109 protein-coding genes, 1 pseudogene and 2 riboswitches (2 of these 112 cut by a window edge) are annotated in these 115,343 nt (G+C 48.9%); of the genes and pseudogenes, 92 read left to right on the forward strand and 18 right to left on the reverse strand.

Translation table 11 applies throughout. The annotated features are described in order from the left end of the window. From E0698_RS00295 to mmsB, 6 genes are all read left to right on the forward strand, one after another. Window positions 1–111 carry the end of a hypothetical protein gene (locus E0698_RS00295; RefSeq protein ID WP_192510225.1) on the forward strand. 396 nt of this gene lie to the left of the window's left edge, so only the last 111 of its 507 coding nucleotides appear in the window; its start codon lies beyond the left edge, outside the window; its stop codon occupies window positions 109–111. Window positions 112–510: 399 nt separating this feature from the next. After that, window positions 511–1,239, forward strand: coding sequence for a DUF4145 domain-containing protein (locus E0698_RS00300; protein WP_192510226.1), 729 nt, complete (start codon window positions 511–513; stop codon window positions 1,237–1,239). Between the two features lie 10 nt (window positions 1,240–1,249). Beyond that, on the forward strand, window positions 1,250–2,155 hold the full coding sequence (locus E0698_RS00305; RefSeq protein WP_192510227.1) for a hypothetical protein: 906 nt from the start codon (window positions 1,250–1,252) through the stop codon (window positions 2,153–2,155). A gap of 399 nt (window positions 2,156–2,554) precedes the next feature. Continuing rightward, window positions 2,555–3,640 carry a multiple monosaccharide ABC transporter substrate-binding protein gene (gene chvE / locus E0698_RS00310; RefSeq protein WP_192510228.1) on the forward strand — a complete coding sequence of 362 codons (1,086 nt, stop codon included), beginning with the start codon at window positions 2,555–2,557 and terminating at the stop codon, window positions 3,638–3,640. Window positions 3,641–3,674: 34 nt separating this feature from the next. Further along, entirely contained in the window at window positions 3,675–5,225 is a 1,551-nt protein-coding gene (gene mmsA / locus E0698_RS00315; protein WP_192510229.1) for a multiple monosaccharide ABC transporter ATP-binding protein, read from the forward strand. After that, entirely contained in the window at window positions 5,209–6,372 is a 1,164-nt protein-coding gene (gene mmsB / locus E0698_RS00320) for a multiple monosaccharide ABC transporter permease (RefSeq protein WP_149094420.1), read from the forward strand. The genes mmsA and mmsB overlap by 17 nt, the downstream gene beginning before the upstream one ends. 98 nt (window positions 6,373–6,470) lie before the next feature. On the opposite strand, the gene E0698_RS00325 is transcribed toward mmsB, so the two are convergent. Beyond that, window positions 6,471–7,226 (reverse strand): MBL fold metallo-hydrolase, encoded by a 756-nt coding sequence (locus E0698_RS00325; RefSeq protein WP_192510230.1) that lies wholly within the window; start codon window positions 7,224–7,226, stop codon window positions 6,471–6,473. A gap of 162 nt (window positions 7,227–7,388) precedes the next feature. Here E0698_RS00325 and E0698_RS00330 point away from each other — a divergent pair, with 162 nt between their 5' ends. After that, window positions 7,389–7,817 carry an Lrp/AsnC family transcriptional regulator gene (locus tag E0698_RS00330; protein ID WP_134910870.1) on the forward strand — a complete coding sequence of 143 codons (429 nt, stop codon included), beginning with the start codon at window positions 7,389–7,391 and terminating at the stop codon, window positions 7,815–7,817. Window positions 7,818–8,206: 389 nt separating this feature from the next. Next, window positions 8,207–9,121 carry an EcsC family protein gene (locus tag E0698_RS00335; protein ID WP_192510231.1) on the forward strand — a complete coding sequence of 305 codons (915 nt, stop codon included), beginning with the start codon at window positions 8,207–8,209 and terminating at the stop codon, window positions 9,119–9,121. Between the two features lie 113 nt (window positions 9,122–9,234). Here the strand turns inward: E0698_RS00335 and E0698_RS00340 are convergent, their stop codons facing one another. Further along, complete coding sequence (locus tag E0698_RS00340; RefSeq protein WP_192510232.1) at window positions 9,235–10,503, reverse strand: MFS transporter; 1,269 nt, start codon at window positions 10,501–10,503, stop codon at window positions 9,235–9,237. 375 nt (window positions 10,504–10,878) lie between these two features. Between E0698_RS00340 and E0698_RS00345 the strand changes: the two genes are divergently transcribed. After that, complete coding sequence (locus tag E0698_RS00345; protein WP_192510233.1) at window positions 10,879–12,648, forward strand: acid phosphatase; 1,770 nt, start codon at window positions 10,879–10,881, stop codon at window positions 12,646–12,648. A gap of 169 nt (window positions 12,649–12,817) precedes the next feature. Here E0698_RS00345 and queF read toward each other — a convergent pair whose 3' ends face one another. The 6 genes from queF to E0698_RS00375 all read right to left on the reverse strand — a co-directional run bounded on the left by queF (window position 12,818) and on the right by E0698_RS00375 (window position 17,195). Next, window positions 12,818–13,315, reverse strand: coding sequence for a preQ(1) synthase (gene queF, locus E0698_RS00350; protein ID WP_192510234.1), 498 nt, complete (start codon window positions 13,313–13,315; stop codon window positions 12,818–12,820). Window positions 13,316–13,738: 423 nt separating this feature from the next. Further along, window positions 13,739–14,617 (reverse strand): 7-carboxy-7-deazaguanine synthase QueE, encoded by an 879-nt coding sequence (gene queE, locus E0698_RS00355; protein ID WP_192510235.1) that lies wholly within the window; start codon window positions 14,615–14,617, stop codon window positions 13,739–13,741. Continuing rightward, window positions 14,610–15,101: a 6-carboxytetrahydropterin synthase QueD gene (queD, locus tag E0698_RS00360; protein WP_134910856.1), complete on the reverse strand. Its 492-nt coding sequence runs from the start codon at window positions 15,099–15,101 to the stop codon at window positions 14,610–14,612. The genes queE and queD overlap by 8 nt, the downstream gene beginning before the upstream one ends. Then, the gene (queC, locus tag E0698_RS00365) at window positions 15,094–15,777 is read right to left on the reverse strand and encodes a 7-cyano-7-deazaguanine synthase QueC (RefSeq protein ID WP_192510236.1); all 684 of its coding nucleotides are present in this window, start codon (window positions 15,775–15,777) and stop codon (window positions 15,094–15,096) included. The genes queD and queC overlap by 8 nt, the downstream gene beginning before the upstream one ends. A gap of 133 nt (window positions 15,778–15,910) precedes the next feature. Next, a riboswitch (PreQ1 riboswitch) is annotated at window positions 15,911–15,954 on the reverse strand. Between the two features lie 70 nt (window positions 15,955–16,024). Beyond that, window positions 16,025–16,729 (reverse strand): AIM24 family protein, encoded by a 705-nt coding sequence (locus E0698_RS00370; RefSeq protein WP_192510237.1) that lies wholly within the window; start codon window positions 16,727–16,729, stop codon window positions 16,025–16,027. Between the two features lie 25 nt (window positions 16,730–16,754). Beyond that, a complete protein-coding gene (locus E0698_RS00375) occupies window positions 16,755–17,195 on the reverse strand; it encodes a hypothetical protein (RefSeq protein WP_238353807.1) in 441 nt (146 codons plus the stop codon). 303 nt (window positions 17,196–17,498) lie between these two features. Here E0698_RS00375 and E0698_RS00380 point away from each other — a divergent pair, with 303 nt between their 5' ends. From E0698_RS00380 to E0698_RS00390, 3 genes are all read left to right on the forward strand, one after another. Beyond that, the gene (locus E0698_RS00380) at window positions 17,499–17,654 is read left to right on the forward strand and encodes a hypothetical protein (RefSeq protein ID WP_187644853.1); all 156 of its coding nucleotides are present in this window, start codon (window positions 17,499–17,501) and stop codon (window positions 17,652–17,654) included. A gap of 224 nt (window positions 17,655–17,878) precedes the next feature. Next, window positions 17,879–18,646: a hypothetical protein gene (locus E0698_RS00385; RefSeq protein WP_134910852.1), complete on the forward strand. Its 768-nt coding sequence runs from the start codon at window positions 17,879–17,881 to the stop codon at window positions 18,644–18,646. 71 nt (window positions 18,647–18,717) lie between these two features. After that, window positions 18,718–19,701, forward strand: coding sequence for a helix-turn-helix transcriptional regulator (locus E0698_RS00390; RefSeq protein ID WP_149094431.1), 984 nt, complete (start codon window positions 18,718–18,720; stop codon window positions 19,699–19,701). A gap of 44 nt (window positions 19,702–19,745) precedes the next feature. Here E0698_RS00390 and E0698_RS00395 read toward each other — a convergent pair whose 3' ends face one another. From E0698_RS00395 to E0698_RS00410, 4 genes are all read right to left on the reverse strand, one after another. After that, window positions 19,746–20,417, reverse strand: a complete 672-nt coding sequence (locus E0698_RS00395; RefSeq protein WP_192510238.1) for a 3'-5' exonuclease — start codon at window positions 20,415–20,417, stop codon at window positions 19,746–19,748. Between the two features lie 245 nt (window positions 20,418–20,662). Then, window positions 20,663–22,549 carry a 5'-nucleotidase C-terminal domain-containing protein gene (locus tag E0698_RS00400; RefSeq protein ID WP_192510239.1) on the reverse strand — a complete coding sequence of 629 codons (1,887 nt, stop codon included), beginning with the start codon at window positions 22,547–22,549 and terminating at the stop codon, window positions 20,663–20,665. A 193-nt stretch (window positions 22,550–22,742) separates the two neighbouring features. Further along, window positions 22,743–23,168 carry an ImmA/IrrE family metallo-endopeptidase gene (locus E0698_RS00405; protein WP_149094434.1) on the reverse strand — a complete coding sequence of 142 codons (426 nt, stop codon included), beginning with the start codon at window positions 23,166–23,168 and terminating at the stop codon, window positions 22,743–22,745. Window positions 23,169–23,179: 11 nt separating this feature from the next. Then, complete coding sequence (locus tag E0698_RS00410) at window positions 23,180–23,650, reverse strand: helix-turn-helix domain-containing protein (RefSeq protein ID WP_192510240.1); 471 nt, start codon at window positions 23,648–23,650, stop codon at window positions 23,180–23,182. A 278-nt stretch (window positions 23,651–23,928) separates the two neighbouring features. Between E0698_RS00410 and E0698_RS00415 the strand changes: the two genes are divergently transcribed. The 29 genes from E0698_RS00415 to E0698_RS00545 all read left to right on the forward strand — a co-directional run bounded on the left by E0698_RS00415 (window position 23,929) and on the right by E0698_RS00545 (window position 50,678). Beyond that, window positions 23,929–24,405: an ArpU family phage packaging/lysis transcriptional regulator gene (locus E0698_RS00415; protein WP_192510241.1), complete on the forward strand. Its 477-nt coding sequence runs from the start codon at window positions 23,929–23,931 to the stop codon at window positions 24,403–24,405. Window positions 24,406–24,744: 339 nt separating this feature from the next. Then, the gene (locus E0698_RS27270) at window positions 24,745–24,879 is read left to right on the forward strand and encodes a hypothetical protein (RefSeq protein ID WP_273041182.1); all 135 of its coding nucleotides are present in this window, start codon (window positions 24,745–24,747) and stop codon (window positions 24,877–24,879) included. Next, window positions 24,876–25,739, forward strand: coding sequence for a hypothetical protein (locus tag E0698_RS00420; RefSeq protein WP_134910846.1), 864 nt, complete (start codon window positions 24,876–24,878; stop codon window positions 25,737–25,739). Before E0698_RS27270 ends, E0698_RS00420 begins: the two co-directional genes overlap by 4 nt. A gap of 10 nt (window positions 25,740–25,749) precedes the next feature. Continuing rightward, entirely contained in the window at window positions 25,750–25,968 is a 219-nt protein-coding gene (locus E0698_RS00425) for a hypothetical protein (protein WP_134910845.1), read from the forward strand. Between the two features lie 2 nt (window positions 25,969–25,970). Next, window positions 25,971–27,437, forward strand: a complete 1,467-nt coding sequence (locus E0698_RS00430) for a phage tail sheath family protein (protein WP_025685151.1) — start codon at window positions 25,971–25,973, stop codon at window positions 27,435–27,437. A 63-nt stretch (window positions 27,438–27,500) separates the two neighbouring features. Next, window positions 27,501–27,908 carry a phage tail tube protein gene (locus E0698_RS00435; protein ID WP_134910844.1) on the forward strand — a complete coding sequence of 136 codons (408 nt, stop codon included), beginning with the start codon at window positions 27,501–27,503 and terminating at the stop codon, window positions 27,906–27,908. Window positions 27,909–27,984: 76 nt separating this feature from the next. Next, window positions 27,985–28,419 (forward strand): phage tail assembly chaperone, encoded by a 435-nt coding sequence (locus tag E0698_RS00440; RefSeq protein ID WP_044645253.1) that lies wholly within the window; start codon window positions 27,985–27,987, stop codon window positions 28,417–28,419. Between the two features lie 176 nt (window positions 28,420–28,595). Further along, window positions 28,596–30,368, forward strand: a complete 1,773-nt coding sequence (locus tag E0698_RS00445; RefSeq protein WP_192510242.1) for a hypothetical protein — start codon at window positions 28,596–28,598, stop codon at window positions 30,366–30,368. Between the two features lie 37 nt (window positions 30,369–30,405). Next, complete coding sequence (locus tag E0698_RS00450) at window positions 30,406–31,047, forward strand: LysM peptidoglycan-binding domain-containing protein (RefSeq protein WP_134910842.1); 642 nt, start codon at window positions 30,406–30,408, stop codon at window positions 31,045–31,047. Beyond that, a complete protein-coding gene (locus tag E0698_RS00455) occupies window positions 31,044–32,021 on the forward strand; it encodes an XkdQ/YqbQ family protein (RefSeq protein ID WP_192510243.1) in 978 nt (325 codons plus the stop codon). Before E0698_RS00450 ends, E0698_RS00455 begins: the two co-directional genes overlap by 4 nt. After that, a complete protein-coding gene (locus E0698_RS00460) occupies window positions 32,014–32,421 on the forward strand; it encodes a hypothetical protein (protein WP_134910840.1) in 408 nt (135 codons plus the stop codon). Before E0698_RS00455 ends, E0698_RS00460 begins: the two co-directional genes overlap by 8 nt. Continuing rightward, window positions 32,414–32,872: a DUF2634 domain-containing protein gene (locus E0698_RS00465; RefSeq protein WP_044645249.1), complete on the forward strand. Its 459-nt coding sequence runs from the start codon at window positions 32,414–32,416 to the stop codon at window positions 32,870–32,872. Before E0698_RS00460 ends, E0698_RS00465 begins: the two co-directional genes overlap by 8 nt. Continuing rightward, entirely contained in the window at window positions 32,872–34,023 is a 1,152-nt protein-coding gene (locus E0698_RS00470) for a baseplate J/gp47 family protein (protein ID WP_192510244.1), read from the forward strand. Before E0698_RS00465 ends, E0698_RS00470 begins: the two co-directional genes overlap by 1 nt. 13 nt (window positions 34,024–34,036) lie before the next feature. Then, window positions 34,037–34,633 (forward strand): YmfQ family protein, encoded by a 597-nt coding sequence (locus E0698_RS00475; RefSeq protein WP_192510245.1) that lies wholly within the window; start codon window positions 34,037–34,039, stop codon window positions 34,631–34,633. A gap of 1 nt (window position 34,634) precedes the next feature. Then, the gene (locus tag E0698_RS00480; RefSeq protein ID WP_192510246.1) at window positions 34,635–37,193 is read left to right on the forward strand and encodes a hypothetical protein; all 2,559 of its coding nucleotides are present in this window, start codon (window positions 34,635–34,637) and stop codon (window positions 37,191–37,193) included. A gap of 13 nt (window positions 37,194–37,206) precedes the next feature. Then, complete coding sequence (locus E0698_RS00485; RefSeq protein WP_192510247.1) at window positions 37,207–37,818, forward strand: hypothetical protein; 612 nt, start codon at window positions 37,207–37,209, stop codon at window positions 37,816–37,818. 20 nt (window positions 37,819–37,838) lie between these two features. Continuing rightward, window positions 37,839–38,105, forward strand: a complete 267-nt coding sequence (locus E0698_RS00490; protein ID WP_192510248.1) for a hypothetical protein — start codon at window positions 37,839–37,841, stop codon at window positions 38,103–38,105. A gap of 43 nt (window positions 38,106–38,148) precedes the next feature. After that, window positions 38,149–38,280, forward strand: a complete 132-nt coding sequence (locus tag E0698_RS27275) for a hypothetical protein (RefSeq protein WP_273041191.1) — start codon at window positions 38,149–38,151, stop codon at window positions 38,278–38,280. A gap of 58 nt (window positions 38,281–38,338) precedes the next feature. After that, window positions 38,339–39,106 carry a putative phage tail protein gene (locus E0698_RS00495; RefSeq protein WP_192510422.1) on the forward strand — a complete coding sequence of 256 codons (768 nt, stop codon included), beginning with the start codon at window positions 38,339–38,341 and terminating at the stop codon, window positions 39,104–39,106. A gap of 121 nt (window positions 39,107–39,227) precedes the next feature. Beyond that, window positions 39,228–39,617 (forward strand): phage tail-collar fiber domain-containing protein, encoded by a 390-nt coding sequence (locus E0698_RS00500; RefSeq protein ID WP_192510249.1) that lies wholly within the window; start codon window positions 39,228–39,230, stop codon window positions 39,615–39,617. A gap of 14 nt (window positions 39,618–39,631) precedes the next feature. After that, window positions 39,632–40,525: a tail fiber protein gene (locus E0698_RS26520; RefSeq protein WP_238353808.1), complete on the forward strand. Its 894-nt coding sequence runs from the start codon at window positions 39,632–39,634 to the stop codon at window positions 40,523–40,525. Window positions 40,526–40,863: 338 nt separating this feature from the next. Next, window positions 40,864–41,310 carry a phage holin family protein gene (locus E0698_RS00510; protein WP_134910834.1) on the forward strand — a complete coding sequence of 149 codons (447 nt, stop codon included), beginning with the start codon at window positions 40,864–40,866 and terminating at the stop codon, window positions 41,308–41,310. A 134-nt stretch (window positions 41,311–41,444) separates the two neighbouring features. Continuing rightward, complete coding sequence (locus E0698_RS00515) at window positions 41,445–42,410, forward strand: glycoside hydrolase family 25 protein (protein WP_192510250.1); 966 nt, start codon at window positions 41,445–41,447, stop codon at window positions 42,408–42,410. A gap of 890 nt (window positions 42,411–43,300) precedes the next feature. After that, entirely contained in the window at window positions 43,301–44,956 is a 1,656-nt protein-coding gene (locus E0698_RS00520; RefSeq protein ID WP_192510251.1) for an ABC transporter substrate-binding protein, read from the forward strand. Window positions 44,957–44,994: 38 nt separating this feature from the next. Next, window positions 44,995–45,999: an ABC transporter permease gene (locus E0698_RS00525; protein WP_025685134.1), complete on the forward strand. Its 1,005-nt coding sequence runs from the start codon at window positions 44,995–44,997 to the stop codon at window positions 45,997–45,999. A gap of 35 nt (window positions 46,000–46,034) precedes the next feature. Next, window positions 46,035–46,946 (forward strand): nickel transporter permease, encoded by a 912-nt coding sequence (gene nikC, locus E0698_RS00530; protein ID WP_192510252.1) that lies wholly within the window; start codon window positions 46,035–46,037, stop codon window positions 46,944–46,946. A gap of 269 nt (window positions 46,947–47,215) precedes the next feature. Further along, window positions 47,216–48,631: a deoxyguanosinetriphosphate triphosphohydrolase family protein gene (locus tag E0698_RS00535; RefSeq protein WP_192510253.1), complete on the forward strand. Its 1,416-nt coding sequence runs from the start codon at window positions 47,216–47,218 to the stop codon at window positions 48,629–48,631. A 99-nt stretch (window positions 48,632–48,730) separates the two neighbouring features. Further along, on the forward strand, window positions 48,731–49,675 hold the full coding sequence (locus tag E0698_RS00540) for an MsnO8 family LLM class oxidoreductase (RefSeq protein ID WP_192510254.1): 945 nt from the start codon (window positions 48,731–48,733) through the stop codon (window positions 49,673–49,675). A gap of 13 nt (window positions 49,676–49,688) precedes the next feature. After that, window positions 49,689–50,678, forward strand: coding sequence for a methyltransferase domain-containing protein (locus tag E0698_RS00545; RefSeq protein ID WP_192510255.1), 990 nt, complete (start codon window positions 49,689–49,691; stop codon window positions 50,676–50,678). Window positions 50,679–50,682: 4 nt separating this feature from the next. On the opposite strand, the gene E0698_RS00550 is transcribed toward E0698_RS00545, so the two are convergent. After that, window positions 50,683–51,639 carry a D-2-hydroxyacid dehydrogenase gene (locus E0698_RS00550; protein ID WP_192510256.1) on the reverse strand — a complete coding sequence of 319 codons (957 nt, stop codon included), beginning with the start codon at window positions 51,637–51,639 and terminating at the stop codon, window positions 50,683–50,685. A gap of 185 nt (window positions 51,640–51,824) precedes the next feature. Between E0698_RS00550 and thpR the strand changes: the two genes are divergently transcribed. The 25 genes from thpR (at window position 51,825) to E0698_RS00675 (ending at window position 83,603) form a co-directional block, all read left to right on the forward strand. Next, window positions 51,825–52,418: an RNA 2',3'-cyclic phosphodiesterase gene (gene thpR, locus E0698_RS00555; protein ID WP_149094452.1), complete on the forward strand. Its 594-nt coding sequence runs from the start codon at window positions 51,825–51,827 to the stop codon at window positions 52,416–52,418. A gap of 111 nt (window positions 52,419–52,529) precedes the next feature. Next, window positions 52,530–53,342, forward strand: a complete 813-nt coding sequence (locus E0698_RS00560) for a cell wall hydrolase (protein ID WP_134910828.1) — start codon at window positions 52,530–52,532, stop codon at window positions 53,340–53,342. 159 nt (window positions 53,343–53,501) lie between these two features. Next, window positions 53,502–54,185 (forward strand): metal-dependent hydrolase, encoded by a 684-nt coding sequence (locus E0698_RS00565; RefSeq protein ID WP_192510257.1) that lies wholly within the window; start codon window positions 53,502–53,504, stop codon window positions 54,183–54,185. 468 nt (window positions 54,186–54,653) lie between these two features. Next, a complete protein-coding gene (gene gltB / locus E0698_RS00570; RefSeq protein WP_192510258.1) occupies window positions 54,654–59,252 on the forward strand; it encodes a glutamate synthase large subunit in 4,599 nt (1,532 codons plus the stop codon). 316 nt (window positions 59,253–59,568) lie between these two features. Beyond that, window positions 59,569–61,206, forward strand: coding sequence for a sensor histidine kinase (locus tag E0698_RS00575; RefSeq protein ID WP_192510259.1), 1,638 nt, complete (start codon window positions 59,569–59,571; stop codon window positions 61,204–61,206). Window positions 61,207–61,299: 93 nt separating this feature from the next. Further along, window positions 61,300–61,941: a response regulator gene (locus tag E0698_RS00580; protein WP_134910826.1), complete on the forward strand. Its 642-nt coding sequence runs from the start codon at window positions 61,300–61,302 to the stop codon at window positions 61,939–61,941. Window positions 61,942–62,267: 326 nt separating this feature from the next. Continuing rightward, window positions 62,268–63,011: a YveK family protein gene (locus tag E0698_RS00585; RefSeq protein ID WP_187644855.1), complete on the forward strand. Its 744-nt coding sequence runs from the start codon at window positions 62,268–62,270 to the stop codon at window positions 63,009–63,011. Further along, entirely contained in the window at window positions 62,995–63,633 is a 639-nt protein-coding gene (locus tag E0698_RS00590; RefSeq protein WP_192510260.1) for a CpsD/CapB family tyrosine-protein kinase, read from the forward strand. The genes E0698_RS00585 and E0698_RS00590 overlap by 17 nt, the downstream gene beginning before the upstream one ends. A gap of 39 nt (window positions 63,634–63,672) precedes the next feature. Then, entirely contained in the window at window positions 63,673–64,566 is an 894-nt protein-coding gene (gene galU, locus E0698_RS00595) for a UTP--glucose-1-phosphate uridylyltransferase GalU (protein WP_149094456.1), read from the forward strand. A 16-nt stretch (window positions 64,567–64,582) separates the two neighbouring features. After that, window positions 64,583–65,281 carry a sugar transferase gene (locus tag E0698_RS00600; RefSeq protein ID WP_149094457.1) on the forward strand — a complete coding sequence of 233 codons (699 nt, stop codon included), beginning with the start codon at window positions 64,583–64,585 and terminating at the stop codon, window positions 65,279–65,281. After that, window positions 65,281–66,216, forward strand: a complete 936-nt coding sequence (locus E0698_RS00605) for a glycosyltransferase (RefSeq protein ID WP_134910822.1) — start codon at window positions 65,281–65,283, stop codon at window positions 66,214–66,216. Before E0698_RS00600 ends, E0698_RS00605 begins: the two co-directional genes overlap by 1 nt. A 10-nt stretch (window positions 66,217–66,226) precedes the next feature. Continuing rightward, window positions 66,227–67,564 (forward strand): O-antigen ligase family protein, encoded by a 1,338-nt coding sequence (locus tag E0698_RS00610; protein WP_192510261.1) that lies wholly within the window; start codon window positions 66,227–66,229, stop codon window positions 67,562–67,564. A 4-nt stretch (window positions 67,565–67,568) separates the two neighbouring features. Next, window positions 67,569–68,339, forward strand: coding sequence for a WecB/TagA/CpsF family glycosyltransferase (locus E0698_RS00615; RefSeq protein ID WP_134910820.1), 771 nt, complete (start codon window positions 67,569–67,571; stop codon window positions 68,337–68,339). Between the two features lie 5 nt (window positions 68,340–68,344). Continuing rightward, complete coding sequence (locus E0698_RS00620) at window positions 68,345–69,787, forward strand: O-antigen ligase family protein (RefSeq protein ID WP_134910819.1); 1,443 nt, start codon at window positions 68,345–68,347, stop codon at window positions 69,785–69,787. A gap of 5 nt (window positions 69,788–69,792) precedes the next feature. Continuing rightward, window positions 69,793–71,172: a lipopolysaccharide biosynthesis protein gene (locus E0698_RS00625; RefSeq protein ID WP_134910818.1), complete on the forward strand. Its 1,380-nt coding sequence runs from the start codon at window positions 69,793–69,795 to the stop codon at window positions 71,170–71,172. Window positions 71,173–71,194: 22 nt separating this feature from the next. Continuing rightward, entirely contained in the window at window positions 71,195–72,034 is an 840-nt protein-coding gene (locus E0698_RS00630; RefSeq protein WP_192510262.1) for a glycosyltransferase family 2 protein, read from the forward strand. Continuing rightward, window positions 72,021–73,208: a glycosyltransferase family 4 protein gene (locus E0698_RS00635; protein WP_149094459.1), complete on the forward strand. Its 1,188-nt coding sequence runs from the start codon at window positions 72,021–72,023 to the stop codon at window positions 73,206–73,208. The genes E0698_RS00630 and E0698_RS00635 overlap by 14 nt, the downstream gene beginning before the upstream one ends. Further along, the gene (locus tag E0698_RS00640) at window positions 73,202–74,350 is read left to right on the forward strand and encodes a glycosyltransferase family 4 protein (protein WP_134910815.1); all 1,149 of its coding nucleotides are present in this window, start codon (window positions 73,202–73,204) and stop codon (window positions 74,348–74,350) included. Before E0698_RS00635 ends, E0698_RS00640 begins: the two co-directional genes overlap by 7 nt. Window positions 74,351–74,378: 28 nt before the next feature. Beyond that, window positions 74,379–75,479, forward strand: a complete 1,101-nt coding sequence (locus E0698_RS00645; RefSeq protein WP_134910814.1) for a glycosyltransferase — start codon at window positions 74,379–74,381, stop codon at window positions 75,477–75,479. Between the two features lie 5 nt (window positions 75,480–75,484). Continuing rightward, window positions 75,485–76,813, forward strand: a complete 1,329-nt coding sequence (locus E0698_RS00650) for a UDP-glucose dehydrogenase family protein (RefSeq protein WP_134910813.1) — start codon at window positions 75,485–75,487, stop codon at window positions 76,811–76,813. 201 nt (window positions 76,814–77,014) lie between these two features. Next, complete coding sequence (locus E0698_RS00655) at window positions 77,015–77,239, forward strand: hypothetical protein (protein WP_192510263.1); 225 nt, start codon at window positions 77,015–77,017, stop codon at window positions 77,237–77,239. Window positions 77,240–77,554: 315 nt separating this feature from the next. Then, window positions 77,555–78,931, forward strand: a complete 1,377-nt coding sequence (locus tag E0698_RS00660; RefSeq protein ID WP_149094461.1) for a sugar phosphate nucleotidyltransferase — start codon at window positions 77,555–77,557, stop codon at window positions 78,929–78,931. A 154-nt stretch (window positions 78,932–79,085) separates the two neighbouring features. Further along, window positions 79,086–79,166, forward strand: a riboswitch (cyclic di-GMP riboswitch). Next, entirely contained in the window at window positions 79,147–80,772 is a 1,626-nt protein-coding gene (locus E0698_RS00665) for a glycosyl hydrolase (RefSeq protein ID WP_443146897.1), read from the forward strand. Its footprint overlaps the riboswitch before it by 20 nt. Before the next feature lie 49 nt (window positions 80,773–80,821). Further along, window positions 80,822–83,110 carry a hypothetical protein gene (locus tag E0698_RS00670; RefSeq protein ID WP_192510264.1) on the forward strand — a complete coding sequence of 763 codons (2,289 nt, stop codon included), beginning with the start codon at window positions 80,822–80,824 and terminating at the stop codon, window positions 83,108–83,110. A gap of 310 nt (window positions 83,111–83,420) precedes the next feature. After that, on the forward strand, window positions 83,421–83,603 hold the full coding sequence (locus E0698_RS00675; protein WP_192510265.1) for a hypothetical protein: 183 nt from the start codon (window positions 83,421–83,423) through the stop codon (window positions 83,601–83,603). A gap of 54 nt (window positions 83,604–83,657) precedes the next feature. Here E0698_RS00675 and E0698_RS00680 read toward each other — a convergent pair whose 3' ends face one another. Then, the gene (locus E0698_RS00680; protein WP_044645213.1) at window positions 83,658–84,026 is read right to left on the reverse strand and encodes a helix-turn-helix domain-containing protein; all 369 of its coding nucleotides are present in this window, start codon (window positions 84,024–84,026) and stop codon (window positions 83,658–83,660) included. A gap of 312 nt (window positions 84,027–84,338) precedes the next feature. On the opposite strand from E0698_RS00680, the gene E0698_RS00685 reads away from it, so the two are divergent. The 16 genes from E0698_RS00685 (at window position 84,339) to E0698_RS00760 (ending at window position 101,299) form a co-directional block, all read left to right on the forward strand. Beyond that, entirely contained in the window at window positions 84,339–85,088 is a 750-nt protein-coding gene (locus tag E0698_RS00685; RefSeq protein WP_134910808.1) for a YveK family protein, read from the forward strand. Then, complete coding sequence (locus E0698_RS00690; protein ID WP_134910807.1) at window positions 85,069–85,755, forward strand: CpsD/CapB family tyrosine-protein kinase; 687 nt, start codon at window positions 85,069–85,071, stop codon at window positions 85,753–85,755. The genes E0698_RS00685 and E0698_RS00690 overlap by 20 nt, the downstream gene beginning before the upstream one ends. An 86-nt stretch (window positions 85,756–85,841) precedes the next feature. Then, on the forward strand, window positions 85,842–86,540 hold the full coding sequence (locus tag E0698_RS00695) for a sugar transferase (RefSeq protein WP_192510266.1): 699 nt from the start codon (window positions 85,842–85,844) through the stop codon (window positions 86,538–86,540). Between the two features lie 31 nt (window positions 86,541–86,571). After that, on the forward strand, window positions 86,572–87,510 hold the full coding sequence (gene fcl, locus E0698_RS00700) for a GDP-L-fucose synthase (RefSeq protein ID WP_134910805.1): 939 nt from the start codon (window positions 86,572–86,574) through the stop codon (window positions 87,508–87,510). A gap of 21 nt (window positions 87,511–87,531) precedes the next feature. Further along, window positions 87,532–88,521 (forward strand): GDP-mannose 4,6-dehydratase, encoded by a 990-nt coding sequence (gene gmd / locus E0698_RS00705; protein ID WP_192510267.1) that lies wholly within the window; start codon window positions 87,532–87,534, stop codon window positions 88,519–88,521. A 122-nt stretch (window positions 88,522–88,643) separates the two neighbouring features. Next, window positions 88,644–89,987, forward strand: a complete 1,344-nt coding sequence (locus E0698_RS00710) for a flippase (protein ID WP_192510268.1) — start codon at window positions 88,644–88,646, stop codon at window positions 89,985–89,987. Then, on the forward strand, window positions 89,974–91,236 hold the full coding sequence (locus tag E0698_RS00715; protein WP_192510269.1) for a hypothetical protein: 1,263 nt from the start codon (window positions 89,974–89,976) through the stop codon (window positions 91,234–91,236). Before E0698_RS00710 ends, E0698_RS00715 begins: the two co-directional genes overlap by 14 nt. 517 nt (window positions 91,237–91,753) lie before the next feature. Continuing rightward, window positions 91,754–92,983: a glycosyltransferase family 4 protein gene (locus E0698_RS00720; RefSeq protein WP_192510270.1), complete on the forward strand. Its 1,230-nt coding sequence runs from the start codon at window positions 91,754–91,756 to the stop codon at window positions 92,981–92,983. A gap of 158 nt (window positions 92,984–93,141) precedes the next feature. Further along, on the forward strand, window positions 93,142–94,347 hold the full coding sequence (locus E0698_RS00725) for a glycosyltransferase (RefSeq protein WP_149094632.1): 1,206 nt from the start codon (window positions 93,142–93,144) through the stop codon (window positions 94,345–94,347). Continuing rightward, window positions 94,325–95,134, forward strand: coding sequence for a WecB/TagA/CpsF family glycosyltransferase (locus E0698_RS00730; RefSeq protein ID WP_192510271.1), 810 nt, complete (start codon window positions 94,325–94,327; stop codon window positions 95,132–95,134). The genes E0698_RS00725 and E0698_RS00730 overlap by 23 nt, the downstream gene beginning before the upstream one ends. 51 nt (window positions 95,135–95,185) lie before the next feature. Next, a complete protein-coding gene (locus E0698_RS00735; protein WP_192510272.1) occupies window positions 95,186–96,526 on the forward strand; it encodes a UDP-glucose dehydrogenase family protein in 1,341 nt (446 codons plus the stop codon). A gap of 15 nt (window positions 96,527–96,541) precedes the next feature. Continuing rightward, window positions 96,542–97,519: an LCP family glycopolymer transferase gene (locus tag E0698_RS00740; RefSeq protein ID WP_192510273.1), complete on the forward strand. Its 978-nt coding sequence runs from the start codon at window positions 96,542–96,544 to the stop codon at window positions 97,517–97,519. A gap of 138 nt (window positions 97,520–97,657) precedes the next feature. Further along, window positions 97,658–98,149 (forward strand): hypothetical protein, encoded by a 492-nt coding sequence (locus tag E0698_RS00745; RefSeq protein WP_149094471.1) that lies wholly within the window; start codon window positions 97,658–97,660, stop codon window positions 98,147–98,149. Between the two features lie 109 nt (window positions 98,150–98,258). Continuing rightward, window positions 98,259–99,179: an ABC transporter ATP-binding protein gene (locus E0698_RS00750; protein WP_192510274.1), complete on the forward strand. Its 921-nt coding sequence runs from the start codon at window positions 98,259–98,261 to the stop codon at window positions 99,177–99,179. Then, on the forward strand, window positions 99,172–99,954 hold the full coding sequence (locus E0698_RS00755; protein ID WP_134910796.1) for an ABC transporter permease: 783 nt from the start codon (window positions 99,172–99,174) through the stop codon (window positions 99,952–99,954). The genes E0698_RS00750 and E0698_RS00755 overlap by 8 nt, the downstream gene beginning before the upstream one ends. Before the next feature lie 259 nt (window positions 99,955–100,213). Then, window positions 100,214–101,299, forward strand: coding sequence for an AI-2E family transporter (locus E0698_RS00760; RefSeq protein WP_192510275.1), 1,086 nt, complete (start codon window positions 100,214–100,216; stop codon window positions 101,297–101,299). 27 nt (window positions 101,300–101,326) lie between these two features. Here the strand turns inward: E0698_RS00760 and E0698_RS00765 are convergent, their stop codons facing one another. Together E0698_RS00765 and E0698_RS00770 are read right to left on the reverse strand one after the other, a co-directional pair. Continuing rightward, window positions 101,327–101,788 (reverse strand): bactofilin family protein, encoded by a 462-nt coding sequence (locus tag E0698_RS00765; RefSeq protein ID WP_192510276.1) that lies wholly within the window; start codon window positions 101,786–101,788, stop codon window positions 101,327–101,329. A 19-nt stretch (window positions 101,789–101,807) separates the two neighbouring features. Next, window positions 101,808–102,839 carry a M23 family metallopeptidase gene (locus E0698_RS00770; protein ID WP_192510277.1) on the reverse strand — a complete coding sequence of 344 codons (1,032 nt, stop codon included), beginning with the start codon at window positions 102,837–102,839 and terminating at the stop codon, window positions 101,808–101,810. 122 nt (window positions 102,840–102,961) lie between these two features. Here E0698_RS00770 and cls point away from each other — a divergent pair, with 122 nt between their 5' ends. Both cls and E0698_RS00780 read left to right on the forward strand, forming a co-directional pair. Beyond that, window positions 102,962–104,392 (forward strand): cardiolipin synthase, encoded by a 1,431-nt coding sequence (cls, locus tag E0698_RS00775; protein ID WP_192510278.1) that lies wholly within the window; start codon window positions 102,962–102,964, stop codon window positions 104,390–104,392. 195 nt (window positions 104,393–104,587) lie between these two features. Then, window positions 104,588–105,532: a YitT family protein gene (locus E0698_RS00780; protein ID WP_192510279.1), complete on the forward strand. Its 945-nt coding sequence runs from the start codon at window positions 104,588–104,590 to the stop codon at window positions 105,530–105,532. A gap of 54 nt (window positions 105,533–105,586) precedes the next feature. On the opposite strand, the gene ligD is transcribed toward E0698_RS00780, so the two are convergent. Then, window positions 105,587–106,477 carry a non-homologous end-joining DNA ligase gene (ligD, locus tag E0698_RS00785; RefSeq protein WP_192510280.1) on the reverse strand — a complete coding sequence of 297 codons (891 nt, stop codon included), beginning with the start codon at window positions 106,475–106,477 and terminating at the stop codon, window positions 105,587–105,589. Window positions 106,478–106,693: 216 nt separating this feature from the next. Here ligD and E0698_RS00790 point away from each other — a divergent pair, with 216 nt between their 5' ends. From E0698_RS00790 to E0698_RS00825, 8 genes and pseudogenes are all read left to right on the forward strand, one after another. Further along, entirely contained in the window at window positions 106,694–107,962 is a 1,269-nt protein-coding gene (locus E0698_RS00790; RefSeq protein ID WP_192510281.1) for a sulfotransferase family protein, read from the forward strand. Continuing rightward, entirely contained in the window at window positions 107,959–109,884 is a 1,926-nt protein-coding gene (locus tag E0698_RS00795; protein ID WP_192510282.1) for an asparagine synthase-related protein, read from the forward strand. Before E0698_RS00790 ends, E0698_RS00795 begins: the two co-directional genes overlap by 4 nt. Window positions 109,885–109,937: 53 nt before the next feature. After that, window positions 109,938–110,066, forward strand: a complete 129-nt coding sequence (locus E0698_RS00800; RefSeq protein ID WP_149094479.1) for a paeninodin family lasso peptide — start codon at window positions 109,938–109,940, stop codon at window positions 110,064–110,066. 189 nt (window positions 110,067–110,255) lie between these two features. Beyond that, a complete protein-coding gene (locus E0698_RS00805; RefSeq protein WP_192510283.1) occupies window positions 110,256–111,299 on the forward strand; it encodes a dephospho-CoA kinase in 1,044 nt (347 codons plus the stop codon). Beyond that, window positions 111,289–111,591 (forward strand): lasso peptide biosynthesis PqqD family chaperone, encoded by a 303-nt coding sequence (locus E0698_RS00810; RefSeq protein ID WP_134910787.1) that lies wholly within the window; start codon window positions 111,289–111,291, stop codon window positions 111,589–111,591. The genes E0698_RS00805 and E0698_RS00810 overlap by 11 nt, the downstream gene beginning before the upstream one ends. A gap of 1 nt (window position 111,592) precedes the next feature. Next, window positions 111,593–112,054 (forward strand): annotated as a pseudogene (locus tag E0698_RS00815) (lasso peptide biosynthesis B2 protein); the annotation flags it as partial. 6 nt (window positions 112,055–112,060) lie between these two features. Continuing rightward, window positions 112,061–113,260 carry a nucleotidyltransferase domain-containing protein gene (locus E0698_RS00820; protein WP_192510424.1) on the forward strand — a complete coding sequence of 400 codons (1,200 nt, stop codon included), beginning with the start codon at window positions 112,061–112,063 and terminating at the stop codon, window positions 113,258–113,260. Window positions 113,261–113,280: 20 nt separating this feature from the next. Next, window positions 113,281–115,155: an ABC transporter ATP-binding protein gene (locus E0698_RS00825; protein ID WP_192510284.1), complete on the forward strand. Its 1,875-nt coding sequence runs from the start codon at window positions 113,281–113,283 to the stop codon at window positions 115,153–115,155. Window positions 115,156–115,215: 60 nt separating this feature from the next. On the opposite strand, the gene ku is transcribed toward E0698_RS00825, so the two are convergent. Continuing rightward, window positions 115,216–115,343: the 3' portion of a non-homologous end joining protein Ku gene (gene ku / locus E0698_RS00830; protein ID WP_149094482.1), read on the reverse strand. It continues 790 nt past the right edge of the window; 128 of the gene's 918 nt are visible here — the last part of the coding sequence; its start codon lies off the right edge, out of view; its stop codon occupies window positions 115,216–115,218.

Below are 115,343 nucleotides of genomic sequence, written 5' to 3' on the forward strand. Positions count from 1 at the left end.
AGGCTACTTTTTAGAACAGATCATATTTTAAACCGTTTATCTCGGCGAATTATAGCTGATCCGGTTGAGCGGTATCAATCTATTTTTATAAAGAAGCAGTCCATGAAGTAGTTAAATATATTTAGAGAGTGAGGAAAAAATAAGGGGATAATATAGTTTGTTTTATGAAAAAAAGGGATTTTTTAATCTAGATTCTAAAGAGAACATTGATCTTATTATATGGACTTCCATATTGTGATATAGGGCATTAGGGCATGTTATATTTTTACTAATATAAAGACAGCACTAGAATGTTCACAGTGGTGTTATCCCCTTCACGTAGACTCGAATACATTGGGGGAGATCGTAGTGCGTATAAATCAGTATTAAGATACTAAGAAGATAGTTGAGGTGCAGAAGCCAGGAAAAAATTGTAGAAAAAAAGGGGATTTATGCTATAGTTTAGATTAAGACTAGCACGCACCATAAAATATATAGACTTTTCAGTAATGCAAAGATAGGAGTTGCAATATGGAATTTTTATATTTTACAGAAAAAGTGGATTTTATTAATAAGAGCGAGATTGAGAAAGTTAAGTATACCGCTTACTTTAAAAACAAAATTGATAATAAAAATTCATTTTTATTACAAGAAGTTACCAGTCTATTAAGTGCAATTGGACACCCAATATCTAATGTTTCCCGTTTGAAAACTAATTTATCTAAATCGAAAGATTTTAAGAAGGTAGGTAACAACGGAGAATATATACTCTCTCCTGGTATAAAACAAGCATTAAAGCTTGAATGTGAACCTTATATCGAAAATACTGAGGAGATTTTCTCTAATAGTGAAGTCCTAGATGAAACATTGTTTTTAGGCTACAGAACTTATTTAGATAGATTGATCACCCAAGTTAATGCGTGTTATAGAAACCATTTGTACGATGGATGTGCCGTGATGATGCGACGTGTTTTTGAAATATTACTAATACACTCTTTTGAGCATCATGGAATTAAGCAAGAAATTCAAGATGGACATGGTAATTATGTGATGCTTGAAAGAATAGTTTCTAAAGCAATTGAAAGTAAAACACTTCACATATCTAGATCAAAAAATGATTATAATTCAATAAGAGAAATTGGGAATTATGCTGCGCACAAAATTTACTATAATACAAAAAAGAAAGATATTGATGATATTAAGCAAACTTACCGAGCTTGCTTAGAGGAACTGCTTTATAAATCAGGTTTGAAAATTTAGGAGGTAGTTTATGACCAACAGAATCAAAATTAAATTTGGACAAATCGAATTTGAAGCTGAAGGTGATAGCGAGTTAATTGAACGTGAACGCGAACAATTTTTTAGTTTGTTACCACAAGCTATGCTTTCAGTATCTCCTTCAATTACTGTTATAGAGCAACCAAAACCATCAGTGGATATTTTATTAGATACAGATACTCCGCAACAGTCACTTCCTACAGGCCAGACATACGAGAGTCTTATAACTTTTCTGAAAGCTAAAAATTTTCAAAGCGATGTTGAAAGAGTATTGGGTGTGGCATATTATATTGATCAAATTGAAAAATCGGGTCCTGTAACAGCAAGAGAGATTGAAACCAAATTATTGGAAGCTAGACAGGGGAAACCAAGTAATACCAGTCATGTTATTAACCAAAATATAAAAAAGGGCTATCTTTATGAACATTCAGAAAAAAAAGAAGGTGTTAAATCTTTTTTTGTTTTGCAAGCTGGGATTGATTACTGTGAATCTTATGTTCCAACTGATAATACTTCAAAGAAAAAAGATGTTAAGCTTAGAAAACTACGTGTAACTAAAGAGTCATCTCTACTCCAATTTTCTCTGGATGAATTAAATTTGGAGAAATACATTGATGTATCTTCTATAGAGAACTTTGTAGAGCAGGCTTTAGTTATAATGTTAATATACACTAATGAAAAGAACATTGAATATTTTTCATATTTGGATATAGAATCAGTAATGAAGCAAAAATTTAAAATATCAGCTACTAATAGAAAAGTTAGATATGTATTTGATAAAGGCGGCACGAAGTTTGACAAAAAAATAGAAAAGGGTATCACATACCACAGAATGCTGTCTGGTGCAATTAGAGAAGCTGAAAGTATTGTAACTCGAGAACAAAATAAATTAATCTAAACAAACAATAAAAGTTAATTTTCATATATAGCCAAAACTATGAAATTAGATTGTTTATATATTGTTAAATGGAGAAAACATATATTTTTCAAAACTGAAATAAAGGTAACTCTATTATTAAAGGGTTATCTTTTTTTTGTTGTATTAACTTATAAATTCAATCGAAGCAGTACAAACTTAATCCCCCCAGCTCTCTCCCCCCACACAAAGGTTAAAATTTTATAAAAAAAGTTCAAAACCAGCAAAGACCTTTCCTGGCTTGGAATGATACCATGTGGTTGCACATAAAAAAAGGAGAGGCGTTCATCGCCACTCTATTGTAAGCGCTATCTATTTTCTTCTCTAATCAGCACTTACCTTTAAAATGACCCGCATCACATGAGGAAAGGGGAACTTCATATGAAAAAAGGAGCTATTGTCGTCTGGCTTCTGGTTTTGGCCTTGATGCTTTCGGCCTGTAATTTGGCGGAGAGTGGAACGGGCAGCAAGGAAAAAGGTTATGTGGGCATTTCCATGCCGACCAAATCGTCCGAGCGTTGGGTAGGGGACGGAGAGAATATGGTCCGGCTTTTTCAAGAACAAGGCTATAAAACAGATTTACAGTACGCCGAGGACGTGGTGGAAAACCAGATTGCCCAAATTGAAAATATGATTACCAAGGGCGTGAATGTCATGGTGGTTGCTTCCGTGGATGGGAACACACTGACGGATGTAATCCAGAAGGCGCACGACCGGGGGATTCAGGTCATTTCCTATGACCGTCTGATTCGAAACACGCCGTATTTGACGTATTATGCGACCTTTGACAATTTTCAGGTGGGCGTGCTACAGGCGTCATATATTGAGAAAAAGCTGGGACTCAAAGAAGGCAAAGGCCCCTTCAATGTAGAGCTGTTCGGCGGTTCACCGGATGACAACAACGCGTATTTCTTCTTTAACGGCGCGATGTCTGTCCTCAAGCCATACATCGATTCCGGAAAACTGGTTGTGCGCAGCAAGCAAATGACGATGGCGCAGATCGCTACGCTGCGGTGGGATGGAGCTTTGGCCCAGTCGCGAATGGATAATCTGCTGAGCGCCTACTATTCGGGGGAGAATCTGGACGCGGTGTTATCTCCATATGACGGAATCAGCATCGGCATTATTTCATCCCTCAAAGGGGTTGGCTACGGAACAGCGAACAAGCCGCTGCCGATCATTACGGGGCAGGATGCGGAGCTGGCTTCGATCAAGTCGATTGTGGCCGGGGAGCAGACGCAAACCGTGTTCAAGGATACCCGCAAGCTGGCTGAGCAAACGGTAGTGATGGCCAACAGCATTTTACAGGGCAAGCAAGCGGAAGTGAATGATGCCGAATCGTATAACAACGGAATAAAGGTAGTTCCTGCTTATTTGCTTGATCCGATCTCGGTGGATCGGACGAATGTCGAAAAGGATATTGTCGGCAGTCATTATTACACCAAGGAGCAAATCGGACTGAAATAAGAGCAGGCTATTCAAACCGAAAGGAGCGTATCCCATGACTGGAATCATTTTGGAAATGAAGGGAATTACCAAGACCTTTCCCGGCGTGAAGGCGTTGGAAAATGTAAATCTCAAGGTCAAGGAAGGCGAGATCCATTCCCTGTGCGGTGAGAACGGTGCGGGCAAATCGACGCTGATGAAGGTACTGAGCGGTGTATATCCGCATGGAACCTACGAAGGGGATATTGTTTTTCAGGGTAAAACGTGCGAGTTCAAGGATATCAAGCAGAGCGAGGAATTGGGTATTGTCATTATCCATCAGGAGCTGGCGCTAATCCCGTATCTCTCGATTGCGGAAAATATTTATCTGGGCAACGAACGCGCCAGCGGCGGCGTGATTGATTGGAAAGAGACTTTTGTCGGCACACGCGAACTGCTGTCCAAGGTCGGCTTAAGCGAAAATCCCAATACATTGGTTACGAACATCGGGGTCGGGAAGCAACAACTGGTCGAAATTGCGAAGGCGCTCTCTAAAAAGGTGAAGCTGCTTATTCTCGATGAACCGACAGCGGCGTTGAATGAGGACGACAGCGAAAATCTGCTTCATCTGATGCTGGAATTTAAAAGACAGGGCATTTCCTGCATTCTCATCTCCCACAAGCTAAATGAGGTCGCCAAGGTATCGGATTCGATCACGATTTTGCGGGATGGGAAGACGATTGAGACGCTGGATATGAAAAAAGATCAGGTCACGGAGGACCGGATTATTAGCGGGATGGTTGGACGTGATCTGACCAGCCGTTACCCGGAGCGCCATGCGGAGATTGGCAAGGTCATTTTGGAAGTGAAGGATTGGACGGTGTATCACGAGCATCATGCGGAGCGCAAGGTGCTGGATCAGGTGAATTTGAATATCCGGCGCGGTGAGATTGTCGGTATTGCCGGGCTAATGGGGGCGGGACGGACCGAGCTGGCGATGAGTATCTTTGGCAAGTCGTATGGACGCAACATTTCCGGCCAACTGATCAAGGAAGGCAAGCCGATCCAGAACAACACGGTAACAGACGCGATCAACAACGGTTTTGCCTATGTCACGGAGGATCGCAAGGAGTATGGCCTTATTCTGATGGACGATATCAAGCGCAATATTTCGCTGACCGGCCTGAACAAGCTGACGAAGGGCATTGTCGTCAATGAGCAGGAGGAAGTGATCGTTGCCGAGGATATGAAAAAGAGCATGAACATCAAAGCGTCGAGCATTTTACAGAAAACGGGCAATCTGAGCGGCGGTAATCAGCAGAAGGTGGTACTGAGCAAATGGATTTTTGCCGGGCCGGATATTCTGATTCTGGATGAGCCGACGCGTGGCATTGATGTAGGTGCCAAATATGAAATTTATACGATTATTCATCGACTTGCAGCCGAAGGCAAGGGTGTACTGGTCATTTCGTCTGAGCTGCCAGAGGTACTGGGCTTGTGTGACCGGATTTACGTCATGAACGCCGGGCGGATTACCGGAGAGGTTAGCCGTGAGGAAGCGTCGCAGGAAACGTTGATGAGATATATGACCAAGTCGGGAGGCGTGAAGCATGGAAACCATAACTAAACTATTTAAAAATAACATCCGCCAATATGGCATGATGATTGCGCTGGTCGTCATAATGATCTTGTTCGAGGTACTGACGGGCGGCCTGCTGTTGAAGCCGATTAATATTACGAATCTGATTCTGCAAAACAGCTACATTCTCGTGCTCGCCATCGGGATGGTGCTGGTCATCATCACGGGACATATTGATTTGTCTGTCGGCTCGATAGCTGCTTTTGTAGGTGCAGTTGCAGCCATTATGATGGTCGATTGGCAGCTTCCGGCGTGGATCGCGGTGATTGCATCCTTGGTAGTCGGAGCGCTGATCGGCGCGTGGCAAGGCTTCTGGGTCGCTTATGTACGGATTCCGGCGTTTATCGTGACGTTGGCGGGGATGCTGCTCTTTCGCGGCTTGACGATGATCGTGCTGAAAGGTCAATCCATCTCTCCTTTTCCGGGTGGCTTTCAAAAAATCAGTTCAGGCTTCCTGCCGGATTTCGCTTCTTCCGGTTATAACCTGGTATCCGTCATTGTCGGCATCGCGCTCACGGTATGGTTTATCGTCAATGAGCTTCGCGAACGCCGTTCCCAGCTTAAATATGGATTCGAGGTTCCGTCACAGACTTTATTTGTACTCAAGCTGATTGTGGTCGCTGCTGTCATCAATCTGTTCACCTTCATGCTCGCGAGCTACGCGGGGATCCCGAACATTCTCGTGCTGCTGTTTATTCTGATCGTCGTATACTCCTTCGTCATGAACCGCACGGTTATGGGCCGACATGTGTATGCGCTGGGCGGAAATGAAAAGGCGGCGGGTCTATCCGGTGTCAAAACGAAAAAGGTAACGTTCTGGGTATTCGTCAACATGGGCGTGCTGGCCGCCATTTCCGGTCTGATCTTCGCTGCACGCCTGAACGCGGCTACGCCGAGAGCAGGTACGAACTTTGAGCTGGATGCCATCGCAGCTTGCTTTATCGGTGGGGCTTCGGCATCCGGCGGGATCGGAACGGTTTTCGGAGCGATTATCGGTGGTCTGGTTATGGGCGTACTGAATAACGGCATGTCCCTGATCGGTCTGGGCATTGACTGGCAGCAAGGCATCAAGGGCTTGGTGCTGCTGCTGGCGGTAGCCTTCGATATTTACAACAAAAACAAAAGGTCGGCTTAAACTTCATATTCCATTATCGTATAAAAGGAACCTCCAGTCCCACTTAAAATGTGGATGCTGGAGGTTCATTGTTGGTTCGTTTTTGAGGCTAGCGGAGCTTATTTATCAGATAAGCTTTCTCCATCTACTGGAATATGCACACGCTCACTCAGTCCTTCGTTGCATATATGTTCGGATAGCTCAGTTCGGGTGAGCAGACAATGATTGATCGCCTCCATATGGACAGCCACTACTTGTGTATAGGGGGCGTGTTGCGCAACCGTCGTCACATCCTGTGTAGTCATCGTAATTGGATCACCAACCGTGAACCGCGCTCCTCCGGCATTCACAATCGTCCACTCCGGATGGTACTTGTCGAGTGCTTCTGATACTTCACTGCACCAGATTGTGTCCCCGGCCAAATAGACAACAGGCTCGCCTGGAGCCTGAAATACAAAGCCTGAAACGGGGCCCATCTTTTCCCCGATTTCTCCAGTACCATGATGCCCGGTTGTGCGGATAATCTCAATTTCTCCCACAGAACCTACCACCCGAACCGGAGTCACCTGCGTAAAACCGTCAGCGGCGATCTGCTCTTCATTTCCGGGCTGGCAGAGGACAGGAAGCTGTTTGTCCAGCCATTGCGCTGCTGCCGGGTCCCAGTGATCCGGGTGCAAATGCGTAACGATAACAACGTCAGGCTGTCCAAGCGTTTCCCATTGCGGCGGCAATGGAACCAGCGGATTACGGCGGTCATTTTCCGTATTGGGAATAGGCGGATTTACGCCAAGCTCGCTCAACATCGGGTCGATCAGGAATTTTACTCCGGCGTACTCCAGCCATAGGGTTGCATTGCGGATTAGTGTGATTTTCATATTTGGAAGCTCCTTTTATATTGAATAATTCATTTTTTAAGCCGAATATATTCGACAGTTGTTTGTTTCTGTTACAATCATATCTGATGCAAGAAGATACAGGCTACGGCCTGCTGAAAGGAAAACAAGAATTCTCGTTTCATTATGAAAGGAAAAATGGCTATGGAACTATTCGTACCCGACGACACCGATCTGCGCATTCTTCATCATCTGATTGAGGACAGCTCCTTATCGCACAAGGAAATCGGTCAGCTCGTTCATTTGACAGGGCAAGCCGTAGGAGCGCGTGTTCGAAAAATGCAGGATGCGGGCGTCATCGAGGGCTACACGCTACGCTGGAACCCTGAAAAAATTGGGCAGACCATCCATGCCTTTATTACGGTGTTTTTGAATTCGGGAACCGTTCACAGTGCTTTTCAGGCTTTTGCACGAGAACATCCTTATATCGTTGAGATTCATCGGGTTAGTGGGGAGGGCTGTTACTGGATGCGCTTGCGCATGTCCTCGCAGTCAGAGTTAGCTGCTATGCTGGATGAATTAACTAAATTCGGAAATTACAAACTAAGCTTTTCGATAGGAGAAATTGAATGATAAAGGACTCCCGGCGCTTATGCCGGGAGTTTTTTTGCTTGGCCAGTACCAGCATTTTATCCGGCATTCCGGTAAACTGCTGCTGATCCTCAGGTAAATAAAAGGTATGTAAAATGGCGTTATGCTCACAATGGTAAGGGACGAGTTCCACGTCAGTAGTAGAGGAAGGCTGTGAGGTGAATGCAGGTTTGTTCATGGGTAGACTCCGATCTGTACGTATTTTTGTACATATTAGGAATTATTGTTACGTAAAACGAAGCTTCGGTCAAGCCTGCAATTGGCTAAAACGATGTTAACATCTAATTGGCTAAAAAAGAAACCTGAACTCATCTTACTTACGTATTACCCATTACATAAATAAGCATGGTTTAAAGGAGACGTGTACTTCTATGAAGCAGGTTACAGCATTTCGGGAAAGTCAGGAACGATTGCGTCATGAATTGAAGACCATTGAGGCGTGGGAGAAGGCGCAAAAGGATATTTTTTTCTGGGAAAAGCTCGGCAGATGGCCTTTTATGCTACTGGATCGACTGACGCCCAAAATGATTAAGGACAAGCTGGAACAGCTGCTTAACGAGCTGGGAAGCTTCATTCAAAACGGCGGTAAATATCTGGTGAAAGAAGAAACGGTTCTGAACAAGCTGAAAAAGACGGCCCGTGAACATGTGATTCGGCAAAATGGCGCGGATTCCACTTCTGATATGCAGGATCGGCTTCATGATAGGGAAAACGCGGATTCGGACGTTAGCCCTGAACCGACGTGGGGATTGAAGCAGGCGGCTGAGCTGCCGCTAACGATCATGGATCAGACCGCTGACGATATTACGTCAGGTCGCATCACCTTTGCCACCGCTCAGGGAGCAACAACGGGGATCGGCGGTGTGTTTACCATTGCGGCGGATATTCCTATTTTACTCGGATTGTCACTCAAAGTGCTTCAGGAAATGGCCTTATGCTACGGCTTCAATCCTGATGAGAAGCAGGAACGCATTTTTATAATTAAATGTATGCAATTTGCTTCATCTGATATTGTCGGTAAAAAGGCTGTGCTGGAGGAACTGGCCTTGTTTGATGATCCTTCACGCCAGGCGCAGGTCTTTTCCCAGATGCAGGGATGGAGAGAAGTCGTTAATACGTACCGCGATCAGTTTGGATGGAAAAAGCTGCTCCAGATGATCCCGATTGCAGGCATTTTGTTCGGCTCCATTGCCAACCGAAGTGCTATTCGTGATGTAGCTGAAGCGGGTAAAATGCTATACAGGAAGCGCCGTATTTTGATACGTTTGGCGGAAGAAGAGAGTTGACTGGATGATTCGGGATAGAAGAGGGTATGCTTTTTGGCTTGCTTGGTGGGGGAATCAGGTTAGGCGACTACGAAGGTGTGAAGCGGCCGGGATGGCCGCCACACGGTTACCTGTTACACTTCGGCTCCGTTTTCTTCCGCCCAGCGGTTTAAGGTTTTATCAGTAGGAAGCAGGAATGTCAAAATACCGAGCAGAGGCAAAAAGCCGCACAGGAACATGATATTGGTGATGCCTACCTTATCAATCCAGTTGCCGAGCACGAGCGCACCTACACCGCCGAGGCCAAAAGCGAGGCCCGTGATCAGACCGGAGACGGTTCCGATTTTGCCGGGAACGAGCATTTGCGCATATACGACCGTAATCGAAAAGCTCGACAGCATAATAAATCCGATGATCGGCAACAGGATAGCGGTCCAGAATTGGTTGGCGTAAGGCAGCAACAGTGCAAGAGGTGCGGCCAATACCATGGACAGGAAAATCATATTACGTTTACCAAAACGGTCCGCCAGCGGGCCGCCAAAGAAGGTGCCTAGCGCACCAGCTCCGAGAAACAGGAAAATGTACAGTTGTGCATCAGCCAGAGGCATTTTAAACACTTCCATCAGGTAAAACGAATAGTAGCTGCCGACCGAGGTCGAATACCACGAACGGACGAATACCAGCAGTATGAGAACAATCATGGCAAACATAATACGGTTGCGTACTTCGGGCTTCATCTGGCGTGCCACCGCTTTTTTACGTGCATAGCCTTCGGTGCGCAGGACGTTACCATACCAGCGAGCGATGAACGACTGCACCACAATTCCTGCGGCAGCAATACCTGTGAACCAGATGGCGCCAAATTGCCCTAACGGGATAAAAATCCAGCTCGTAAGCATGGGTGCCAGCGATTGGCCCGCATTGCCGCCGACCTGGAAAATGGACTGAGCCAGCCCCCGACGAGGTCCGGCCGCCATGTGGGATACCCGCGAGCCTTCCGGGTGAAAGGCAGCCGAGCCCAGACCCACGAAGATGACCGCGATGAGCACTGCTTTATAATCGGCAGCATAGGCGAGCAGCAGCATGCCTGTCAGCGTAAAGCCCATGCCGATCGGAAGGATCGCGGGCGTAGGTCGTTTGTCCGAAAATAAACCAATGACTGGCTGCATGATCGAAGCTGTAAAATTGATGGCGAATGAAATCCAGCCGATTTGCGTGTAGCTCAGGCTCATGGATTCTTTTAAGATCGGAAAGATCGCAGGAATGACCGATTGAATCGAGTCATTGAACAGATGAACGAAGCTGATGGCAATCAGTATCGCAAAAACGGTGCCCTTCGCTTGAGGTCCCGGCAAAGGGAGCGATTGGCCCGTTTCTTTTTTTGTAGCAGATTTAGTAGTCATGGCAACCTCCGGTTATGTATGTATATTTTAAGATATAGGAAGCGATCCGTTTGCAGCAAATGTCTGAAAGGGGCATAAAGGCCGCCTTTACTCGGTGGTTCTTTCTCATCCTGCTGCATACTCGCAATTGCTTGACTTAGTTGGATATTCTACACGTCACATGGAAATTAAAACTATCTTTTCTATAACAGACTAAACAAGGGTGTCTCAAGAGTCCGTATGTGCGGCTCTGGGGATGCCCTTTTTTCTTTTAACAAAACCATACCCTTCATTTAACAAACTTAAGATATGATTCTTTATATCATACAACTTGTTGTATAGGTGATAGCTTTGTAGAGAACGCATGAAGAGCACAAGAGAGGATATGATTTGAGAATGAAATTGTTAAGGAAACCGTTATCAGTTGCTTTATTATCTGTACCCTTACTTATAGGTTCCCTGGGTGGAAGTTATGCGAGTGCGGCAACCCTACCAACAACGGTAACTGCGCCAGAGCCGTCTTGGGGATATTTCGTAGATCATTACAAAAATAATAATTCTGATAATAAAACGGAAAGTTCAAATCCGACACTCGGGTTGCTTTCCGGATTTAATAAACTTTGGACTCCCGGCGCTACCTGGGATACAGGTTCCAAGCTGAATAGTAGCGTACTGGACGCCAATATTCAAAAAGTTATTGATATTGCTGCTCGCCGTACTTCCAGTGAGGCAGATGCGGCTTATTTGGATGATCGCAGAAATCAGAGCTACAGTGTGATCGACGGTCTGGGTTCGCTTACCGATGTATATCGAAAGAATGCAGGGGCAACTACAACAATCAATGACATTCCGGCAGATGCCTTGACTAAAAAATATGAAGATGCCGGAACCAATGCAGGCAGTACGAGTTCCGCTCTTGGCAATATCGTGAATTTGGTCAATACCTTGCGTGGTGATTACTCTTCGACGAGCTCGGCCAAGGCTTATTTTAGCTATCCTCGTCCGTTTCGTTGGAGCAATAATTCAGTCGTGGTTCCAACCCTGCTGCCCGCGCAAAATTCTGATCCGAGCAAGGATGGCGGTTTTCCTAGTGGGCATACCAATGCCGCGTATCTTAGCGCTATTGCTATGGCCTATGCCGTACCAGAACGTTATCAGGAATTGCTGACGCGAGCTTCGGAGCTGGGCAACAACCGTATTGTTGCCGGTATGCATTCGCCATTTGATGTTATGGGAGGGCGCGTCATGGCAACTGCGACGGCGGCTGCCATCCTGTCTGATCCGGCCAATAGCAGTTTAAAGAAAGCAGCTTATCAGGATGCTCACAGTAAATTGTTAACGCAAACGGGTACAGCCTCGGATCGGTTCAGTAATTACTCTGCCAATAAAAAAAGCTATACTGAACGATTGACATACGGATTTAGTCCAATTAACCCGACCACGACTGCAATGACGGTGCCTAAGGGAGCTGAGGTGCTGCTGGAAACACGTCTGCCTTACCTGGACAGCACACAACGCCGTTGGGTTTTGGCTACTACAGGTCTTCCTTCCGGCTATCCTGTACTGGATGATGCTGAGGGATGGGGACGGCTTAATCTCTTTGCCGCCGCAGATGGTTATGGTGCATTCGCCAATAACGTTACCGTGACCATGGACGCTTCCAAAGGCGGTTTCAATGCTTTGGATCGCTGGCGCAACAATATTTCCGGCGTTGGAAAGCTGGCCAAAAAGGGTACAGGTACGTTGAAGCTGATGGGCAACAATACGTATTCTGGCGGTACACAGCTCGACCAAGGCACACTTGAGGGGAATTCGGAAACGGCTTTCGGAAGTGGGGATGTTACGAACAACGGGGGTACCCTCACTGAAAATGTTGCTGGAAAGCTGATCATCGGCGGCAATTACAAACAATCTGCCAAGGGCACACTTGAGCTCAACCTTCAGAGTAAAAATGATTTGCTCAAAATTAAAGGCACTGCAATACCTAATGGGAAATTGCGTCTGAATTTTTCAAATAAATATGTACCAGCTAACGGTGCCACGATCATGAATTATGGCAAACGAAATGGAGCATTTACTTCCATTGAAACCACAGGCTTACCAAGCAAGTACAAAGTGAAGGTTGTCTATAAAGCTGACAGTATTCAGTTAAAAGTTACAAAGTAATAAACTCGGTATACAACAATTGAAGTGCACCTTTAGAATTCATCGGATAACGGAAGGGTTATTCCCATGTCTATTCTAAGGGTGCACTTCACTGTTTAATGAGGGGCATATTAGGTTTTAAGTATCTTTACAATAGCAAATCATTGATTAGTGAACTTGGTGTAAAATGTTAACGATTATCGACCTTTTCCGGGTACATATCATGATTCATCATACGGTGCTCCGCTATCTGCTCGTACTTCGTTCCCGGTTTGCCGTAGTTGGTGTACGGGTCGATAGAGATACCGCCGCGTGGCGTGAATTTGCCCCATACTTCAATGTAGCGAGGGTCCATCAGCTTAATCAAGTCATTCATGATGATATTGACGCAGTCCTCATGGAAATCGCCGTGGTTGCGGAAGCTGAACAGGTACAGCTTGAGGGACTTGCTTTCGACCATTTTAATATCGGGAATGTAGCTGATGTAGATGGTGGCAAAATCCGGCTGTCCTGTAATTGGACACAGGCTGGTGAACTCCGGGCAATTGAACTTTACAAAATAGTCGCGGTACGGATGCTTATTATCAAAGCTTTCAAGAATGGCGGAATCATAGGCAAAGGTGTATTGGGTGCCTTGATTGCCAAGTAGGGTAACATCGGTCATTTCTTCGGGTGTTCTTCCGGTCATAGTGGTGAGGCTCCTTAAGTTTAGTTTGGTAAACGAGATGGGAGTTATAGTGATGGGGAGGTTAGGTGACGCTCTGCGAAGGATTTGAGCTTCCGATCGCTGTTGAAATGGGATTCTTTTGGATTAGGTAAAAGATGTATAGGTTAGAATCCCATTTCAAAGGCGAACGCTAACGCTTCTCCAGCTTCAAATCCTCCGCTCCGCTGCCGACCGCCGTCAACACCATAAAGTCCCTACTCGTTTACATATGGGTGAGTAGTGTCAAAAACGCTTGCTCCTTGATTAAAGGAGCATTATTATTGTTGAGAAGCCCCGTCCTTTGGACGAGGGTTTCTCTTCTTTTATTTCACACTCTCAAAGAAGCAGCTCTATTGATTTTAGAGTGCATATACAGCACAGACGATATAAATATTGCATATAGTGTTATACGCCGCGTTTGTTGCCCCATACGAGGGTGTGGAGCTGCGGGAGTACCCGTACGTCGTTCAGACGTGAATCGTCCATGACACGGTCAATAAGCCATTCATAACGGTGTAAAAGGGACTCCGCGATCTGTCCGGTGTTCTCCGTGTTCACATCTGGATTGCCGGTCTGGAGGAACAGCGGTACATGTGGATAACGCTCGTGAACGGTGCGTGCATATGCGAGATCAATGTCATCGAATATGACGACCTTCAAGCTGCATGCTCCGTGGTAGAATCTCACTGATTCATTAGCAGCTTCCTTCGTGCACGTTGCGGTAGAGAAGTTGGACGCTGACGAGGGCTCTCCAGCTGTCTTCCAATCAGTAATCTTCCGATTTGACAGGCGGGCTACGATGTCATCCAGCACGTCCCAGTTGGTCGTCATACCAGAGCTGGGCGGTTTGGGCGACAGGGTCACCTCGTCGATATCATACAGCCATTCCTGCCAGCGGGAGCCTTGAGTTTCGACGGCGGTGGCAATGCTTTGGCTTCGCAGCAGGGTAATCAGCTCTCCAAGCTGCGGGAGCAGGGCCGGGTTGCCCCCGGAAAGGGTTACATGTGAAAACCGTGTGCCACCGATGGCTTGAAGCTCCTGCCAAATGTCTGCGGCGCTGAGACGACGGATCTGATCCTTGGCGCTGCCGTCCCAGGTAAAGGCGGAATCGCACCATGAGCAGTGGTAATCGCAGCCTGCGGTACGTACAAACATCGTTTTACGCCCAATAACCATGCCTTCGCCCTGAACGGTAGGACCAAACACCTCCAGTACAGGGATAGGGGCTGTTTTCATTCCCCGGGAAGGTACGGCTGCTTGGTGAGTCGCCGTGGTATTACTCATCCAGCATCCACTCCCGTCGGAATTCGGCGTAGCTGGTAGGTGTTTCGAACAACCGCACAAATTCAGTGCGTCCGCCTTCCACACGATTGCGGTATACTTCCGAGGTCAGGGCGGATTCCATTTGTTCGAAGATCCAGACGACCATATTTTCCGCTGTTGTATTCATCGGAGGCAGTGTCTCATTCAGGTAGCGGTGATCCAGATAAGGTTCGATCCGCTCTTTCCAGATTGTTTTGATATCACCAAAATCAAGGGTCAGGCCGGTTTCACCCGGTATACCGCTAATGCCGAAAACGACGATATAAGTATGTCCGTGCAGATTTTTGCATTTGCCTTCGTAGCAGTGCAGATGGTGTGCTGCATCGAACGTAAATTGCTTGCTGACCAGTACACGTTTACGGTGGTAACGTAGCTGGGAGCGTTCAATGTCCGTCCCGAACTGCTGGAGCTTTTCGACGATACGAAAGGTGCCCGGCTCACGCATGGCCTTCAACTCCTTGCGACGAAGCTTCGCGTACAGCCAGATACTGTTCCAGCCCGGCGCGGCGCAGTTTGCAGGCAGGGCATTCGCCACAGCCATCTCCAATTATGCCGTTATAGCATGTTAGTGTACGTGTTCTTACAAATTCAAAGGCCTCCAGCTCATCGGCCATTTGCCAGGTTTCGGCTTTATTCAACCACATGAGCGGGGTATGAATGACAAATGGATAGTCCATGGAAAGATTTAAAGTGACGTTCAGTGACTTAATAAACGAATCACGGCAATCGGGATAGCCGCTAAAATCCGTCTCGCATACGCCTGTAATGATATGGCGGGCTCCTTTTTGCTTGGCGAGCACCGCTGCGAAGCTGAGGAACAGTAGATTGCGGCCGTCTACAAAGGTGCTGGGCAGCTCGCCTTCCTGCTGAGTAATGTCAATGTCAGTGCGTGTAAGTGCATTGGGGGCTAATTGATTGAGCAGGCTCATATCCAGTACCGATTGTGGAACACCCAGCTCGTGGGCAATCCCGGCCGCTACTTCGATTTCCTGCTTGTGGCGTTGACCGTAATCGAACGTCACCGTTTCTACTTCGGCAAAATATTTTTTCGCCCAAAATAAACAGGTCGTGCTGTCTTGGCCGCCGCTGAATACGACGACTGCTTTTTCGTTGGTAAACATAAAAAAACCTCTCGATCTTCTTGGAATGGTGTAAGACACAGGGTCTTGTCACTTGGAAGAAGGAGAGTTCTTGAACCGACTTCAACAAAAAACAGGCCTTGCCCCGCGATTATTTTTTCATGCGGAGGACAAAGCGTCGTTAGTTTTTTATAGAGGGAGTTCGCGAACCTCTCCCATGCATGGAGCATGGACTTTCTTCATTTGGTGTCTGCCAGAGGGCAGACGCCTTCATTATAGCATGGCAGGGCTATTTGATAAACACTCCACCAAATGGAATGACTTCCCTTAAAAAGCGTTTGATCACGCCATCGTCGTTCATATCCTGCTGGAGCCGTCGATGATGTTCACCCGCATGAAAAAGCACAGTACCGTGTCCGGTCATTTTAAAATGATAATTCATATGCTGGCTGGCCAAATGGTTGCCGTACACCGTCAGCTCAAGCTTGGCGTTCTCGGGATAGGCAATGACGCTGCTTGCATCGACATACATCGGCTCTATCGGATGAAGCTGTTCCTGACATACCAGTCCCTGAGTCAATAGACCGATCTGCCCGATGCCGTCGAATTTCATTTTAATGACATCGCGGCTGAACAACATGTTTTTCACGCTCAGCAGCTTGGTGCGCATATGGATACCAGAGCTGTACCAGAACAGGTTGCGGAAATCGTATAGCAGATCGTCGCCTCCTTCCAACTCAATCATTTTCAGACTAAAGCCGGGGGGAAGTGCAGCAATGAGACGGCAAGCTCCTGTAAAATCGGCTTGAATCAGCTTGTGCTTGCGGTACATGCCTTTAATATTCATCAGCTTGTCACTGCGGCCTGAACTGGGTCCGCGGTACGCGATGATTTGCTGCGGGTGAAGAACATGCAGCTTTTCGCCCTCTGCCAGATCAAGCGTGACGACGGAACCGACGCTTTCATCATGGTGTTGTCCTGCTTGTATGTCCATTCTGACCTTTCATCCTCTCAGGCGGTTAGTATCTTCCCGAACGTCGACGCATCCCGTAACGCAACAGGCGGATACCGATAAAATAACCAGCCAGCAGAATGACAGCTGTGAGGATCAGCATCTTGTTACGGTGTGAAGCCTGATCGCGCTGAAGCTGAAGATTTTTCAGCTCGGTAACGGTGTCGGTCAGCTTGCGATTTTGCTCCAATAGTTGGACATTTTGCTCCTGATATGCCTCAACGCTACTACGGGCCTTTTGTAGTTCCTCCTGCGTTTGCCGGTAGCTTTCCTTGAGCTGATATACATCCCCAGGCAGCCGGGAAAATTGCTCAAAGCCCTGGTATACATCATCCCAGTAAGCGGCATGCGCTCCCGGAACACCAGTTGCGCCAAAAACAAACAGAAGCGCTATAGCAGCGTAGACGACACGGCGGTAGAAAATAAAGCGAGAAATTTGTCGTGCCAAGAGATCATCCTCCTTCTGATGCATCAAGATGTTAAATGATAAGCATAATTACCCATATCTTATGGTTACGTACAGTGTAATGATTAGGGTTCAAAGTTTAGAATAACAGGATGACTAATTCGGGAGAAATATTACAAAAAAAGTCGATATTTTAGTTTAAGTGTACCTCAAAACGGGTATATCAAGGAAGCAGCTACATTCCGGTAATTTTCTGGCGAGTACGCACAAGAGCCAACCCCATATGATGAAGAACAGAAATGAGTATAAATATATTAAGCAAGAATATAGAAGGAGAAATGAACGATGAACGAAAAAGAACAAACCTATAAAACGTTAAAAATAACTGTAAACGGAAAGCCTTTGTCGAAGGAACTGGTGGTGGACAGCATTACTTTTGCGCCTGTGTCTGATATTTGCACAAAAGCGAATGTTTCTGTGACAGAAACTACGATTTCTTAACTTCATATATGAAACAAGACTATAATGCAGCCCGGCTTACGCCGGGCTGTTTTTTGCGTAATCATGCAATTTTAATGGGTTAAAATGCTATTTATTGACGTACTCCCCCTTTCCTATAGATTACCATGTATAATTTTCGGTGACGAACATATGTTCCCTGACAATATAGTGTCAGATAACACTGTTAATTTAGAGTTACATGTTCTTTTAGGGGGAATTTACCAGTGGTGAAGTCAATGGTTAACGTAACGTACACATGGGACAAAGAGTCTATATCTGCGAATGGGTCCGAGCAAGTAAATCTGCTGATAGAATGGGGCCATGGGGCTATACGTAAAAGAAAAGGGACTTTAATGCCGAAAACAGTTGGATGTGACCTGCAACTCCGGTTCATTCCAGAGAGTGGGGTAAATCTATTAAAAGTGGATGGGGCCAGGCTCAACTTCAATCGCTCGGAAGACGGAGAGTACATGCTTGTTCACTGTGGTGATATGCGGAGGGGGAAGTATAAGCAGGCTATTTTGTCCTTTTCTATACCGGCCCACTCTTCCGGAAGACATATCATTGGATTGATGGAGTGGAGCTGGCGTAAGCCAACTCAGGAAAAAAGGACGCTGATTCGAACGGATCAGCTCTATATCCATTACACGCATCATCTTGGTCTGCTGAGCATTCCAATCAACCCAAAGGTGGAAAAATACATAAAGCTGAATGAGACGGCTCCTATTGTGAAGAAAGCATTACGTATGTACGAGAAGGGGGAACATGAGCGAGGGGCGTTTGTCCTTACCAGACAAGCAGATGAGCTGCTAATACGGGCGGCAAGAACAGAAGATATGGAATATCTGGAGGAAGCCGAATTACTCTTTGCCGTACGCAATAAATGGAATGGGACTTTTGGATTATTCCAAACGTATAGTTCAAAAGTCTTTGTTAATAAAGGGATATCTGTAGAGGATGTTCGCTTTACCGAAATTAATATTTTAAAGTAGGCAATTATGCTAGTTTATTTATGTAATATAGTGAGTCTAATTTACTATCTTTTTGTAAAGGAGAGACTTCCTTGACTGATCGGTTGATACGGTTAATGCGGATTATTACTATTGTTCAGGCAAATCCGGGGATATTGGCAAGAGAGCTTGCCGAACGTTGTGAAACATCAGAACGCACCATTTACCGAGATATGGAGGCTCTAAGCGCTATGCATATTCCAATAGCCAATATGGGGCATGGCAAAGGATACATATTTATTAGTAACTTCGCCTTGTATCCTCTCAATTGGACGGAAGAAGAGGCACATGCTTTTGCCAAGCTGGGGGATGTCATGGAAACCGTAAAGCCTCTTTTACCACCAGCTTTTGAGAGTGCTTATGAGAAAGTGATGGCCTCCAGTCAGAAAAAAAAGATGGACCAGACAAGCTTCGCGCAGGAAATGAAAAATATCGTCCGGCTCGGCTCGACACTTGAGCGGGAAAACCAGCCTTATCTGCTCAGGCTGATTGTTTTGGCAAGTCTTACGCAGCAGACCATTGAAGCGGAATACAGTTCGCCTCAAAATGAAGATGTATCATTGGTTCAGATTGATCCTTATTGTCTGGTTCCACAGGATCGGCGTTTTTATATGCTTGGTTTTTGTCACAAGCAATCCGCCATGAGAACCTTTCGGATCAGCCGTTTTCGAAATATGAGGATTTTGCCGTATACATTTCAGAAGAATACTTCTGAAATGGAGATGTTTTTTAAGGGGACCTGGTCGGTTACCAAAGGAAACCAGAATATTCGGTTTGTGGTGAGGTTTTCTGCCGAATCTGTATATCGGGTCAAAGAAGAGGAGCTGTTCATCAAGCCTTTTCTCAAGGATTTGCCGGATGGAAGTCTATTGTTTGAGGTAACGGTTAATCATGATGGTGAATTTCTGGACTGGCTCACTCAATATGGAGCGGAGGCGGAAATCTTGGAGCCATTGCGATACCGCAAGCGAATGCAGGAAATGCTGCGAACCTGGGGGGCATTTTATTCCGATAAAAAGGCAGGAAATCAAGAATGACAAGGGGTGATAGATCCCCCGGAACGGGCCGGGGTGCTATCCGCCTAACGGTCCTTAAACAGGTTGGCGAGATTGCCAAATGGACTGTACTGCTCCTGCTCTTCTTCCGGTGTAGAGTATACGAGCTTTGAGCCCCGGCTTTCTTCATCGTCAGAAGCGTTATGGGTTAATGTAATACGATCAAAATGGTGCATGAAAACCTGAGCGGTGTTCACTGCATCATCCAGCGCACGGTGCTGTTGACCGTCAAAGTCAATGTTGCACAGTTCCAGCGCCTGAGACAGGCTCAGCTGGCGGTACTTACCGTTGGAGCCGAACAGACGGGAGATTTGCTTTTGTATATCATTCGTATTATGAATCCAATGGAGGTCCACATGATGGGTGCGGCAATGGGATACGAGCTTCTGACGGTCATCTGGCCCCCATGCACACAAGTAATAGGTTGAGTCTGTTCCGAGCCATGCGATAAATTGCTTCACTGCTTCAGGGAAGAGCGGGGCCGCATCAATGTCCCGTTGAGTAATACCGGTAAACTGCACGGTATCCGTAGACAGCACAGGCCGATTCGAGGGTCTGACAAAGCTGTGAAACGTGTCCGCAACGTACAAGCCATCGTCTCCCTGCATGACTTTGACGGCACCGATATCAATGATTTCGGAGGAATATCTGGCGTTACGGCTAACGGTAAACTCAAGATCATAAATAATGTATTGCATTTTTGTGCTCCTTCCACACATATAACTGATCCCATTGGAGAACGGGATGGATGTTTTCTGCCCGAATGGCTCTTCTCCATCATACCTCTCGGTTCACAACTTGTCAGCGTCTAAAAGGCTGGCTTTTGAAAAAAAATATGCGATGTCCAAATGAGTATGGACTATCGCATAAAAATAACCTCCTGACATACAGCAGCGTCCGAAACCACTGGGATTCCGGACGCTGTCTTTACAAGCTTATTGAATTAGGCCGGGAGGTCAAGCTTTTGCCCCGGATAAATGCGGTGAGGATTTTTCAGCTTGTTCAGCTTTTGGAGCTGTTGCCAGGTGAACCCGTATTGGCGGGAAATGTCATACAGTGTATCCCCGGACTTTACAATATACACATGGTTATTTGCAGCTTGCGCAGAAGTCGTTGTCTGCTGTGGCTTCGCTGGTTGAGTCTTGGCTGGTGCAGGTTTCGCAGATGGGGTAGAGACCACTTGCGGTTCTTCCTGCACGGGTGCCGGTGTTGCGGTTGGAGCAGATGGTACAGGCTGCGCGGCAGGAACGGAAGTCTTGCCGTCTGCTTTGGCTTCTTGAATGCGGCCGTCTGCTTGTCCTTGCAGGCTGGCGGAGCCAACCTTTTGCATGTAGCGAATCAGCGCCTCATCAAGCGATCCGAACATACCTGCCTGCGAATATTTGGCGAACATTGTATACTGATCTCCGCCTACAGCCGTAAAGTCATTGGTTGCCAGTGTGTACGTGGCATCAGGATCAAGCGTTTTTCCGCCAATCAGGATGGAATGGACGCGGCTCCCCTTGGCTGCCGATGTATCTATTTTAAACGAGATCCCCGATACCTGTGGAAAACCGCCACTTGGCTCCGGATAGGAGGCAGTGCCATTTTCAAGTGCTGCCTGAATGTCGGAGCCTTTCACTTTCAGGGTAACAATCTGGTTGCCGAATGGCAGCACAGTGATGATGTCTCCCTTGGTTACCGTTCCCGTTTTGATGGACGCCCGAATGCCGCCGCCGTTGGTCAGGGCCACATCTGCCCCCGAAATATCACGCATAGCATCGGTGAGCAGATCGCCGAGATTCGTTTCACCTGCACGTACCTTTTCACGCGCTCCTTCCAGGTTCACACTCGTTTGTGCTACAACTTCTTTGAGAATAGGCTCCTGTTCCTTCTGAATGGAAGCAATCAATGAAGTAATCTCAGCATTTGGCTGAATGTCGGCTGCTTGCGTCGAATCAATCAGCTTGGCTTGTTTTTGGGTAACCTTACCGCCGTCGACCCATAAATCAACAACACCCAGATACTTCGTATATTCACCCGCGCTTGCAATCAGTGTACCATTGCCACCGACCAAGCCTTTTTCCAGTACGGTATGACTGTGTCCATCAATGAAAATGTCAATGCCGGGCACTTCCTTCACGACCTTAAGGCTCGTGTCTTTGCTGGATGCATCCTGTCCCAGATGACCGAGGACCACGACAACATCCACTTTACTGCGGATTTCATCTACAGCCGCTTTGGCTTCGACAGCAGGATCGGTAAATTGAATGCCCTCAACATTTTTAGGATTCGTTTTGTATGCCGTTTCGGGCGTAGTCAGGCCGATAATACCAATTTTAACGCCATCGACTTCTTTAATGACATAAGGCTGGAACAAACGTGTTCCGTCTGTTTGCTTAATGTTGGCGCTGAGTACAGGGAATTGAATTTCCTTACTCAGCTCCAAAAGATGCTTCCAGCCGTAATTAAACTCGTGGTTGCCTGGTACCATCGCATCATAGCGAAGCTTGTTAATTACTTTCACGATGCTCTCGCCGTTGACCAAGGTAGCGAAGGTCGTTCCATGAATCGTATCTCCGTCATCCAGCAGCAGCGTATTGGGATTGGAAGCGCGGTACTGGTCAATGATGCCTGCCAGCTTGGCGAAGCCCATTTCCTTGTCGTTAGCGACCACATGGGCATGGGTGTCGTTCGTATGTAGGATGGTGATGTGTTTCCCGCTGACCGGAGGAGTTGCACTTCCCGCTGTTCCCGTACTGGCTGCCGGGTCTGCTGCTGCTGTTCCAAGACATCCGAGCAGGAGCGCGGCGGTCGTCAAGATGGACGAGATTTTTTTCCATGAATTCATGTTGTTCTTTCAACCTCCTATAAAATGAATGAATTAGAGAAACCGCTTACGTCCACATTTTATCAGAAGATTGTAAAAATAACTTCTATTTTATATAAGGGCATTGAAAATTTTTTGTATATCGGTTGTTAAAGCCATCATGAAATTACCTATATTGAAGAGGAAGTAATAAACAAACAATTATATGTGAGAACTAACGTTCTGTTTTAGGGTCAAAAAAAAGGACAGCCTCCTTGGGCAGACCGATCCGGGATAAATAGTGCTCCTGCGTTTCTTCAGTAAGCGGTGGTTGTCCTTCACTGAGCAAAAGCACAGCGAACCGATTGGCTTGCATCTCAAATTTGCCGGGGCAGAAATAGGAATGCTCTTCCATAAAGAAGCGGCTGACGCCTTTATGAAGTCGGTCATGCCCCAATTCATGCGCACAGACGAATCGTTCCCACTCCGGTGTAAGCCTGTTGTGGATGACGATGAATCTCCTGCGTAGCTTGCGATAATACAGCCCTTTGGTTGTGGGGCCCAGATCGCAGTAACGGATATGGATACCCAGAGCTTCCGCAATATCGAAGGGGGAGTTCGTACGGTATTTTCGGACGAGTTTGTGAATGAGTTCGTTCATGCGTTCACCTGCTATTCCTGATCACTGCCCGCTGGGGGCGATTTGGGTTTATGCTTGTTCATCTGTTTGGCTTCCCAGAACAGACCAGTTAGCACATCCTTGATCCGTTGACGATCTTCTTCATCCAGCGGAATGCCGTCGAACATCAATTCGCCGTCTTCCTCCAGCATTTTTTTAAAATCCCGGCGGTCTTTGGAAGTAGCCCATTCCGGTACGTTGGAACGATAGGAGTCGTGTGAATGCTGCTCTACGTAATCATCGTCTCCCCAATATCCGGCGTTCTTCATCATCTCGGTATACGATACGCCGAGCGCGTCCGCTATTTTGCGGAGAGTAGAGGGCTTGGGTACGCCACGCAGCCCGTTTTCAATACGGGAAATTTGTGAATTGCTGATGCCAGCCGCTGCTGCCAATTGGTTAATGCTCCATTGCTTGTGCTCACGCTGCTGCTTTAAGTATGTTCCGAATGCTGGTTGTTCCACAATGGCGGCTCCCTTCTGCAACAGAATAAAAGATTAGTTCCATTATACCATTAGGTAAATAGTAAAAGCACGTAATATGCCAAAAGGTATAGAAAAATAAAGCGAATATCCTGTTTTTGAAGCTATATCGCTTTTTTTGCCGATGGATAGCTATCCTAAATAATGCTATGTTATACTCATAATACGAACAAAAGGGGAACAAATTGTAAACGTAAGAGTTGTACGATTTAAAAAATACATCATTGTCAAAAGGCATAAGATAAGGAGTGTTGCTTTACATGAAAAATAACTTACCCGAATTGGACAGACGTAAAACGCAGAACGCACTGGAGGGGGTATTTGAAAAATATCGGATTTATAGAACCATTACCTTTATGGACCGGGAAAGTTTTATCACAGCCGGCTATACGGATCGCCCGAACGGCCCGACGAATGTGACCAGCGATCCAACGGCACGGACAGCCGTATATAATGTAGATGCTCCTGCAGCTCGTTTGGCTTATTGCGAAATGGTGGATGCCGTAGTCGGCCGTTTGAATGAACGCGAACAGTTACTCATCCGTGAGCGCTATTTAAAGGATGACGATGTGTTCGACTACAAGGTTTACAATTATGTGCTCGATCCGCCAGTAAGCAAAGATACGTACACGAAAATCCGCACCCGGGCTTTTTACAAAATGGCGCTTGCACTGGCGGATCAGGGTGTTTTGAATCTGGCAGGCTTACAGAAGGGCGCGGATCGAAAATGGGGATGATGTAATAATTATCCATTCGTTCGCATTTATATTTTAATATCATTTCTTAAAAGGCTTTGATTTCCTGTAATAGCAGGGGTCAAGGTCTTTTTTATTTACACGAACATATGTTCTCAAAATACCACCCAACTTCATCCCTAGTCTCTGCTTTTATCGTCCATTTCCCCGGCAACGCATTCGTTATAAGGGTGTAAGATTATATCATCGGGAATCAAGACAAGAGGACATACCGAAGACACACACAGTCAAAAGTTAGCCGGCCATCAGGGCCGGTTTTTTCATGCGGTTGTCGTCCCTGTCGATTCCCGGGAATTCGTGGTACAGAAAGGAGGAGTCGTGTTGCCTAAGCAATGGATGCTGCAATGCATGAGGTTGAGGCTGCGCCGGATGAGAACACGGAAGTGGAAAAAAGCCTGGCTAAGTAGCCACAACATGCGAGTGCAGGATGCGCAAAGGTGGCATGCCGCAGGATGAGACAAGCCTTTAAACAAAAGCTCATTGACATTGTTCCAGCGCTTCAAGGGCGCGTATACGATGTTCAGCCACCGTCGCAGACGGCAGAGGAGCCGTACGCCGTTATGGCGCTGGGCGAGGAAATTTGGAAATCGTCCTGGGCCGGATATCGGCAGGTTGTCCGCATCAAGCTGTACGCAGGACAAGCCGGGCTGGCACAGGCCGATGTATGGGCGAATGCCCTGATTGCCGGACTGCACCGGGAACCGGTGACAGGCGAAGGCGAGGACACGTCGGCTTTTACCGCGCACTATTTGGGCGTGCGGGATGCGGAAAAGCTGGATACCGTTACGGGCAAGGCCTACAGAACGCTACGTTTTGGCGTGTATGTGCCTGAAACGGAAGGTAGTCCAGCGGCCGTTCCGGCAAACGGTGTTGCACAGCCGGATGAATGGCTGGCTGCGCTGACCCGCTGGACGCAGAAGCAGTTGGGCGAGACGTGGTCGGTGTACGCCGATGCATGGCCCGCACAGCCGGGACGGCATGCGGTGCTATGGCGGCTGAGCGGCTGCGAGACCAGGATGGCGGGAGCCTCCATGTATGAACTTCGCAAACGGTTCATCGGGCATATTACCGCCCCGGACACCACCGAAGAAAACCACGCCGCTTCCGCGCTGGTTGAGGGCTTCGCCGCTCAAATTCAGCTCCCTCTGGATCAGGAGAAGGGCCGTTATATGTCCACGGCGGAAGCTTCCGCAGATTTGCAGGCGGATGCGATTTTGGACGGTCAGCTCCGGCTGACGCTGGTACAGCGGCGTATGCGTCCGGCTGAGGAAGCGGCGTTAATCCGCAGAGTGGAAATTCATCCTATTTTGAAATGAGGTGGTCCGAGTGACCTTGGAAAACAACGAGCAGGCCCCGGTCAATGCCGGGCAGGAAGCAAGCGGCCCCCGCTATACGCTGGAGGAGCTTAAGGAGCACGCGGAACAATTGTTTTCCGTGAAGGAAGAAGTGCTGGCAGGCGCCTTTTTTGGCACACAGGACAAGCTGTTCACGGTAGCAGAAGCACACACTAAAATCGAACAATTTATGAAAGCGAAGGTGGATTAATTATGGCAGGCGGAACATGGGAAAACACGAATAAACCGGTATTGCCGGGTTTGTATATGAATTTTCAGGCAGCAGCAGCTTCAGCGATTCAAGGTGGCTCGCGCGGTACGGTCGTTGTACCGGTTAAAGCCAACTGGGGTCCTGTACGTGAGTTTGTAGAGATTGGTAGCGAAACGGCGATCAGCCAAATCTTTTCGAATGACAGTCTGGATGGAGCAACAGCGTATTCTACGCTGTATCTGGCTCTGCTGGGTGGACCGAAAAAGCTGTTGGCCTACCGTTTGGCAGATGACACGGCTGCACCAGCAACTGTGACGCTGAAAAGTGGCGGTGAGGCACCAACCGATGTGCTGCGCTTGCAGGCTTTGTACACAGGTAGTCGCGGTAATGGCTTTGCCGTAACGGTACAGCCAACCTTGGGTGACGAGCAAGCCCGTGAGGTGCGTCTCTATGAGGGCACTAAGCTGCTGGGTACGTATAAAGGCAGCGACGGTACGGCTGCTTCGATTGCCGAAGCGATGAACAAGAACAGCGAAAATGTATGGGTGAAGGCCGAGGTTGTCGGTAATGGCGGTATTCCGGCGGATGTCAGCGGCGTACATCTCACTGGCGGCAACAGCGGTAATAGCACGCTGGTTAACGCCGATTATATCGCGATGCAGGAAGCGCTGGAAGGACAGGAATTTAACGTCCTCGCGCTCGATTATGCAGCCGATCTGGCCTTGCTGCAAAGCTTTGCCGCGTGGATCAAGCGTGTCCGGGGCGAAGGCAAGGGCGTTATCGCCGTGTTCGGTGGTTCTGCGGCAGATGATGTATCCAAAACCGCTGTCAGCTTGGCCTCTGCCCGTTCTCTGGCGCTCAACCATGAAGGTATCGTAAACGTGGGTACTGGCGTGCGTCTGGCAGGTACGGACTACAGCTCCGCTCAAACGGCTGCTTATGTAGCCGGACTGATCGCAGGTCAACGTCTGAATCAATCCGCGACATATGCGGTGACGCCTTTTGAGGATGTAACCCGCCGCTGGACACGTTCCGAGCAGGAGCAGGCTGTCCGTAATGGTGTCTTCCTGCTGTTCTTCGACGGCCGTCAGGTCAAAGCGTTGCGCGGTATCAACAGCTTGGTGAACCCGGCTGCTGGACAAAACAACGCGTGGAAGAAAATTCGTTCTATTCGCGTTATGGATGCTATTAACGCTGACTTGCAGCGTGCAGCCGAAGAGACTTACATTGGCAAAATCAACAACACGGTAGAAGGCCGTCTGGCACTCATCGGTGCGATCAAAGAATACCTGGCACAGCTGTCGCTAAGCAACGTTATCGAAGCCGATGGCTACGATGTCATTCTCGATCCGGCTTACTATGGTGATGCTCCAGTTATCAAACCGGAGCCGGACCAAGTGTTCCTGCAATGGAATGTGAAGCTGACCGACGTGATGGAGCAACTGTTCGGTACATTTTACGTGCAATAAGAATATCGCGGGAAATTAGAAATCCAAAACTATATTATGGATCATTTTGAGGAGGAAAAATAAATGTTGGATGCTTCAAGAGTCATTTTAGGTACGTATGGTCAGGCGCATGTGGACGGGGTATGGCAGACGAATATCAATAAGCTGGAAGCCAGCGTAGAAATGGAAAAACGCGAGCTGAACCTCGTGGGCAATGACTGGAAGGTACACAAACGCGGTATTAAAAAAGGAACGGGAACGATGAGCGGCTACAAGGTTACGTCCGATATGCTTCGTCGTGGTTTTAACCGTTTTGAGATTATTACCAAACTGGATGATCCGGAAGCCTTCGGACACGAAAGTATTCGTCTCATTCGTTGCACTCCTGACAAAATTCAACTGGCCAACTGGACAGCTGGAGAAGAAGTACAGGAAGAAACGACCTTCACCTTCGAAGGTTATGAGCTGCTTGACCCGATTGTAGCGAACTGATATGAACACGGGGAATAGGGATGCCGTAAGGTGTTCCGTTCCCCCAATACAAATTGATAATAAGGGAGAATGACTTATGAGCTTGAATGAAAATATGACAGAAGAACAAATCTTGGACAGTCTGTTTGAAGCCGCTGAAAAACTTCCGGAGGAAACGGTCCGCATCAAGCGCCTCGATATGAAAATTGTGCTGCATGGTCTGACCTCCAGCAAAGTAGACAGCATTCGTGAACGTTGCACGATTCGGCGGACTGTGAAGGGTGCGGTGGATGAAAAGGTAGATACCGAAACCTTCAATGCGTTGTTGATTTCGGAAGCTACTGGCAAACTCGAAGTAAAGGGCTTGTCTCTTAGCGGTTGGGGCGATCCTCGGATTACAAGCCGCTTGAAGCTGTCCGGTGGCGAACAGTCTGTCCGCCGTATGCTGTTGGCAGGTGAGCTGGATGCCGTAGGTGACAAAGTGCTGGAACTGTCCGGTTTTGGCGTGGAAATTGCTGATCTAAAAAACTAATCAACTCCGGGGGAATGACGACGATGCTGTACCACTTGTGGGTCCGGCACCACCTCCGCCCCGGAGACTTTTGGCAGCTCCCCCGTGGCGAGCGCATGCTTTTGTTGGCGTTTGCTGAACAGGAAATGGACAGCATGGTTTCTTCAAAAGCATAAACAAGGAGGTGAACATGAAATATGGCAGAAGCATTAAATTACCGCATGAACCTCGTGATTGATCCTAAAAACGTCATTAAGGCGAACCGCGAATTGCGCGCAATGGAACGCTATTTTGAGCGGATTCAAGGGCGTGTTTTGAAAATAGGCCGCACTCGCATGGCCCCGGAAATCGTGCTGAACGATATGGCCTCCAAAGGGCTGGATAATCTGTTGAACAAGATTAACCGGGTCAAATCCCAGATTATTAACGCCTCGGGGAATGTAAATGTGAAGGCAGTCTCTCAAGGTAGCTCACCAGCTAACAGCGGTGCTGCCAAAACAGGTCCCATTAAGGGAGATAACAATCTGAGTTCAGTATTGCAAGCAAATACTGCTGCTGTGGAGGCCAATACGGCCGCTATTGGGGATTTGAGTACTAAGTTAGGCTCTCTGAAGATCGGTGGTGAGAAGGAAGAGGAGCCTAAGGGTTTTATGGAAAATCTTAAAGATACTCTAGTCGGTGTAAAAAAGTTTGGCGAAGGTATGAAGGGATTTTCTGAATTAAAAACTAAAGCAAAAGATTTAAAAACAGCGTGGACTGATGCTGGACCAGTTGGGGGAACTACAAAAAGGCAAAAATTAGTAAATGGAGCGAAAAAAATATGGAATAATAAAGGTAGTTTAGGTAAGGCCACTGGTGAACTTTTAGAAAGTTTCGGTGGTACTGGAGATATGCTGGAAGGCGGAATGGATTTTTTAAAAGGTGGCGGTGGAATAATTGGGAATATTAAAAGCGGTGGCAGTGCTGCTATAGATGCAGTTTCTAGCGCGGCTTCTAGCATTATAAACCCAAGTACTGCTGGTGCAGCTGAGGAAGCAGGATCAGGCTTGTTCAAAAACCTTTTAAAAGGTGGCGCGAAAAAGCTAATGGGTCCTTTGAGTTACGGAATGGACATTATGAATATCGCTCAGGCTACCTCTGGTAAAGAACGTGCAGAAGCTATTGGTTCTACTGTAGGGGGGACCGCTGGTTCAGCGTTAGGTGGAGCTATAGGCTCATTTTTGCTTCCAGGTATTGGTACCGTGGTTGGCTCTACACTTGGAGGTATGGCGGGAGACTTTGTTGGAGGTAAAATTGGCGGATTAGTCTCAGATTATGGTCCAGCGATTATGGATAAAGCCAAGTCAGCTGGTAAATTTCTTGGAGAAAAGGCTTCACAAGTCAAAGGATGGATTTCGGATAAGGCTGGAGACTTTGGTAAAGGCTTTTCTGATTTCTTTTCTTTTGGTAAGAAAGATGAACCTAATAAAGAGCCAGCTAAGCCACCTGAAGTTCCTAAACCTGCAATCCCGCCTCATTCGACTATAGGTGCCTCCCTTAAGCCATTAGCAACTAGGCCGCCTTTATATAGTGCAGTTGCATACGTGCCTCCGCAATCAGGTGCAAAAGGCGTCCCTAATCCTTATGGTCCAATGGCTATCGCTAACCAAGGGGTCAATCCAAACCCACTGCTGAATACTACGGCTCATGCGAACAACGGAGCCAAAGCTAAAGGTAAAGCCAATGGTAATCCGACTCCTCAAGTAGTACAGATTAGCCCAGAACAAATGGGAACGCTCTCCGGCTTTTTGAAGGATTTTAAGACGGAAACTACGAACCAATTCAATCTTCCAGCAGGGGCTGTACAGGTAACTGTGCATGAAAACAAGCTGGATGTGGAGGGACTTATTACGCAAATTGGCTACCGTCTCAAAGCCGAGATTCTGCGGGCAACGCAGAACACCAAGCCTGCGAGCGGAGGAGCTATGTAATGCAGTAGGATGGGAGTAACGGGGAAGGAGGAAAGAGATGGAATTTAGTTTAACGGATGGCAAGGGATTTAAGTTTATATTTCCGGTGAATCCCGAGGAAGTGACGATCTCACGGCAAAAGGGATTTGATACGACGACGATTTTATCCTATGGGGAGTTTGATTTTCCGCAAGGGGAGAAGGTGAAGGAAATCTCCTTCTCTTCTTTTTTTCCCAAGGAGTACGATGAATCGTATTGCAATTATAAAGATTTACCTGATCCGCAGGAGGCCATGAACACGTTGAATGGTTTTTTGCTGTCCCAAAAGCCATTACGCTTCATTATTTCAGAGACGGCTGTAAATGTACCCGTAATTGTAGCGTCTCATAACTCCACCTTTCGGGGCGGGGAATATGGGGACGTGAATTTTGATCTTTCGCTGCGGACCTGGAGTGAAATGAAGGTATCCAAAAAAGCTGGTAGTGGGACGAAGTCTTCTACAGTCAACAAAAAGCCCCGCACGGATATGAAAGAAAAGAAGAAAACCTACACGGTGAAATCGGGGGATTCCTTGTCCAAAATTGCCAAGCTGGAGCTGGGGGACAGCTCACAATGGAGTCGTATTTATCAGCTTAACAAAAAGGTCATTGGTCAAAATCCGAATGCGATTAAACCGGGGCAAAAGCTGGTGCTGTTATGAGCTATAAAGTTATTTTACAGGATAAATATGATTTGTCGCCGCTGGTGGAGAACATTAATTTGAGGGATTCGCTGGAGCAAATCGCTTATCAGGGCACGGTGAATTTGGTCGTTACGCCGGATATGCCGCCCATTTCTCCAGGGATGTCGATTCGGGTTAGTGGCATTCCATATGGCAAAAAAGACTATGTCCCCTTGCTGTCTCCAGCGGTTATTTGGGAAGTGGAAACCTCCAACAGTGGACTCAAGCGTATGACGCTGACAGTGTATGATCGCACGGTGTATTTGGACAAATCGGAGGATGAATATTTACTCCCTGCCAAGCAGACGGCTACTCAGCGTTTTCAGAAATATGCCAGGGATTGGAAGCTGAAAATCGCTTCATTACCAGATACGAAAAAGTTGCTGGGTCGTGCCGTATACCGGACACAGTCCATCTATTCCATGATGCTGGGCGATCTGCGTGAAACGGCAAAGGCGGGCGGTAAGCTTTATCATCCTCGGATGATTACCTCCGGTTTGGAGCTATACGAGCTGGGAACGAATAAAGATGTGTATGTTTTGGAGAGAGTGACCGATACGACACAATCCCGTACGCTCGAAGGCGCGGCCACGAGGGTGAAGGTGCTGGCTACGGCGGCCAGTGAAACGGGCAACGAGGTTCCGTCCAAGGTGATGGCGCTTGAGGAAAAGGACATTGCCAAATATGGAACGCTTCAGGTGATCGTGCAGGATGACGAGGTAAAATCGGGTGCAGCCGCACGTGAGTTGGCCAAAAGTAAGCTGAGAGGCATACAACAAACGATATCGCTAAATGCACCGGATATGAACACGATTCGTGCAGGAGACGCGGTGATGCTGGGTTCCATGAAGCTGCTGGTGATTTCAGTGAGCAGGGAATTAGGGAACCCCGGCAGTATGTCGTTGGAGCTGGGCACGTATGACGATGTAAAAAGGAGGTTTTATCTTGAATAAGGACCCCTACGGGCATTTGGCAACCGCGCTGCAATCCTCTTTTCACAAGCATACCAAGCAAGCGCTGAGCGGAGTGGGTGCGGTACTGGGCACGATTACCTCCACAGGAATCAAGCTGGACGATTTTAAACATGAGCTTCAGGATTATTTGGTTGCCGAGCTGCCGGGATTGCTGTCTGTACCGCGTCATATGTACAAAGGAACCTCAACCGCAGTGGAGTCGGAGAATTGGGAGGGCAAGGAGCTGAAAACTTCCTTTTATATCGGGGAGGACGAGCTAGAGGATGTGAATCTGAGCCTGAACGAAGGACTTAAGCCCGGAGATCGCGTACTTGCGGTTCGGGTGAATAGCGGCAACGATGTGGTTGTGGTGTGCAAGGTGGTGAGTGGACGTGGCTAATTTATTTCCCGAAACGGATGATATGCTCTGGACGGATATTACGGACCCTGATGTGCTGGAGGATAACCGGGCGGTATTTGGACGAAGCTGGCGGTTTGATTTTGAAGCCGGAGAATTTGTCATGAGTCCCAGTCGTAAAATCGTGACTACAGGTGAAAAAGAAGCCTGGGTGCAGTGGTGTGAAAAAGCAATTCGCACCCCTCGCTACCGTCATGTGATCTATTCTCCCGACTATGGTAGCGAGCTGGAGGAACTGATCGGCAGCAGCTATGGGCACGGTGTGCAGGAAAGTGAAATAAAGCGCATGGTCACCGAAGCGCTACTGGCAGATGCTCGCACGGCTAGTGTGGATCAGTTTACGTTTAGCTGGGAAGGCGAGGCGTGCCATTTTAGCTGCCAGATTACGAATGTGCGAGATGAAACGGAAATTGTGGAAAGTGTGGTGATCTAATGGCAGACTTGCCGGAATATTTGGTAGATCAGACGGAAGAGGAAATTTTGAGTCGTATGCTGGAAAAAGTGCCTTCGGACATTGATAAGTCCGAGGGTTCTTTTATTTGGGATGCGCAGGCGCCCGTGGCATTTATGCTCTCCGAAGCGGCAATCTGGGCACAGGAGCTGCTGCGCCGGGGCTTTGCCAGTACGGCGGCCAGCGATAACCCGGATTTTCGCTCGCCTGAGCTGGATCTGCGAACAGCAGAGCATGGAGTGACACGGCGGGAAGCGGTTGCTGCCTCAGGTATGGTCACGTTCACGGGCACAGCGGGAACGACCGTCCCGGTGGGAACGTTGGTGGCAACCCCGGCAGATGATGTATCGGGGGAGGCTTCCATTGAGTATGCGACCACGGCAGCGGTCACGCTGGATGAGCAGGGTAAAGGAGAAGCAGCGATTCGGGCAGTCAATCCCGGTCGCAGCGGTAACGTACCCGCGGGCGTCATTCAGGTGATGGCGAGCCCAGTCAGTGGTGTTTCCTCCGTTATCAATACAGAGGAAACTAAAAGTGGCACGGACATTGAGAGCGACCAGCTGTTGCTGGAGCGTTTTTATGCCAAGGTGCGGAACCAGGGAACAAGCGGCAACAAGGCGCAATATACGCAGTGGGCGAATGAAATCGCCGGAGTAGGCGGCGTGGAGGTTGTTCCGCTGTGGAAAGGGCCGGGTACGGTGGCTTTATATGTGCTGGACACGGATAAACGTGCTGCCAGTCCGGATATCGTCGCTGCGGTGCAGAAGTACATTGATCCGACTCAGGATGGACAAGGCGAAGGGTTGGCACCAGCGGGTCCCGTGGTGACGATCATGCCAGCGACAGAGGTGGAAATTAACATCTCGGTCAAGGTACAGCGCACCAAAGAGAAGCCGTCCACACTGGACGAAATCAAAAAGCTGATCGAAAGCGGTGTGCGAACGTATTTGAAGCAGCTAGCTTTTTACAAGGAAGACCCGTTGGTTCGGTATACCCGGATTGCTGCTGTTCTGCTGGATATTCCGATCATTATTGATTTCTCTGAGCTAAAAATCAACGGACAGAGCAATCAAAATATTGAAATTGGATCAGGTCAGGTGGCGGTGCTGGGGACGGTGAGCGTCAGTGAGTAATGATGGTACGAACATGAACAATCAAACGAATCGTCTAGCTATGGGTGAAGAGGGGCAAATGAGCAGCTTGCGGGGACGCGAGCTGTTTTCCTATTTACCCGCCTACTATGAAATTTCCCGTGTGATGCGCTCCGATATGGATGCAAAGGGCAGTGAACTGGATTCCTTGTATCTGGCGATGGATGCGACGGTGGCTCAGTTTTTCGTCCGTACCGCTACCTGGGGATTGGAACGCTGGGAAACGGAGCTAGGGATCGCAACCGAGCTTAGTAAACCGCTGGATCAGCGGCGTGCAGTGGTGGAATCGAAGCTGCGGGGAGCAGGGACTTTTTCCGGCCGACTTGTCAAAAATGTAGCCGAAGCATATGACGGCGGTACGGTAGATGTTACCTTTCATCCCGCCGAATGGGGATTCACGGTCAAATTTATAGATACCATCGGGATTCCGCCCAATGTGGAGGATCTTAAAGCAGCCATCGAGGAGATCAAGCCGGCTCATTTGGCGGTAGAATATAAACTACGCTACCTGACCATTGCTGAAGTCGAGTCTATGACCATCTATGAAAATGAACATACAACACAGGATAGATATTTAGGAGGTGGCGCATAACATGGCAAGTGAAAAAACACCAAATCTAGGCTTAAATCAAATTGATCGTACATCGCCCAAAACAACGTATTTTGATCTGGAGAAGTATTTGGATCAAAACTGGCGTGCTGTAGATGATTTTGCAGGTGATGTGAATGATGGTGTGAATGCGCTTAAGAAGCGGTTGGATACGACGGAGCGTAAGGAGGTTACGCTGTCACCTGGAGTGCAAATTGTTCATGCGGAAAAGGCTTCGCCGTTCTCGCTCACGGGGCTGAGCGGGCGTACGTTGGTGAATTTGTTGGGTAGAGATTGGGGAGTATCGAAAACCCTCTCAAGATTTGGACGTTATCAGTCTACGTTGAATATTGATGTTACAAAAAGCATAGTAGGAGGCGGTTCTTTAAAAATAACATCGGAACTTGCCAATGCTATTGCTGACGGTTTTGGTAATACAACAACGACAATAAAAGCAGGCAAAAAGTATATTGCTCTAGGGAATTTGTACAACGAATCTGCCACTAATATGAGCATTGTTATTCAGGGAACCAGCGCCTCAAGTCCGTGGGTTACTTCCAAGAACAAATGGGAGTTCACTTATGTAGCATTTTCGCCCTCAGCAGATGTTAACAATACCCAAGCGATGGCGCGACTTAATGTTACAGCAGCCGGTCAAGTTGGCTATGCAGATGCCCTTAGATTATATGAGATTTCTGATACTGAATACACAGCACTTGCCAGTATGACGCTAGAACAAATAGCCTCCAAGTATCCTTATGTAGATAGCGTAACTCCTGTACGTAATCCATACGCAATTCGTTACGGTGAGAACTTACTGCCGACGCTTTACGAGTGGTCAGCAAAACAAGGGAATCCCGTAATTTCGGATCTGCAAAGTGTTGTAGTTACATCGGACAATAAGCTAATACACAATGTTACTCCAGTAGTCCCTGGCAAGACATATACCCTATCAGTTGAATCATCCGATGTTAATGGTCGGATATCCGTCACAAATAACCCTGAATCTACTGTGCTTGCGGATAAAACGGGTTCTGGACTATTGAGTGTTACATTTACAGTACCTATTAGAGAGACCAGCATTAACGTTCGTTTGCTAGGGACAGCGACGACGCCAGTGACCATCTCTAACCCTATGCTCAACATCGGTAACACCGCCAAGCCGTTCAAGCCGCGTGAAGACTCCATGCTTGCTCTGCAAACAGATCTGTACGCCGACCCGGTGACAGGAGCAAATAATGATACAGTTTTTGAACGTGATGGGCAGTATTTCAAGTCAAAAAAATGGCATAAGGTAACACTGGATGGTGGATTTTCTTGGGCCTACGATGCTTCTACAAAAGGGTATAAAGTTGTTAAGCTGAGTGGAGATGTTCTACCCAAAAATATAGGTGGGATATGGGCTACAAAATACGACGGAGCAATTCTAAAACAATGGCAAGCTACGATAAACGAGCCGGATTTTTTATGGATTCAAGGTAGCGGCCAAAACTTCTATGCGACAGTCTCTGCAACAGACAGCGGTTGGGGAGACAGTTACACGCCGACAGCAGACGAGATTAAGGCGTATTTCATGGGATGGAACATGTATTACTGGAACGGTACGAGTGCGGAGATTTTTAACAACCAAGGTTCTAAGAGCTGGAGGCAGATAAACAATCACGGGGCAACCACTTCGGTATTACCTACAACACAAGTAACACCGGGAATGAGTAAAGACGGTAGATTTGTATACTGGGAGCCATATCAACTAGTATACCAACTCGCAACGCCTACAGTAGAGCCTATCGTTAGCGAGGGACAGCTTACGTTTAACGAGGGTGATAATCAGCTTAATGTAGGTACAGGGATTGTATTGCGTGAGCGTGCTAAGCCTGCCAAATACGATAACTACGACATCAATACCGGAAAATCACTAGGCAATGCCCTTGCCTACCGTGTAGCTTGTTATATTGGTCTGTACGAGAACAGTAAACGCAAGCTACGTGGGTGGGGTGTGTTTAATGGTATCGATAATGGTCAAGCCATAGCAATCTATCCTGAAAGCTATGTTTCGGATGCTTCTTATAGCGTCACATATCTGATGCTTGACCGTTCGCCTGTAGTGCCGTTTACAGGTTCATGCGCAACTAATGAAAAATCGCTTCTGCTGGATTTGGTAGATAGCGTTCAACAGAATACATCGCGGGTGTCAGTTCTGGAGAATAAGAAAGCAGAGAAGGACGCTCCAGTGTGGATTACGCCAACATTATTGAACGGCTGGACTGCCGTTGTGGGTCTAGCAGCATATTCCGCAGGGTACTACAAAGATGGTTCGGGAGTTGTCCATATGAGAGGGTGGCTTACTGGAGGCGCTACGGCTCAGACAATCGCTGTTTTCAGACTTCCGCCTGGATATAGACCGATACAACGCAGTCTTTTTCTATGCTATGATTCCAGTAATGCAGGGACAAATCTTAAAACGTCCGCCCTTGTAGTTAATTTGGATGGCACGGTAGCGGTGGACGCTATTTCTGGTGCTAACATTTCGCTTTATCAAATTAGCTTTTTAGCCGAACAATAAAGGAGGACAACACATGAAATCAGCACCCAAAGTAAATACAGACGGCCTCTATCTGGAGGACGAGTTGGTGGACGATGCCTTTTCGGGTGTCGTCCCTTTTTATAATCCATCTTTACTCACGCTATCTGATACAGACCAGCAGCTAGACACCTATCAGCTTACTACCAGCAGTTCGAGTGCCATAGATGAAACGAATTCAGAAAACATCCCTGCTGGCTATACCGTCGGTATTATAGTGCCACCGGGCTTATACCATCCTTGTTTTGATATCCAAAGCTGGCTGGCATATGAAGCAGAATACGGTGAAAAGCTGGCAGAAGCACAGAACGCATACGAGCAGATCAACAAGGAATCACAAGCTTCATTTCAGAAGCTCCATGATGAATGGCAAAGCAAACCGGAAAACGAACGTGGGGACGAGCCTGTCTATCTTGCCCAGGCCTTTACGTCTCCAGAGCGAAGAGACCCCACGACATTTTGGAGTGAAGGCTTAAGCGAGGAAGCAATTAAGGAACTGACACAAAAAGCGGAGCAACAGCCAAGTGAGACAGATCAATTGAAGCAGCGTATTGCAGATCTGGAAGTAACGCTGACTCAGCTTATGCTGGGCACTACAGGGAAATAAACGGAGGTGAAATCATAACCATGGCAGCTTTAACAGAGGCTCAATTGCGTATTTGTACTCATGCCTGCATCACCCGCTGTGATCGGGGAGAGGGCGACGTAGCTACGATCATTGGAAGCTATGTTTTGGATGAACAACAGCGTGGGAAGGTAATGGAGATTATTTTATCCAAACGTTCTGATCTGGTTCCGGGTAACGTAGAAGATTTATCATCTGTGGATGTTTCGATTAAACAGAAAGAAACGGTTAAATGGTATAGCTCTATTTTCCGCAAGAAAACAGTATAGCGAACAAAACAAAAAACAGCCTGTACCCAAAGGGGGAACGAGCATGTATGAAAGAATAAATCCGATTATGATTGATCGTTCCGAGCTGAAAATGAATAGATGGAGTAATCAGCATAAAGGGATTCAATTTGGTCAGGCGACGGAGCTAGGGGTGGTGATCGTCGGTGTATGGTGATGGATTGAACAATAACCAACTCGATATCCAGAGTGTAATAGAGGATATCAAAAGTCAAATGCGCAGTGTGCGAGGACGGGAGCTATTCTCCTATTTGCCTGCCTATTACGAGATTTCCCGTGTAATGCACGCTGATATGGACGCAAAGGGTAGTGAATTGGATGCTCTATATCTCGCGTTGGATGATACATTAGCCCAGTTTTTCGTTCGTACCGCCACCTGGGCGCTGGAACGTTGGGAGATGGAGTTGGGCATCCCTACTGATTTGGATAAGCCGCTGGAGCAGCGACGTTCGGTAGTAGAATCCAAGCTGCGCGGGAGTGGCAAATTTTCCGGGGATTTAGTACGAGGTATTGTGAACTCGTTTGGCGCCGATGGAGAAGTTGATTTTTTTCCGACGGAATACAAGTTCGGCATCAGCTTCGAAAATCGGGTTCCAGAAAATATGGCTGATTTTAGAAAGATCATAGAGGATGTTAAGCCTGCTCATCTTGCTTTTTATATAAATAACAAGACCAGGCTCACATTTCTTCATGAACATGAGATGGATCAGCGTCTCCGATTACGTTCAAGAGTTCGCTTTTTTGGTGGTCGCCCCTGGTATCTGGATGGTGTTGAGTTATTAAACGGAGGGGCTTCGTTGTCTGGCTGGACTGGGGAACGTCTGCGGTATTTGAACCGCACGAAGCTATCCACTTTGCATCGTGTGGACAATCATCAGGAAGGTAACGTAAAAATACGAAATCATTACTGGAAATTCGATGGAAGCATGAGGCTCGATGGTACCCGACTCTTAAGCTCAACGGAGACGGTTATCTCAATATAGAGCACTTACTAATATGTGGTACTCATTGGTAAGAGCGTGAAAACTTGCAACATAGTTGCCTCATAATAAATGGATTAGACAAGGGTAAACGTTAATTTTTATGAGAGAAAGGATGTTAGTCATGGCAGAACAAGTTTTAACAGTCACGACCGCTTATGCAAGGGAACAAATGGCGCGTGCCCGCGCTGAAGGTGGTTCGCTAACTAAAGTGGTGAAGATGGCATTTGGTAGCGGAGGTGTGGATCAAGCAGGTAAGCCACTCCCTTTGGAAGGAACGGAACAGTCATTGAAAAAAGAACTAATCCAAAAGGATATTACCAGCTTTGAATTTATTTCACCTGCGACAATCCGCTATACCTGCTCACTGGCAGAAGCTGAATTGGCTGGTGAAATGATTAATGAGCTTGCTTTGGTGGATTCGGCTGGTAAGCTGACGGCTGTTCGTACGATGAGCAATAAGACCAAGGATGCTGACATGGAGTTTATTTTTGAAATTGATGATATTTATTAAGGAGGATGAGTCTTATGGCGATAAAACAACCACGTAGATTTGTGACAACGGATCAGGGACATGCGGATGTCCTGAATGTACCAATTGATACGCTTTATTCAAACGACCAGGAACTGGCTGCACAGGTGGAAAGCATCAAAAAGGACCCAGCCGGGAATGGTGTTGCTTCCAAAGAAGCACTGGATAACCATACTGCAAATACAGACCTTCACGTCACAGCCGCCAAACAAGCGGCATGGAATGCAGCAGAAGACAACGCCAAACAGTATACGAAGGATTACGCTGCTCCAAAACAACATAGTCACCCGGCATCGGATTTGCCAAGCGCCACTACACAAGCACGTGGTATTGTTCAGCTTAACACTTCCATCGGGAGTACGGCCACGGATCAGGCAGCTACGCCGAGTGCGGTAAAGGCAGCTAATGATCGAGCAAATGAGGCATATAGCCGGGCAGACCAGGCTTTTACGCAAGCCAGTGATCTTAAATCAAAGGTTGCTAACGCTATCACTGGCAAGGGCGGTAGCGCCAACTCTGGTATGACCGGAGATCAGTTAGCAGCATCGATTCTAAATTTACCTACAAAGAAATATGCAACTGGTTATCTTAACCTAGATAGAACGGTCGTTCGTGTGGGGGAATCATATATCCTTACTTTACCAATAGATTTTAACCCCAGTGCTGTTTTTGTAACTTTGGAGGCTTTACAAGACTATTCAGGTGGAGGTTCAGTATATGCAGTAATTAGGAATACAGGAAAAGATGGAATCGGGGTGCAGGGGGCCAACGGTAAGGTGGATATATTATTATCTGGAAAACAGGTTACGTTCAAACCTACATCAACGACTACCAGTCCTGTAGTTTCATATTTTCGGTTTAGCCTATATCAGTGGTGGGCTTACGAGTGAAGAAGAATAATTGGAAAATTGATTGAATCAACAGAAACTAAGACGTTAAGGGAGAGGCACACACATCTGAAATTTAGGATAGTACACCGTGACTTTGCTTTACTCCTTCCCTTCAGCCGCCTAAAAGACATACCAGAAGGTATTCTAAACTTAGAAACAAAAGTATTGAAATTAAATCTATATAAAGAATATTAAACGATATATCATATAACAAATATAAAATTATAGAGAGAGATAAAAGTAAACAAGCACATCTTCACAACGGAGTAAGTTTTTTTCTGCCCTTGGATCAACCAAGGGCATCTATTAGATAACTTGTATCCAAAGGGGGAACAAGCATGCATGAAAAGGTCGATCAGATTTGGCTGGGGTTTTCCACGGGGACCTTGATCGGTTATTTTTTCGGGGGGTGGACGACGATGTTGACGTTGTTGTTATGGATGGTCATTATCGACTTTTTTACCGGCTGGGCGGCGGCCTGGATTAACGGAGCATTGAAAAGCCGAGAAGGCTATTACGGTATTTTTCGCAAGGTTACGGTGTTTTTGATGATTACAGTAGCTCATCTGATCGACGGTATTCTCGGAGATGCACATTATTTCCGGGATGCCGTCGTTTTCTTTTATTTGGCAAATGAACTATTGTCGATTATTGAAAATGTGGGTCGAATGGGAGTGCCGATGCCGGATATTTTGCGGAATGCAGTGGCGATTTTTGAGACCAAGTCGATCGGAGAAAAGAAAAAGCCAACAGACCCCTCCGACAAAGGGAATAAAGCTTCATAAGGTGAGCAGAATGCACCTCTGCCCCATTTTCAGCACCAAGTTGGAAAAGCCCGGACCACGTCAATGGTCCAAGCATAGTTATAACAGTAACATCATCGGATACAACATTATGAATGACAAGGAGGGATCGCCTTATGCAAAATCGCAGTCCTAACGCTGCCGAAGGCATTGACGTGTCCCGGTACCAGGGAAATATTGATTGGAAACGTGTACGAGCCGATGGCAAATCGTTTGCCTTTATTAAAGCGAGTCAGGGGCAGCGTTACGTCGATCCGACATTTATCACCAATGCAAAAGGGGCCAAGGCAGCAGGGGTATTGCTGGGGGCTTACCATTTTGTAGATGCAACCAGCGTTGACATGGCCAAAGCGGAGGCCGGACATTTTGCTGAGGTGCTGGATCGGGTTGGAGGCGCGAAGGCGCTGGACTTTCCAGCGGTCATGGATTATGAGAACAATCCGGGGGGACTTAGCTCTGCCGCGATCCATGAAGTAGCTATGGCGTTTTTGACGGAATTTGAAAGGGTAAGCGGTCGCAAGCCGATGGTATATACGGGGAACGCATTTGCGGCACATTTCAAGGCGCCGCTGGGAGCCTACAAGCTATGGATCGCGCGTTACAGCACACGAGTGCCCAACGATACCACAGCATGGAAGCAGTGGGATTTCTGGCAATACAGCGACAGCGGACGGGTGGATGGGATTCAAGGACCAGTTGACCTGAATGTATATAGCGGAACCGAGGCCGAGCTGCGCCAAGCTTTTGCAGGAGAAGAGGGGGATGAGCCGATGACAGCAGAGGAAAAAGCGGCATTTAAAGCCTTGCAGCAGCAGGTTGCCGCACTTGAAAACAGTAAGGATGTGCTCAAACAGACATTGAACGAACAGACCGCTTATATTAAAAAAGTGGATCAGCGAGTAGCTGACCTGGAGGCGCGTCAGGCGATGCAAGTGCCAGCTTGGGCAAAGGAAGCCGTAGCCGCAGCCGTTGCTTTTAATCCGTCGAGTCCGATTGTGGATGCCAAGCAGCCGAGCAGCTATGATTTTTATCGCCTGCTTGTAGTCTTGAACCGTCTGGGTGTGTTTAAGAAATCGTCGTAAACTACTGAAGAAACAGGAGCCAAGTGGGGAAATTGGATCTTGCAAGAGGACGCGAGCAGATGGTAGAGCCGCGTTCTTTTTCATATATTTGTAGATATTACCCTGTGATATTAACTAACATTGCTCTCCAGAAACGTTGGAAAATTTTAAAAAATCTATGAAAACACTCTTGTCTACCATCTCATTTTATAGTAAAGTAACCAGTAATCACTCTCCATTCATGTAATCACTTGTATATATTGTGAGTATATATGACATTTCTCACTATGATTCAACAAAAGCTGAATGCTTTGGAGACAGCAATCTTCCTCATAACCTCACAGACCTTCGCATCGGGTACGAAACTATAGGCATACATCACGGAGGCCGATTGAATTGAACCACAGGTGTTGATATCTACTTTTACATATAAAATTACCTTACACACCTCCTACTTGAGCATTTTGCAACAATCCCAAGAGCGATTTCAAATCAGCAATATAGAGATCGAAACGGTTTAGTTCGTCTATCTATTGTACTTTCAGCGTTGGGAATCGAATGATGCAAAATGCTGACTAATGAATTAACTTCCATTAGAGAAAATGATATCACTCGGTAATAGGATGAAAATCAACTTGATTCCCTCATACTCACACGAAATAATGCACATGTGACCCAGAAGAAGTCTATTTTTCTGTTGAATATAAAGGGAGATTCGTTTTAGCAATTTGGCCTCCATCATTCGATAATACCTTACGATTGGTGATAGCTATTTGCTGTATAAGCTTACGTAACTGTGTGTCATCGGGGTTTAATTTTGACCCTGTGTTCATTAGATCATAGAGGTTATCCGGGCATCCATCTGGTATCAACGAACTAACAATATACGAGGTGTGAAAGGGGTCTGCTGCATGAGCAAAAAGTACGCAAAGAACAAAACTTGGACCGTCCTACTGGTGCTTGTATTGGGGGCTGTTCTGGCACTTTCCGGCTGTGGAGGTTCCAATGAAGGCGCAAAACCGGAGGCGGGAAAAACGCCAGGCGGCGCAGGAGAGGGCGCGCAGGATACATTAATTTATGGACGCGGCGGAGATTCCGTGGCGCTGGACCCTGCTATTGTGACCGAAAGTGAATCGCTAAAAATCGGGATGCAAGTGTTTGACACCCTGCTGGAATACAAGGAGAGTACCACGGAGATTCAGCCGGGGCTTGCAGAGAGCTGGGAAGTATCACCGGACGGACTGATTTATACGTTCAAGCTGCGTCAAGGTGTAAAATTCCATGATGGAAGCGACTTTAATGCAGAAGCCGTTGTATTTAACTTTAACCGCTGGTCTGATCCGAAAAGTCCATACAAATTTGAAGGGGACTCGTATGATTATTATGATTCCATGTTCGGGCCTGAAGGAAGTAGGGTGATTAAGGAGGTCAAAGCAGTAGATGCGAACACTGTTCAGTTTACACTGACCAAGCCACAGGCGCCTTTTTTACAAAATATCGCTATGCCATCCTTTAGTATCGCCAGCCCTAAGGCTATTCAGGAGAAAAAGGCTGACTTCAAGAGCAATCCGGTCGGTACGGGACCCTTTGTATTTAAGGAATGGAAACGGAATGATACCATCACGCTGGAGAAAAATCCAAACTATTGGAAAGAGGGACAGCCGAAGCTGTCCAAGGTCATTGTTCGTTCTATTCCCGACAATACCGCGCGATTTAATGCTCTGCAAAACGGGGAGATTGACCTGATGGAGGACCTCAACCCGGACGATGCGAAGCAACTGGAAGGCAACAATGAGCTGCAAAAAATTGAACGCCCATCCTTTAATGTGGCATACATCGGATTTAATTTGAAGAAAAAGATATTCAATAATCCCAAGGTGCGTCAGGCGCTTAACCATGCGGTGAATAAGCAGGCTATTATTGATGCGCTATTTGCGGGGCAGGCGAAGTCTGCGGTCAATCCGATGCCGCCTACATTATGGGGATATAACGATAGCATTCAGGATTATACCTACGATCTGGACAAGGCTAAATCCTTGCTGGCAGAAGCGGGCTACCCTAATGGGCTTACTGAGCCGTTAACCTTTTACGCGATGCCTGTATCTCGTCCGTATATGCCTGACGGTAAAAAGGTAGCGGAAGCCATTCAAGCTGATTTTGAAAAAATAGGTGTTAAAGTGAACATCCAATCGCCGGAATGGGCCACTTATCTGGATGATGTCAAGGCGGGACAGAAAGATGATTTGTATATGCTGGGATGGAACGGGGATAATGGCGACCCGGATAACTTCCTGTACACCCTGCTGGACAAGGATACGATTCCAGGCAATAATCGCAGCTTTTATGTGAATGAGGAGCTGCATAAAATATTGGTGAAAGCCCAGGTTGAGGTCGATCAGGATAAGCGTGCTGAGCTGTACAAACAAGCGCAAGTGATTATTAAACAGGATGCGCCATGGATTCCACTGGTTCACAGCACACCGCTAATGGCGGGCAAAGTGAATCTCAAGGGTTTCGTGCCTGCTCCTGGAGGTATGGAATCGTATAGCAGCGTTTATTTTGAATAGTCCAAATAGCTCAAGCGCAAGCAGGCGGTGATTCTGGTATGAACTCATACATTGTAAAAAGACTGGCCGTATTGATTCCGGTATTGCTCGGCATGACGCTCATTGTTTTTTCGATTATTCATGCCATTCCGGGTGATCCGGCGGAAACGATACTGGGAGACAAGGCCACAGAGCAGTCGAAGCAGGCGCTACGTGAGCAGTTGGGGCTGGACAAGCCGTGGTTGCAGCAATATGGAACCTACCTGAGCGAGCTGGCACATGGCGATTTGGGTGATTCGATCCGCACCAGACAGCCGATTGCCCGGGAAATGCTGCCTTACTTGGCGGCTACGCTGGAGTTGACGGTGGCGAGTATGTTTTTTGCCGTTGTTGTTGGAATGAATGCGGGTATTGTGAGCGCCTGGAAGCGGAATTCCTGGTTTGACTATGTCAGCATGGTCATTGCCCTTGTAGGGGTGTCGATGCCCATTTTCTGGCTGGGTCTGATGGAGCAGTGGATTTTTGCCAATAAGCTGCATTGGCTTCCTTCTATCGGACGCATGAATTCCCGTGATCCGGTGGAGGCGGTGACACATTTGGCGGTTATTGATGCGATGATTGGTGGACGTATGGAGCAGGTATGGACGGTCATCAAGCATTTAATTTTGCCCAGCATTGCACTGGGAACCATCCCGATGGCGGTCATTGCCCGTATTACCCGTTCCAGCATGCTGGAGGTTATGGATTCGGATTATATCCGTACAGCCCGAGCGAAGGGACTGGCATCTTTTCAAGTCGTGTACAAGCATGCACTTAAAAATGCCGCCATCCCCGTGCTTACCGTCATCGGTCTTCAGACGGGCTCGCTACTGGGCGGCGCGGTGCTGACAGAGACCATTTTTGCATGGCCTGGCATCGGACGGTACATTTTTGAAGCGATCAGCTCGCGTGACTATCCTGTCATTCAAAGCGGGATTCTGATCATTGCGTTCCTGTTCGTTATCATTAATCTGATTGTCGATTTGCTGTACGCGGTTCTGGACCGGCGTATCCGTTATCAGTAATCAAGTCGTCAATGGGTCAAGGGGGAGCTTGTCCGATGTCACAATTTTCGATGGAACCCAACAATATATCGACGACACGCCATACGCTGGCTCATGTGCCTGTCGTTTCCGGCCCTTGGAGAGACGCGTGGAGGGCTTTCCAACACAATAAAATGGCGCTCGTCGGCCTCAGCATTATTATCTTCTTTGTCATCATCGCTTTGATCGCGCCGTGGATTGCTCCGTTTGACTATAAAGCGCAGAATTTGGTGGGTCGCTTGCAGCCCCCTTCCGCAGAGCACTGGTTCGGGACGGACGATCTCGGCCGGGATTTGCTGACCCGTACGCTGTATGGAGCCAGAATCTCGTTGTGGGTCGGTTTTCTGTCCGTCATTGGTTCAATGGTCGTAGGAACGGCCTTGGGTTTAATTGCGGGATTTTATGGAAAATGGGCAGATATGATCATCTCGCGGCTGTTCGACATTTTACTGGCATTTCCGGGGATTCTGCTGGCGATTGCTATCGTTGCTATTTTAGGGCCTTCCCTGGAAAATGCACTATATGCCATTGCGATCGTCAATGTACCAACGTACGGACGGTTGGTGCGATCCAAAGTGCTCAGTGTCAAAACCGAGGAATACATCACTTCTGCCAGAGCGCTTGGGGCGAATAATGTTCGAATCATACTCCGATATATTTTGCCGAACAGCCTGACACCGATCATCGTACAGGGCACGCTGGGAATTGGAACGGCGATCATTGAAGCGGCGGCGCTTGGATTTCTCGGCTTGGGCGCACAACCTCCTCAACCGGAGTGGGGGAAAATGCTGTCGGATTCACGCCAATACATCCAGAATGCACCATGGACTGTTATTTTTCCGGGTATATCCATTATGCTGACTGTATTGGGCTTTAACCTGATGGGTGACGGCTTGCGGGATGTGCTGGATCCGAGGGCGAAGCGCTAGAACAAAAGTAGTGAGGTATATAAACCGAACTTAATAGTTACCTTTAGCGCCACTGCGCAGTCGGAATCTAATATTAATAAAAAAAGGTGTTCCCCGGCCTGAATCCTAATGGCTGGAGGAGCACCTTTTTCATATGATATTTTTCGTGTAATGAACTTCGATTCATTCAACTGTGACATACAATCTTCTTGATGCAAGTCATGTCAGCTTTCCTGAGACGTGAAAAAAATGTATAATCACTCCAATTGAGTACGTTGGGAGTGGGCTTTATGACATGGCAAAACAAGAGAGAGCATCGGCAGTTTCCGGAACAGACACGAAGCGACGCTTCACGGGCAGCATATGAACGGGATTACTCCCGATTGATCCATTCACCGACCTTTCGTCGGCTGCAAGGCAAATCACAGGTATTTGGCGCAGGCACGGGCGATTATTATCGCACACGGCTGACGCATTCGCTGGAGGTAGCACAGATTGCACGTGAAGCGGCACGCAGCTTGCTGCGGCGGCATCCCGAGGTGGAGCTGGGGCAGGCGGATAACGCCGGGCTCATTATTGATCCCGAGGTGGTGGAATGTGCGTCTATTGCGCATGATTTTGGTCATCCACCGTTCGGGCACAAGGGCGAAGAGGTACTGGACGGCATTTTGGATCAGCTGATCGAGACGAAGGTGGAAAAGATAGCGACCGCCGGAGGCTTCACGCCTGATTCCAAGCAGGGGCTGGAGGCATATGCACGCGAGCGGCAAATCTACGAGCATTTTGAGGGGAACGCACACAATTTCCGACTGATTATGTTTTTGGAGAAGCGTGAGAACGTGGATGGTCTGAATTTGTCGGACGCTGTTTTACTGGGGATCAACAAGTATCCGTATCCGGGGATTTTGAACAAAAAAGGGATGTATCTGCATGAGTGGGAATACATTCGTTCCATCCGCGAGGATTGGGGAATTCCTGATGGTCAAAAGACGCTGGAGGCTCAGCTTATGGACCTGTGCGACGATATTGCGTATTCCGCGCATGATCTGGAGGACGGTATTAAGGCAGGGAAAATTGAGGTGCACGAGCATTTTTTATATGATCCGTATTTGATCCGTCTGATTACAGAAAAAATCACCACTTTGGAGGATAGCTTCTGGCAAGGCTGGCAACTGGCTCAGATCGAACAGAAGGTGGCGGCTGTGCTTAGCGAATTTTTGAAGGTATGGAATGGAAAGATGCCAATGTGTGAACACGATTATTCCCGTACCCGTCGTGAGGTGAAAGCGTACTGGGTCAGTTTATTCGTCAGCAGCTTGGGTGTAATTGATGCGGGAAATTGGAAAAAGGTTACTTTTGTGCGGGATGGAAGCGAGGATCTCGATATGCTTCGTACCGTGAGTGTGCTGAAAAGCTTTGCCTGGGTCACGATGATCCGTGATCTGCGCGTACAGCGGCTGCAAAAACGGAGTGAATGGATGCTCAGACGGCTGTGGCTGGCTTTTCTCGATCCAGAGACATCCAAGTCCATTATTCCGAGTGATTGGCTCCAACGCTTTGAACGTGATCAGGCCAAGGCAAAACCGATTTGGACTTGGGAGCATATGGTCATTGATTATATTGCCGGGATGACCGATGCGTTTGCCGAGAAAATCTATAATGAGCTGTATGGTTTGAAGGTGGGTTCCATTTACGATCTGGACTAACATTTCATTTAACCGAGCATTTTGCATAAATCCTAATGCTGAACCTTATATAGTAGAAGAAACAGGTTTTTAAGTATGGAAAAGAAGGGGGGAATATCTATGGGTTCTCAGTCTATACCTGCCCAATCACTGAAGCTGGGGGTACTTGATATGGTGCCGTTATTGCCCGGAAACCGACCGGAGCAGGCCGTTCAATGGGCAGGAGAGCTGGCAAGACGTGCGGAAGCGTGGGGCTATACGCGCTACTGGACTTCGGAGCATCATGATATGGAGGGGCTGGCTTCCTCCAGTCCGGAAGTGCTGCTGGCTCACATCGGGGCAGTGACCCGGAAAATCAAGCTGGGGGCAGGGGCTATTTTGCTTCCGCATTATAGTCCGGTCAAGGTCGCAGAATGGTTTCATCTGCTGGCGGCTCTATATCCGGGCAGAGTCGAGCTGGGTCTCGGGAGAGCACCCGGTGGAGGACCACATGCTTCGATGGCGCTGAGCGGCAACTTTCTCCAGCATGTGGCTGAACTGCCACAGACGATGGAAGCGCTGCTGGCTTTGCTGGAAGGTACCTACGAGTATGAGCAGGTGCCCGTGTTTGCCCGCCCGATGCCTGAACAGCCACCTGCGCTGTGGATGCTGGGTACAAACCGTAAAAGTGCCGAATACGCCGCCCGGTATTCAACTGGCTATGTGTTCGGTCAATTTATGAGTGAGCAGGATACGAGAGATATGCTGAGCATGTACCGTTCCGGCTTTCAGCCGTCCAAACGAATGGACAAGCCCCGTACGATGGTTGCTGTAGGGGCAATATGTGCCTTAACGGATGAACAGGCGCAGCAGTGGGCTGCACAGATTACGATGGGTGACCCGGCGATGCGGACTAATTGGCTGGTGGGAACAGCATCGGATGTTGCCGAACGGTTGCACAGCTTGCAGGTTGAGTACGATAATGATGAATTTTTGTTGGTCACACCCATTCCCGATTATGAGCAGCGGCTTCAATCCTACCGTCTTATAGCAGAGGCCATAAATTCTAGCTATGATTCTAAATGAAAAGAGATCTGACATGAACCGACATGAAATCAATAGTTCTGTTATGAATATGCAAAGATACATATATACTTACGCGTGTCATGAAACCGAGCGAGAGCTGTGTCTTTTGGAGTTGAAAAGCTTGTTCGGTCACCCCCCTGAGCAAGATTCCACGCTGCTGTCCCATCGGCGGTTGGAGCCGGGCACCAGCCCGTTCATCCATCTTCGGCTGGATGTGACCGCAGATGCAGGTACGTTGAATGAGCTATGCGAAGCAGCTTCCGCAATTCACCTTGAAGAAGGGAAGACCTTCAAGGTCCTGTGCCTTAAGGAAGGCGACAACGTGGCCGACTATGATGAGCGTCGCGGTATAGAAAGACGCATTGGCGCACGTATTCGGGGGCAGGCGCAAATGAAGGAACCGGATGTCACCCTGGGTGTCGTACGGGTAGGAGAACGGTGGCTGCTCGGCAAGTGCATGTATAGCGACAGATCATGGCTGGAGCGCCGTCATAAGCCGCAAAACTATTCCACCGGACTACCAGTGCTGGTAGCCAAAGCGCTTGTGAATTTAGCAGTGCATGACATAGCAGCACAGGATATAGATGCGGGCCGATTGAAGTTGCTGGACCCGTGCTGTGGCATGGGCAATGTGATGATTGAAGCATTGAGTATGGGAAAAGATATTCGCGGTTGTGATATTAATCCGCTGGCGGTACGCGGGGCACGCGTGAATTTGCGTCATTTTGGATATGAAGAGGATCGGGTGAAACTGGGAGATATGAATCTGCTGGAGGGAACCTATGATGCAGCGATATTGGATATGCCCTATAACCTGTGCTCCGTGCTCCCTGCCGATGAACAAAAGCAGATGCTGCGCAGTCTGAGACGCTTGGCCGCACGAGCGGTAGTCGTAAGCACGGAGCCGATGGCAGCATTGCTGTCCGAGTCAGGCTGGACCCTCACGGAGCAATGCCGCATACACAAGACAGGTATGAGCCGGGAAATATGGATCTGTGAATAGTTTGTTAATACTGAGTTTTGTAGTTAACCAAGTTCAGCGGCAGTTCCTGATCGGCAGCATAGGCTTTCAAATTGGTGAGGAAAATATCTACCGCCCGTTCAGCGTAACGGTCCGTGTCGCCTGCAATATGCGGCGTAATCAGGACATTCTCCAGACTCCACAGTGGATGTGACGCGGGTAGCGGTTCTTCCTCGAATACATCCAGTCCGGCAAGGGCAATATGCTTTTGCTCCAGAGAGCGCACAAGTGCATCCGTATGGACAGTGCTGCCACGACCTACATTAATGAAGAAAGCTCCCTTACGCATGGCAGCAAATGCCTTTTCGTCAAAGAAGTGACGGGTTTCCTTGGTGAATGGCAGAATATTTACCACGATATCCGCCTCTCCTAACGCTTCATGTAATTGCTCATTTGTGTACATGTGCTTCACATGAGGGGCATCCTTGCCGGAACGACGAACTCCGATCACCCGCATGCCGAAGGCTTCTGCGATCCGGGCCGTTTCACGACCGATTTCGCCCACGCCCGTAATCAGCAGCGTTTTACCGCGTAATTCCGTCAGGTCGCCTTTCGGTGGCTGCCATGTTTTCTGACGTTGCAAGAGAACTGCTTGCTGTAAATACCGTGTATGCGACAGCAGCATCCCGAAGATTTGCTCCGTAATCGGAACGGCATGAACGCCGCTTGTATTGGTGAGTAAAATATGACGCTTTTCCAGCTCTGCAAGTGGCAGCTTATCAATGCCCGCCGACCAGGTCTGTATCCATTTCAGCTTGCTGTCGGGATGCAAAGCCGCTTCGACAATATGCTTGGACCAGCCTAAAATGACCTCAGCCTGTCGGATCTGTTCAGGATTCAGCTCTTGGGCTTTGCCAATGACCAGCTCATAGCCCGGGGCTGCTGCACGAACCTGCTTTTCTTGCTCTGCGGTAAGCTGGTGTAAACTGACGATGTTTCCCATGATTCATTACCTCCTCGGCTTTTGATTCTTTGGAGCTTCCAATATATTCTGCTGAATTATCCTTTCAAGGATAACAGATTGGTGAAAAGATTGCATAAATAGGGGTAAAAGCGAGCTTGCTGTGTCACTATAGATAACAACAAATGACTGTAGCTCCGATTAGAGATGAAAGGAAGACGATGACGATGAACGGATCAAAGCCGATAGTTTCGCATACAGCACAGACACAAAGACTTTTTACCGCGATTGCTCTCCCGAGCGAGCATAAGGAGGAGTTACGGCGCTGGGTGGAACAGGATGTTAACGAGCTTTCTTTTCGCAAATGGACCGATTTCAGGGATTATCACGTAACACTTCAGTTTTTGGGGGATGTGGCGACCAAGGATATACCGGAACTGGAACGGGCTTTATTTCAGGCGGCCGCTGCACATCTCCCGTTCACTCTCGGCATTGGCGAACCGGGGACTTTTGGGCGAGATGGATTTCCGCGTGTGCTATGGAGGGGAGTTACGGGGCAGAAGGATTGTTTGAACCAGCTCCACCAATCCATAGTTCATGCTACCGAACCGCTTGGTTTTAAGCCGGAGGAACGGCCTTACCGACCCCATATCACAGTAGCGCGTTCATATACAGGGCAGGAGCCTGTTCCGGCGTCTATTTTTCAGTCCGATGACCGGATAGGCGAGCCGTGGGAAGTGGAAGAATTTGTTTTGTACGCGACCCGAATGGGGCAAAAACCGATGTACCAAATAATTCAAACAATACCATTATTAAGTTGAAACCCTTGATCTATCAGCGATTTTAGTGATATAGTGTTTCAGCGTTATTCAAAAGGCGCATTTTGGGTTACATATCTGAGGAATGTGCCTAAAGTTCACGGGAGGAACATTATGGAAATCGTTAAAGAACATCGTTGGTTTGCACCTCTTTTGAGTGTGCTGCTTGTTTGTATATTGGGGGTAGGCCTCTACGCTGAGGTTCAACAAACACAGAAAAATCATAAAAATGCACCTATGCAATCTCTGAGCTGGTCAGGGAACTCTTTGGCTCCTGCACACGGGGACAGGATGGGGACCCATAACGGGTCAAACAGGACAAGTCCCATCTTTGCCGAGGCTCATGGGCAGCCGAGCTGGAAACAAATCATGCCGACTCCGTTACCTGCTTCCCAGATGAAGCAGGCGGGACAAGCCCGGAGCAATGTTGCAACCGGCGTGAAAAAGCCTGAAGTCCAGCATAGCAAGTCCGCAATTCTTACCCCTCCTACAACCATCTACTTTACGAAGACACAAATGCTCTCTCAGGATGACAAGGCGTTGTCTACCTGGAGCTATCATGTCTCCGCTAAAGAACTGCTCCTGCTACAAAAAATAGTCATGGCAGAAGCAGAAGGCGAACCGTACGAAGGCAAAGTGGCAGTTGCCAACGTTGTCTTGAACCGGCTGCGGTCAGCCCCATTTCCCGATACGATTCAGGCAGTGATTTATCAAAAAGCGCAATTTAGTCCGGTCGCGAACGGGCGTCTTCGTCGTGTTCAGCCCAACCAGGACAGCATTCGTGCGGTTACGGCTGCGTTGAACGGCCATAAAGCCGTGCCTGATAATACCTGTTTTTTCCTGTCGCTGACGTTGGCTCAGGATCTTACGGTTCATCATTCGCGTACCAAAGTGAAAACAATCGGCCATCATACCTTTTATAAATAAAGGCAGCCTTCTACAAATAACAGCCCTTTCTAAACAACAGGGTTCAGCTTTGTGAACGTATTTTTTCGTGTACAGGTGAAGCTTGTATGCAAAAAGAGGTATAATGGGTAAAGGAAAGGTACCTAAGTTTTGAAAGTGACGATGGAGGTGGCAGATGATATGAAAATCACATATTACGGACATTCAGCTGTGCTGGTGGAGGAAGAGGGAAAACGGATTATTATTGATCCTTTTTTGACAGGAAATCCTAAAGCGCCAGTGAAAGCTGAGGACATTCAGGTGGATGCAGTGCTGTTGACGCATGGTCATGCCGATCATTTTGGAGATGCTGTTGAAATTGCCAAGCGCAACGATTGCCCGGTGATTGCGGTGGCGGAATTGGCTGACTATTGTTCATCTCAGGGAGCCAAGGCTCACGGTATGAACCTTGGCGGTGGTCACCAATTTGACGGCTTCCATGTAAAATTCACGCTTGCGTTCCACAGTTCCTCTTTAAATGTGGATGGACAAACGATATATATGGGTGAGCCTGCGGGCATTTTATTGACCATAGGCGGCAAAACATTTTTCCATGCTGGCGATACCGCCCTGTTTGGCGATATGCGTCTCATTGGAGAGACCAACTCGATAGATGCTGCGGTATTACCGATAGGTGACGGTTATACCATGGGACCGGAGGATGCGCTGCTGGCAGCCAAATGGCTGCGGGCAAGCCGCGTGATACCGGTGCATTACAATACCTTCCCGGGCATTGAGCAGGACGGGAACGCCTTCTGTGACCGTCTGCACAAGGAAGGGATTGAGGGGAAAGCCCTGAATCCCGGTGAAAGCCTCGAATTTTAACCCGTATTGCCGAATAGCGGTTATACATCCAAGTACGAGAATATTCAACAGATATCCTTTATCAGCCTTTTCTGTTCCTTCGGGAATGGGAAAGGCTGGTTTTTTAAAATGAATATTTATACATAAAAATGGTATGTTTTTGCATTGCCACGTTGAAGCTGTATTGTAAAAGATTTATTATCACAATCATAAAAACTTTGAATTGCTAACATGATAGGTCAATGATAAAATGATAGAACTAATTAGATTCATCAGTAAATCCGACGTGTTTTTCAAGTCAAGCTATTGCATAATTATTGAAAAACATTCGCATTCGGCGGACCGTACCGCCTTGAATACGTCACATGTTTTGTCCCCCGATCCTCGTACTCGTAGTTGTTCTTTGAGTTACCTCTTGTTGCCACTGTCTTCTATTCGGCCGCCTGTATTTCAGGCCAGCATGACTTTATAACAGAAAGGTTGCGTTCCATGAGACAGACAGGTTTACCACCCAAACAGGGATTATATGATCCCCAATTCGAAAAAGACGCCTGCGGCATGGGCTTTGTTGCCCACATCAAGGGAAAACCATCACACGATATCGTAAGTCAGGCTTTGACCATGCTCGTAAATATGGAGCATCGGGGCGGTCAGGGAAGTGAACCGAACTCCGGTGACGGAGCGGGGATTATGATTCAGGTGCCGCATCTGTTTTTCCAAGAGGAAGCGGAGCGACTGGGCTTCAAGCTGCCAAAGGCCGGACATTACGGCGTGGGTATGCTTTTTGTATCCAATGATCCGAAGGTTCGTGAAGTTCATGAGCAGAAGCTGAGAGATATTATCATAGATGAGGGTCAGAACTGTCTGGGCTTCCGTGATGTTCCGACTTATGACGAAATGCTGGGCAAATCGGCGAAAGCAGCCAAACCGGGCGTACGTCAGGTGTTCATCGGTCGCAGCAGCGATTTGAAGGAAGAACTGGACTTTGAACGGAAACTGTATGTTATTCGCAAACGGGCGGAGCTTGCCATTCGCTATAACGAAGAAGACCAGAACCGTGAGTCGTTTTATATCCCGAGTTTGTCATGCCGTAAGGTTGTATACAAAGGAATGCTTACAACCGAGCAGGTAGGACAATTTTATCTGGATTTGCAGGATGAGCGGGTGACATCGGCGATCGCGCTGATCCATTCCCGCTTCAGTACGAACACGTTCCCGAGCTGGGATCGTGCGCATCCTTATCGTTTTATGATTCACAACGGTGAAATTAACACGATGCGTGGTAACGTGAACTGGATGCATGCACGTCAGGCCCAGTTTGAAAGTGAAGCGTTTGGCGAAGATATCGGCAAGGTAAAGCCGGTTATTAACCCCGATGGTTCGGATACAGCCATGTTTGATAATACATTGGAATTCCTGTATCTGAGTGGACGTTCCCTTCCTCATGTAGCCATGATGATGGTGCCGGAGCCTTGGAACAAGCATGAGACGATGGACCCGAAGAAGCGGGCATTTTATGAGTATCACAGCACGATGATGGAGCCTTGGGATGGACCGGCTGCGATGGCGTTTACGGATGGTGTGCAGATCGGGGCAATTCTAGACCGCAACGGCCTGCGTCCTGCGCGTTACTATGTGACCAAGGATGACCTGATCGCCCTGTCTTCAGAAGCGGGTGTACTGGATATCGCTCCTGAAAATGTACTCTACAAGGATCGTCTCCGTCCGGGACGGATGCTGCTGGTCGATACTCAGGAGGGCCGCATCATTTCTGACGAAGAGTTGAAGGAACGTATCGCTTCCGAGGAACCTTACCAGGAATGGCTGGATGAGCATCTGGTCAATCTGGATGAATTGCCGGAAGCATTGGAGCAGCCGGAGCCGAAGCATGAGAATGTGAACCAGCTTCAGCTGGCTTTTGGCTATACGTTTGAAGAACTGCGCAAGATTTTGGAGCCGATGGCGCTCACAGGTGCGGAACCGATTGGCTCGATGGGATATGATGCTCCATTGGCGGTGCTGTCTGACCGTCCACAACGTTTGTACAACTATTTTAAACAGATGTTTGCGCAAGTCACGAATCCGCCGATTGATGCCATTCGGGAAGAGATCGTAACGTCCACGGCAACTACGATTGGACCTGAGCGCAATTTGCTGCATCCGGAACCCGAAAGCTGTCGTCAGATTCGTCTGGATTCACCGGTGTTGTCGAATGAGGAATTTGCTAAAATTCGTCACGTCCACCGTCCAGGCTTCAAGTCGATGACGATTCCGATCTTCTTTGAAGCGAAGGAGGGCGCAGAAGGACTGCGTAAGGCACTCGAAGGACTGTTTGAGGCTGCTGACCGTGTCATTGACAAGGGTCATAACATCCTGATTCTGTCCGACCGTGGCGTGGATGCTGAGAATGCGGCCATTCCGGCGTTGCTGGCTGTTTCGAGCCTGCATCATCACTTGATCAAGCAGGGTACACGCACACGTGTTAGTATTTTGCTGGAGTCGGGAGAGCCGAGAGATATTCATCATTATGCAGTGCTGCTTGGCTACGGCGTGAGTGCGGTTAATCCGTATCTGGCTTTCGAAACGCTGGATGTCATGATTCAACAGGGCTTGCTGCGCGGCATTTCGCACGAAAAAGCAATTAAAAATTATATTAAAGCTGCTACCAAGGGTGTCGTTAAAATATTGTCCAAAATGGGTATTTCCACGATTCAGTCGTACCGTGGAGCACAGATTTTTGAGGCCGTAGGTCTCAAACAGGATTTCGTTGATCGCTACTTCACCTGGACACCTTCCCGCATTGGTGGTATCGGTCTGGAGGAAGTCACGGTGGAAGCGCTGGCTCACCACAACCGGGCTTTTACCGACAAGGACGGCAACGATAAAGTGTTGGATTCAGGCGGCGAATATCAATGGCGTAACGATGGGGAAGAGCATTTGTTTAATCCGCAAACGGTACATTTGCTCCAGCAGTCGGTTCGCTCGGGAGACTACAAGCTGTACAAGAAATACGTCAAGCTGGTGCAGGGCGAAAGTGAACAGTATTTGACGATCCGCTCCATGCTTCAGTTGAAGTCCGTGGGTGAACCTGTGCCACTGGATGAAGTGGAATCTGCTGCATCGATTATGCGTCGTTTTAAGACGGGAGCTATGTCCTTTGGCTCGATCAGTCAGGAAGCGCATGAGGATATGGCGATTGCGATGAACCGTATCGGCGGCAAGAGCAACACCGGTGAAGGTGGAGAAAACCCTGCACGTTTCATACCGGATGCCAATGGCGATTCCCGTCGCAGCTCGATCAAGCAGGTGGCATCAGGCCGCTTCGGTGTAACGTCGAATTATTTGGTGAACGCCGACGAAATTCAGATTAAAATGGCGCAAGGTGCGAAGCCGGGCGAAGGCGGACAACTGCCAGGACGCAAGGTGTATCCTTGGGTTGCTGAGGTGCGTGGTTCTACGCCGGGCGTGGGACTGATCTCACCACCACCGCATCACGATATTTATTCTATCGAGGATTTGGCAGAGCTGATCTACGATCTCAAAAACGCCAATCCGCGTGCTGACATTAATGTGAAGCTGGTATCGGAGGTAGGCGTGGGCACGATTGCTACAGGAGTGGCTAAAGGCCGTGCTGACATTATTCTGGTCAGTGGCTATGACGGCGGTACAGGCGCTTCTCCGCAAGGCTCCATCCGCCATGCGGGTATGCCTTGGGAGCTGGGTCTGGCCGAGACGCATCAGACGCTGATGCTGAACAACCTGCGCGACCGTGTAGTGCTGGAGACAGACGGCAAGATGCTGTCCGGCCGCGATCTGGTGGTAGCTGCCCTGCTGGGTGCAGAAGAATATGGCTTCTCTACAGCGCCGCTTGTGGCGTTGGGCTGTATTATGATGCGGGTATGCCAAATGGACACCTGTCCGGTTGGTGTAGCTACGCAGAATCCGGAGCTGCGCAAAAATTATATGGGCGACCCTGCCCATGTGGTGAATTTTATGCGTTTCATCGCAGAAGATGTCCGCGAAATTATGGCCGAGCTGGGCTTCCGCACGATTCAGGAAATGATCGGACGCACGGATTGTCTGGATACCGTGAACGCCGACTCGCACTGGAAGAAGAAAGGCGTCGATCTGAGCTTGCTGCTGCATGTTCCTGAGCTGGAAGACGGCAGTGTACGTTACCGCGTGCAACGCCAAAACCACGGTCTGGAAGAAACGCTTGATATGCAGAAGCTCGTACCGATGGCTGCCGGGGCGCTGGAGAACGGAACAGCTGTAGAGGCTACCTTGCCTATAACGAACGTGAATCGGGCCGTAGGTACGATTCTGGGCAGCGAGGTTACCCGTAAGTACGGAGCGGCGGGGCTGCCTGAGGATACGATTCGTTTTAACTTCATCGGATCAGCAGGTCAGAGCTTCGGGGCGTTTATTCCGAAAGGTATCACGCTGAGCGTTGAAGGCGATAGCAATGACTATGTAGGTAAAGGGCTATCCGGTGGTAAGGTTATTGTGAAGAAATCTCACAAAGCGACCTTTAAGGCAGAAGAGAACATTATTATCGGAAATACGGCTTTGTATGGAGCGACCGGCGGGGAAGCTTATATTAGCGGAATTGCTGGGGAACGCTTTGCCGTCCGGAACTCTGGCGCACATATCGTTGTCGAGGGTGTCGGCGATCATGGCTGTGAGTATATGACAGGCGGACGTGTAGCTGTGCTGGGCGAAACCGGACGGAATTTCGGAGCAGGGATGTCTGGAGGTATTGCATACGTCTTTGACCCTCAGGGAACGTTCCTAAGCCGTTGTAACCTGGAGATGGTGCTGCTGGAAGGCGTGGAAGATCCTGCGGAAGCAGCGGATCTGCGAGGTTTGATTCAGCGCCATGTCACGTACACAGGCAGTGAAGCGGGACAACGTATTTTGGATGACTGGCAGAATGCGATTCAGCAGTTTGTACGGGTGATTCCGAAGGATTACAAGCGTATGGTTGAACAGATACAAAAAGAAGAGGCAACCGGTTTGAGCGGGGATGAGGCTCTGCTGGCTGCATTTGAAGCCAATATGCGTGAATTGGCGCGTGCCGGGGGCTAATGTAGCCCCGCACCAAATTCACTGAAAAAAGGACAGGCTGAATACCGCTGTTATGATCACGGTGGTACCAGCAAGTCCTTTTTTAGTTCTGTGGAAATATGATTTATATCCTTGACAAACGTTATAGTTTCTGACATTACCCCCGAAATGTTTTCCTGAAACGGTAAATATGTTATAAAAAGTACCAAATTTTTTGGAATGTAACCGTTTACGTAAGAGTTTATGTCTTGTTATTTATTTTTGGATTGGTTATGATTTTTTAGAGTACACAAACAAATCCCCATCGTCCCTTCAAAACACAGAATAGGGTGACAGGATGAAGTTGAAGAAGTCAGCAGAAGACAAAATGATTTTTTTGTATCGGTATGTATCACTATCTTTAACGTCGCTTGTTTTTTTGTTCGAATCATCCAGATTAAATGTGTGGCAGAAGTTATTACTTATTGTGTTTCTATTTTTATCTGTTACATTATTTACGTGGATTTACCGCAAGTACAGACTTCATGATATGGTTTTGAAATGCAGCATTGCTCTGGAAACCGCAGGGATCATTTTGTTGTTGCTCCCGACAGGAGGGATGGACAGTCCGTTCAAATGGTATGTGATTACCCCTATGTTGGTGGCTTGTGCTCACCTTTCTATGAGGTACAGTTGGACGCTCCTTCTTTCTTATATCGGCTTGGTACTCACATTTTGTTATATCTTTTTTACACCTGGTCAATATTTTTTGTGGGACATGGTGTTACAGAATGCGAATTTATTCCTGGTGCTGATTGTGACCACGATGGCCATGCAGGTAATCGGCGTCATGAAGAATGAGTTGAAGATGGCGAAGGAGCAAGCTAATGAGACGATGGAACATATTAAGTCGATTTACCACATCATGGAGACGACTAGCCACAACGAGGCATTAAATCTGGGGCAGGTCATCTCGGACTACACGGTTAAGCTGACAAAGCAGAGCCGCGCATTTTTCTGGCTGGACAATCAGGAGGAGGATGCGCCGGAGAGCAGTCAGACAGGTTGGACGGTGGAGGAAGAGGAGCAGCTATTCGAGGAGCTGGGGAATTACCGTGAGGAATTCAGGGAAGAGCGGGAGCCGTTTTTCAGGCATCTGCCAGAATGGGGCGATTTTCTCATGATCACGGTACCGATGACGACTCGTTTTGTAGCGACCATCGGTCTTAAGCTGGGCCCTGATCAAAGTTTGACGGGAAGACGCTGGCTTGTACAACAACTCATATTCCTGGCTGAGCTGAGCGCCGTATTCTTGGAGCGCTACGAGCTGGAGCGAATCGAAAATCAGTTGATTGTAACGAACGAGCAGAACCGGATTGCGAATGAAATGCATGATAATGTATCACAAAGTCTTTTTGGCATTGTATACGCGACGCATTCACTTCGGCAGACATGGCATGATCAGCCCAAGGAGCAGGTGGAGGAACAAATTGAGCTGATTCAGCAATCCGCCAACCAGGCAGTCAGGGAGCTGAAAGGGGCCATTCATAGCCTAAGCTCGAAAAAGAGCGGGGGGCCAACTTGGTTAGGAACGGTGAAAAGCCATCTGCATACGCTGTCCAAGCTGAATCATGTACAGATTGACTTTGATATTCATGGGGATCATTTTTCACTGCCGTACTTGTATCAAAAGGCTTTGTTCCGTATCATATCCGAAGCGGCAGGTAACGCAATCCGGCATGGCTTGGCCAAGCGGGTTGATGTGAAGTTAAAATTGACGCCCCAGGTGATTAGACTGTCTATTCATGACGACGGAGTAGGGTTCGAGACGGCGAGAATGGTAGCAGGAGGTGAGGCGGTCAGTGCAGGCAGTGGCCTGGGCATGATGAATATGGAATATTTAGCTCAATCAATGGGAGGTGAATTTGATATTTCAAGTCGAATCGGAGAGGGAACACAGATCCGATTGTCCATTCCAGTAAATGCTTATGAATAAAGATGTGTGAACATCCTGCAATACAAAATCTGCGGTAACAATCGGATACATAGGGATTGTGCAAATCCTGAACTGTAGACAGGAGGCCGAATCATGAAAATTGTCATTGTCGATGATCATCCTTTAGTACGGAAAGGACTCGCTGCGGTTATATCCATGCAGTCCAATGTTCAGTTTGCGGGAGAGGCCCAGAACCAACAGGAAGCACTTGCGGTAATCGAGGAAACCGATCCGGATCTGGTGCTGCTGGATTTGAAGCTTGCTGACGAATCGGGCCTGGATATTATCAAAATAGCACGCGGACGCGGGTTCAGAAGCAAATTTATTTTGCTGACATCCTCGGCCACACGGGAAGACTTCCTGAAAGCAGAGGAAGCTTCTGTGGACGGTTACGTACTCAAGGAGGCTTTGCCTGAGGAACTAATTTACGCGATTCATCTTGTCAACAAAGGACGCAAATATTACGATCCTGCTATTCTGGAGAACAAGCTGCGGGAGGATGCGGGCAATCTGTCAGACGACCTGACACCTAAGGAAAAAGAAGTATTGGTCGAGCTGGGACAGGGAGCCTGCAACCGCGAGATTGCATCCCGTTTATTCATCAGCGAATTTACGGTCAAAAAGCATGTCAGTCAGATTTTGGCCAAGCTGCGGCTGGCGGATCGTACGCAGGCAGCGTTGTATGCCAATGCGATTGGTCTGGCGAAGTACGAGCCAAGAACATCTAGCGTTTGATGCGCTGAAGGCAATGGCGATGGAAAGCACTGTCCGACTGGGCAGTGGCACCAATGTAACTTTTCAGTTCAGCTTATATAGCGAGTAGCAGAAGAAGCCTCAAAATCACCAGCTTCGGTGGTTTTGAGGCTTTTTTCTATTTATTTTTCCATAATCGACAAAGGCTGGTACAAAAGTATACCATGCCGTAGCCAAAAGTATACAATCCCCTCCCCCTGTAGTGATGGAGAAAGTGCCGTCCGGTTCCATGTCGTTCCCACAGCAGCTTGGTACAATTAGATCATACTTAAAATAAGAAGAGAAATTGTATGGGAGGGAGGATTTTTGTGGAGAAAACCATTTTGGATTATCTGGTCCTGATCAAAAAAAGATTGTGGCTGATTGCGATTTTTGTCATTCTCTCATGTGTAACGACTTACTTTGTGAGCGACAATGTCGTGAAGCCGGTCTATTCCGCCTCAAGTCAGCTGCTGGTTAATCATATTTCCGGTAAGCAGGGGAGCAACAATCTGAACGACGTCAACACAAGTCTTAATTTGGTGGAAAGCTACAAGCAAATTCTCACTTCACCCAAAATTATGGAGGCTGTCGTAACGGCCCATCCTGAATTCGGCTTGACGCAGCAAAAGCTGGCAGAAAAGCTACAGGTCAAAACCTCGGATAAAAGTCAGGTCATCGGCTTGACGTTTGAGGCAGGGAGTTATTCACAGGCCGCCGCTGTTGTTAACGCGGTAACCCAGAAATTCGTGCAGACGGTTCCGGGGCTGATGGAATTGAATAATGTGAAAATTTTGAATGAGGCGGACCCGCGGGCCAATCCTGACCCCACCAATGGGAATCCGCTCATGAATATTGCGATTAGCTTTCTCGTATCGCTGATGATTGCGCTGGGCACGATTGTGTTTCTGGAAAGCATCAACGGTACGCTGCGCACGGAAAAAGAGGCAGATGCGGACATCGGTATTCCGGTGATTGCATCGATCCCTGTCATTCGTAAGAAGGACATCAACGGCGCAGCCGGAAATTCCAAAGAACGGGTAGGGGAGCGTAAATATGCTGCGATTGAATGACATGTTGATTACAGAAAGCAATCCTTCATCGTATGTCTCGGAATCATTCCGATCCCTCCGTACATACATCCGGCAGCAGGTCATCGGGCAGACGGACCGCGGGACGGTTCTGCTGCTGACCTCGCCAGAGAGCGGAGCGGGCAAGACGACGCTGCTCGCCAACATCGGCGTTTCCTTTGCACAAGAAGGCAAAAAGGTGGTTCTGGTGGATTGCAATCTCCATACACCAGCGTTACACGAGATATTCGGATTGGAGAATACGGAAGGTTTATCGGCTTATTTGCGCGGTGGAGCTTCTTCCAAGTCCATCGTCAGGCATGGCGTGCCGGAGCTGTCTGTTATTCCCGGCGGCGACACCTTATACAACGCGGCTGATCTGCTCGGCAGTGAACGCATGGTGGAGCTGCTGGAAGGGCTAAAGCGCGAATATGACATCATATTGCTCGACTCGGCTCCGGCGCTGAATTATACGGATGCCCGCCTGGTCGCAAGCATGACGGATGGCGTGATTCTCGTCGCCAGACATGCCCGAACCAAACGGGAAGACTTACGCAAAACAAAGCAGCTCATGGATCAGGCCGGTGCGACACTGGTTGGAATTGTGATGAATCAGGTGAAGTAAGCAACACCAAAATTCGATGAAGCAAGGAGAATGAGTGCGATGACGAAAAGAGTGAAAAAGGCCATTATTCCAGCAGCGGGGTTGGGTACGCGCTTCCTTCCTGCGACCAAAGCAATGCCTAAGGAAATGCTTCCGATTATCAATAAGCCCACGATTCAATATATCGTGGAAGAAGCGATTGCTTCCGGTATTGAGGACATTATTATTGTAACGGGCAAAGGCAAGCGTGCTATTGAGGATCACTTTGACAACGCATTTGAGCTGGAATCAAAACTGCTGGAGGACGGCAAGCTGAAGCTTCTGGAAGAGGTACAGCGTTCTTCAGGAGTAGAAATTCACTACATTCGCCAGAAAGAACCCAAAGGTCTGGGGCATGCGGTATGGTGCGCAAGACGCTTTATCGGGGACGAGCCGTTCGGCGTACTGTTGGGCGATGATATCGTAACAGGTCAGAAGCCTTGCTTGCGTCAGTTGATGGATCAGTATGAGGAAACTCAAAATTCCGTCATTGGTGTACAACGGGTACCGCAGGAGTTCACAAACCGCTACGGCATCATTGAACCGGATCAACAGGACGGACGCCTGTACCGGGTAAACAATTTTATAGAAAAACCGGCTCCGGGCACAGCGCCTTCCGACCTGGCCATTATGGGCCGTTATGTATTCTCACCAAAAATTTTCAAATATCTCGATCTTCAGGAAAAAGGGGCGGGCGGCGAAATTCAGTTGACCGATGCCATCCAAAAGCTGAATCAAAGTGAGCGCGTGTACGCCTATGACTTTGAAGGAACACGTTATGACGTGGGCGAGCGTCTCGGTTATATTTTGACCACACTTGAATTTGCACTCGCTAGCGATGATTTGAAGTATCCGGTTATTGAAGCCATGCACGAGTGGCTGAAAAAGGCCGAGAAAGCAACCACGGCAGGTTGAGAGGGGGCACGTCAGCATGAGCATGGAAAATTTACCGGAGGACGGCGAGGCTGTCATGTCAGGTAAAGCGTTTTACATGCCATACGGAAATACACAAATTCAGGATAAAACGTCTTACCTGGTAACCAAGCGATTCCTCGACATGCTGCTGTCTTTTGTGGGTTTGATCGTATTACTGCCGCTTTTTATCGTGGTGGGTGTTTTGATCAAGCTCGAGGATCCGAAGGGAAGCGTGTTTTTCAAGCAAATTCGGGTGGGTAAGAACGAGAAGCTATTCAATATGTATAAATTCCGTTCGATGGTGTCCAATGCCGAGGAGCTGAAAAAGGATTTGATGGCACTGAATGAAGTGAGCGGCGCCATGTTCAAAATTAAAAACGATCCGCGGATTACGAAGATTGGCAGTTTTTTGCGCAAGACGAGTATTGATGAGATTCCGCAGCTGTGGAATGTGCTGGTCGGGGACATGACATTAGTGGGTCCGCGTCCACCATTGCCGAGCGAGGTTGAGCAATACTCCGATTATGACAAGCAACGCCTGATTGTCACACCGGGATGTACCGGCTACTGGCAGGTGAGCGCACGTAACAGCGTAGGCTTCGAAGAAATGGTGCAAATGGATTTGAAGTATATTCATGTTCGCAATACGTGGCTCGATCTGAAAATCATCATGAAAACAGGCATTAAAATGCTGTTCTCCAAGGATGCTTACTGATGGATGCATTCAAGCGATGTCCCGCAGTGTCCGTCGTTATTTGCACCTATAACCGGGCGGACCTGCTGGAAAAAACGCTAATGTCCCTGCTGAAGCTAAATGACCTTGCGCTGGCTGAGATCATTGTGGTCGATAATCGCTCCACGGATCATACGGCGGCGACGATCAAAAGATTTAGTGCCGCACATGGTCAGGATATTCATCTCCGGTATCATTATGAGCGCGAGCAAGGACTATCAGCCGCTCGTAATGCGGGTATTACGTTATCGAGAGCAGAAGTCATTGCTTTTCTGGATGATGATGCGATCCCATGTGTTACATGGCTGCAAACGATTATGTCGACCTTTGGGAACAATCCCGAGCTGACGGCCATGGGCGGGAAGATAGATCCTTTGTTTGAAACGGAACGACCGGGCTGGCTGACAGGTCCGCTTGAGTTGCCCTACACGATTATTGACTTGGGAAAAGCCATCCGTGAATATCCGGCGGGACTGAACCCGTTCGGAGCGAATATGGCTATGCGCAAAACGGCCTTTGCTGCTGTGATGTTCCCGCTTCATTTGGGAAGAAAGGGAGACATCCTCTTATCCGGTGAAGAATCGTGGGTGTTCGAGCAGATTCGTAAAAATGGCGGAACGATCATGTACCATCCTCACATGGCTGTGAAGCATTTTGTTCCGGCGGCACGGTTAACAAAGGAATGGATCATGAACCGTTACTACTGTCAGGGCATGTCTCACGCTGTTCAGGCCGTAGGTCTGCGCGGCAACGTGATGTTGATGGCGAAGACAGCAGCCAAATGGTTATACAACACGATGGACTCCCTGCTGGCACGTACTGAGGGCAGGAAGCTGTTGAACCGGTGCAGATTTGAAAGTATACGGGGAACCCTGGATACGCTGCGCAACCGGAAAAGCGAGTCAGCTGCGGGGTGAAAGATTGAACATGAGCAACTATCCTTGGACTTCGAGAATAAACACAATACAGCATGTTTTCATTTTTCTTCTGGGCGCTCTTGCTGTAGGAATTGCGGCTACTTATCAGCCCGTGGCCAGCATTGCGGCGGTATGCTTACTGCTTCTGCTGGCCGTTTCTATCCATCACCCGGAGCGCATCAGCTATGCAGTTCTGCTGAGCACGGCGGTATCGGTGGATTCCCTGTATCAGGGTGGCGTATTCGGCATCGAGATTTTGTCATTGTACAAATTGGGCATTTTGGCCCTACTGGTGCCGTGCATGCTCGTTTACGGCATACGCTTCAAGTTTAGCTATCCGATCTGGGCTTTGGTGATCATGCTGGGAATTACATTTGGATTTTCAGCATGGCTGCCTACGCTGACGACCTCGATTGCAGTAAAAGCTTTCGTAGGACTATCGTTGCCCTTCTTTTTTCTACTAATCCAGTGGAAGAAGGATGTGGCCGAAAAGCATATCCGACTGATCAGCTTGCTGCCGATCATTAGTGTGGTCGTTGGACTTGGTTTACAGGTCGTAGGGCTGCATTCGTTTACCGATGTGGAATTTACGGGAGCGGTGAGAGTACAGGGAGCGAACATCCCGCCGCATCTGGCGATGCTCTCCTTTCTCGGGATTGCCGTCTCGCTGATTGAGGTCAAACGCAAGCCGCAGCAAGCTGCTTTTTATTATACGGTGCTGGCGCTGAACTTTTTGATTCTGATTGCCACTGGCACACGTGGGCCGATTCTGGCATTGCTGCTCATGTTTGCTGTGTATCTGTTCGATATCGCCCGGCAGTATCTCAAGGGAAAAGTCAATTATTTGCTACCGCTGGCCGGATCGTTTTTGATTGCTCTGGGGGCGGTGGCCCTGCAATGGAACAATTTAAAAAAACGCTCCTTCGAGCGGGAGACCGATACGGGAATTGACCTGTCGGGACGCTCGGAGGCATGGGAATATTTCTTGAACAGAGTACAGGATTATCCGTTGTCAGGCAGAGGTCTTGGCGCGGTGACGGTTGCGAACGACGGGACGTTATTCAAAGGCTTTGTCGTACCGCATAACGAGTATATACGCTTTTATTTTGACACGGGATATATCGGCTGCGGATTATTGATGCTTTCATTGCTGGTCGTGTTCGTTCTCATTTACCGGTCGCTTGCCAAGCCAATCAAACCTTATTTTGCAAGCTTGATTGCCGGCTTTCTGATTTATTCGTTTTCAGATAACACGTTGTCGACGGTTCAGATGATTATTCCATTTTGCTGGTATTTGAATGCTTTATACCAGACATCTACGCAAACCGATTTTCGCAAAGAGAAGTGATACGATGAGCAGAGTGAACATGTTCGATGTCAACTTTGATAATTATGATTTTAACGATCTACTCGAATTTATAGATACTTCTATTGTGCATCAGCGTCATTCCTACATTTTGACCTGTAATGTCGATCATGTGATCAAGCTTCGCAAGGATGATGAATTCCGCAAGGTATATTCCGATGCGGGAGCTGTGGTGGCCGATGGAATGCCCATTATTTGGGCGTCCAAGTTGCTGAAAAAGCCCCTCAAGCAAAAGGTGTCAGGTTCCGATTTGTTCACCCGGCTGGGGGAGGCTTTTGAGGATCGAGGCTATCGGTTGTTTTTTCTGGGTGCGGCGGACGGTATTCCCGAGAAGGCCATGCTCAATCTTCAGGAATCGTACCCGAACATGAATGTGGTGGGGTGCTACTCTCCTTCTTATGGCTTTGAGAAAAATGAGGAAGAGAACAGACATATTGTCCAATTACTGCAAGAGGCTCGCCCGGACATCGTTTTTGTCGGTGTAGGCGCACCTAAACAGGAAAAATGGATTTACAGATATTACGAGACATATCGCGCTCCGATTTCGATAGGGGTGGGAGCTACGTTTGATTTTCTGTCGGGAAATGTGAAACGTGCACCGGAACTGATGCAGAAGACGGGATTTGAATGGTTTTGGCGGTTGTCTCAGGAGCCTAAGCGTTTGTGGAAAAGATACTTGATTGAGGATTCCCAGTTTCTCGTTCTGCTGTTTAAGGAAATGTTCAAGCGGAACCGGATGAAGGGAGGTCAGGGGTGAGAAACATGAGTCGATTGGCAGATCAGCAGGTTTCCGTTTGGTTAGGAAATCGGCGTGGAATCAGCATGATCGGCATGGGAGTGTTGGCCTGTATGCTGCCGCTCGCCATCGGATTTGTCAGCGCCAAGATGAATCCCACCATGAGCCAGCAGGGAGCCATATTGCTGGCGCTCGTTTTTCCGGCCTTTTTGCTGGCGATCATTCAATCGCGGATGCTGATTCCGTACACACTCACGGTGTGGGCAGTAGGACCGGAAATCCGGCGCATTGTGGACTGGATGGAGGGAACATATCACTCGGTGTCCTTGTTGAGCTTGGCACCTCTGCTGGTCAGCAGCATGTTGATTATTCCCGTGCTGCGTGGCATTCATCAGGCGGAAAAGCCATTGACCCGGATTGCTGTGTTTTTTGGGATTGAACTGGCCTACGGAAGTGTGGTCGGGTTGTTCAAAAATGGAATCGTTTTTGCCTATGATTTAGCCAACTATGTGATTCCTTTGCTACTGCTGCCTTATCTTGCGATTAAGCCCATGAAAGCAAAGGAACTGGATCGTCTGCTGTATTCCTATGCTAACATTGCCGTTCTCGTGGCGATTTACGGCATTATTCAGTATTTGACAGTCCCTCCTTGGGATGCGTTTTGGATGAATAACGTAGAGATGAATTCTATCGGTATACCAGAGCCACTCCAAATCAGAGTTTTCTCTTCTATGAACTCGCCTGGTCCCTGCGCTATTTTCCTGGCAATGGCGCTCGTACCCATGCTGATGGAAAAACGGTGGCGCGGCACATTGGGATGGATCGGAGTCCTGCTGACGGTCGTTTGTCTTTTGATCACGCTGGTACGTTCGGCCTGGCTGATTGCATTCGTTATGCTGCTGGCTTATATTCTCACTTCATCCTCTAAGGGCAAGTGGAAAACCTTGATTCAACTTGCTGTCGTGGGTTTCCTTCTCTACATCATTGTTCCGAAGCTGCCAGGAGCAGAAGGTCTGGTGGCCCGCATGCAAACGTTGACGGATATTCAACAGGATCATTCGTACAATGAACGCCTGGATCTGTTGAATACGATGCTTCCGGCCATTGTCGGTAACCCGGTGGGGCAGGGGATCGGGAGCGTAGGAATCGGAACCAAGCTTGATAATGGCGGCGACCTCGGTGAACTTGGGATTATGGATAATGGCTACATTGCTATTTTCCTCACCTTCGGTATTTGCGGAGCATTCTTTTTCTTCGGTGGTCTGATCGTTATCATCAAGCGCCTTCTCGTCCGCATTGCCGAGCGAGATGCCAGTCAGCCTTATATCAGACTGGCATTGGCTACGTGGGCTGGAGCTGTAGCCAGTCTCATATCGGATAATGGTTTTCCCGGTATGCGTGGCTATCTGATTTGGATGATGATCGGCATAGGACTGTGGGCGAAAGATGTCATCGCGGAAAGAAGGTAAAGGCTGTGCAAAACTTACAAACATTATCCGCACCTGTTCGGACACTATGGTCCACAGTGGTTCGCTTTGCCAAAAGCAAGGATAGCAGCTCGGCAGCAGTCAAAACGATGATATTCAGCATGCTGATTCTCGTCGTGAACATGCTGACTGGCGTGCTGACGGCCCGATTCCTGGGTCCTACCGGACGCGGGGAACAGACCGCGATGGTGAACTGGTCCCAATTTCTCGCCTTCTGCATGAGCTTCGGTGTCCCGTCCGCGTTGATTTACAATGCGAAAAAGAACCCGGAGGAAACAGGCAAGCTGTATGGCCTCGCCTTGCTACTGGCGACGATGTTCGGGGGCTTGGCGACACTCATCGGCGTGTTCCTGATTCCTTATTGGCTGCGCTCCTTTTCTTCATCGGTCATACTGTTCGCGCAATGCTCCATGATGATGTGTCCGCTTATCGCGATCTCGCAGATCAATAATGCATTGCTTCAGGTCCGGTCGGAATACAAGCAGTACAATTTGTTTCGGTATCTGGTGCCGCTAAGTACGCTGCTGGGTCTGGCGATCCTGATCCTGACGGGTCATATGAATCCGTACACCTCAGCCCTGGCCTATTTGCTGCCAGGCTTGCCGATTTATATCGGTGTCACGATTCGAATGGTTCGGCTGTACAAACCGAAGGTGAAGAACAGCTGGACGCAATTCAAAAATCTCTTTACCTACGGCATGGGCTCATACGGCAACGATCTCATGGGGCAGGTTTCTAGTTACATTGATCAGATCCTGATTGCGGGTCTGCTCAGACCGGCTGATCTCGGCTTATATGCGGTAGCGGTCAGCCTGGCCCGGATGGTGAATGTATTTTCAACCTCGATTATCGTAGTGCTCTTTCCCAAAGCCTCCGGGTTAAACAAGGAGGACGCGGTTGCAATAACATTTCGGGCGTTTCGAGTGACTTCAACAGCAACGATTCTGGCTGCCATGATGCTGATGCTGATTGCTCCGTTCGTATTTACATTGCTATATGGTCAGGAGTTTAAACAAGCGCTTACGGTGTTCCGGTTACTGGTGCTTGAGGTCGCTATCAGCGGAGGAACCATGGTGCTGGCACAGCAATTCATGGCGCTGGGTAAGCCCAAGCTGGTTACCATCCTACAGGGTGTCGGATTGGCGCTCGTCATACCATTGCTGTCTATACTCGTTCCGAGATACGGCTTGACGGGTGCAGGGATAGCAATGCTGTCTTCGGGGATTCTACGGTTCGGTTTCATTTTATGTAATGTTAAATTCGTTCTGAAAATGAAAATTCCGAGACTACTTATTTCCAAACAAGATATTCAATGGCTCCGATCAACGATGTCACACTACATCCGGAAAAAGCCAGTTAACGGTTAGATAAAGAAGGAGGCACCCCCTAATGAACCACATGTCTAGCGTTCCCGCGGACAACCGGATATCCGTAGTTATTATCGCTCAGGATGATGGCACTCGAATCACAGCCGCCATCAAATCCTGCAAGCCCTTTGCGGACGATATCGTCGTTATTGACGGAGGGAGCAAGGACAATACGATTCAGGTAGCCGAATCATTGGGCTGTCGGGTGTTTTCCAACCCGTGGCCCGGTTATGCGAAGCAGCGCATGTTTGGTGTTGAAAAAGCTGAATTTGATTGGATTTTCCTGATCGATACGGACGAGGTGGTAGATGCGGAGCTTCTTGGAGATTTGTTGAAGATCAAGGAAACGCTCCATGATCCGGCCAAAGCATACTCTGTGTTTCGAATTGGCGATTTTCTGGGCAAATGGATGAACAAAGGCGAGTATTTGGTTCGTCTGTACAATCGGCGTATTTACGGCATTACGAATAGTCTGGTCCATGAAATGCCGGATGTAGCTTCTTCCCAAATCGTTAATCTGGAGGGTGTGTTATGGCACTACGGCTTCCGCAGCATTAGTGATCATATGACCCGTTTTAACAAGTACACGGACCTCGAAGCGGAGACGGCATTTAACAAAGGCAGATCCTTTCGGATTACCAGGTTGTTGTTGCGGCCTCCAGCCCGCTTTGTGCAGAAGTATTTTGTCCAAGGCTTATACCGCAAGGGATTGGCAGGTTTTGCAGTAGCGGTCTTCTGGGTGATGTATGAGTTTCTAGTCTGCTTCAAGCATTATGAGCTAACGAAGCGACGAAAAAAAATAGAGATTGTGGAAGACGAACAGACCGAGCAGAAAGGAGAAACCAGCTATGTCGTACAATAACGGATTTCGCATTGCAGCAACAGGGCTTAGCTGGCCGTCCTTGCAGCCCGGCGGTTTAAACACATACTTCAAATCCATCTGTGAGCAGTTGGCGGAACAAAATACGCTGGATGCTTTAATCTGCAGCGATGAGAAGCCGCAAGTGCCTGAAAATATCCGAATTCATTCGATTGGCAGCAAGCAGCAATCCATCTGGAAGCGTCGAGAGTTGATGCAAAAATATGCAGCGACGCTGTTCGACAAGCAGCCGATAGATGTGCTGTACTCCCATTTTGCCCCCTATGGTGTCGGCCCGGCGCTGGAGGCGAAAAAACGGGGAATTCCGGTAGTCACCACCTTCCACGGCCCATGGACGGAGGAAATGAAGATTGAAGGGAAAGGCCTCAAGCATCTGCTGAAAACAACGTTGGCCAAATCCATTGAAATGAAGGCTTATGGTCTGGCGGACAAATTTGTAGTGCTGAGCGAAACCTTTCGGGATATTCTGCATGAGCATTATAAGGTTCCACTCAGCAAAATTCATATCATTCCCGGTGCAGCGAATGTAGAGAGATTCCATCCGGCAGAGGATCGGAGGACGGTGCGGGAACGGCTGAATTTGCCACAGAATGCGACGATTGTGCTGACCGTCCGTCGTCTTGTTAACCGAATGGGACTGCTGCAACTGCTGGAAGCATGGCGGCGGGTCACCGAGCGTCATCCTGATCATCTGCTGCTGATCGGAGGGAAGGGGCCTCTGATGGAGGAACTGGCCTCCAAGGTGGCAGAATACAATCTTCACAACCATGTAAGATTGCTCGGATATGTATCCGATGAGGAACTCCCCCTGTATCATCAGGCATCGAATATGTTCGTAGTGCCGACTCAGGCACTGGAGGGCTTTGGTCTGATTACAGTGGAGGCGATGGCCTCGGGGCTGCCGGTGATGGCGACTCCTGTAGGCGGCAACAAGGAAATTTTAAGTGGATTCCGTCCGGAGCTGTTGTTCCGGGGAACAGACAGCGAAGCCATTGCGGAAGGACTGCTGCGTGTGCTGGATAACCGCAAAGCCCTTCCTGACGCACGGGAATGCAGGGACCATGTCCTGAGCAAATATACGTGGGGGCATGTAGCGGAGCAGGTGGAAGATGTGTTCCGGCAGGCCCTTGACAGAAAGGCGGCGGCAAAATGCTGAGAATAGCTTATATTGACCACACGGCAAGATGGAGCGGCGGCGAAGTCGCTTTGTATAACATACTGACGAACATCGGGGAACATATCGACCCGCTCGTCATTTTGGCGGAGGAAGGTGATTTGGCAGATCGCCTCCGGCAACGTGACATTGATGTACGTATCGTTCCGCTGGATGATTCTATCCGCAATCGGGGGCGAAATGCTGTCAATCTGGGTGCGCCTGCGGCAGCCTACCGGCTGTTGGCTTATGGGAAAAAGCTCGCGCCTTTGCTGCGCGAGGAAAAGGTCGTGTGTGTTCACACGAACTCGCTCAAGTCGGCGTTCTACGGCGCAGTAGCCGCGAAGTCAGCGAAGGTGCCGTTGATCTGGCATATTCGTGACCATATCGGCCCGCCGTACCTGAAGCCGATTGTCGCCAAAGGCATTCGGCTGATGTCCCGCTTTTTGCCTAACGGCGTCATTGCCAACTCCAAGTCCACGCTAAGTGCGCTGGAGCTGCCCCCGGACAAAAAGACACTCGTCGTCTACTCGGCATTTGCCAAAGCGATTACGGCTCGTGATGTGACTGCAAATTCACGTGACGATGACTCGTTTAACGTCGTGTTGGTCGGCAGACTGGCAGAGTGGAAGGGGCAGCATATTTTATTGGAAGCGGCCCGCACTTTTTTACCGGATAAGCGTGTGAAATTTTGGCTGGCTGGAGATGCACTGTTCGGCGAAGAGGAATATAAACGCCGTCTGGAATCCACAATGCGCGAATACGGATTAGACAACGTCAATTTACTTGGACACGTCGATGACATTCAGGGTTTGATGCAGCGCTGTGATCTGCTGATTCACACCTCCATCACACCGGAGCCGTTCGGGCAGGTCATTATTGAAGGCATGGCCGCAGGTCTGCCGGTGATTGCTTCGAATGAGGGCGGACCCAGGGAAACTGTCGTACCGAACGAAACCGGGTTGCTTATTGAACCGGGTGATCCAGCCAAGCTGGAAGAAGCCATCCGCTGGATGCTGGAGCATCCACAGGAACGTCAGCAAATGGGCGATAAAGGGATGGAACGGGTCAAGAAGCATTTTGTTATCGAGAACACGGTTAAGGATATAGTTCATTACTATAAGGGTTTGTTGGCAGGAGTCTGACCGACATTCGCGTTAAAGGATGATTCAGATGAAAATAGCGATAGCACACGATTACTTAATCCAAATGGGCGGAGCGGAAAGGGTGGTAGAGGTATTCCACGATATGTATCCGGAGGCTCCAATCTTCACAACGGTGTTCAGCGACGACCGCCTGTCGAACAACTTGAAGGATGCAGATATTAGAGCCACCTGGCTACAAAACATCCCTGGAGTGAAGGCCAATTTCAAAGGAGTGCTGCCGCTGTACCCCATCGCTATCCGTGATTTTGATTTTAGGGATTTCGACATTGTTTTAAGCTCCAGCAGCGCATTTATGAAAAGCATCCAGGTACCTAAACATACGTTTCACATTTGTTACTGTCACACACCGATGCGGTTTGCCTGGGATTATGATACATATATGGCCCGGCAGTCCAAATCCAACCTGCTCAAAAGCATGCTAAAGCTTTACATGAATCGGTTGAAAACATGGGATGCCAAAACTTCTCGCAACGTAAACCAATTTGTCGCCAACTCTTCGGTCGTCAAACGGAGAATTCTGCACTATTACCAACGGGAGTCGGATGTCATTTTCCCTCCTGTTAATACATCCCGTTTTCAACGTGCTGCAAGCATCGGTGACTATTACCTAATCGTATCCCGGTTAGTGTCCTACAAGCGCGTTGACCTGGCGATTGAGGCATTCAAGCGCAATGGTCTCAAGCTGCGCATTGTTGGTGAAGGACCGGATCGTAAAAGACTGGAAGGTATGGCCTCCCCGAACATTGAGTTTCTTGGCAGACTTGAAGACGAAGAGGTCAACAAGCTGATGGCAGAATGCCGGGCGCTCGTTTTTCCGGGGGAAGAGGACTTCGGTATCACGCCTCTTGAGGCGAATGCAGCCGGACGGCCTGTTATCGCTTATCAGGGCGGGGGAGCGTTGGATACCATTGTCCCTAATGTGAATGGTGTATTTTTCCGCAGACATCAGGTAGAGGATGTGCTGGAGGCGGTCGCCAAGGTCGAGCAGCATGCATGGGATGTGGACGGTATCATTAGCCATGCACGCAAATTTGATGAAGATACGTTTAAGGATCATTTCAAAAAGTATGTAGAGCAAGCCTATGTGAACTTTCTAAAAGGAGGATGAACGGAATGAAGCTGGCTGTAATCGGTACTGGATACGTTGGACTCGTCTCGGGCGTGTGTTTTGCACATAAAGGTAATGAGGTGATTTGTGTCGATCTGGAGCAACACAAAATCGACATGCTGAACCGGGCAGAATCTCCGATTTATGAACCGGGCATTGAGGAATTGATCGCTTTAAATCTGGAAGCGGGTCGTTTGCAGTTTACATCGGATTTGGCTGACGCGGTTCGACGCTCGGATATCGTTATTTTGGCGGTAGGTACGCCTTCTCTGGCTAACGGTGAAGCGAATCTGTCCTATATTGAGCAGGCGGCTGCTGATGTCGGGAAGGCCATGAACGGGTATAAAATTATTATGACCAAGAGCACGGTCCCTGTCGGAACGAACGAAAAGATCAAGGACGTGCTGGCTCGTCATACGAGTTTGTCCTTCGATATCGTATCCGCTCCGGAATTTTTGAGAGAAGGCTCTGCCATCAATGATACACTCCATCCGGATCGCATCATTATCGGTTTGGACAACACGGGGTTGCGTGAAACGATGGTTACGCTGCATCAGGTGTTCACGGATAAAATTTATGTAACGGATATCCGCAGTGCCGAGATGATCAAATATGCATCCAATGCATTTCTGGCGACCAAAATTTCGTTTATCAACGAAATCGCCAATATTTGCGAAAAGGTGGGCGCGGATGTCACCTGTGTGGCTGACGGTATGGGGATGGACAAACGAATCGGGTCCTCTTTCCTGCAAGCAGGGATCGGGTACGGGGGCTCTTGCTTCCCGAAAGACACGAATGCGCTCATCCAAATTGCGGGCAACGTAGACTATGAATTTAAGCTGTTAAAATCGGTGGTCGAGGTGAACACCGACCAGCGTTTCATGATCGTAGCCAAGCTGCGCGAATCGCTGGGTCAACTGCATGGCGTGCCGATTGGCATTTGGGGCTTGGCCTTCAAGCCGAATACAGACGATATCCGCGAGGCTCCGGCACTGGAAATCGTCGAAACGCTGATCCAGGCAGGCGCTATTGTGAAGCTGTATGATCCGATTGCGATGGAAAAATTCAAGGAGCGTGTGGATCACCCGAATATTGTATGGTGCTCCTCCCCGCAGCAAGCCGCCGAAGGAAGCGATGCGGTCTGCCTGCTGACTGATTGGGAAGAGTTCAAGAACGTCAATCTCGTGCAATTGTCTTCCATTTTGCACAAGCCAGTCCTGATTGACGGTCGTAACGTATTTACTGAGGAGCAGATTCAAGGCTCCGGGCTGGAATACTACTCTGTGGGTCGTCCGCGGATGAGTGGGTGGAACAGAGACAAGGTGGAAGCTTAAAAAGTGATGGATTTAAAAGTAAAACATTAAAAAGTGACTGTGGTGGTGTTGGAGGCGCTACGCGTGCAGATTGTTCTTCCGATTGCTGTTACCCCCGGATTTTCTTGATTGTATAAAACATTCAAAGGTTAAAATCCGGGGATAAAGGCAAACGCTGACGCTTCTTCAGAACAATTCTGCCCGCTCCGCTGCTTTTACCGCATGGAGTCACAATTTTTAACCTCCCACCTTATGGGGGGAGGTAGGAAGGGCGTATCCGAAGAAGCGCTCAGTGAAGCCGCACCGCTCCTGCGGATCAAAGCCGCACCTTCGGAGCAAGGCTACTATGCGAATGCGCTATGCTACTCCTGTGGAGCAAGGCTATCATGTGATTACGCTATGCTGCTCCTTCCGAGCAAGGGCGTGGCAGGGCTGAACGTTACTTGAAGCCTGCAAGCACGGCAGGCAAGCGCGAGTGCACGCGCGTCTTTACAGGCTGACCGGACTAATCATGTCCGGTCGTGCCTTTTGCAATACACGGTATGATCGGCATGATGCATATTTGAGTAGCGTAGGGATGGATTTGAATCTGGAGAAGCGAAGCGCTCGCCTTTGGACCGGGATTCAAACCTTTATACGATTTTATATAATCGAGTGAATCCCGGTCCAACAGCGATCGTAAGATCAAATCCATCCCGTAGCGGGCTACTCAACCGTGTACCATCCGATCACCTACCCAAATTAGAGAGGAAGTGGAGAGTTATGAAGCTCGTACTTTTGTCTGGTGGTTCCGGTAAAAGATTATGGCCTTTGTCCAACGATTCCCGTTCCAAACAATTTTTGAAGGTGCTGGAGAGTCCGGAGGGGAATTCGGAATCGATGGTGCAACGGGTGTGGAGACAACTGGGGGATAACGGCTTGTCTGAATCCTCGTTCATTGCAACAGGGAGAGCGCAGGTCGAAATGATTCAGAGTCAGGTTGGGCAGGATACGCGCATCATTGTTGAGCCGGAACGAAGAGATACCTTTCCCGCCATTGCGTTGACAGCGACCTATCTATATTCCATCGTTGGTGTTTCGCCCGATGAAATTGTTGCTATATTGCCGGTAGACCCCTATGTAGAGGATGCTTTCTTTGCTACCGTCGCCCAGTTGGAGCATACCCTTCAGGAGAGTGAAGGCAAGCTTGCGTTAATTGGGGTTGTCCCTTCTTATCCTTCTGAGAAATACGGTTACATTATACCGAAAAACGATGCTACACAAGGTAGCACAGGCTACCGTGAAGTGAGCCATTTTCAAGAGAAACCCGACCGGGAGCAGGCGGAGCGTCTGATTGAACGCAATGCTCTATGGAACTGCGGGGTTTTTGCATTCAAATTAGGTTATTTGCTTGATATCTTGGCATCCAAAGGATTGCCGCTGAACTATGAAGAAATGCAAAAGCAATATTCTTCTCTGGAAAAAATCAGCTTTGACTACGCGGTAGTCGAGAAGGAGAAGGATATCGTCGTTCTTCCGTATGATGGCTTCTGGAAGGACTTGGGTACCTGGAACACCTTGACGGAAGAAATGTCCCATCAGCAAGTGGGCAGAGGTGTAGTAACAGAGGATTGTGTCAATACGAGCCTCATCAATGAACTGGACATTCCCGTGGCGATTATTGGAACGAATGATCTGATCGTAGCTGCCAGCCCGGATGGCATCCTTGTGACTAATAAGGCAGAAAGTCCGCGCATCAAGGAAGTGCTCAAAGCACACAATCAGCGACCAATGTACGAAGAGCGCCGTTGGGGACATTATAGGGTAGTGGATTATGTAAAGTATGAAGAGGGCAATGAGGTATTGACTAAGCGAATCCGTGTGCTGCAAGGCAAAAATATCAGCTACCAACTTCATTTCAAACGGAGTGAAATTTGGACCATCATTAGTGGTGAAGCGGAAATTATTTTGAATGAAAAGCTGCACAAGGTGAAGGCTGGTGATGTGGTTCGCATTCCTGAAGGGACAAAGCATAGCATTTTGGCCGTGACTGATGTGGAATTGATCGAGGTACAGACAGGTTCTGAGCTGGTTGAAGAGGATATTGTTCGCTTTTGCATGGATTGGGATGAAATTTCCCGTCACAAGTTTATTTCATAAATATTTCGTAAAGATGAAAAAAGACTCATTTATAAAGTTATTTAGCCCAAACTGTCGAAAATACACGAAAATCTGTAAATTCAATGAACATGACCTATTAAATTTTGGTAAAAAAAAGTCGATACTTAGGGATAAGAAGGAATCCAAACTCCTTCCACGATAAACGCAGCCCTGTTGAAAGGCAGGTACGCAAAGCTAAAGGGCCTTCCGTAAGGATGGCAGCCTGGCTACCGAAAGGAAGAGCGAGAGTGAGCCCCTATTTTACCCCTGTGAATCGATGGATACGCAGTGTACTCCCCGTTGTTATGCTTTTTTCTTTGTTGCCCGTCGGCTTTGGTGAATCTCTGTCCGTGGCGAATGCTGCCACATTACAGCCTGTTAATTCGGACGCTTCTGCTGAGGCCCGTGAACTATACAGCTATTTGATCAGCATCTCGGGGAAAAAAATGGTCACAGGTCAACATGATTATTTGGAAAGTCCGGATGAATTAAGCAACAAGGTCCAAAAAATCAGTAAGGCGTATGCTGGTGTACATGGCTACGAGATGGGAGCCATCTCCAGCCAGTCCGCCGCTACGGAGGCAGCACAACGTAAAAATCTCGTCGATAGCGCTATACGTTGGAGTAGAGATGGCGGCATAGTTACGATGACTTATCATGAACCGTTGCCGGGCAAGCCACTGACTTGGGCCAATGTGCAGGCGAAAGTAAGCCAGGCGGAGTTCAATAAATACGTGACGCCGGGCACTACGCAGTATAATCTTCTCATTGCCGATCTGGATAAGGTCGCTATATCGTTAAAGCAGCTTCGTGATGCGGGTGTTCCGGTATTATGGAGACCTTACCACGAAATGAACGGCGACTGGTTCTGGTGGGGAAACAAGAACAATTTCAATCAGCTATGGAATATCATGTATGACCGTTTTGTAAACACGCATCAACTGAACAATCTGCTGTGGGTCTGGAGTCCGAATGCGCCTAGTTCGTACACCGTCCCATATACCCCGAAATATCCGGGGGATGACAAGGTGGATATCTTGGCTGTAGACATTTACAACAATGATTTTAAGCAAAGCCATTACGAAGGACTGCTCGGACTGGCACGGAATAAGCCGATTGCCATTGGGGAACACGGTGAGATGCCGAGTCCCGAGGTCATGCAGGCTCAGCCCAAATGGGTGTATTCCATGACTTGGGGCAAGATGCTGACCGAAAATAACACGACGGATCAGATTCAGGATTATATGAATAATTCGAAGAGCTTGACGCGGGATGACGTGAAAAAAGGGTTGGCTGCGATGAAACAACCTGAGGTGGAGTCACCGACCGTACCGGACACGGGGCAAAACGGCTCAACTCCGGCTCCGCCAGTGGTAAGCAAACCAGCCCCGCCTTCCGTTCCGGATATGGTCTATGCGAACGGGCTGCGGGGTGAATATTTTAACAGCATGAATCTGGACGGCACCGCTGTTTTGGTTCGCACAGATAGTAAGCTGGATTATAACTGGCGCGCTGCCTCGCCTGATCCCAAGGTGGAGGCTGATCAATTCTCGGTCCGCTGGACGGGCAAAATCAAGCCGCAATATAGTGAGACCTATACGTTTACCACGATATCCGATGATGGTATTCGTGTATGGATAGACGGCAAGCTGATTATTGATAGTTGGTTCAAACAAAGCTGGACTGAACGCAAGGGCAGCATTACCTTGCAAGCAGGCAAAATAGCAGATCTGAAAGTTGAATATTATGATGAAAAAGGCGACGCAATGGCACGTCTGATGTGGGAAAGTCAGCATGAAGCGAAAGCGGTGATTCCCGGCAACGCTTTGTTTCTTCCTTGATATATACTCTTTCCCCGCCAAAAATTTTGAGGAGAGAGGGTGGAACACAATGATGAAAAAATGGTTGACCCAAAGGTATATAGTAGTATTAGCCGGGCTACTGGGGGTCGCAGCTATAGCGATGATCGCCTGGTTTATTCATACGCCTCCAAAGAGTGAAGAACTTCAGACGGATAAAGTTGCGGCGGCCAGTCCGGTATGGAAGCTTGGTCAGCGGGATGACTCTTCAGCAGAATTTAAGGGTGTAGTCGGTAAGGACAATGTCAATATTTCTGCGGCCTCTACTGAGTCGTCTGCTAAAGGAACATCGTCAGCGATGTCCGTAGCAGGAAGTACAACGGCTCCGGTATTGCTCAGCAGTGATGATATTCCTCCCGGTCTAAATGCGTCCACGAATCCTGAGCTGTCACTTCAGTACAAGCTCGATCAGGTTCCTCCGAACGGGATGATATTCCGTGTACGGATTTTGGATGCGGGCAAAGCCGTTCCTCAAATGGCTGTATTTTCAAATCATCAGTTGTCCGGTATCATTCAGATTGCCGGGGTTGCCGGTACAGGCAGTGCATATAATTTCAAAAGCAATTACGAGATGTATATACCTAAAGAGCAATTGCAAAGCGGTGTTAACGTACTCAAGCTAAAGACAGCGCGCTGCCTATACTGCTCCTCTGCTGAAGATAAAAATGTGTGGTGGACTTGGGATGACTTGAGCTTGGAGACGTTAGCTTTACCTGCGACCGAGCCGATACACGGTAAATATATACTGACCGGAACGAATGTCAATAATAAAGAATTTTATTATGATGAGGGTGCAGTTAAACATTTACCATATGTTCTCAAATGGCTGGGAATTGCGTATAGCGGCAATGTCATGAGAGTCACTTGTGCCAGTAATGTAAACAAGGCCTGCACAGACGTGGGAGATTACTACCAAACGTTGAAGCAGTATAATATGCAATCGTCAGCTTTGTATTTGTATACAGGCGATATCAAGCTGCAAAAAGACGGCTCCCTGCCGGAGACGGCCAAGCAGAAATTGCGCGATTATGTAAAAAAATATGGTTCATACCTGCAATATTACGAAGTAGATAATGAACCTGGATTGTTTAACCGCTCGAAAGCGGTCAATTTGGCCGTGGCCAAATGGCTGAATACGGAAGGTAAGCAATTGGCGCCGCATCTCAAAACGGTTGCGCCGGGCTGGGCCTACTGGCCGACGTATTCGACCAAGGCATGTAAAAACCAAACCGGAGGTACGCTCAAATGCGGCGATCCGGATGGATGGGAGCGGGACCCGGCACAACGTAAGCAACTGGAGGATGTCACTGACCTGACCAATGGACATGCCTATGGCGAATCGTATAACGAAGAGGGCGGAGGCAGCTTTGTTCAAAATCTGAAAACGTTCGGCGGTTCAAGTAACGGGCTGGAGAAGAAGATGCTGAATACGGAGTTTGGTACGAACGATACGCATCGGGACAACCCTGAGTACGGGGCCAGTCAGCCACAAGCAGCCGCGTTCGACCGGATTATGCGTTCGCAAATCGGTTTTGCCGATATGTTTATCCAGCATGCTGCTTTCTATAAGGACTACACGCTGTTTAAAACCGGCTTTGACCTGCAAAATCACAATCCGGCGAATACGGAAATTTATCCGTTCGGACAAGGGCAGGACAGCCGTGTAAACATCATGAGACGCTTGAGTCTGGCTTATGCCACACACGGGAAACCATTGACTTATATGGTACTGATTCCGGAGGAAACAAAGGATAAGATGGTCTATGTCCGTGCAGTGGATACCTCCAAACTGAAACCGCTGGCTGGCAGTAGCGCCACCTCGGACAAATTGCTGGTGAATCTGGTGAACTTCGAATCCACAGCACAGACGATCCGCGTACGGGTGACGATGCCGAAGGCAGGTTTGTACACGGGTGAGCGCTTCGGAGCCGGGTCTACCTACAGCCAGGCACGGCGTTCCCTATCAGGACTTAATGCTTCGCCTAATCTCGATTTTGAAGAAAAACTGGGACCTGGCGAGTCGGTGCAATACATTCTGGAATTGAAAAGTACAGATCAGGCCGCAGCTTCGGCTCCAACAGAGGTGAAGGCCGCCTCTGTGGAGGCAGGCGCGGTAAAGATTGATTGGCTTCAGGCAGAAGGTGTATCAGCCTATGATGTGCTGCGTGCGGAAGGAACAGACGGGGCGTATCAGGTGATTGCCTCCGAAGTAGCGGGAAACACGTATACGGATCACACGGCGAAAGCCGGGAGCCACTACGCTTACAAAGTCCGAGCGACTGGGGGCACCCAAGTGTCCCCGGCGGCCGAGGTCGCTTAATCAGGACAGATACAGAGTAGGACCAGCGTCGAAGAATACCTTACATGCAACCGAAAATAGAATGCCAAAGAACCTATCAGGAGAAAGTAGGACCTGACAGGTTCTTTTTTATCTGAAAATCGTTCTGATTTGGAAGTTCATTGCGTATATTTCAGAAGAAAATCCGAAAATCCTTTAATTTTCTCGCCATAAGACGACAACATTACAGGTATGTATTCATATATAATAGTTTTGCTCATAACTATACATACATGGTTTGTGGGGATTCTCTTTCCGGTGACCAAGAATGATAAAGTGAGGTAAGTGCCGAATGAACAAGGAGACTGAATCAGGGATGGACAACCCTCTTCTACGAAACAACGAACGGAAAACAGACAAACCTGTCGTCCACTTGGACATCCGGGATATTTTGCTTCAATGCGGTATCACGATGCCGCAATGTTTACAGAGCGAAGCGGACGGAACCAAGGGCCGGAAGGATAAGAGCGAGTAAAATATCGGTTGCCGGCACTGCTAAAAACAGGAGTGAACCGGCTCCCACCCTTCTTTATTCCATCATTCGTTCCATGCGGACAAACGCGATAAAACGCTTGGCTTCTTCCTCAGACAAAGTTCGTCCATCAATGGTCAAATTAAAACGTTGCAGGATATCTTCATCGGACAGCTCCAGCTGGTCCACAAATTCCCTCACAGCTGAATCCAAAATTGCTGCCGGATGGCTAGTGCGTCCTACCAAGTAATCAATGGATACCCCGAAAATGTCTGCAAGCTTGGTCAGTATCTCAAAATCTGGCTTGCGCCGGTTTTTTTCATAGTGAGAAAGAGCCGCCCGCGTAATTCCGAGGGATTGCGCTAGTTCCTCTTGTTTTAATCCCTTATATTCCCGTAATTCAGCGATGCGGGTGCCATAATTCATCTGATTTTCCTCCTGAATGCAAGGTTGAGAAAGTAAAAAAAAAGCAATTTTACGCTTGACAAGATACGTTTTGTATCATAAATTAGTTATGTAGGATACATAACGTATCGTTGTTTTATAGTTTTATCCATATGCTATCGTTCATATACCCTGGGAGGCCACGGATGGTTTAGCACTTGTGCAAATTCGTTGGCTAGACCTTCTATGCGCTATTATACAACATTTTACTATAGATTATATGGTCATGCTATGCAGAGGATCAGTACAAGCGTCATCGCATCGAAAACAAGTCAATCAGGGAGGACTGGTCTTGTGCAGTTGAAAGAGTACATTCGTATGATCCGAAAAAGAATATGGTTAATTGGCGGTATCGTATTGTTGGTATGTGCTGTCGTGGGCGTGAAAAATGTATATTTTACCCCTCAGGTTTATGAAGCGACGGCGAAGCTTATTATCAACCAGACGCCAAGGCCGGATCGGGCGGGTTTCGTCGATTACAGTGTCGTCCAAACGAATATAGCCTTAACGAACTCCTATAAGCAAATTATGATGTCCTCGGCAATTATGGACCAGGTGGTCGCCAGTTTCCCCGATCTCAAGGTCACTCCGTCAGCTCTGACGCAAAAATTAAGAGTAAACACCGCAGGTGATTCGCAGGTCATGGATTTAACAATCCGCGATTTATCGTATACGAAGGCTGTCAAAACCGTAAATGCGGTAGCCAAAGTATTCAAACGACAAATCCCCTCTATCATGAAAATGGACAACGTCACGATTCTAAGCGAAGCCAGTCTGAGTGAACCGGCTGTTCCTGTGAACAGTAATCCCGCTATACAGATGCTTATTGCTTTTGCCGCCTCCTTGCTGCTGGGTATAGGCTTGGCGTTTTTGCTGGAAGTGCTGGACGATACCTTTAAAAATGAAGAGGACGTTGAAAAAGAACTCGGCCTGCCTACCTTGTCCCTGATTACGAAAATGAAAAAAGAAGACAGACGCTCTGACGGTTCCGCTACAACTCCCAAACAGGTAGGTGAAGGACAATATGCCGCGATTAATCAATAACCAGCTCGTCACATCCCTGCATGCCCAATCTTCCGTTTCGGAGGAGTACCGTATGCTTCGCACGAACATCCAGTTTTCCTCTGTAGACGAGCCGATTGAGGTTATGATGGTGGCGTCAGCTCAGGCGGGTGAAGGCAGGACGGTCACGATTAGCAATTTGGCTGTAACGTATGCGCAAGAGGGAAAAAAGGTGCTGGTTATGGACATGGATTTACGCCGCTCTTCCTTGCACCACATGTTCGGCTTGCGTAATCATACCGGTCTGACGCGGGTCCTGGCCAACCAGCAGCCATGGCAGGATGTGGTTCAGGAAACCGGGATCGACCATCTGTATGCCATTACAGCCGGACCGACTCCGCCGAATCCGTCCGAAATGCTCAGCTCTCGCAGAATGAACGCTCTATTGGCTGAGCTGAAGGAGCATTATGATGTGATTTTAATGGATACGCCGCCATTGCTGTCCTTTCCGGATGGCTTCATTATAAGCGCTATGTGTGACGGAGTGATTTTGGTGGTACAGGCAGGAAAGGTCAAAAAGGATCTCGTTAAGAAAGCAAAGGCAAATTTGGAAAGAGTAAAGGCACGTATTTTGGGCGTGGTGCTCAACAACGTGAAACGATCAAATACTCGTGCCGAACGCGGCATGGAGGAACGCAACCTGACATGAGCAGCAACAAGGGAAATGAAAGTTAATAAAATTCTTTTAACAATGAATAAATAATACTAATATATCGGAAATCGAGGTGATGAGCAGTGTCTTCTTCCCACTCGAACGAGGCCGAAGCTTTGAGTGCATCAGTGGAAGTGTATTCGGTCGATCATGGGCTTGAACGTCGGCAAGGATTGAGCGTATATCCGTTCGTGAAGCGAAGTATGGACATCATGCTGTCGTTCATTGGATTAATCGTGCTGTGCCCGGTATTTCTGCTCGTGATTTTGCTGATTAAGCTGGAGGACCCGAGAGGAAGCGCGTTATTTTATCAGGTTCGTATTGGTAAAAATGAGCGGCCGTTTCGCATGATCAAATTTCGTTCCATGGTGTCCGATGCCGAGGACAGATTGTCTGCGCTGCTGCTGGAGAATGAAATCGAGGGTGCAATGTTCAAAATGAGGGATGATCCGCGTATCACCCGAATTGGGCGCTTTCTCCGCAGAACGAGTATTGACGAGCTGCCGCAACTGCTGAATGTGCTGCGTGGGCAGATGAGTCTGGTAGGGCCTAGACCCCCGCTACCCAGAGAAGTCCATGACTATACGGTAAGGGATAAGCTGCGTCTGACCGTTACGCCAGGCTGTACCGGCCTATGGCAGATCAGCGGTCGTAATCATCTGAGCTTTAACCAGATGGTAGAGCTGGATCTGGAATACATATCCAGACGCAGTTTGCGCACAGATATCATCATCATGCTGAAAACATTCCGGGTGCTATTGGGCTCCAACGATGCGTATTAAATTCACTCCAACAGGAAGGGTAGGGGAAAGCATGGATCTTTATTCCAACATATATGTAGCAGGACACAACGGACTGGTGGGATCTGCAATTGCTCGGGCATTGAGCAAAGCAGGCTATCGTAACCTGATCACCCGCACAAGCAGTGAGCTGGATCTGCGCAACAAGGAGGCGGTAGACCATTTTTTCGAAACCGAATCGGTGGACTATGTATTTTTGGCAGCAGCCAAGGTTGGCGGGATTTTGGCGAACAATGATTACCCGGCGGATTTTATCCGTGACAACCTGCTCATACAGACGAATGTAATTGATGCAGCATACCGGGCGAATGTGAGCAAGCTGCTGTTCCTCGGGTCGACCTGTATTTATCCCAAATTTGCCCCGCAGCCGTTGCGGGAGGAATATCTGCTCACAGGTGAGCTGGAGCCAACGAATGAGGCTTATGCTATCGCTAAAATTGCCGGGATTAAAATGTGCCAGTCCTATAACCGTCAATATGGAACCCGTTTTATTTCGGTGATGCCTACGAATTTGTACGGTCCGGGCGACAATTTTGATCTTCAGACCTCTCATGTGCTGCCTGCGCTCATCCGCAAGTTTCACGAAGCCAAGCTGAATCAGTCCCCGACAGTCGAAGTATGGGGCTCCGGCACACCACGCCGTGAATTTCTTCATTCGGATGATTTGGCGGAAGCCTGTCTGTTCCTGATGAATAGCTATGAGGGAAATGAGATTGTGAACATCGGCGTTGGGGAGGATATTTCCATCCGGGAGCTGGCTGAACGGGTGAAGGAAGTCGTCGGTTATGAGGGGGAAATTACCTTTAACACGTCCGCTCCCGATGGCACACCGCGCAAGCTGGTGGATGTGTCCCGAATTTCCGGGCTGGGCTGGTCGGCGCGTATTTCACTGGAAGAGGGATTAAGGTCTGTCTATCAGGCATTTCAAGGTCTGGATCTGGTTGAACAATAAAAAAACGGTGGAGGAATAGGAATGAAAAAAGCGCTGATCACAGGGATTACCGGACAGGACGGATCTTATCTGGCTGAGTTGCTGCTGTCCAAAGATTATGAGGTGTACGGGGTACGCAGACGCACCAGTACGCCGAACTTTGAAAATGTGGCACATATCCAGAATGACATTCATTGGCTTTCCGGCGATATGACCGATCTGGCCTCGCTCATCGAAGCCGTGCGTCAGTCTGACCCGGATGAGGTCTATAACCTGGCTGCCCAATCCTTCGTCGCGGCCTCATGGCCGCAGCCCTTAGCTACCGGGCAGATTACAGCGCTATCCGTCACCAATATGCTGGAGGCGGTACGGATTGCCAAGCCGGATACGCGCTTTTATCAGGCGTCGAGCAGTGAGATGTTCGGCAAGGTGCTGGAGACGCCGCAGACAGAAACGACCCCATTTTACCCGCGCAGCCCTTACGGTGTCGCCAAAGTGTACGGTCATTGGATCACGGTGAACTACCGCGAAAGCTTTGATATGTTTGCATGCTCCGGCATTTTGTTCAATCATGAGTCGCCCCGCCGTGGGCTGGAGTTTGTAACACGCAAAGTGACGGACGCTGTAGCCCGTATCAAGCTGGGTTTGCAGCAGGAGCTGCGCATGGGGAATCTGGATTCGCTACGGGACTGGGGTTTTGCAGGAGATTATGTTAAGGCGATGTGGATGATGCTCCAGCAGGATCAACCGGATGATTACGTCATTTCCACGGGAGAAATGCATTCCGTCCGCGAACTGCTGCAAATTTCCTTTTCCCATGTAGGTCTGAACTATGAGGATTATGTCGTCATTGATCCTCAGTTTGTCCGTCCGGCAGAGGTGGATCTACTGCTCGGCGATTGCGCCAAGGCGAAGGAAAAGCTGGGCTGGCGAGTGGAGGTAGGCTTCGAACAGCTCATTCATATGATGGTGGACACAGACTTGGAGCGGGTAAAAAGACAGGCTGCGGTCGAAGCTTCCGTCGTCGTATAAGACATGGAGGGGCCACCCGCTTGCCGGGAGGTCTCTTCGCTGTACATTATTGTAGTCGCATCGGCAGAACAGCATGCTATGAAGCCGTGCGAAAGGTCATTTTTCAAGATGGAGTAGAGCTTATGACATTAGTCAAAAATCGTGCCAAACCGCGCAGAAGTCTGCTGGTGAATACGTCTTGGCTGTTCGGCGACAAAATGATCCGCATGGTGTTTGGGCTGGCGGTCAGCATTATCATGGCGAGAGTGCTCGGACCGGAGGAACTGGGGAAATGGAATTATGCGGAATCTTTTTTCGGGATGTTCCTGATCTTCACGACGCTTGGTTTTGATTCCATATTGGTGCGCGATCTCGTCAAGGACCCCAAGGATGAGCATGAGTTATTGGGTACGGCGATTCTGCTGAAGCTGGTGGGTACTTTGGTAGCCATTGTCCTGTCCTGCTCCTTCATTTCGCTGCTCAGACCGGAGGATAGTTCCGTACGGTTGATCAATCTGATTCTGGCAACGGCCTCGGTGTTTCAGTTGTTCGATATCATCGACTACTGGTTTCGGGCGCAGATGTTGTCCAAATACACGGTCATTGCCAAGAACACAGCCTTTGTCCTCAGCTCCACCGTTAAAATCATTTTATTGTTGTCCGGTGTCCCCATATGGGTGGTGGCGCTGTGCGCTCATGGAGAGTTTCTGCTCGGAAGTCTGATTCTGCTGTATTTCTTCCGTAAGGAAGGACGGCATGTACACAAGTGGACGTTCAGCCTAACCACAGCACGACGAATCATGAATCACAGTTGGCCGCTTATTTTGTCATCCTCCGCTGTATATGTACAGGCACGGATCGATCAGGTCATTATCGGCGAGATGCTGGGAGATGCGGCGGTGGGGCAATATTCTGTTGCGCTCCGTCTCATTGAAGTGCTGGGCTTCATTCCGGTCGTTCTTACCACAGCATATGCCCCGGTGGTGACCCGTTCCAAGATGAAAGGGAGCGACGAATACAGACAAACGTTGTCCAACGTGTACCGACTGATGTTTATTTGCTTTCTGGTGACCTCGATACCGTTATTTTTTCTGTCCCAATGGGTGGTAGTCGTGCTGTATGGGCGGGAATTTACCGAGGCTGGCTCGTTGCTGTCGCTGTTTGCGATTCGTCTGTTTTTTACCAATTTCAGTGTTGCCAAAAGCTTGTTTATCACGAATGAAAATTTGTTCAAATATACGCTGCTGACCTCGATCGTGGGTGCGGTCACGAATGTGGCTTTAAATTATGCGCTTATCCCATTGCTTGGTGTTCGAGGCTCGCTGGTGGCGACCATCTTGTCTTTTACGATATCTGTATTTTTATTAGATTTGCTGTTTAAGGAAGTCAAAGCCAATTTGGGCTGGATGATGAAGTCGATCCTGACCTTCTGGCGTGTTCACATTACAGTACCGAAAGTTGGAGAGAACAATCATGATACCCATTAAACCGTTTGTTCAGCATGAGGGGCAGTGTCCGCATTGTGGAGGTAAGGTACGGGGCGGAGAGGTGCTGTGGCAGGGAATTCATGTATGTGTCAGCACTTGGTGTGAAGGCTGTGGACGTGAATATATCGAGGATATGCGGGTTGGTCATGCCACGTATTCACCCTATCGGGTAGAAATGCCCAACTATACATTGACTGGAGATGCAAAGTCGAGAAAATGGCTCGGAGAGCCCTTGCGGCAATCGTTGCTGAGTCCTTCCTATGATTTGGCGGTCGGCATGACTGTGCATACAATGAAACCCTTTAAGCGCGTCATCATCGTCAATACGATTGATTATTTGTATGGTCACGCCTTGCTCAAGCTGCTGAATGTACAGCGGGAATATGAACAATCGCCGGAGCTGGGCATCGTCGTTATTGTGCAAAAATCGCTGGAGTGGATGGTTCCCGCATGTGTGGCTGAAATCTGGACAGTCGATGTGCCGTTCAGCAAGGCCCGCAACTTCTATCCGGTGCTGCATCATCGGATGATAGAGGAACTGGTACGTTTTGATGAGGTCTATGTCAGTCCGGCGTATTCACACCCCAGCCAGTTCGATATTGAGCAGTTTACGGGTGTCCCGCGTTATGAGGATGGCCGTGAATCGGAGCCGCGCATTACCTTTGTATGGAGGGAAGACCGCTTGTGGAGCGGCAGCCATCATATCGCACGGGCAATACAGAAATTTCCGCAGCTCAAACGTTGGCTTAAACCGCTGATTTATCATCAGCGCCGCAAAATCATCCGGTTGTTCCGCAGGCTGCTGGAATCCTTTCCGGATTACCGTTTTACGGTTGCCGGATTGGGTCGCACGGGGAGCTTCCCGGCATGGATTACGGACGAACGTGTCGCACGCTTCGACCGGGAAAGTGAGCTGCGGGTATGCGAGGTGTATGCAGCCAGCCGATTAGTGATCGGCATTCACGGCTCCAATATGCTGCTGCCCTCCGCACATGCCGGCATGACGATTGACTTAATGCCCAAGGATCGTTGGGGCAACTACGCGCAGGATATTTTATTTCATGAAACGGACCATCGGCTTACGGCTTATAAATACCGTTTTGTCCCGATGGAGTCGAGCGTGACATTGGTGGCGGATATGGCGGCTGCCCAGCTTAAAGGAGCAGACCATTTTAATATGCAGATGACGGAAGAAAAGCAGCGGGAGCATTCGGTTTGGAGGGGGGAAGCCGCTTCGGGTAGGGTTTGATCTCCTAGCTACGACTGTCGGTGTAAGGCGCTTCGAGTAGCATTTGATCTTCCGATCGCTGTTGACGTGGGATTCCCTGGATTAAATAAGCCCTGTAGAGGGCAGAATCCCACGTCAAAGGCGAACGCTGACGCTTCTCCAGATTCAAATCCTACCCTCCGCTACTCACCGCCGCCAAAAAGAATTTCCCCCAGCCCATAGGGTGGGGGAAGGTAGAGCCCGCCCGGCGATAGCTTCGCTCTATCGCCGTAAATCTTTCGCCGGGCACTTCATGCCCTAAGTTCCCTTTTTTTAAATTAGGGTGACTTTATGGACACGGCGGTCAGCAGCGGAGTGGATGGAATCGTTCTGAAGAAGCGATAGCGTTCGCCTTTACCCCCGGATTTCACCCTTTAAAGGGTTTATACAGTCAGATGAAATCCGGGGGTAACAGCGATCGGAAGAATGATCCATCCACGTAGCGTTCTCACCCCGCACTCCCATAACTCACCCAATATGAAATGGCAGGAGTCTAATGATGATTCGAAAAATATTGTATCTTCGCAATTTTGCCAGCAAGGTGAACGGGGCCTCATACAATTTGCAGGAAGTCGGCTTGGGTAAAGCACTCGTTCGGAAAGGCTTCGATTGCGACATTGTCTACTACAACGACCACAAGGAAACCCATCTGGAGCAGGTATACCGTCACGAAGGCTGCACATTGCGCATCATCTGGCTCCACGGGTTTAAGTTCCTGAGCAACAGCATCTATAGGGATGTCCTCAAGGATTCGTTTTTGGCTGCTTATGATTTGGTCATTTCCACAGAATACAACCAGATCATGACTTATCTGCTTTCCCGCAAATGTCCCGAGAAGCTGGTGCTGTATCACGGCCCGTACCGGGATAACACACATGCGCTGATCCGAAGATTGTACGATACCCTGCTACTGCCGAAGGTGGCAAAGTCTCTACGCTGTACCTATGTCAAATCCGATCTTGCCAAGCGCTATCTGGAGGATAAAGGCTTTCACAACGTCGTCACCCTTGGGGTTGGACTGGACCGCAGCAAAGTGGAGGGAAAGTTCAACAATGACAACAGCGGCAACGACAAAAGCGAAGGCCGGGAGAAAAATCCTGAGGTCGCGGATGAGCTGAGGCGGCTCGGGGATCGTCCGGTGCTACTGTATGTCGGCGTGCTGGAGGAGCGGAGAAATATACGTTTTATGCTAGGCGTGTTCAAAAAGATACTTCAAAAGCATCCCTGTTGCCTTTTGTTAATCGTCGGGGATGGGCGTAAAGCGGATACGGATCGCTATTGGGCCTATGCCCATGAGCTTGGGCTGACGGACAGTATTTTGCATTTTCCAAGAGTGGAGCAGCGGCATCTGTGGCAGATTTATGGAGCGGCGGATGTGATGCTGTTCCCGACTCATTACGATATTTTCGGTATGGTGCTGCTGGAAAGTATGCTGTTTCGTGTCCCGATTATTTCTTCGGTGAATGGTGGTTCGGTTACCTTGATCGAGGACGGAGTGAGCGGAGTGATCCTGAGCAGCTTTTCAGAGGAGGAATGGGTGAGTCGAGTCTCTGAATTGTTGGACAATGCTGAGCTTAGACGAAGTATGGCGGAGCAGGCGTTTCTTACAGTTGAGCGTATGTCGTGGGATCGTATTGCGGAAGAAATGCTAAGTCACTCACGGATACAACCGATGCAGCCTATGCACCATCCTATGCAATCCGGGCAGGAAAGAGGGACAGCCACGTGAGCAAACAGATCAGCATACAGACGAGGTCCCCAGTGCGTGAACAGGCTTCAAACCTAGACCATCATCATGTTCAGGGGGAGGTCCCTCAGTCCGACATATCATCACCATTATCGGATACAGCAAGCCATGTCCATCGACGTGAACATAGCCATAAAACGGTGGGCAGGGTGCTGGTCATCCATAACTTTTATCAGCAAAGCGGGGGAGAAGACAAGGTTGTTGAGCAGGAATTGGCTATGCTGCGCTCCAGAGGGATTGAGACAGAGCACTATTATGTGCATAACGACAGCATCCAAAGCAAAGGGTTGATTAACATGGCAAAGCTGGCAGTCGAGGCGGCATGGTCCCTGCCAGAGTTTAAAAGAATCAAAAAGCTGCTTCTGCGGGTGAAGCCGGATGTGGTGCATGTGCATAACTTTTTTCCGGTTATTTCGCCTTCCGTCTATCATGCCTGTGAACGATTAGGGATTCCGGTCGTCCAGACGCTGCATAATTACAGGCTGATTTGTCCGGCGGCGACCTTTATGCGAGGGAATGAGGTTTGTGAAAAATGCCTGCACGGCACGTTGCTGCATTCCATCCGCCACGGGTGCTACCGGGACTCACAGCTACAGACGATTCCGGTGGCGGCGATGATCAAGTTCAACGATCTGATTGGCACATGGCAGCACAAAGTAAACCGATATATTGCGCTGACCAAGTTTGCAAGGGACAAATTTGCCGAAAGCGGCATTCCACCAGATCGTATCGCGGTAAAGCCTAACTTTATCCAACGTAAAGAGGTGGAAGCCGTGTATGACCCGGATGATCGTTACTTGTTGTTTGTGGGGCGGATCTCAGCTGAAAAAGGGGTGCGTAATCTGCTGCAAGCCTGGACACAGGTGGAAGATCGGGGCGGCTTGAGACTGGTCATCATTGGGGATGGCCCGGAAAAGGCTGAACTGGCTGCCGCTTATCCACAGGAGGACATTCGTTTTCTCGGCAAGCAGGATGGAGACACGGTGCTGGATTGCATGAGCCGGGCCATGTATGTCATGGTCCCTTCCATTTGGTATGAAGGCTTTCCCATGACCATCGTAGAGTCCTATTCCGTGGGAACCCCGGTGTTGTGCAGCCGAATCGGGGCACTGGAGGAAGTGGTGGAGGATGGAGTGACCGGGTTCCATTTCCAACATGATGATATGGAACATATAAGTGCCGTAATCCGTCGTGCGACAGCCTATGAAAACTATCCAGCCATGAGACAGAAGGTATCGGAAATATATGCTGCACGCTATACAGAAGAAGTGAATTACGAGCAACTGATGGCCATATACAGCGAGGCGATAGAGGAGCGTGATTATGAAGCAGCTGCCCCAGTATAGAGTCGGAAGGATTGCGGACGCAGATATTGCGGCGCTTACGTTTCAGGAAACAGTACACACGGTGGAGCAGTGGGCCGTCGGGCGCAAGGACAGCTATGTATGTATCTGCAACACGCATTCCATTGTTACAGCCGGAAATCAATCCGAGTTCCACGAAGCACTCGCGCGTGCAGATTTGTGTACCCCGGATGGTATGCCGCTGGTATGGGCGCTCAAGCTGTACGGATTTGAGTGTCAGGACCGGGTAGACGGCCCCAGTCTGATGCTCAAGTTGTGCGAACGCGCGCCGCAGACAGGATTAAGTATTTATTTTTACGGCAGCACGCCGGATACGCTGGACAGCTTGAAGGAAAGAGTGGAGCAGGACTACCCAGAAATCCGCATCGCAGGTGGCTTTTCACCGCCATTTCGGGAGCTTCGGCCGGATGAGGAAGAGCAGATTATTCATGACATCAACTCGTCAGGTGCGCATATCGTTTTCGTCAGCTTGGGCTGTCCGAAGCAGGAAATATGGATGTATCGTAACAAAGACCGCATCCGTGGCGTGATGATTGGTGTAGGAGCGGCCTTTGACTATATCACCGGAAAGGTTCGCAGACCGCCGCTAATGATACAAAAGCTGGGGCTGGAGTGGCTGTACCGCCTGATTAGCGAGCCGAAACGGTTGTGGAAGAGATACGTTTATAACAATCCGGTGTATGTATACCGATTTCTCAAATCCTATCGGCGGAACAAACGGCTTACGCTCCATCATAATCGGCATGCAGGGAGAGGCGTAGAGAAGTGAAGCTGGTAAAAGCGTAATTCAGCGAGACAGTATGTAAAAGGGGGAGCCGTTTTGAAGCTATGTGTAATTGGTGCAGGGTATGTCGGACTGGTATCGGGAGTCTGTTTTGCTGCGCTCGGGAATACGGTCGTCTGTGTCGACCAGAATGAGGACAAAATTAGTCAGCTTCATGAAGGAAAAGTACCGATTTATGAGCCGGGCTTAAAAGGCTTGATCCAGGATAATGTCGAGCAGGGACGCCTGACCTTTACAACAGATACCGCATCTGCGGTAGAGGGAGCGGAGATTGTTATTTTGGCAGTGGGTACACCTTCGTTGCCGGGCGGGGAAGCAAACCTGTCCTATATTGAAGGAGCCGCACGCGAGGTGGCAGACGCCATGAATGGCTACAAAGTGATTGTCACCAAAAGCACGGTGCCTGTCGGAACCAATGATCGTATTCACAGCCTGATCGCGAGCCGCACAAACTACTCTTTTGGCGTGGCTTCGGTTCCTGAATTTTTACGTGAAGGCTCGGCGGTAGCAGATACGCTCCAGCCGGACCGCATCGTGATCGGGGCATCCGATCCTCATGTCGCCGCTGTGCTGTGTACGCTGCATGAGCCGCTGACGACAAATATTTTGACCACAGATATCCGTTCGGCGGAGATGATCAAGTACGCGTCGAACGCTTTTTTGGCGACTAAAATTTCGTTTATTAATGAGATTGCGAATATCTGTGAGAAAGTGGGCGCAGACGTCACGCGTGTGGCACACGGCATGGGGCTGGATCAGCGGATCGGTTCCTCTTTTCTGTCCGCAGGCATCGGCTATGGCGGCTCTTGTTTTCCCAAGGATACACAGGCGCTGATCCAGATTGCGGGCAATGTGGATTATGAATTCAAGCTGCTGAAATCCGTGGTGGAAGTGAATCAGGGGCAGCGCTTTAATGTAATTCGTAAGCTGGAAGAAGCGCTGGGTGATCTGGAAGGAGCCACGATTGGCATATGGGGGCTGGCATTCAAGCCTAATACAGATGACGTAAGAGATGCTCCAGCACTGGATATTATGCAGTCGCTTCTGGAAGCGGGGGCGCAAATTCGCGCGTATGACCCGGTCGCTACCGCAAACTTCCGCAGAATGCTGGACAGCTCGGAAGTGACGTGGGCCAATAGCGCACGAGAAGCGGCAGAAGGATGCGACGCGCTGTGCTTGCTAACCGAGTGGGAGGAATTTGGTGAGGTGGGGCTGGGCGAGCTGAACGAGCTTATGAAGCATCCCATTATGATCGACGGACGCAATGTGTACCGTGAGGAGCAAATCAGGCAGTCTGCCTTTGCATACTATTCTGTCGGCAGGCCGCAGATGAACAATCTGGATATGGATCGTCATCGGTCTGTAATGAACCCGTAAAGGGGGAGGCTCTGTATGAAACGATGGCTGAAAATAACATTAGGGGCCGCTGCATTATTGATGGTGAGTGCTGGTGTTTACACCGCTTACGTATATCATTCCGTTCAAACGGCGGCAAATGCCATGTACCATCCGCGTAGTATCGTGCAGCCCGCCGCGATTTCTACCCTTACAACAGGCGGAGCGGCACGCCCGGCAGTTACAGGCAACGGTTCGGGTATGCCCAATCCGGCAGCCATATCCCAATTCAAGCCATTCACCGTGCTTGTGTTGGGCGTGGACCAGCGTCCCCATGATCGGGGGCGCTCGGATACGATGATCGTCCTGTCCGTTAATCCCGCCGAAGGCACTGTATTGATGTTCAACATCCCGCGCGATACGCGAACAGAACTGATCGGCAGAGGACGTGAGGACAAAATCAATCATGCCTTTGCCTTCGGCGGCGTGGACATGTCGATCCGTACGGTAGAGCATTTCTTGAATCATCCGATGGATTACTATGTGCAAATGAACATGGAAGGGTTTGCAAAAATGGTTGACCTTTTGGGGGGAGTCGCGGTTAACAATCCGCTCGATTTTCAATATGAGGGCCATCATTTTGCGCAGGGCAGCTTGAAGCTGAACGGAACTGAGGCGTTGTCCTATGCGCGGATGCGTTTTGATGATCCGCGTGGGGACCTCGGGAGAAATGCCCGCCAGCGGGAGCTGCTCAAGCAAATTCTCGCACAGGCAATCAGCAAGGAAGGACTGCTAAAGGTAAAACCGATATTGCAGGCAGCGGGGGAGCAGATCCGCACGGATATTACCTTTGATGATATGACGACCTTCCTGACCCGGATCGGCCCGTCCCTACGGCAGACGGATATGGTTGAGTTGAAGGGCCATGGAACCAAAATCAACGGAGTGTATTATTACATCGTGGATGATCAGGAACGCCAGCGTATCCATGGACTGATGGAGCAGCATTTGCTCACCACAGCGATATCACCTTAGGCTTGTCTAATGCAATCGGGTGGCTTGTAAGGAGGTCACCCCACCCGTTATTCTCTTCTACGCTCTTCTAAACTCGGCTTGTCCTACATACATCTGTAGAGTATTCAGTAGATGTCCAACTGAGGGGAGGGGCGATTTGTGCTGTTCAGAAGAAGAGCGGCTTCTGCGTTCGTCCGCAAGCTGCTGTATTTTGCATTGATATGCGGGCTGTTATGGCTGCTGTGGCTGGGTCTGCGCGGGGTGATGTCTACGGGTGAGGGTGATCAGGCGGTTGAAGCGCTGAATGAGTTCTATACGATGGAGCAGTCAGGTAATTTTGGAGGCTCCTGGGAGCTTTTTCATTCACAAATGAAGAAGAAATTCGAAAAATCCACGTATGTGCAGCAGCGTGCGCATGTGTTTATGCAGGATATGGGGACAGATACGTTCACATTCGAGCTGGGAGAGCCGCAGGCTGAATATGATATTCGCACAGAGCAGAGTGGAGACGAGCTGGGGAAGGTTTACCGTATTACAGTTACTCAGCATTACAAGACCCGGTTCGGAAATTTTGATATCGTACAGCCTTGTTATGTGACGCAGGAAGGTGAAGAGTGGCGGGTGCTCTGGATATACAAGGATAAGGAATAGATCGGACGCAGTGTTTCTAACAGGTTAAATATGGTACAATACTTCCAAAACCGGAAATGAACAGCAAAATAGAATAGAGCTTCACTCCGGATGGAAGGAGTTTCATAGCATGCAGCAAGCGACAGGACAGCTTCCCGTCATACGTATGGAGGGTGTGAGTAAAATCATTTCCTCAAAAGCGATTGTGGACGATCTGACGCTGGAGGTTCCAGCGGGGCAGGTATTTGGTTTCCTCGGACCGAACGGTGCGGGAAAAACAACCACCATCCGTATGATGGTTGGTCTGATTTCGATCAGCAAGGGCGATATCCATATTTGTGGAGATAGCATCAAAACCGATTTTGAAAAGGCCGTTTCCCACGTTGGTGCGATTGTGGAGAACCCGGAGATGTACAAATTTCTGACCGGCTATCAAAATTTGCAGCATTTTGCGAGAATGTCACCAGGGGTTACCAGGGAGCGCATAGATGAGGCGATCCGTTTGGTAGGACTCGGAAACCGGATTCACGATAAAGTCAAAACCTACTCGCTCGGAATGCGGCAGAGACTCGGGGTAGCACAGGCGATCTTGCATCGGCCGAAGCTGCTCGTGCTGGACGAGCCGACCAACGGTCTGGACCCGCAGGGTATCCGCGAACTGCGGGATTATTTGCGACAGTTGAGCCGGAGCGAGGGAATTACAGTATTTGTATCGAGTCATTTGTTGTCCGAAATGGAGCTGATGTGCGACCGTGTCGCCATTATCCAAAGCGGACGGCTGATTGACATCAAGCAGCTAAAGAGTACAGGTGGAGAGGCCCAGACGGCGGAAATTGCTTTTGAAGTGAATGATCCCCAGCAAGCCTATGCGCTTGCCAGTGCAGGGCGCGTCGAAGGCAATCAACTGCTGCTGCATCTGGAGCGGGAGCAGATAGCAGACATGAACAGCCTTCTTACTGCAAATGGAGTCAAGGTATATGCGATTCGTCCGGTGGCCCGTACGTTGGAAGATCAATTCTTGGAAGTGACGGGAGGCGGGTCCATTGGCTGACTTCTTCAAGCTGGTACATAACGAAAATCTTAAAATTTACTTGCGTGTACGGACGTGGATTATGCTAGGGCTGCTGGCGGTCATCACGGCTGTGATTCCGATGCTGATTGCCCTGGTTTCCGATCAGGTCAGCGTGTGGGATGGTATCGTGTTGACGGCGATGTTTACATTTTTCCTCAATACGACGTTTACGGTCATTGTAGCGGCTGATTCGGTGGCGGGTGAATTTACATGGGGAACCATCAAGCTGCTGCTTATCCGCCCTTGGACCCGCAGCAAAATTCTTTTGTCCAAATATATATCGGTCATCCTGTTCAGTTTGCTCGGAACGTTCATTTTAATAGCGATGGTTTCGCTGTCCTCTTGGCTGATGTTATCCAAAGATACGCCAGCCGGTTCGATTCCGCCGTTCAGTGATCCGATATCTTATGTAACACTGAACTTCTTGTACAGCTATATCGCTCTATTCGTGACCATCGCCTTTGCTTTTATGCTGTCCGCTGTTTTTCGTTCCAGCGCCTTGGCGATTGGCCTGTCTTTGTTCATGATGTTCACCAAAACAATCTATAATTCAATCGGTTTGTTTAGTACAGATCGTTATGAATGGACCAAATACGTGCTGTTTACGCATATGGACCTGAAAAAATATCTCGAAATGCCGCCGGGCACGGTAAGTTCTGGTTTGACCTTTTCGCTCACCGTGCTGGCTGCCTATTATGTAGTTTTTATCGCAATTGCCTGGGTAGTTTTTGTAAAACGGGATGTTTCAACCTAAACCCGATCCTCTGGTTCGATCTGATTTTCATAACTTGAGAATTTCACCATATTCTGAAAGCAGTAAAAAGGACGTGTTAAATGGCTATCCATTTGCACGTCCTTTTTGCGCTGTTTTGGCGCTGTATCTATACAATTACCGCTACAGATTATGCGTGCCGGGGTATATTGCAACCTATTTTCAGCAAGAATCAATCAATAGGGTCGTTTTGCGTTTAAAGAGGTAGAGAGAAACAGATCAGAAGGGGGTGCTGCATGATATGCTGCCCAATAATCGTTTTTTTCGCCTGACTACAGGTATTGTCATGCTCTTGCTCATCATTTACTTGGGCACCAAAGTAAGTTTTATATTCAGCCCCATCGTATCTCTGGTCAGCTTGCTGGTTGTACCGTTGATGCTGTCCTTTTTTTTCTACTATTTATTGAGGCCAGTGGTAGATGTGATGGAACGAAGAAAAATCAAGCGTCCCGTCTCCATTTTGCTGATTTATCTGGTCATTGCCGCGCTGCTGTTTATTTTCTCATGGGGTGTATGGCCTACATTGCGTGATCAGGTAACGAATTTATTTGAAAATGCGCCGAAGCTCATTAGCAGTCTGGTTGATCAATTGAGCCAATGGCGGCATAATCAATCCTTGAGACAAGTGCTGCCTCCGGGGGAAGATCCGCTGTCACGACTGTCGGATACGTTGAATGAGGCTTTTTCAGCTCTGTCCGATTATTCGGTTAAGCTGGTATCGTTCGTATCCTACTTTTTTATCGTCTTGGCTACCTTTCCGATTTTGCTCTATTACATGCTGAAGGAGGGGAGCAAGTTTGGTCCCAAAATGCTAAACTTCTTTCCTAAAAAATATCACAAGGACGCGCTGGAGGTCATGGAGGATATCGACAGTGCGCTCAGCAGCTTTATCGTGAGTCGGGTGCTGATAAATGTCGCGCTGGGTATTATGATGTTCCTTGGCTTTCTAATCATCGGTCTGCCTTACGCCTTGCTGCTCGCGGTCATTTCGATTTTTCTCAATTTTATCCCTTATGTGGGGGCTGTGGCGGCTTCCATACCCGTCGTCATTATCGGGTTTCTTGAATCACCTTCCATGGCGATCTGGTCGCTGGTCGTCGTGATCGCTGCCCAGCAAATTCAGGACAATTGGTTGTCACCTGTTGTGTTTGGCAAGCAACTGGATATTCATCCGCTGACTGTCGTTATACTGTTATTGGTCGGTGGTGACTTGCTTGGCATTTTGGGTATCGTTTTGGTTCTTCCGCTGTACATGTGCGCTAAAATAGTGATACGCAAGGTGTATCATTTATTTTTGGAACACAGGGTAGAGGATATGATGGAATGAATGAAGGATAGGATGGAGTAAATGGAATTATCCCGTCTCTGATTGCAGGGTCGCTTGACTGGTATCTTTGTCTTTGCGAGTACCGGATTGTGTTTCAAGGTCAGAATCGTCAGTTGAAGCAGACGGTTCTGCGTCTTTCGTGCGGATCATCTGACTCGTACCGTCCAGTACGCCGCCTTCGGAGATGACCAGCGCGGAGACGGCTGCCTTGCCGTACAGTTCGCCCGTAGACGTAATCGTCAGCCGTCCCTCTGTGGTGATGCTGCCGAATACCTTGCCGGCAAGGATGACGTCCCGTGCGATGATATCCGAACGCACGACAGCAGATTCCCCGATCACGACGGCGCGAGTGCTGCGGATATCGCCCTGAAAATGGCCATCAATTCGAATATTGGCCTCAGCCTCAATCGTACCTTCAAAGCTGGTGCCGTTAGCCAACAGCGTATCGGTCGCAGGAGCGGCCAGCTTTTTTTTGGAGTCCTTGAACATGTTGTTTTCCTCCAATCCTTTATTGTACATACAGTAACGGATCGACAGGCTGACTATGCTTGACGATCTGAAAATGAAGATGAGGCCCCGTGCTTCTTCCCGTACTTCCCAGAAGGCCGATGGTCTGCCCTTTACGGACTCGTTCCCCCGGAGTCACCTGCATACCGCTCAGGTGCATATACCAGGACTGGAATCCGTCAGGATGCTGGATGATAATGCACTTGCCCCGTGCCCCGCTGGAGGCTGCCTCCAGCACGGTGCCCGCTCCTGCCGCATAGACGGGCTCACCCGTTTGTCCGGCAATATCCACGCCCGAATGGAAAGCCGATTTGCCCGTAAACGGATCGCTGCGATAGCCGAAGCTGGAGGTCATCCGGCGTGAACTGACAGGCCAGGCCGAAGGCTTGCCTTGTTCGGCAAGCGCCAGTCTGCGGGTCTGGAGCAACTGTGCGGCATGCTTCTGCTCAAGGTTCTGCTGTACGGCATACGCCTGCTGAATAGAGCGGGGAACCGTGCGTTCTACCGTGTCCAGCAGGGATTCGATTTCCTGAAAATCATCCATAGCTTGACGAGTAAGCATGGCTGTATTTTCATGAACTGTAATCAACTCGCCCCCGCTATGGCCGGAGGCATCCCAGGAGAGTGGGGTCATAGTCGATTTGCTGCTACTGGTGGCAGAGGATTTTCCGTATTTACGGATAAATTGCTGCATCTGCTGCTCCAGTTCCGTTACACGCTGGAGGCGTTCGCGAATACTGGTCGCCTGATTCGTCAGTTCCATGACTTCGCGGCGCAATCGCCCGATTGCCGCATCCTTGTCCGCTACCGTAACCTCCATCTGCAAGCTCTGGACGGCAAGATTCGTTTCCATTTGGGAAATGATATGGGAAGAACGGATTTGCAGCCCGATCACGAGTGTAGAGATGGACGCGATCACAAGGGTCGGGACGAGAATGACAGCGGCTGTAGAGCATTGCAACTGCTTGGGTGGTTGCTGTGCATCTCGAATGACGAGCAAGGTCATCCGGCGATTTAGGCTTCCTTTTTTCATAATCGCTCCTTTCCGGACATCGCTCCTATAGTGCTTGGTTACTATCTATTCAGCTTAAGGGGCAAACATGTCAAAAAAATTGGAGCTTGGTATATAACATAGATATATAAGGAGGCTTAAACATGCTGTGGTTGCTGTTGGTATTAATTGTTTTTATTTTTCAGACCGGGACGATCCTGCTCTTTGAATTTCGCAAGCCGTCCAAGGCGGTAGCCTGGCTATTTATTTTGTTCTGCTTCCCGCTCATCGGCTTTGTCGTGTACTACTTTGTTGCACAGGATTATAAGAAGCGCAAAATGGTGCGAAAAAGGGGATCGCAGCTATTTCGTGAATTCCGCGAGCGCCTGTGGTCACAATCGAGGGTGATTGAGAATGTGGAACAAATGCACAATCCTCATTTCAAGCACCAGGAGCGTCTGTTTAACCAGCTAATTCGCATGTCGGAAAATCCGTTGACCGGCTGCAATCGCACCCGTGTGCTAACGAATGGGGAGGAAACCTTTGAGGCGATGCTGACAGCGCTGGAACGGGCGCAGCATCATATTCATGTGGAGTTTTACATATTCCGGTCGGACGACATCGGTACCCAATTTCAGGAGCTCATGATCCGCAAGGCGCGTGAGGGGGTGAGGGTTCGATTCGTTGTGGACGGCGTGGGGAGCTACAATTTGCCGTATTCCTTTATTCGTGCCTGTGGTGAGGCAGGTGTAGAGTTTCATTATTTTCTGCCCCCGTTTTTCGCCACGCTGGATCGCCGGATTAACTACCGGAATCACCGTAAAATCGTAGTGGTGGACGGATTGATCGGGTTTGTTGGAGGCATTAATGTGGGCGACGATTACCTCGGCAAATACCCCAAGGTGGGATTTTGGCGGGACACGCATTTGCAGATTGAAGGAGATAGCGTCTATTTTCTGCAAAATGCATTTCTGAGCGACTGGAAGCTGGCCTCCGGGGAACGGCTGATGGATGAGAATTTATTTCCGCCGCATACCTGTGATGGAGATGAGGAAGTACAGATTTTGAGCAGCGGTCCCGATCAGGTATGGGATACGATCCAGGAAATGTGCTTTGGTGCGCTGGCGGTTGCCAAGAAGCGGATTTGGATTACCACGCCGTATTTTATTCCCGATCAGGGTATTTATGAGGCGCTTAAGCTGGCGGCGGTCAGTGGCGTAGATGTGCGAATTATTATTCCATACAAATCGGATTCAAAGCTGGTGCATCTGGCGTCTCTGTCCTATGTACAAGAGCTGCTGGAGGCGGGTGTGGAGTTCTATCAATACCGTAAAGGATTTATTCACGCTAAAATCATCATTGTGGATGATTTGCTCGGCTCGGTCGGGACCGCCAATATGGATATGCGCAGCTTTTTCTATAATTTTGAGCTGACCGCTGTACTCTTTGCCCGGTCAGCGCTGGAACACCTTTCGGCCGATTTTGAAGAGGACCTGTCCAACTCCTCGCACATTGATTTAAAGGTGTTCCGCAGACGGCCACGATTACAGAAAACAACTGAAATTCTGGCTCGTATGCTCTCTCCGCTCCTTTAAGGGCGGTTTTCGCCGTTTTTATCAATATAATCCCGCTTTATTGACATTTACGTGCTTTTTGCTAACTTTTTTGCGCAAAATCACTGTTTTATGGTATAGTATTCATATAACACAAGCGCGGTAAAGGAGAAGGGACTGCGGATCGCAGCCCCTTTTTCGGTCCAATATACCATACTGTAACGGGGGGATTTATATATGAGTGTAGTGAGCAAGGAAGTCCACAATCTGTCTGAGATCACAGATGTGACCGGAGAGTTGACCAAGATCAGCAAAATTCCAGCCAATCCTAAAAACAAAGCAAAACGCCTGTTTCGGCGTGCGGCCATGATTATTTTCGGTGCAGCGCTTATGGCAGTGGGCCTCGAAATATTCCTGGTTCCTAACGGCGTTATCGACGGTGGGGTCACAGGTATTTCAATTATGGCCTCCAAGATTACTGGCTATCCACTCGGCATTTTCCTGACCCTGTTGAACCTTCCATTTTTGGTTATCGGCTACAAGCAAATCGGTAAAACCTTCGCTTTATCCACATTATTCGGCATTATTGTGATGTCTATCGGTACCACGTTACTTCACAATGTAAATGCGTTGACCCCTGGTGAACCGCTGCTCGGCGCGATCTTTGGCGGTGTCATTCTCGGCCTTGGGGTAGGTCTCGTCATCCGGTCCGGCGGCTCGCTGGATGGAACAGAGATCGTAGCTATTCTCGTCAGTGAAAAAACTCCTTTTTCGGTCGGTGAGATCGTACTTTTCGTTAACATCTTCATTCTGGGCAGTGCAGGCTTTGTATTCGGTTGGCCGAATGCCCTGTACTCCATGATTGCTTATTATATTGCGATGAAAATGATTGATATTACCATCGAAGGTCTGGATCAGTCCAAATCGGTCTGGATTATTAGTGAAAAATACCGCGACATCGGGGATGCCCTGACGGACCGTCTTGGACGGGGCGTAACCTATCTGGAAGGTGAGGGCGGCTTTACAGGCGATAGCAAGAAAGTCATTTTCGTCGTCATCACCCGTCTGGAAGAAGCGAAGCTGAAGAACATCGTTGAAGATTGGGACCCGCAAGCCTTTGTGGCGATTGGTAACATTCATGATGTGAAGGGCGGACGCTTTAAGAAAAAAGGAATACACTAGCGCAAGGGGACGATTCCTCGGCCGATTTTACGGCTGTGGAGTTCGTCCCCTTTTTTATTTGGCGCGCATATGCTTGAGAACATCCTCGATGGGCTGGGAAGGGATCTTGGCGATCAAGTCGCCCACCTGATTTAGCCGTTCCTCAATATTCAGCAAATGATAGTCAAGCGGCGATACGTCTTGTCGCACCTCGTCCCATGTCAGTGGGGTGGATACCGTAGCGCCAGGGCGTGCTCGCGGGGTATAGGGAGCGGCCAGGGTTTTTCCTTGATAATGCTGCAAATAATCAAAATAGATAGCCGTTCCCCGATCCTTTTTTAACCGTTCCAGTGTGAATAGATGCGGGTATTTTTCGGTTACGAACTGTCCCACCAGCAGACCGATGCTGCGAAGCTCGTCGAAGGTGATGCCTATGCGGATCGGGACGATAATTTGCACACCCGTGGCCCCGGACGTTTTGGGTACAGATTGCAAACCAAGCGAAGCCAGCACCTCCCCGACGATGGACGCCGCTTCCATAATGCGTGGCTCCACTTCTCTGGACGGATCAAGGTCAATCATCCATTCACACGGCAGCGTGCTGCCCGCTTGATGCAGGGATGGGTGAAATTCCAGCGCGGCCTGATTGCCGAGCCATAGCAGTTGTGGCAGTGTGCCGAGCACCATATATTCAATACCGTCATGCTGGAAGGTTTCGATGTAGTCCGGCCGGGGCTGCGGGGCATTTTTCTGGTAAAAAAAATCCCCGTGGATGCCGTGCGGCCAGCGGATGACAGTCAGTAAACGGTTGTGGCTATATTTGAGCAGAAAAGGGGCCAGCACCGCAAGCTTGCGAAGATACAGCGCTTTGGTGACGCCAGCTTCGGGCCACAGGGGTTTATCCGGGTTGGTGATAGGAATTTCCAGACCTTCGATGGTAATGATGCCTTTAACAGCTTGTCCCATAACGCTACGCTCCTTCTTTTAGCCTCAGTTTATACAAACTTTCTATTAACAGCCTGGATGATGTACCTGTAGATGTACTTATGGATTAACATGAGCGTCGTGTACAGAATTTATCCGCCAAAAGGATTGACAAGATACAATATGTATCATAAATTTATAATAAAATACGAAATGTATCTATTAAAATGTCTTGAGCAGATTAGAGGAGGCGTTTCCTTGATTGATAAGCAAGGCGAGGGACTGGTTTTCCTGCTTAGTGTCCCCCGAAGTGGAAGCTCGCTAGTGACCACCATTTTGCAAAATCACTCCCGCCTGTTTGCCACGCAGGAAATGTGGTTCCTGCTCAGCTTGCATGATCTTCCCCAGTCACAAACACGTCCCTATGGAGGAACCGGAATCATCCGGCAATTTTTTAATGGTATGGTTCCTACGCACGTATTGGAGCAGGCTTCCCGATCGTATGCACTTGAAATTTATAACGGTCTGCTCGAAGGGACTAACGCAAATATGGTTATCGACAAATCCCCGCGTTACTATACGGTGCTGGAATTTATAGACCGCCTTTTTCCGGCAGCCCGCAGGGTGTGGCTTATCCGTAATCCTTTATCTATCGCGGCTTCATTCAAAAAAGTTAATCAGATGCGCGGCGAACGCTTTCATCTGCTGGAGGAGCTGGAGAGCCCGCATTTTAATATGAAAATGACGGATATTACGGTCGGTTTGTTCCGTTACGCACATTATTTTGCCACACCTCATCCGCTTGCATACCCGCTTGTGTATGAGCAACTTGTAGCTAATCCGGCGGTGGAGATTGGAAAGCTGTGCGATTTTCTTGGCGTAGATTATGAACTCGGTATGGAAAAGTACGGAGACTTTGCGGATACGCCTAAATCCAGTCTGTTTTACAGCATGGGAGCGGGTGATCCGTTCGTGGGGGAGCATGAGCAGACGCATCAGGACTCGGTACATAGCTGGCAACATCTGTTGAACAAAAAGGAAATCGAGCTGTATTGCAGAAGCATCGGAGCTCGTATATTTACACAGCTTGGCTACGGGGAAGCGCTGGAACAGGCCGAGCGTATCACCGGTGTAAAGTTTGAAGAGGAAGCGGATGTGGAACTGCTAAGTCGGCGTACGAGCCAATTTCTCCAACAAAGCGGCTTTGAATGGAAGAACGCTTATCGAATGCTGGAAGAGCAGGATGCGGATAACAGGGGATTCATAATAAAAGCAGGGCAGAAACCTGCACTTCATGATTCTCTAGAGAAGGACGTTGTACAGGTTGTAAATGATAGACGGCTCCAATCGCTGGAAAACAGGCTGGCACATAGCTATGAGGAGCGGAATCGTCTTATCGCACAGCTCAAAACCTACCAAGGCAGAAATCAACGGCTCCGATCTCGTATCCCCTTTGCCCGTCAGCTGTGTCGCTGGGCGTCCGTAGTGTTATCGGGAATGGAAAAAGGAAAAGGGGGGAAAACGTGAGTGCGATTGCCGGAATATACAGCTTTGGGCATGAGTCCGTATGCACCGAAGAAGGCGGTAAAATGATGCAAGCTCTGCGAAAATATCCCGCCGACCGCGTATGCGCCTGGTGTGAGGGTTCCATATTTTTGGGCTGTCATGCCCAGCATGTGACACCAGAATCCGTTCATGAGCGTCTCCCTTTCTATGACGAGGAACGGAATTTGGCAATCACGGCGGATGCGATTATTGACAATCGTTCCGAGCTATTTGAACGGCTGGGGGTAGGACAGGAAAGGCGGCAAGACATCACGGACAGTGAGTTGGTTTTGCTGGCATACGACAAATGGGCGCTCGACGCGGCCCGCTATCTAATAGGCGATTTTGCCTTTGTTATTTGGGATGCCAAACGGAACAGATTATATGGCGCTCGTGATATGGCAGGAAGCCGCACGCTGTATACATACCAACATGACCGAGGGTTTGCGTTCAGTACAGTAGTAGCCCCTCTTTTGGCTCTGTCTTCCCTGCAAAAAGAACTGCATGAGCCGTGGCTGGCGGAATTTCTGGCCATCCGCGCCATGCAGGAATCCGTCGATATTGGGACTACTGCTTATAAGCATATAAACCAGCTTCCACCCGCCCATTGGTTCACCATGGAGGAGGGAAAGCGAACCATCCATAAATATGCCTCTTTGGATGATGTGGAGCCGCTGCGACTCAAAACCGGCGGCGAGTACGTCGAGGCTTTTCGCGAGGTATTCTCACAGGCGGTGAATGCCAGATTGCGCACGCATCGCGCCGTGGGGGCGGCCTTGAGTGGCGGTCTGGATTCCGGTGCGGTTGCTAGTTTTGCAGCGCCGTCGCTGCGATTGCAGCAAAAGCCTCTTCATGCGTACAGTTATGTGCCCGTACAGGATTTTACGGATTGGACACCGTCGACACTGCTGGCGAATGAACGGGTTTATATTCAATCCACGGCTCGATATGTGGGCAACATTCACGAAAATTACCTGGATTTTGAGGGGAAAAGTCCATTTTCAGAAATTGATATCTGGCTGGAATTGATGGAAGCTCCCTATAAATATTTTGAAAATTCGTTCTGGATCAGGGGTTTTTACGAAAAAGCACAAGAGGAAAATGTAGGTGTGCTACTGACCGGGGCGCGAGGGAATTTTACCATTTCCTGGGGTCCTGCACTGGACTATTATGCCCGTCAGCTTCGTCGTTTGCACTGGCTGCAATCCTTTCAGGGGTTGTGGGGGTACAGCAAGCTGACCGGAAGGCGGATGTCCCAATTATTACCTGTGATGCTGAAAAAAGCGACCACGCTCGACTCCCGTTCCTGGTTGCGTGGCGGCAATCGAAGTCCGGTTCCTTCACTCATTGACCCGGAGTTCGCCAAGCGGATGAATGTGGAGGACATTCCGGCTTTGAGCGGAACCGGATGGATGAAGAACGCCGATCAGACGAGAAAAGAGAAATTCACGAATTTAGCGATTGCGAACAAAAATGGTGTAGTCGCGACCAAGCTGTCGCTGCGTTATGGTCTGTGGGAGCGCGACCCGACCGGAGACAGCCGGGTGATCCGCTTTTGCCTGTCGGTGCCCTTTGAGCAATACGTGCAAAACGGCCGGGATCGCGCACTCATTCGCGGAGCCATGCGGGATTATTTGCCCGATGATGTCCGGTTGAACCAGCGTGTGCGCGGTGTACAGCCTGCGGATTGGCTGCATCGTATGCTCCCCTGCTGGGAGACGTTTATGGGGGAACTTCAACTGCTGTGCCATGATTTACATGCCGCCGAATTTCTCAATATCGATGTCATTAAAATGGCTATGGCGAAGTTTCGCCAACCGCGACCGGAGCAGGCGTCCGATCCCAACATACGGCTACTGATGCACAGTCTGATTGTGTACCGTTTTATACGCAGATTTAACTGATCCAGTCTATCCGGTCAGACAGATACGTCGTTCGTTGGAGGGGAGGTGATGACATGAGTAAAAAAGAATGGCAGGAGCCCACCATAGAGGTGCTGGATATTAACCAGACGATGGCAGGTAAGGGCTGGAAAGAAATTGACTGGGTATCTGATCACGACGCTGACCTGGTTAATCCAAGCTAACAGATGACATATATGATTCTTTAAGCGGGCTATATTCGTTGCACATGGTCGCCGCGAAAATGAGCGAGAGTAGCATGAACTTTTGGATTCGTGTTCAATGTAAAGCCGTCTTTATTTCTATTGGGTTAAAGGCGTTGCTCAATGAAATAAAGGCGGGATTTTTAAAGAGCAGGGGGAGAGGGTCCTATCGTGCATGACAGTAGTACACGTAGTATCAGTTTGGAGGTATATACAGCATTTGGGCTCAAGATTGCCAGTGAGCTGGAACTACCTGAACTGATACCCGCAGCGCCGGGAGTGGTGGAGGATGTGGTTATTCGTCAGGCTGATTTGACTGAATGGAGCGAACAACTGGAGCAAACGCATTTTATGATAGAGGGCGAGAGCTTTATGTTTCACGTACTGGGTACGGCTATTTATGCTGTCAGGGGTGGCAAAGAGGTTGAGGTATGCGTATACCACGGAGCTGATCCTGACACCGTGCGTTTGTTTGTGCTCGGCACATGCATGGGTGTGCTTTTGTTACAGAGGAGGATATTGCCTCTTCACGGGAGTGCGGTAGTCATTGGAGGCAAGGCCTACGCTTTCGTGGGCGAATCCGGAGCAGGAAAATCGACGCTGGCTGCTGCTTTTACACAGGCAGGCTATAAGATAGTCAGTGATGATGTTATTGCTGTGCAAGCTACGGCTTTCAAAACCATAGTCTATCCAGCTTACCCGCAGCAAAAGTTGGGTTTGGAAAGCATGCTCCAGCTTGAGGCTTTACAGGAAAATAAACATGGACGCAAAACCAATCACGGGCTTATTTTAATGGACGGCAATCCTGCGATGCCCAAACATGGACATTTGCGTAAGCTTACAGGTGAGCTGAATAAATATGCCTTGCCAACAGTCGATTCTTTTCACAACGAGCCGCTTCCCTTGGGAGGTGTATTCGAGCTGGTGGCAGAGTCTCCAAACCGTGAGTTCCAACGCGAAGGGGAGTTAAAGGCAGTTATGGAACATTCTTTGAACATGCTGGAATGCTTGCATACGTTATTGTTTCATACATATCGCAGGGTGGTTATTCCGCGAATGAGTCTGGGTGAATGGCATTTTAGAACGGTAGCCCGGGTGGCTCGACAGGTGGAGGGCTGGCGACTACTGAGGGATAGCTCGGCTTTTACCGCATCCGAGATTGTACACCGGGTACTTGATATCATTCGCAAGGAGGAAAACAGCTATGGCAGCTAATCATTCGACGAAGGATCATGACCGTGTCATTCACGGTGAGGAAGTGTATGTCAGTGACATGGACGGGGAAAAGGTCATGATGAGCATCAACACAGGAAAATACTATAATCTCGGCTTCACGGGAGGACGAATCTGGGAACTGGCGGAATCCTGCCCTTCACTTGGGGAGATCGTAGCTGCTCTGACGGATGAATATGAAGTGGACGAGGAACGGTGCAGACAGCAGGTACATTCCTTTGTGGCTGAACTGGAACGGGAAGGACTGCTAAAGCTTCTGCGGGAGTCGGTTTAAAATGTGGGTTCAACGCCTTCGTCGTCTATCCCCGGAGGTCAGGAGACTGCTGCCGGAAGCCTGGCTGCAACTGGGATGGGCGCGTCTTCATCAGCATCGTCCGTTTGAAGATTATGCACGCGGTTGGGGAATACCGATGGAAGAAACCTCTTGGGAGTGTGATGCCCGGCAGAAGCAATCCGTTCGGCATATTTCACATGCTGTGGAGCTGGCAAGCCGTTATACCCCTTGGCGCAGTAGCTGTCTTGTGCAGGCTGCTGCCGCAATGACGTTGCTGGGTCGCAGAAAGCTGGACTGCACGCTGTATCTTGGCACAGCCAAGAATGCTGCAGGACGTTTGGCGGCACATGCCTGGGTGCGGAGTGGACCGATTTATGTTACGGGCGAACGGGAGATGGGGGCGTTTACCGTGGTGGGCACCTTCGGCAGTCGTGCTGTGACGGCCCAAAATACGAAGATTGCTGAAAGTATGTCCACCCATACTGTTTTGGAACCTGACCGCTGGAATGAGGATCAGGAATTGACGCTGCTGCTCTTTTTACTGCGAAAAGATGCCACTTCAAGGCTGGATGCAGTCCATGCTGCTTATCTGTATGGATTGGATTGGACCCGCTTGTTGCGGCTGGCAGAACACCATCGGGTGGTACCTGCGGTATATCTCCAGTTGAAAAGAATAAATCATCCGGCCATTCCTGCTGAATTGCTGCGCAACCTTCAGGCGCAGTATCACCGGAACACCCTGCGTATGCTACACCTGCAAGCGGAAGCCGGACGTGTGACCAGGCTGCTCATGAATCATGGCATCCGTGTACTTATGCTCAAGGGTCCTGCCTTGGCGCAGCAATTGTACGGGGATGTTTCACTGCGTACCTCCAAGGACGTGGATTTACTCATTGCCCCGGACGACATGGATCAGGCGGAGCATTGGATGCGGGAAGCCGGGTATGTATCCAAAAGCGGAGAAGCACGTGTTCTGGGCAGTTGGAAATGGAAGGACCATCATGCATCCTTTCTTCATCCGCAAAAGCGGGTAGAGATAGAGCTGCATTGGCGGCTCCAGCCGGATGCAGGCGGAGAACCTACTTTTGACGAGCTGTGGGATCACAGGCAAATGAGTGAAGCCACTGCCACAGGAGCACCCTGTATGTACACGCTTGGCAGCGAGCACCAGTTTCTGTACCTCAGCGCTCACGGGGCGCGTCACGGCTGGTTCAGACTGCGCTGGCTGGTTGACATCGACAGGCTTGCGGTACGCGCCGTCGATTGGGAGGCGCTTCTGCCGATGCTGCGCCGATACGGGGGCGTACCTGTGGGTGGGCAGGCTTGGGCGCTCGCTGCTGCGCTACTGGGTACGCCGATACCGGAGCCGATGCGTCCGGTATCGGCTACCCGGCAGGCGCACAGGCTCGCGCTGAGCGCGCTGTCCTTCATTCAGGCCAGCGTTCCCGGGGCGGCGTACCAGAAAGTCGAACCAACGATCTGCCAGCCAACCAGTCGATCCTATTTGCTCTCCCTAAAGGAGCCGAGCCACCGATTGCTGTACCTGATAAGCCGTTTGCTTCCTTCTACGGGCGATCCGGCGGTTTTACCGCTGCCTCGCCAGCTGCATTTTTTATACATCCCTCTACGTCCATTTCTCTGGCTAAAACGGCGATTCTCAAAGCACTGACCTGATAAGGAGCGTGCATTATGTACCACCTGCGATTATATATGACCAAGCTGTATGCCGTGAACGGCGGTGCGTTATTTCTCAATATTGGATGTATGATCATCGTCAGCTTGCTGGAGGGACTGGGTATTTACATGCTTGTTCCCATGCTGGCGGCTATCGGCATATTTGGCGGTCATGGAGGGATACCCTTCCTGTCAGGCGGATTTAATCTTTTCTTGTCAAACATCCCTAAAAGCTGGCTGTTGCCGGGAATGCTGCTGCTTTTTGTGTTACTGCTCATAGGGCAGGCACTTCTTCAGCGTTACCAATCCATTCTGAATTCGCGGATTCAGCAACGGTTCATGCGTTCCCTTCGAATAGACGTGTATACCTCCTTTATGAAGGCGCAGTGGACTTTTTACTTGCGTCAGCGAAAGTCTGATTTCAGTCATGTGATGACGACCGAGCTGGCGCGTGTTAGTCAGGGAACCAATCTGCTTCTCCAGCTCACCACAGCCGTTATTTTTACGCTGATCCAGATTACGCTGGCTTTTTGGCTGTCTCCTTCTTTAACCGGGCTGGTGTTCCTGTGCGGATTGGGTTTGTTTGTCGTCTTTCGCCGATCTATTCAAAATGCTAAACAACTGGGCGACCGTACCACCGAGCTGTCGCAGGTTTATTTTGCCGGAATCACCGACCATATGAACGGGATGAAGGATATTAAAAGCAATCTGCTGGAAGCTGCGAATATAGACTGGTTTCGATCTTTGACCCAACGTATGGAGGACAACACGACCCAGTTTGTACGGCAAAATGCCACTACACAATTTTTTCACCGCACGGCGGCTGCCGTGTTTGTCGCTTGCATCATGTTGGTGTCATTGCAATGGCTACACGTCTCTCCTGAAAAGCTGATTGTGCTCATCCTTATATTTTCTCGCTTATGGCCGAGGTTTGCCCTTATTCAAGCGAGTCTGGAATATATCATGTCCATGCTGTCTGCTTTTGAAAGTGTGACCAAGGTACAGCAGGAATGCGAAGCTTTCTCAGATCCATCGCTGACTGCACTTACAACCTTTGAGACTCACGTTTCAAGCGATTTATCGGCAACCCATAAATCTGTATCTGCATCTACAACTGCATCTGCACGCCAGCCCTTTTATCTTCGTACGGGCATTGAATGCAGTGGTCTGGATTATCGGTATGATGGTACAGCAGAGCTTGCATTACACCAAATAAATCTGTTCATCCCCGCTCGGGGAATGACGGCCATTGTGGGGAAATCGGGCGCGGGCAAAAGTACAATGGTTGACGTCCTGATGGGATTTTTACGCCCAACCCAGGGCCAGATTAAAATGGACGGACATGTACTAAACGACGAGCTGTTGCCACAGTGGAGGCAGTCGTTTGGGTATGTGTCGCAGGACCCTTTTTTGTTTCATGCCACCGTCCGTGAAAATTTGAAGCTGGCCGATGCGAATGCGAGCGAGCAGCAGTTATGGGAAGCGTTACATTTTGCAGCCGCAGACGGCTTTGTTACCAGATTGCCCGAAGGGCTGGACACGGTAATCGGGGATCGCGGCATTCGCCTGTCTGGAGGGGAACGTCAGCGGTTGGTACTAGCGCGGGCTGTCCTGCATCGTCCTCCGGTACTCATTCTGGATGAGGCGACAAGTGCACTGGATGGGGAGCATGAAGCCGATATTCAGGCGGCGCTGGAGCGGATGAAAGGTCAAATGACGTTGATCGTCATTGCTCATCGTCTGTCGACCATTCGTCATGCGGATCAAATTGTCGTTCTGGAACAGGGCGAGATTATACAGCAGGGGAATTATCGTCAATTGGTACAGGAAGAGCGGGGGGCGTTCAGTCAACTGCTGTCATACCAAAGCAGTGTCATCGCCACCCCTTAACTGCCTGTTCTGTTGGCCTGCTTAAATTCCTGCTGCATGGTGAATTGAGATGCCGCAGTCTCAGGTTTCCTTACGTTTGGCGGTACTTCTTTTCTTTTTGATCGGAGTCGGAGAAACGGCATCTCCTGCCACCGCTTGTTGTGTTGTTGTGGCTGCTGTTTTACGCGCAGGGCGTTTTTTCACAGCGG

The sequence above is a fragment of the Paenibacillus sp. 23TSA30-6 genome (assembly GCF_014858585.1).
In the GTDB taxonomy this organism is placed as follows: domain Bacteria; phylum Bacillota; class Bacilli; order Paenibacillales; family Paenibacillaceae; genus Paenibacillus.

Bases quoted from the DNA above. Each gene is read 5' to 3' on its own strand.
- E0698_RS00400 (WP_192510239.1), bottom strand. From the start codon at position 22,549: ATGAATTCATGGAAAAAAATCTCGTCCATCTTGACGACCGCCGCGCTC.
- E0698_RS00605 (WP_134910822.1), top strand. From the start codon at position 65,281: ATGGATGCATTCAAGCGATGTCCCGCAGTGTCCGTCGTTATTTGCACC.
- E0698_RS00490 (WP_192510248.1), top strand. From the start codon at position 37,839: ATGGCAGCTTTAACAGAGGCTCAATTGCGTATTTGTACTCATGCCTGC.
- E0698_RS00765 (WP_192510276.1), bottom strand. From the start codon at position 101,788: ATGTTCAAGGACTCCAAAAAAAAGCTGGCCGCTCCTGCGACCGATACG.
- fcl (WP_134910805.1), top strand. From the start codon at position 86,572: ATGGATCTTTATTCCAACATATATGTAGCAGGACACAACGGACTGGTG.
- E0698_RS00430 (WP_025685151.1), top strand. From the start codon at position 25,971: ATGGCAGGCGGAACATGGGAAAACACGAATAAACCGGTATTGCCGGGT.
- E0698_RS00660 (WP_149094461.1), top strand. From the start codon at position 77,555: ATGAAGCTCGTACTTTTGTCTGGTGGTTCCGGTAAAAGATTATGGCCT.
- E0698_RS00680 (WP_044645213.1), bottom strand. From the start codon at position 84,026: ATGAATTATGGCACCCGCATCGCTGAATTACGGGAATATAAGGGATTA.
- E0698_RS00715 (WP_192510269.1), top strand. From the start codon at position 89,974: ATGATACCCATTAAACCGTTTGTTCAGCATGAGGGGCAGTGTCCGCAT.
- E0698_RS00510 (WP_134910834.1), top strand. From the start codon at position 40,864: ATGCATGAAAAGGTCGATCAGATTTGGCTGGGGTTTTCCACGGGGACC.
- E0698_RS27275 (WP_273041191.1), top strand. From the start codon at position 38,149: ATGTATGAAAGAATAAATCCGATTATGATTGATCGTTCCGAGCTGAAA.
- E0698_RS00810 (WP_134910787.1), top strand. From the start codon at position 111,289: ATGGCAGCTAATCATTCGACGAAGGATCATGACCGTGTCATTCACGGT.
- E0698_RS00405 (WP_149094434.1), bottom strand. From the start codon at position 23,168: ATGAACGAACTCATTCACAAACTCGTCCGAAAATACCGTACGAACTCC.
- queF (WP_192510234.1), bottom strand. From the start codon at position 13,315: ATGACCGGAAGAACACCCGAAGAAATGACCGATGTTACCCTACTTGGC.
- E0698_RS00345 (WP_192510233.1), top strand. From the start codon at position 10,879: ATGAAATTGTTAAGGAAACCGTTATCAGTTGCTTTATTATCTGTACCC.
- E0698_RS00485 (WP_192510247.1), top strand. From the start codon at position 37,207: ATGAAATCAGCACCCAAAGTAAATACAGACGGCCTCTATCTGGAGGAC.
- E0698_RS00420 (WP_134910846.1), top strand. From the start codon at position 24,876: ATGAGACAAGCCTTTAAACAAAAGCTCATTGACATTGTTCCAGCGCTT.
- E0698_RS00515 (WP_192510250.1), top strand. From the start codon at position 41,445: ATGCAAAATCGCAGTCCTAACGCTGCCGAAGGCATTGACGTGTCCCGG.
- chvE (WP_192510228.1), top strand. From the start codon at position 2,555: ATGAAAAAAGGAGCTATTGTCGTCTGGCTTCTGGTTTTGGCCTTGATG.
- ligD (WP_192510280.1), bottom strand. From the start codon at position 106,477: ATGGGACAAGCTGTTAAAGGCATCATTACCATCGAAGGTCTGGAAATT.
- E0698_RS00720 (WP_192510270.1), top strand. From the start codon at position 91,754: ATGATTCGAAAAATATTGTATCTTCGCAATTTTGCCAGCAAGGTGAAC.
- E0698_RS00550 (WP_192510256.1), bottom strand. From the start codon at position 51,639: ATGGGAAACATCGTCAGTTTACACCAGCTTACCGCAGAGCAAGAAAAG.
- E0698_RS00675 (WP_192510265.1), top strand. From the start codon at position 83,421: ATGAACAAGGAGACTGAATCAGGGATGGACAACCCTCTTCTACGAAAC.
- E0698_RS00620 (WP_134910819.1), top strand. From the start codon at position 68,345: ATGAGTCGATTGGCAGATCAGCAGGTTTCCGTTTGGTTAGGAAATCGG.
- E0698_RS00370 (WP_192510237.1), bottom strand. From the start codon at position 16,729: ATGGACATACAAGCAGGACAACACCATGATGAAAGCGTCGGTTCCGTC.
- gltB (WP_192510258.1), top strand. From the start codon at position 54,654: ATGAGACAGACAGGTTTACCACCCAAACAGGGATTATATGATCCCCAA.
- E0698_RS00325 (WP_192510230.1), bottom strand. From the start codon at position 7,226: ATGAAAATCACACTAATCCGCAATGCAACCCTATGGCTGGAGTACGCC.
- E0698_RS00535 (WP_192510253.1), top strand. From the start codon at position 47,216: ATGACATGGCAAAACAAGAGAGAGCATCGGCAGTTTCCGGAACAGACA.
- E0698_RS00450 (WP_134910842.1), top strand. From the start codon at position 30,406: ATGGAATTTAGTTTAACGGATGGCAAGGGATTTAAGTTTATATTTCCG.
- E0698_RS00340 (WP_192510232.1), bottom strand. From the start codon at position 10,503: ATGACTACTAAATCTGCTACAAAAAAAGAAACGGGCCAATCGCTCCCT.
- galU (WP_149094456.1), top strand. From the start codon at position 63,673: ATGACGAAAAGAGTGAAAAAGGCCATTATTCCAGCAGCGGGGTTGGGT.
- E0698_RS00545 (WP_192510255.1), top strand. From the start codon at position 49,689: ATGAACCGACATGAAATCAATAGTTCTGTTATGAATATGCAAAGATAC.
- E0698_RS00750 (WP_192510274.1), top strand. From the start codon at position 98,259: ATGCAGCAAGCGACAGGACAGCTTCCCGTCATACGTATGGAGGGTGTG.
- E0698_RS00415 (WP_192510241.1), top strand. From the start codon at position 23,929: ATGAAAAATAACTTACCCGAATTGGACAGACGTAAAACGCAGAACGCA.
- E0698_RS00540 (WP_192510254.1), top strand. From the start codon at position 48,731: ATGGGTTCTCAGTCTATACCTGCCCAATCACTGAAGCTGGGGGTACTT.
- nikC (WP_192510252.1), top strand. From the start codon at position 46,035: ATGTCACAATTTTCGATGGAACCCAACAATATATCGACGACACGCCAT.
- E0698_RS00710 (WP_192510268.1), top strand. From the start codon at position 88,644: ATGACATTAGTCAAAAATCGTGCCAAACCGCGCAGAAGTCTGCTGGTG.
- E0698_RS00600 (WP_149094457.1), top strand. From the start codon at position 64,583: ATGAGCATGGAAAATTTACCGGAGGACGGCGAGGCTGTCATGTCAGGT.
- thpR (WP_149094452.1), top strand. From the start codon at position 51,825: ATGAACGGATCAAAGCCGATAGTTTCGCATACAGCACAGACACAAAGA.
- E0698_RS00610 (WP_192510261.1), top strand. From the start codon at position 66,227: ATGAGCAACTATCCTTGGACTTCGAGAATAAACACAATACAGCATGTT.
- E0698_RS00650 (WP_134910813.1), top strand. From the start codon at position 75,485: ATGAAGCTGGCTGTAATCGGTACTGGATACGTTGGACTCGTCTCGGGC.
- E0698_RS00740 (WP_192510273.1), top strand. From the start codon at position 96,542: ATGAAACGATGGCTGAAAATAACATTAGGGGCCGCTGCATTATTGATG.
- E0698_RS00480 (WP_192510246.1), top strand. From the start codon at position 34,635: ATGGCAAGTGAAAAAACACCAAATCTAGGCTTAAATCAAATTGATCGT.
- E0698_RS00655 (WP_192510263.1), top strand. From the start codon at position 77,015: ATGGAGTCACAATTTTTAACCTCCCACCTTATGGGGGGAGGTAGGAAG.
- queD (WP_134910856.1), bottom strand. From the start codon at position 15,101: ATGCGTGAGCCGGGCACCTTTCGTATCGTCGAAAAGCTCCAGCAGTTC.
- E0698_RS00330 (WP_134910870.1), top strand. From the start codon at position 7,389: ATGGAACTATTCGTACCCGACGACACCGATCTGCGCATTCTTCATCAT.
- cls (WP_192510278.1), top strand. From the start codon at position 102,962: ATGCTGTGGTTGCTGTTGGTATTAATTGTTTTTATTTTTCAGACCGGG.
- E0698_RS00495 (WP_192510422.1), top strand. From the start codon at position 38,339: ATGCGCAGTGTGCGAGGACGGGAGCTATTCTCCTATTTGCCTGCCTAT.
- E0698_RS00770 (WP_192510277.1), bottom strand. From the start codon at position 102,839: ATGAAAAAAGGAAGCCTAAATCGCCGGATGACCTTGCTCGTCATTCGA.
- E0698_RS00525 (WP_025685134.1), top strand. From the start codon at position 44,995: ATGAACTCATACATTGTAAAAAGACTGGCCGTATTGATTCCGGTATTG.
- E0698_RS00640 (WP_134910815.1), top strand. From the start codon at position 73,202: ATGCTGAGAATAGCTTATATTGACCACACGGCAAGATGGAGCGGCGGC.
- E0698_RS00800 (WP_149094479.1), top strand. From the start codon at position 109,938: ATGAGTAAAAAAGAATGGCAGGAGCCCACCATAGAGGTGCTGGATATT.
- E0698_RS00645 (WP_134910814.1), top strand. From the start codon at position 74,379: ATGAAAATAGCGATAGCACACGATTACTTAATCCAAATGGGCGGAGCG.
- E0698_RS00670 (WP_192510264.1), top strand. From the start codon at position 80,822: ATGATGAAAAAATGGTTGACCCAAAGGTATATAGTAGTATTAGCCGGG.
- E0698_RS00300 (WP_192510226.1), top strand. From the start codon at position 511: ATGGAATTTTTATATTTTACAGAAAAAGTGGATTTTATTAATAAGAGC.
- E0698_RS00335 (WP_192510231.1), top strand. From the start codon at position 8,207: ATGAAGCAGGTTACAGCATTTCGGGAAAGTCAGGAACGATTGCGTCAT.
- E0698_RS00475 (WP_192510245.1), top strand. From the start codon at position 34,037: ATGAACAATCAAACGAATCGTCTAGCTATGGGTGAAGAGGGGCAAATG.
- E0698_RS00435 (WP_134910844.1), top strand. From the start codon at position 27,501: ATGTTGGATGCTTCAAGAGTCATTTTAGGTACGTATGGTCAGGCGCAT.
- E0698_RS00445 (WP_192510242.1), top strand. From the start codon at position 28,596: ATGGCAGAAGCATTAAATTACCGCATGAACCTCGTGATTGATCCTAAA.
- E0698_RS00470 (WP_192510244.1), top strand. From the start codon at position 32,872: ATGGCAGACTTGCCGGAATATTTGGTAGATCAGACGGAAGAGGAAATT.
- queE (WP_192510235.1), bottom strand. From the start codon at position 14,617: ATGAGTAATACCACGGCGACTCACCAAGCAGCCGTACCTTCCCGGGGA.
- E0698_RS00635 (WP_149094459.1), top strand. From the start codon at position 72,021: ATGTCGTACAATAACGGATTTCGCATTGCAGCAACAGGGCTTAGCTGG.
- E0698_RS00440 (WP_044645253.1), top strand. From the start codon at position 27,985: ATGAGCTTGAATGAAAATATGACAGAAGAACAAATCTTGGACAGTCTG.
- E0698_RS00565 (WP_192510257.1), top strand. From the start codon at position 53,502: ATGAAAATCACATATTACGGACATTCAGCTGTGCTGGTGGAGGAAGAG.
- gmd (WP_192510267.1), top strand. From the start codon at position 87,532: ATGAAAAAAGCGCTGATCACAGGGATTACCGGACAGGACGGATCTTAT.
- E0698_RS26520 (WP_238353808.1), top strand. From the start codon at position 39,632: ATGGCGATAAAACAACCACGTAGATTTGTGACAACGGATCAGGGACAT.
- E0698_RS00820 (WP_192510424.1), top strand. From the start codon at position 112,061: ATGTCCACCCATACTGTTTTGGAACCTGACCGCTGGAATGAGGATCAG.
- E0698_RS00500 (WP_192510249.1), top strand. From the start codon at position 39,228: ATGGCAGAACAAGTTTTAACAGTCACGACCGCTTATGCAAGGGAACAA.
- queC (WP_192510236.1), bottom strand. From the start codon at position 15,777: ATGTTTACCAACGAAAAAGCAGTCGTCGTATTCAGCGGCGGCCAAGAC.
- E0698_RS00305 (WP_192510227.1), top strand. From the start codon at position 1,250: ATGACCAACAGAATCAAAATTAAATTTGGACAAATCGAATTTGAAGCT.
- E0698_RS00665 (WP_443146897.1), top strand. From the start codon at position 79,147: ATGGCAGCCTGGCTACCGAAAGGAAGAGCGAGAGTGAGCCCCTATTTT.
- E0698_RS00730 (WP_192510271.1), top strand. From the start codon at position 94,325: ATGAAGCAGCTGCCCCAGTATAGAGTCGGAAGGATTGCGGACGCAGAT.
- E0698_RS00520 (WP_192510251.1), top strand. From the start codon at position 43,301: ATGAGCAAAAAGTACGCAAAGAACAAAACTTGGACCGTCCTACTGGTG.
- E0698_RS00395 (WP_192510238.1), bottom strand. From the start codon at position 20,417: ATGCAATACATTATTTATGATCTTGAGTTTACCGTTAGCCGTAACGCC.
- E0698_RS00590 (WP_192510260.1), top strand. From the start codon at position 62,995: ATGCTGCGATTGAATGACATGTTGATTACAGAAAGCAATCCTTCATCG.
- E0698_RS00380 (WP_187644853.1), top strand. From the start codon at position 17,499: ATGAACGAAAAAGAACAAACCTATAAAACGTTAAAAATAACTGTAAAC.
- E0698_RS00560 (WP_134910828.1), top strand. From the start codon at position 52,530: ATGGAAATCGTTAAAGAACATCGTTGGTTTGCACCTCTTTTGAGTGTG.
- E0698_RS00630 (WP_192510262.1), top strand. From the start codon at position 71,195: ATGAACCACATGTCTAGCGTTCCCGCGGACAACCGGATATCCGTAGTT.
- E0698_RS00580 (WP_134910826.1), top strand. From the start codon at position 61,300: ATGAAAATTGTCATTGTCGATGATCATCCTTTAGTACGGAAAGGACTC.
- E0698_RS00455 (WP_192510243.1), top strand. From the start codon at position 31,044: ATGAGCTATAAAGTTATTTTACAGGATAAATATGATTTGTCGCCGCTG.
- mmsA (WP_192510229.1), top strand. From the start codon at position 3,675: ATGACTGGAATCATTTTGGAAATGAAGGGAATTACCAAGACCTTTCCC.
- E0698_RS00690 (WP_134910807.1), top strand. From the start codon at position 85,069: ATGCCGCGATTAATCAATAACCAGCTCGTCACATCCCTGCATGCCCAA.
- E0698_RS00825 (WP_192510284.1), top strand. From the start codon at position 113,281: ATGTACCACCTGCGATTATATATGACCAAGCTGTATGCCGTGAACGGC.
- E0698_RS00575 (WP_192510259.1), top strand. From the start codon at position 59,569: ATGAAGTTGAAGAAGTCAGCAGAAGACAAAATGATTTTTTTGTATCGG.
- E0698_RS00780 (WP_192510279.1), top strand. From the start codon at position 104,588: ATGAGTGTAGTGAGCAAGGAAGTCCACAATCTGTCTGAGATCACAGAT.
- mmsB (WP_149094420.1), top strand. From the start codon at position 5,209: ATGGAAACCATAACTAAACTATTTAAAAATAACATCCGCCAATATGGC.
- E0698_RS00615 (WP_134910820.1), top strand. From the start codon at position 67,569: ATGAGCAGAGTGAACATGTTCGATGTCAACTTTGATAATTATGATTTT.
- E0698_RS00760 (WP_192510275.1), top strand. From the start codon at position 100,214: ATGCTGCCCAATAATCGTTTTTTTCGCCTGACTACAGGTATTGTCATG.